This is a genomic window from Granulosicoccus antarcticus IMCC3135 (assembly GCF_002215215.1).
Taxonomy (GTDB): Bacteria; Pseudomonadota; Gammaproteobacteria; order Granulosicoccales; family Granulosicoccaceae; genus Granulosicoccus; species Granulosicoccus antarcticus.
Map to the genome: position 1 here is coordinate 2,633,113 of NZ_CP018632.1, position 115,343 is coordinate 2,748,455.

Below are 115,343 nucleotides of genomic sequence, written 5' to 3' on the forward strand. Positions count from 1 at the left end.
GGTGTGTTTTTTTCCGCGGCCCAGAAAGTACAGTTTCGCTACTTCGGATTGGGTGGCAGCGGTGGTCACCTCAGGTGCTCGATCTCGAAAATGCCCCAGAGCTGCGGCATGAAAGCTACCGACATTGACGCGTGCATAGCTATTAGCCTGCTTGATGGAATCGGCTACGGCCTGCGCGGCTCGTGCCGAATTATCCTTGATGTCCACATTGATTCTGGAGGTCGGGAATCGTTCGAACAACTCATCCAGAGTGATTAACCGAACACCTTGATCACGATAGTGCTTGCCTTGCAAGTCTGTGAAGTTGTAAGCCGCATCGAGTCGTTTGAGTTCGCTCAGTGTCTGGTCGGCTACGGCTCCTTGTCCATTGCAGGTGCGTTCAACACGCGAGTCATGAGTCACTACAACCTGACCATCCCGACTCAGGCGCACATCGATTTCCAGCACATCTGCACCGTACCCCAGCGCAAGTTCAAAAGCCTGCTCGGTGTTCTCCGGAGCCAGAACCGTACTGCCCCGGTGTGCGTATACATCCACGGTCTCGAAATTTTCCGGTATGGAACCTGGTGATATTTTACTTTGCAGTATCTTTGGGTGATTCAAGAGGCTTTGAGGCGTGTTAGTTGCAGAAGAGGCAATATTATGTCTACTTAGTTATAGTTTAACGAAAAGTGTATGTTGCATGCCATGAACGAAAAACAAGAAGGAATCATGCTGATCAATGTTGCCATTGCGATTTTCGCAGGCGCATTGAGTAGTGTTCTTATTTTGATATTCACCCACGGTTTTTCGATGAGTGATGCGGTGCGTGACCCTGGCCGAGTCCTTAGCGGGGAGCACGCGACCCTATTGGAGCTTGATCAGGATCAACCAGGTCCGCTCAGTGGCAACAGCACATTGTTGCCAGGCGATGGTGTCAGTATAGAACTTGTGCAATTGCAAGACTCAGTCATTGCAGCGATAGAAGAACGGGAACAATTGAAGGCAACCATCGACAGTTTGAATACACAGGTGGCCAAGCTTGAGGCGAACATGGTCAACCTGGAGTCCCGTCTGATGAGCGATGGACAAATAGCGGCTACGGAGTCTGTGTCCGTTTCCGCTCCCGGTGATGGCGAAGCCGGCAGCCATGCACAGTTCATTGGGGAAACCCCAGCAGAGCGTCAGTATGAAAGTTTGCTGGCCTCCGGACTGGATGAGCAGAGCGCACGCGATTTGCAGTTTCGTGGAGATGAATATCAACTGGCGCGATTAGAGCTTTTCGACCTGGCATCACGCGAAGGCTGGGCGGATTCGGAACAGCTTGATCAACGTCTGGAGGCTCTGAACGAGGAGAGTCGACCGGATCTGCGCTCAGAGCTTGGCGATGGTGCGTACGACCGTTACCTGTATGAGTCGGGCAGGTTCAATCGAGTAGGAATCGCATCGGTAATCAGTGGTTCTGCTGCCGATCAGGCAGGAGTGCAGTTGGGCGATGTGGTCTCCAGCTATGCCGATGAACTTATCTTCAGCGTGCAGGATTTGCAGAACAGTACTCGTTCAGGCACACGTGGTGAATACGTGCAATTGCTGGTTGAGCGCAATGGCGAGGTGCAACGAACAGATATTCCGCGCGGCCCTCTGGGAGTCACTTTGCAAGGTATTCGGGAAAAACCCTGACTCACTCAACCCGCTGGCTGCAAATTCATCTGCAATGTCCCGGGTTGATTGTCAGAAGTTGACCAGGCAAGTGTCTGCCTGGCACTCTTGATACTTAATTATTCACGATCCCTAAGTTACGATGGCCTGCAAAGTCATCGTCGCTTCCATGGATTGGCCGGGCTTCAATACCTCAACGCCTGCATCAACTCCCTGCGAGGCCAGGTTGAAGGCATCGTTTGCGTTGGTCACTGGCTCTACTGCAAAGTGCGGCATGTCCGGGTTGTACAGAATCAGAAAGCGACAAATCTCGCTGGCTGTCATATGTAGCTGAATCCCACCGTCCTTCCAGTCAATCACACAGGGTCCGTTTAGCTCTGACAGGCAGCAATCGATACGCTGATTCTTGTCCAGCGATTTTGCCTGTCGAAAGTCCAGAGCGTTTGGCAGTTCGACAGGGGCTCCATCCGGCAGGCAATCACCGGCCTCGTCCGGGAAAATGCCCTGAACAGGCAGTGTGAGTGTCGGTTCGGAACCATTGACTTCACGTACGAAATAGGGGTGCCAGCCAAAGCCTGCAGGCATGTCTGTCTCTGCACGGTTGGTCAGGATCAAAGTGCTGGAAAGGCGATCACCGTCGATACTTTGCTTGATGGTGGCATCGATGGCCCAGGGCCAGTTCAATTCCGGATGGTCGCTGGAGTGTAGTGTGCATGTCAATGAGTGGGAGTCGCTGGAAGCGATTTTCCATGGCAGTTTACGTAGCGCGCCATGAATGGCATGTTTATCAGCGTCAGCGAGTTGTACAGATTGCCCTTGAAATTCGAACCGTCCATCGCGAATGCGATTGCTGTACGGCAGCATATGGAAATTGGCAGCTGGCAGAGGCGCTGCGACGTTCTGGCCGGCACGCGACAGGCTTGTCGTCGCGTTCGAGGGGGACGCTTCACGGCAATCGGGGACTACGGCATGCCAGGTACCCTGCCGCTGAACTTCAGCAGCCATCCATTGCACACCAATCTGGGGGTCACACCACAGACGCCAATGGTCCGATTCAATAAGTATCATGTAGAAGCAGGTATCCGGTAACGACGACAAAGGCCGTCAAGTTGATTAGTCTGTGTGTCAGAGTTCGTTCAATAATGAACTGCACCCTTAGTACGCGTAATATACAGGGGTGCCAGAAGGCTGTGAAAGAGCAACTGGCGAGCTCACAGGTTTTATTTCGGGAGTTTCACAGCAGACCAATCCAGCTTGTCATGTTTGCATACCTTGTGACGAGCGCATGCGATACCTACACTTAGCGGATTCTGTGTCCGCACTCATCAAACCAACAGGTAATTATTGTGATAGATCGTTTGGCCATACTGCTTGCAGTGACAGCTTTGTCCTTACCCGGCGCTTTCGTCAGTTCGGCATGGGCGCAATCCGGAACCGGCCTCAAACTTGGCCCATCTGAAGAGCCTGCAGGCAAGCTGGACCTGGGTGCCACGCCTCAAAGCGAGAGGGAGCAAGCTCCGGCGGCGCGTCAGGATTCCAGCACATCCGGCGCAAGAAGCCAGGCCTCGGAAGGCCAGCAAACCAAAGTAGGCGCCTGGAATGTCGCTTGTGATGGCGAAGGAAAGAACTGTGCCATGGCTCAGATCGGTAATGACAGCAAGGGAACACCCGTGCTGGAAATGGTCATTCGAAAATTGGCAGAACCGCTGGAAGTTGGCGAGCGCACCGCTATCGCGGTACTCGATGTAATAACACCGCTAGGTGTCGTTTTGCCAGAAGGACTGGCAGTGACCATCGATAACGGGCAGCAGGAAACGGCACCATTTCAAGTCTGTACAGAGCAGGGGTGCCTGGTTCGGGAGCCGATTGACAGTGACTTGGTCGACCGGTTCAAGGGCGGCAATGGTGCTGTAATTTCAGTCATCGCCGCGAGCCAGGGTGAAGTCAGCGCCAGCATTTCACTCAGCGGGTTCACTAAAGCGTACGCCTCGCTCAAGTAGTCTGCAAAATGCTAGTGGGCAATCGTCAGTGTCAGGGCGATTCGCCAAATGATCACCGGCTCAGCCTCTGCTGATCCGGTGATCATTGCCAGTCCATTACATACGTAATAACGGGAATTCGTTGCCAGCAAATAACGGTGTACTCAGAGGCGTGCTGCTTACTCGCTGATTACTATCAAAGTCATATAGATTCTTGTCGAGCATATGCGAAGGCGTAACATTTCCCAGTGACGTCAGCATCGAGGCGATTCTGCTGGGGTCCTCCGCCTCCCAGGTAGTCAGCAACTGCTTCATCGCTTGCCGTTGCAGGTTCGGTTGTGATCCGCAGAGATTACAGGGAATGATGGGGTAACCTTTTATGTCACTGAATGCTTGCAGGTCAGTTTCACGGCAGTAGGCCAGAGGTCTGATGACGACATTGTTACCATTGTCTGCATGGAGCTTGGGAGGCATCGTCTTGATGGATCCACCATGAAACATATTGAGCAAAAGCGTTTCGAGCAGATCATCGGCATGGTGGCCAAGCGCAATCTTGGTGGCCCCCAGTTCATCCGCTACCCGATAGAGAATTCCTCGGCGTAACCGTGAGCACAGTCCGCAGGTTGTCTTGCCTTCGGGCACCTTGTCCATTACAACGCTGTAGGTGTCCTCTTCAACAATCCGGTACTCCACGCCCAGTGCATCCAGATAGTCTGGCAAGACATGCTGAGGGAATCCGGGTTGTTTCTGGTCAAGATTGACCGCAACCAGTGAGAAATCGATAGGCGCCACACGTTGCAGATGCAGCAACAAGTCGAGCATCGCGTAACTGTCTTTACCTCCCGAGAGGCACACCATGATGCGATCATTGGCCTCGATAAGGTTGAAATCCGTCACGGCACGACCGCATTGGCGTTGCAGTCTTTTGGTCAAGGGGGGCAATTTGGACAAGGAGCAGGTCGCAATCGGCTGATGAGTTGGGGCCTATTGTAGTGCAGTTGGGCATTTCACCAAACCCTGTGTTTGACAGGAAGGCTGTAAACGGAGGAAACTTGTTATTCTTGACGAACCAGTCAGAGTCCGTTGATGTATCGATGTAACGGTAGAGCACTCGTTGAATGAAGATTCTCATAGTCGATGACCACACACTTTTTCGCAGCGGTATGGTTCACCTGCTTCAAAGCTTGTCTCCGACGCCGGAAGTCATAGAATCCGAAGACCTTTGTAGTGCCCAACATATACTGTCTACAGATCCCGGGATTGATCTGGTTTTACTGGATCTGAAACTGAATGATGCGGTGGGTGTTGATTCTGTGCTGACCTTGCGAAAACAGGCCTCTCAGACCACCATTGTGGTGCTTTCCGGAGAACAGGATCCCACCGTAATTCATCGTTGCATCGACAGTGGCGCCATGGGGTTCATCACAAAATCGGCCACTCATGATGAACTGCTGAGCGCCATTCGTCTGATTGTGGCCGGTGGCGTCTATCTGCCCAAAGACATCATGACGAGTGAAATGGCCTCGCGCCCACCCGGCGAACGTAGTGATGTTGCGCTATTGGCTTCACTTTCCGACCGGCAGCGCGAGGTTTTAGCCTACCTGCTACAGGGCAAGCCAAACAAGACAATATCCAATAAACTGGATATTTCGCAGAATACGGTCAAAGCGCATCTATCTGCCATTTTTCGTACCCTGGGGGCTAGAAATCGGACAGAAGCTGTCTATTTTGCCGCTCGAGCCGGTGTTCCACTGGAGTAAGTACCATCGTAAATTTGTTGTATACAGCTTTCTCTTTAGCCCCTGTTGTCAGGTGGAGCAGAATGGCTGCTTGCAACTCAAGTTGCTGAATCTTGTAACAATGGCAGAAGCTCGCCAAGCTCTGCATCCCAATGAGGCATGGCAACGCCGGTGAATTGTGTGTCGAAAAAAGGCAAGCTATCGCCCAGCAGATTGCCCACATAAATTCGCTGACGAGTCGGGCCACCAAAGGCCAGGTTTGAGATGTTTTTCATGACCTCACTGCGCGCGGTATCCAGGTGTTCACGACCCAATGCATCCTTTTGGTAGGCCTCTTCAGTCCATTGCAGGTGGGATTCATCGGAATCTTCGAACATTCGTTGCATCACACCATCCGGTGAGATTCGCAGAATACGGTTGCTGAGAATGCTGGTCACCCAGAGATAGCCTTCTTCATCGAGTGCCAGGCCGTCGGGGTACGAGCCCACACCGAAACGATAGACGCAATGGGCATCGCTCAGTTGAATGCTGTCAGTGTTCGATATCGTAAAGCGAGTCAATTTTCTGCTGAAAGTCTCATTGACCCAGACGTGACCTCGCACCTCGTCTATGACGCATTCGTTAGTGTAGCCCAGACCGTCTGCGACAATACGTGCATCATTCTGACCTGGTTCAGCCACGGCAATGAAGCCGGTACTGGCGCTTGCTCTATAGTCTGCAGAGCGTGGTGTTTTACGTGTGCTCACGGTCAGCCAAATGCGTCCCTGGCTATCCTGAACAACGAAGTTGGCAGGCGGCATGGGTTCGCCGTCCACGGTCATAACCACCGGCTCAACATGGCCATCGGCAGACAGTCGGTAAATACCGCCCTGTGTATCGCCCAGATGAGCCAGTAAAACGGTGCCACCATTTTCCAGTGCTATGCCGTTAGGGCGTAGTGGCTTTGAATACAGGCTTTGAACGTGATGTGTGCCCCCTGATGGTGCAATCAGACTGATGCCTCCATTATCCGTCCAGTTTGGAATCAGGATCAGACCGGAACTGTGAGTCAGAACGCATTCCGGGCGAGACAATTGTTGGCCTGTCCATCCTTTTACTTGGCCCAATGGGCAATTTTCTGGTATCAAGTTATTTGTTTCGCTGGCACTTTAAGTCTGAAGTAAGTTATTCCATAGTCAGTCGTCAAACCGATTAGTTTTAGACTTTAATGCCTATTGGTGGTGATCAACGCGGTGCTTAGCCCAATTTGATTTGCTTGCCACGAGTTTATCAGTCAAACAAACAACACGAAATAAGAGCCACAGGCTTCCACAGGAATCAACTCAATGAATAAACCGACTGAAGACGTTAACATGGCCGAGCTGGTGGAGATGGATCGAGCCCATATCTGGCATCACCTGACACAGCACAAGGCGCTGGAAACCAAAGACCCGATGGTCATTGTCAAAGGCAATGGCATGCGTATCCAGGATCAGCATGGCAAGGAATATCTTGATGCTGTTTCCGGAGCTGTATGGACCGTTAATGTTGGCTATGGAAGAGAGAGCATCGCCAACGCTGTGCGAGATCAGTTGGTTGAAATGTGCTATTTCGCTGGTTCCGCAGGGAATGTTCCCGGCATCAAATACGCCGAAAAACTCATTTCCAAGATGCCTGGCATGAGCCGCGTGTACTATTCCAATTCTGGTTCCGAAGCCAACGAGAAGGGTTACAAGATTGTTCGCCAGATTGCCGCGATGAAGCATGACGGCAAAAAGCACAAGATTCTCTATCGTGACCGCGATTATCACGGCACAACCATTACAGCATTATCTTCCTGTGGCCAGAATGAGCGTAAAGACCAGTATGGTCCGTTTACTCCGGGTTTCGTCGAAGTGCCGCATTGCTGTGAATACAGAAGCCAGTTTCCTGACTCGTCTGATTATGGTGTCAAGATTGCTCGCGAGATCGAAACGATCATTCAGCGAGAAGATCCGGATACGGTAGGTTCGATCGTGCTGGAGCCGGTAACCGCGGGCGGAGGAGTCATCACGCCACCTGAAGGCTACTGGGAGACGGTTCAGGAGATCTGCACCAAGTACGGCGTTTTGCTACATATTGACGAAGTCGTTTGCGGTTTAGGGCGAACCGGCAAGTGGTTTGGATACCAGCACTACGGTATCAAGCCGGATATCGTCACAATGGCCAAAGGTGTTGCGAGTGGTTATGCGGCAATCGCCTGTACGGTCACAACTGAAGACGTTTTCAATCAGTTCAAGGACAGTGATGACACGATGAGTTATTTTCGTGACATCAGTACTTTCGGTGGTTGTGCTGCGGGCCCTGCTGCTGCACTTGAAACCATGCGCATCATTGAAGATGAAAACTTGCTGGAGAATACGACGCGTATGGGCGAGTATCTGATGGAGAAAATGCGTGGTTTGCAGAACAAGTACAAGGTAATCGGTGATGTAAGAGGCAAGGGGCTTTTCTGCGGAATGGAACTGGTCAAGGATCGCCAGACGAAAGAACCGGCAGATGAGCAGTTGCTGATGGCCATCAGCGGCGATTGCATGGAGCAGGGCGTCGTCATAGGACGAACCAACCGTAGTCTTACTGGCTTCAACAATACAATCTGCCTAAGCCCTGCGCTGATTTGCAATGAGAGTGATATCGATGAAGTCATCACAGCCATCGACAATGCTCTGGGCCGACATGCGGTCAACTAAATAGTTTGTGTGACTGTCGGGAGTAGAAAATCCCGAAAGTTTTCAGTCTTCTGAATACAACAAAGGCGCCCATGAGGCGCCTTTGTTGTTTCTGAGTCTGCTGCCTTCTCGAAACTATATAGAGAAGGCAGTCAGTAACCAGTAGCTAAATACTACTTGACCAGGCTTTCCAGAGTTTCCAGCATGGGGGCAACGACAGGAGTAAGAACCGCGCCAACACCTTCTTTGTTGAGCTTGGTTTCAGCCAAAGGCTTGAGTCGAGCAATACCGTTGGTGAGGACCTTGTTCAAGGTGCTTTTCGCAGCTTCTGGTACATCGTTGTAAGAGGCCGCTACTTCTGACAAAGATGCACTGGCGCGTTCCAGACGAGGAAGTGCCATTTGGGCAGAAGCTTCGTCATCAACTCCGTCCAGAACGGTAGTCGTTGTACCAAATACGCCGCCCAATTTTCGGCTGATTCCCGCCAGGCTGAATGAGCCTCTTTCAGCTGTGGTCATTATGGCAGGAGCAGCTTCAGTTTCGGCAGTTGCCGCGTCAGTCGCTTCTTCAGTAGTTTCTGCAACAGCGTCAGTGGCTTCTTCAGTAGTTTCAGTTACTGCATCAGTCGCTTCGTCTGCAGTTTCAACAACAGCGTCAGTCGCTTCTTCAGCAGTATCAGTTACTGCATCAGTAGCTTCTTCAGTAGTTTCTGCAACAGCGTCGGTAGCTTCTTCAGCAGTATCAGTTACTGCATCAGTGGCTTCTTCAGTAGTTTCGGCAACAGCGTCAGTCGCTTCTTCAGTAGTACCGGTTACTGCGTCGACCGCATCAGATGCCATTTCTTTTACTGCTTCAGTTGCATCAGCAGCTGTCTCAGCGACAGCATCAGTTGCACTGCCGACAGCGTCAGATACAGTTCCAGCAACGCCTGCAGCAATTCCAGTTATCGTGGAAGTTGCATCAGTTGCATCAGTTGCATCTTCAGTCGCTTCGTCTGCAGTTTCAGCAACAGCATCAGTGGCTTCTTCAGTTGTTTCTGCAACAGCGTCGGTAGCTTCGTCTGCAGTTTCAGCAGCAGCGTCAGTCGCTTCTTCAGCAGTATCAGTTACTGCATCAGTGGCTTCTTCAGTAGTTTCAGCAGCAGCGTCAGTGGCTTCTTCAGTAGTCTCGGCAACAGCGTCAGTCGCTTCTTCAGCAGTATCAGTTACTGCATCAGTGGCTTCTTCAGTAGTTTCAGCAGCAGCGTCAGTCGCTTCGTCTGCAGTATCAGTTACAGCGTCAGTGGCTTCTTCAGTTGTTTCTGCAACAGCGTCGGTAGCTTCGTCTGCAGTTTCAGCAGCAGCGTCAGTCGCTTCTTCAGCAGTATCAGTTACTGCATCAGTGGCTTCTTCAGTAGTTTCTGCAACAGCGTCAGTGGCTTCTTCAGTAGTCTCGGCAACAGCGTCAGTCGCTTCGTCTGCAGTATCGGCAACAACGTCAGTGGCTTCTTCAGTAGTCTCGGCAACAGCGTCAGTCGCTTCGTCTGCAGTATCGGCAACAACGTCAGTGGCTTCTTCAGTAGTCTCGGCAACAGCGTCAGTCGATTCGTCTGCAGTATCGGCAACAACGTCAGTGGCTTCTTCAGTTGTTTCTGCAACAGCGTCGGTAGCTTCGTCTGCAGTATCAGTTACTGCGTCAGTAGCTTCTTCAGTAGTTTCTGCAACAGCGTCAGTCGCTTCGTCTGCAGTATCGGCAACAGCATCAGTGGCTTCTTCAGTTGTTTCTGCAACAGCGTCGGTAGCTTCGTCTGCAGTTTCAGCAGCAGCGTCAGTCGCTTCGTCTGCAGTATCAGTTACTGCATCAGTGGCTTCTTCAGTAGTCTCGGCAACAGCGTCAGTCGCTTCGTCTGCAGTGTCGGCAACAACGTCAGTGGCTTCTTCAGTAGTTTCAGCAGCAGCGTCAGTCGCTTCGTCTGCAGTATCAGTTACAGCGTCAGTGGCTTCTTCAGTTGTTTCTGCAACAGCGTCAGTGGCTTCTTCAGTTGTTTCTGCAACAGCGTCGGTAGCTTCTTCAGCAGTGTCAGTTACAGCGTCAGTGGCTTCTTCAGTTGTTTCTGCAACAGCGTCGGTAGCTTCTTCAGCAGTGTCAGTTACAGCGTCAGTAGCGTCTTCAGTAGTTTCTGCAACAGCGTCGGTAGCTTCTTCAGCAGTATCAGTTACGGCATCAGTGGCTTCTTCAGTAGTCTCGGCAACAGCGTCAGTAGCCTCTTCAGTAGTTTCAACAACCGCGTCGGTCGCTTCTTCAGCAGAGCCAGTCACTGCATCCGTGGCGTCAGCAGCAGCACCAGTAACCGCTTCAACTGCATCGGAAGCTGTTTCAGTTACTGCGCTGGTTGCATCAGTAGCCATCAGTGCTACAGCATCAGTCGCTTCCCCAGCTTTTTCAGTAACTGTCTCAGTTACTTCTCCAGCTGTTTCGGTAACCGCGTCAACCGCATCACCGATAACGGCGCCAGCTTTCTCGGCTGTTTCGACAACCGCATCCTTCGCATCGGAAGCCGTTTCGACTACAGCGTCAGTTGCATTATCCGCAACTTCGACAGCAGATGCTGTTAAAGAGTCACTGTCGCTTGCGACTGTGTCAGCATCTGATTCAGTCTTTTCGACCGCCTCGGTTGCCGTAGCAGGTGCCTCTGCGGTGACTGCTTCATCGGCTTCTTTGCCGCCGAACAGATTGATTACGATCCAGCCTATAACTAACAAAGCTGCTATCGGGAGTACTTTTTTCCACATCGGGGACTGATCTCCATTATTTCCAGAATTGCCACCTGAGCCACCGAAATTGCCGACAGCTTGCGTGGTGTTTGATGCAGCAACGGTCGAACTAGTTGCTGAAGTTTTTACTTCGGTTGACGGATTCGACCCTTTTTCAGGGGGCGAATCCGAATTGTTCGAGTTGGCCATGGGGTGTTGCTCGGTTTTATCTGCTCATCTCTTGAATAAACATTCCGCTATTACATATTGTGCCTGTTTCAACCCGTTCCCATCAGACATATGAAATAACGTTACTGCGATCTATCTAACCATCGTCAAGCTCTGCGCGGTGTGTAGAACGCCGAAATTTACAATGTGCGACAGTTGCCTCGACTGTGTGGGGGAGGGACTTACGGGTTCCTGCCAAATCAGCATCCGATCAACAAAGTTACAAAGAGGCTCAGTAACATCAGCTTCAAATCTGACAGAGAATCATTGTCGGCGAAGCATTCTAGCGAATAGCGGGGGCGCTGTGTCGAACAAGTGGCATGGCAAGACCCATTGTACAAGCCTGTTTTTAATTGGATTCAAGTTGTTTCATACTTCAATAATCCAGGAATGTTTTTCGGGATATATGTCTGTTTCCGGGAAAAATGCCGCAGCATGAAAGTAAGACCTTGTTACCATTCAGCCAGAGTCAATACAACGTATGTTACTCGATGTTTCATGACAAAATATTGACGCAGCAGAGATGACTTAGTACTCTGCTTTGCAATGGACAACAATTCTCGGGCGGAATGCACTTGGACGACCTTATCTATAGTTTTCTACTGCAATCGGACTTCCCGAGAGCCGCGATCATTTTCGATCTGGACTTGCTTGGAGCCGCGGCGAAAGTGGGGACAGATATGCGGAGGCCCTCGTTTGTCATTGTTGACCCCGATACTGCCGAACTGCTCGCCATAATCGACGTTGTTGATGCCATCGATGGTGATGCCCTGCGAGAGATGTCCACAGAGACTGGCGCTTACGCTTCACGGTTGGGAGGCAAGGCGATTCAGGGCTTTGTCATTCGAGTTGATGTTCGTGGAAGTACGGAAGATGAGCAGATCCAGTTCTATCGCGTATGGCCGAATAGCACGCTGCATCAGCTATCCAGCAAGTCATTCCCGGATCTCGGTTCGTTGCGCGTGGCGCGAAAGCTTGTCATTGACAACATGCCCAAGCCTGTTATCAGAGCTGAGCCGATAATCATGGAAGAAGAATCCGATGACGATCAATCTGAGCCGCGCCCGGGGTGGGGCATGTACCTGCCTGCCTTTGTTTTGCTGGTTTTGATTATTGCAGATGGCCTTTCTAATGCAATTCGAGGCATATCGTTGCTGACGCTTTCGCAAAGTGTCCTGGCTTTCGGAGTCGCTTTTCTGCTTACCTTGCCAGCAGCCATTCGTTTTCTACGACGCTAGTTTAGGGCGTAGTTCACCTGCAAACCATGCTCTAGTGCATACTGGTGTCTGGTATCCACATATGTTTATACGTGTATGGAAGTATTACTCGCCGGCCTCAGGGCTGCAGGTGAACCCACGCGCTTGCGGTTGCTGGCCTTGTGTGCGCATGGTGAACTCAGCGTAACCGAGCTGACTCAGATTTTAAGTCAGAGCCAACCTCGTGTATCGCGTCATCTGAAACTCCTGGTCGAAGCCGGGTTGCTAACCCGATTCAGGGAAGGCTCTCTGGTGTTCTATCGAATTTCAGAAAGCGGTGATTCTGCGCACTTGGCTCGTACGTTGGTGGAGTTGTTGCCCGACGATGATACCGAGTTGACTCGCGATCTCGGTCGGCTTGATCAAATCAGGCACAAACGGGCGGAAATCGCAGAAAACTACTTCCAGGAAAATGCCGGCCAGTGGAACAAGATCCGCGCCTTGCATGTGCCAGAAGCCGATGTGGAGCAGAGACTGCTACAGCTGGTGGGTACAGGCAGCATTGGCAGCTTTCTGGACATCGGTACCGGCACCGGGCGTGTGTTGGAGCTATTTGCCGCACAGGTTGAGCGAGGCATTGGACTTGATCTGAGTAGCGAGATGCTTGCGATAGCACGTACGCAGCTTGAACGAGACGAGTTCAGGCACCTTCAGGTACGCAAGGGTGATATGTACAACATGCCTATTGATAATGAGTCAATCGACGTGGCTACCTTGCACCTGGTCTTGCACTACAGTCTGGAGCCGGCACTCGTCATTACAGAAGCCGCCCGCACTCTGACTACTGGCGGACGACTGTTCATTGTCGATTTTGACGCCCATCAGGAAGAGCGCCTCAGGGCTGAGCACAAGCATCAGCGACTGGGTTTCACTGATCGGGAAATCAATCAATGCATGGTGCAGGCGGGACTGGTTCCAGGTCCTGTGGAGTCGTTGATGGGAGACCCTCTTACCGTCAAGTTCTGGCAAGGCGTTCGTGCTTGATGGCGTGATTCACCGCAGAGGGGCTGAATGTAATCAGGTATCGCGGCCTACCTACCTGGCAAGAGAGGAGGAGGCTGAAGGGGCTTTGAGTGTCCGGGAGACTAACAGTGCTACCAGAGCACCGGCAATCGCTCCTATCAAGTGACCTTCCCAGGAGACGCCGTGCTGGAAGGGTACGACACCCTTCATCAGCGTGGAGGCGTACAGGAACCCGACACCGACCGAGATAAGTACTGATTTCAATCGTTTTTCAAAAATACCTGCAAATACGTGAAAGGTAATCAGGCCGAAGACTACGCCACTTGCACCGATATGCAACGCGGTTCTTCCGAACAACCATAGGCCTGTACCGCACAGCAGCGCGATCAATATGACAATCACACCGCTATTGGCTCGTGAGCCAGCCAATAGCAGCATGGTGACTGTCAGCGGGATTGAATTACCCAGCAGGTGTGCGAAGTCGCCGTGCAGAAAAGGCATGGCAACGATGCCGGTCAACCCATGCAGAGTCCTTGGAACCAGCCCGAGTTTTTCAAGAGGCAGAAAAATATCGAGGAGAAAAACGAGCCAGATGACGGCTACAAAGATGCCGACACCTGCTAAGTCCCGTTTGATGGAATGAACGTTTCGTGAATCAACAAGACTACTCATAGGTGTCAGGCCAGCATACGACGCAGGCGATCGGCTACGTCTGTCTGTACCTTGGCGGTAGGCAGCGCTGAGGTAGTGGTGCTGGTCTCACTCCGGAGTGCGGAAAACTGCTCAGCATTGATACCCAGGCGAGAGGCGTCCGCTTCAGTCAGGTTAAGAATTTTTATCATTTCCCGAATTTCTCGTGATTCAGCCTGTTGGGCGTCAGCCGAAACAGTTGATTGTGCTGTTTGCTCGGGTGTCTTCTCAGAACCAGCCTCGGTCGGGACTGTTTTGTCGCCTCCAGAGTTGTTGTCTGCCGATGTCTGATCAGGTGTTTTTGTTTGTGATGAAGTGTCTCGATTGAGTTGCCCTTGCAGACCAGAGGTCTGGGAAAGCTGCGCTTCGTCGGCTAGTTTTCTTTCCGATTGTGCCTTGACAGCCTTGATGATCAGGGCGGCGGCAAGCGCCAGTACGATTAATGTAATGAACCACATGACAGTCTCTCTCCATTTTGAACGTGTGGGTAATCAACCTGTATAACCATAGGCTAATCACCGGGTAAGTGGTCACGGCTGATAGAATTCCGTGATAGAACGGTACGAATACTTGCGGCGGTGGATTTGTTGTGTGATCTACAGCTTAGATGATCCGTTGAACAGATTGATATCGTCCATATTCTTTTAATTTCCTTTTTCCTACTCCAGAGCCCTGATACCTGATGGTCCGACCCGACAAATCAATTGTCAAACGTTTCGACAGTCTGAAAACCCATCTTGAGCGTGAAAACCCGGTGCTGATTGATGCCATCGCTGGTTTTCGCAAGCTCGATACAATCGGCTACAAGACTGGTCTGATCGATTCTGACGACTCTTACGCCATGCAAATATCCTGGTGGCCGCTAGTTTCCGTTCTGGGAGTGTTCTCGGCCGGAAAATCCTCATTCATCAATAGTTATCTTGGTGAAAAACTACAAAAAACAGGGAACCAGGCGGTAGACGACAAGTTTACCGTGATGTGCTACGGCGAAGAAAATGCCGGACGCGTGTTGCCAGGGCTTGCTCTGGACGCTGATATGCGCTTTCCTTTTTACAAAATAAGTGATGAAATTGAAAAGGTTACAGAGGGTGAGGGTCGAAGAATCGACGCTTATCTGCAATTGAAAGTAACCAATTCGGAAGTATTGCGAGGCAAGATACTGATCGATTCTCCGGGGTTTGATGCCGATGCGCAGCGAACATCCACACTGAAGCTGACCAACCACATCATGGATATATCAGATCTGGTGCTGGTCTTCTTTGATGCGCGTCATCCAGAGCCTGGTGCAATGCAGGACACACTGACTCATCTGGTTGAAAACACTATCTTGCGCAATGACAGTAGCAAATTCCTTTTTATTCTCAACCAGATAGACACGGCCGCCAGAGAAGACAATACCGAAGAAATTGTCGGTGCCTGGCAACGTGCCTTGTCGCAAAAAGGCCTGACTGCTGGTCGCTTTTACACCATCTACAACAAGGACGTGTCACTGCCCATCGATAACGAATCACTGCGTAAGCGATTCGAAGACAAGCGCGATTCGGACATGGCTGAAATCGAAGAGCGAATACACCAGGTTGAGGTGGAGCGGGCTTACCGGATTGTCGGAGCCATGGAAAAGCAGGCTCACAATATTCGTGAACAGGCAATTCCGGCAATTACTCGCTTGAAGCGCACCTGGTCACGCCGCGTATTGCGACTGGATGCTCTGGCGTTTGCTCTGGCTGCCGTAGCGATCATAGGCGGCGCGTTAATGACCGGTGCTATGGGCTCGCTGATGGGGTTTGTTCTGAGCCTGTTCGCCGATCCTGTATCGATGCTGACCACGTTGCTGGGGCTGTTGCTGGTAGTGCTGGTGGTGCACTTTTTCATCCGAAAACTTGTAGCGGAATTCATGGCGGCTCGCCTGAAGAATACTGATGATGAGCCTTATGCCAAGGCATTCAGGTTCAATACCCGCTATTTCAGATCAGTATTCAGCAAGGATCCTGTTGGCTGGGGTAGTCGTTCGCAGAAGACGATTGATGAAGTGGTTGAACATGCGTCAGAATTCGTCGAATCCTTGAACGACCAATTCACAAACCCTTCAGGCAAGGCCAAAGAGCTGGCCAAAGAATAAGCCTTCTTGCTGGTCAATGATGGAAGAGCAGAACCAAGGCTCTAACACTTAAGAATAAAAAACCCGGCTCAAGGCCGGGTTTTTTATTGGCAGATACTGACTTTTGACTGATTAGTCGTTGAGCTTCTCAGTCGTAGGTTTGACATTGCTTTCTATGGCTTCATCCGAACTCTGTGACGTATTGTCATTGACCGCCGCCTTCGTGGCTGCCTCAGAGTTACCAACCTCTACTGCCTTGCTGCCAAGGCTTGCAGGAATGACATCAGGCACCCTCTTGGACGCTAGCGACAAGCCACCACCTGAGCCAGACTCATCCTTGTTGGCCAGGGATCGTACAGAGCTTTTCAGCTGGCTGGGTTGGCGCTGTGACACTTTGCTTTCTTCGGTTACAACGTGTGTCGTTGCTTCTGAAGCGCTCGTCTCAACAGGGCTGATATCGGCCGGCTCTGGTTGATGCTTTTCAGGCTTTGTACTTTCTTCCGCAGTAGTCGTTGTGTCGTTGGAGTCAGCTGTTTCTGCAGGGGTAGGGCTTTTTGCAGCTGCCGCTTTCTTGCTGTTGACTCGTTCACGACGTCGTCCGCCACCGCGGCGTTTCGGTTTGCCAGTGTCGTCGCTGTCGTCCGAAGGGTCTTCTGAATCAAGCTCGGAAATCGCTGCAGGCTCAGCTTCTGTAGCCTCTGCAGGTTCAACCGCAGCAGGCTCTTCTGCAGATTCGATCACAGCAGGCTTGGCTTCAGCAGTTTCAACTGGAGCTGGTACTTCTGCAGGTTCGACCGCAGCAGCCTGAGCTTCAGCGGATTCAACTGGAGCAGGCTCTTCTGCAGGTTCAACCGCAGCAGCTTGAGCTTCAGCGGATTCAACTGGAGCAGGCTCTTCTACAGGTTCGAGCGCAGCCGGTTTAGCTTCAGCGGATTCAGTTGCAGCAGGCTCTTCTACAGGTTCGACCGTAGCAGGTTGAGCTTCAGCGGATTCAACGGGAGCAGGCTCTTCCGCAGATACGACCGCAGCAGGTTGAGCTTCAACGGATTCAACGAGAGCAGGTTCTTCCGCAGATTCAATCGCAGCAGGTTCAGCTGGAGCAGTCTCAACTACTTCAGCTGCGCTAGCGTCCTCTGCCGTGTCATTGGCAGCTGCTTTTGAAGAACGTCTGCGACCTTTCTGTCGAGAGCTCTTTTGCCTATCGGTTGGCGAAGCCTCGGAAGTGTCAGATGTTTCCGATGTTTCCGATGTTTCCGATGTGCTTTCCGCAGACGTATCGTTAGCAGGCTCTTCGGATGAGGCAATCACCTCATTTGGAGCATCGACAACAGCGGTTGCTGTCGTAATGGCAGCTTTTTCGCCGACTGATTCAGCTTTTTCTGTGGATTCCGACATCGCAGCAGAAGCATCATCAATTGAGACAGCTTCGGCGTTATTGCCCTTTGCGTCAGCGTTGTCAGCTTGTTGATGCTCGCCAGTGGCGTTAGCAGATGGTTCTACTGTTGCATCGGCATCGTTTGCCGCTGATTCTTTGATTTCACCATTTTCATCACGCTCGTTGGTCTTTCCTCGTCCTCGACCACCACGACGTCGTCCACCACGTCGTCCGCGTGTGCGACCGCCTTCTTCCGAATTAGCAGGCTGTTCGTTGGCCGGCCCATCTGCCGTCGTTGTTGGTGCTGATTCCGCATCGATAACAACGGTGTCGGAATTTTCAGGTGTTGTCTGTTCGACTTTTCGTTTGGAGCGTCGTCCGTTGGCTGATCGCTTGTTGTTTTCTGGTTTGCCAGCGTTCGCATCAGTGGCTTCGCCTTCACCGTCAACAGCGATAGGCAGTTCCTCAGCATTGGCGCTGTTCTCTTGCTTGCGGCCACGACCACGTCCACGAGGATTCTTGCGCTCTCCTTCTGGGGCTTCTGCGTTCTTGGCACGTCGCTGGTTGTTGCGTCCGCCACGAGGAGACTCGTTGCTTGTTTCGCCGTTTTCGCCGTTTTCGCCGTTTTCGCCGTCAGCTTGCTTGGAACGTCCACGTCCATTGCGGTTGCCGGAACGTGATCCGCGTTTCTGGCCTCGCGATTCGTCATCCGAATTACCGTTACGGCGAGCATTCGTATTGGCCGATTTCGAGCCTGAAGCGTTCTGTTCAGTGGTGCTATCAGCTGACGACTCATTGCTTGATGAGCTGGCTCCAAACAGGGAAGTGACAGCACCTAGTATCCGTCTGAAGCCGCCTGGTCCCTGGACGGGGCCAGGGACGACAGCTTGTTGTTGGAGTCGGGCAGGGGTGGGGGCTGGGGCCAGAGGGCTGACCGCGCTAACTGCTGCGGTTTCCGGCTTTTTCTCTTCTCGCGCTTCTTGCTGTGCGGAGTAAGTTTCGGTGTTGTCAGATGCCAGTTCGTAGCTCTTCTTTGTCACCATGTCGTGGTCCGCTTCAGACATGCGGATACGTTCGATGGTGTAGTTCGGAGTTTCAAGAGTCGGGTTGGCAACAATCAGCAGGACGACATTGTTACGAGCCTCGATCTCGGTAATGCTCTGACGTTTCTCATTGAGCAAATAGGTCGCGACCTCTACAGGAACATCCGCCATGACGCGTCCCGTATTGTCCTTCATCGCATCTTCTTCCACCAGTCGCAGAATGGACAGAGCGGTTGATTCGATACCACGAATGGTGCCGTGGCCCTGGCAACGAGGGCAGACGTTTTCGGAGGATTCTCCCAGTGACGGGCGTAAACGCTGTCTGGACATTTCCAACAGCCCGAACTTCGAAATTCGGCCTATTTGCACACGGGCACGGTCTTGCTTGAGAGCATCGCGTAGGCGGTTTTCCACGGCGCGCTGGTGCTTGGAGTCCATCATGTCGATGAAATCGATGACAACCAGGCCGCCCAGGTCGCGCAGTCGCAATTGACGGGCGACTTCATCGGCAGCTTCCAGGTTGGTGTTGGTCGCTGTCTCTTCTATATCTGATCCCTTGGTGGCTCGTGCCGAGTTGATGTCGATGGACACCAGAGCTTCGGTGTGATCGATGACAAGAGCACCGCCGGAGGGCAGGCGAACTTCACGACGAAATGCCGATTCGATCTGGGATTCAACCTGGTAGCGATTGAACAACGGGACATCGTCCTGGTACATCTTGAGCTTGCGTTCGTTCTGCGGCATGTACAACCGAATGAACTCTGCTGCCTGCTCATAAGTGGTCGCTTCGTCAGCGATGATTTCACCGATGTCGCCGCGAAAATAGTCACGCAGACCGCGCACGATGATGTTGCTTTCCTGATAGATCAGAAAGGGGGCTTTGTTCTCACCAGCAGCTTCTTGAATGGCTTTCCAGATGGCTGCCTGATAATCAAGATCCCATTGCAGTTCTTCAGTGGTTCGTCCGATACCGGCAGTACGCACGATAGTACCCATGCCGGCCGGGACTTCCACATCGGACATGGCAGCCTTCAGCTCGGAGCGGTCGTCTCCTTCGATACGACGTGAAACACCGCCAGCACGGGGGTTGTTAGGCATCAAAACGAGAAATCGGCCAGCCAGGCTGATGAAGGTCGTCAGGGCAGCGCCTTTATTGCTGCGCTCTTCCTTCTCGATCTGAACAACGATCTCTTGGCCTTCCTTGATGCAATCACGAATGCTGGGGCGTCCGCCTTCAGTCTTCTTGTTGCTACCGTTCAGGAACTCTTTGGCAATTTCCTTGAAAGGCAGGAAGCCGTGACGATCAGCACCATAGTCTACAAAGACCGCTTCGAGGCTGGGCTCGACGCGAGTGATTTTGGCTTTATAGATATTTGATTTGCGTTGTTCGCGGGATTTGTGCTCAATATCGAGATCGACTAGTCGTTGACCATCGACGATGGCAACACGCAACTCCTCTGAGTGAGTTGCGTTGATCAACATTCTTTTCATTATTGGTTTGGTCCATAGCGGACCCTGCCTTGACGGGAATTTCCGGGGAATGCGCGCACGCCTCGACCACGCTGGTTAGAAACCAGATTAGGAGGGTCAGGCAAGACTTGATATATGCGCTCAGCATTTCATTGGCCGAGAAGGCGGAATCCGTAATTGTTATTTAGTAGTTGAAACACACCGGTTGGTGCGATTCGCAATTCTGCGATCATGGCTGGCATCCGGCCCCGATGATCGAGCGAGTAAGACTGTCTTGTTTACTCTGGCCAGTGAGGCATCCACGTTGAGGTAGAGACCGTTGTTCAGTCCCGGCCAGCGCTGGCGGCAAAAGCCCGTCAAGTTGGCAACCACCCGTGGTATGAACGATACTGTCAGAATCGTCGATTAAATGGAGTCCATTCATACACCGACTCTTTAATATAGCAGTGCCTGAAGAGTTCGGCAATCGTCAGGCCAAAATTTGACAGTTCCAGCTAACATATTTCGCTGTCTGGAACTCACTTGCTTTGTCACTAACGTCAGCAATAATCATGCAAATATCACATTCGATTGTGAAACTCTGTCACAATTCAGGTCAAGATCAATGACAGAAGATAAGCAAACGGACGCATCTGCGCAATTTCCATTGTCAAAATCCAGGCATGAAAGTGTCACGGAGGATGAAGACGGACAGCGTATCGATAACTTTCTCATCAAGCGTTGCGGCGGTGTGCCGCGCAGTCATTTGTATCAGTTGATACGAAAGGGCGATGTCAGGGTTGATGGCAAGCGTATCAAGCAGACGCGCAAGCTGGTCGCCGGGGAGAAGGTACGAATTCCACCTATCAGGCTGCAAGTCAGCGAGGTGGTCAAGGTTCCTGACAAGCTGGCCCGCGCTGCAGGTCGCGCTGTCATATTTGATCATCCCGACTTTCTGGTGGTTAACAAGCCGCCGGGAATTGCTGTGCATGGCGGGAGTGGTCTGGCATTCGGATTTATCGATGCATTGCGGCAGCAGTTGGATCAGCCAAAGCTGGAGTTGGCTCATCGGCTCGACAGGGCAACCAGTGGTTGCCTTTTGATTGGTCGTAGTTTGAAGGCCAACAGGAAGCTGCAGAATCTGTTTCGGCAACGAACAGTCACCAAGCGATACCTGGCTCTGGTTGACGGGGTCTGGCCTGCTGGCGTGGAGTTGGTTGATGCACCTCTGTTGAAGAACGTTGAGCATGCGGGAGAGCGCCGTGTCACTGTGGATTCAACCGGGCAGCATGCGTTGACCTATTTTCGTGAGCGTCAGCGCTTCAGTCAGGCGACGCTAATGGATGTAGAACTGGACACAGGACGAACTCATCAGATTCGCGTGCACGCAAAGCACATGGGTCATGCCGTGGTTGGAGATGAGCGCTATGGTGATAACAACCGTAACACCCGGTTTCGTCAGTCCGGGCTTGATCGGCTTTATCTGCATTCATCAGAGCTGGCATTCGACTGGGGTGCTGAGCACATTCATGTCACCGCTCCGGTGGACGCTGCCTGGGAGAAAGCACTCGTCTCTTTGGAGTCTGCTATACGACGTTAGTGGTGCCTGGGTGTGGGCCAGTTGCGCCTTCCTGGTGCGTCGCAGGTAGTGATCAGGTGTCTTGGTGTTGGAAATATTCTGCATTTTTTCATTACACGTATCGCACTGAATCGAATGTAACCATTGGTGGTTCGGACTGTTGAAGTCGAATGTGAGGTTTTTTTAGAAATATCACTTCGGTGGCGTTGCAAAAACGTCAGGGTATTTCGATCGCGTGAATTGAGTATTTCATTATTGAGAGGGTTGTGCTTGTTGAATTCAAGCCTTGAATTAAAGCACTTTTACGTACGTGTCTAAATATTGAAGTCGCTCTGCTTTGTTCGAAAAAAGATTGTGCGGTGCAGGATAAAAACGCGGCTATTGCAAGCAGTATTTTCTGGTGCAATGATTCGATACCAATGATGAATCGGTGCTGTTATGGTTCATCATAAGGGTTGGCCGTTAGACTAGATGCCTAGTTAAATGATGTTATCGCTGAGAGAGACTGAACCTTCGAAATTGCACTCGGGCTTATCACTCGAGCCGTTGCATGTTTTGTCGAAATCTCACCGCCGATTCAGCCTGGTTCTTACTGCTGACTGTTTTGAATCCAGCATTCATCTGCGAGATGCTGGTTGTTTTACTCGCGTGTCTTGGCAGGGCTGAGCCACAATGATAAAAATTGTACAGAGGTACTTTGAATGAATGGTCCGGTTCACGATATCGACCCAGTGGAAACGGCTGAATGGCGAGACGCAGTAGCCGACGTCATTGAACGCGACGGAGCGCAACGAGCGCACTATCTGTTAGATAAGACAGTTCAGGAAGCGCGTGAGCAAGGTACAAATCTTCCATTCTCATCAACCACGAGTTACCAGAACTCTATCCCCACTGACATGCAGGAAGCCTATCCGGGTGACCTCGACATGGAATGGCGCATAAGAACCATCAACCGCTGGAACGCCATGGCGACAGTGGTCAGACGCAACAAGGTGAGTTCCGAATACGGCGGTCATATTGCCTCGTTTGCCTCATCAGCAGTCATGTATGACATTGGTTTCAATCATTTCTGGCGTTCGCAAAGCGAATCCCACGGTGGCGATCTGGTGTTCTTTCAGGGGCATGTTATTCCCGGTGTTTATGCTCGTAGCTTCATGGAAGGGCGAATTACTGAAGAGCAACTGTTGAACTTCCGCTCGGAAGTGGATGGTTCAGGCCTGTCTTCGTACCCGCATCCCTGGTTAATGCCTGACTACTGGCAGTTCCCGACTGTATCGATGGGGCTTGGTCCGTTGTGCGCCATCTATCAGGCGCGCTTCATGAAATACATGCATAACCGTGGCCATATCGATATGGCTGACCGGAAAGTTTGGTGCTTTCTGGGTGATGGCGAGATGGATGAGCCGGAATCACTGGGCGCCATATCTCTGGCCGCTCGCGAAGACCTGGACAATCTGATCTTCGTCATCAATTGCAATTTGCAAAGACTTGACGGGCCTGTCAGAGGGAACGGAAAAATCGTTCAGGAGCTGGAAGGCGAGTTCCGTGGCTCTGGCTGGAATGTCATCAAGTTGTTATGGGGACATGGTTGGGATGAGCTGTTGGAGCAGGACACCAGTGGCATGTTGCGTCGTTTGATGGATGAGACCGTTGATGGTGACTATCAGACTTTCAAAGCCAAGGATGGAGCGTACGTTCGCAAGCATTTCTTCGGCAAGTATCCGGAGACTGCAGCTCTGGTCAAAGACTGGAGTGACGAGCGTATTTTCGCACTGAAGCGAGGCGGACATGATCCTGAGAAGGTCTATACGGCTTTCAAGAGTGCGAGCGAAACGAAGAACCAACCCACCTGCTTGCTGATCAAGACGGTCAAGGGTTACGGCATGGGTAACGCCGGTGAAGGTCAGAACATTACTCACCAGCAGAAAAAGATGGCGGAAGACCAGTTGCGTGCCTTCCGTGATCGTTTCAAGATTCCAGTCACCGACGAGAATCTGCACACGGCACCGTTTGTGACGCTGGATACTGAGCAGCGAGCTTATCTTGCTTCGCGTAGAACAGAGTTGGGCGGCGAGTTTCCCAAGCGAAACTGGCGTGATGCTCCCAAGCTGGCAATCCCTGAACTCTCCGCATTTGCGGCTCAGCTGAAAAGCTCCGGTAAGCGAGAGATATCAACAACGATGGCGTTCGTTCGAGTGCTTACGACGTTGTTGCGGGACAAGAATATCGGCAAGCAGATCGTGCCCATCGTGCCAGATGAATCTCGCACCTTCGGTATGGAAGGTCTGTTTCGCTCCGTCGGTATCTACAATCCCAAAGGTCAGAACTACACGCCTGAAGATGCTGAACAGATGATGTTCTACAAGGAAAGCAAGACCGGTCAGATACTTCAGGAAGGCATTAATGAAGCTGGCGGAATGGCTGACTGGATTGCAGCGGCTACCTCCTATAGTGTGCATGGCGTGCCCATGGTGCCGTTTTATATCTACTACTCCATGTTCGGTTTTCAGCGCATTGGTGACTTGGCCTGGGCGGCCGGTGACAGTCGAGCCAGAGGTTTCATGCTCGGTGGTACAGCTGGCCGTACAACTCTTAATGGCGAAGGCTTGCAGCATGAAGATGGTCATTCGCATATTCTGGCAAGTACGGTTCCTAACTGCATCAGCTACGATCCGACCTTCAGTCATGAAGTCGCTGTCATCATTCATCATGGCTTGCAACGCATGTTTGTGGATCAGGAGGACATCTTCTTCTACCTGACACTGATGAATGAAAACTACGTACATCCTGATATGCCAGAAGGGTCAGAGGAAGGCATCATCAAAGGCCTGTACAAGCTGACGGAAGAAACGCCGAATGCAAGACACGTCAATCTGATGGGCTCGGGCACGATCCTGATGCAAGTCATCAAGGCTGCCGAGATGCTACGCGAAGACTTTGGAGTCAGCTCCGACATCTGGTCGGCGACGTCACTGAACGAGTTGGCTCGTGATGGACAGGATGCTGAGCGCTGGAATCGCCTGAATCCTCTGGAGGCGCCGAGAGTCCCTTATGTCACTGAGGCACTTTCAAGCACCACCGGGCCGATCATTGCCGCAACTGACTATATGAAGAACTATGCCGAGCAGATTCGTGCATTTGTTCCTCACTCATTCACCGTTCTAGGAACAGATGGATTTGGCCGATCAGACAGTCGTGTCAACCTTCGACGTTTCTTCGAAGTGGATGATTACCATATCGCGGCAGCGGCTATGGTTGAGCTTTACAAGCAGGGTGCTGTTAGTCGAAGCGATCTCGAAGCGGCTATGGCGAAATACAACATTGACGGCAATAAATCCAATCCGAGGCTGTCGTGATCAAGCCTGATCATCGCCCAAATACCAGACTTTCAGGAGAAAAACATGTCAGCGCTTGACGTAACCGTTCCGGATATCGGTGATTTTACGGACATACCGGTGATCAGCATTCTGGTTGGAGTGGGCGACTCGGTGTCCGCTGAGGACCCGCTGATCGAACTGGAAAGTGACAAGGCCACCATGGAGGTGCCTAGCCCTTCATCGGGTGTTGTCAAAGAGATTCGTGTAAGTGAGGGTGACCTGGTTTCAATGGGAACTCTGGTCATGGTTCTGGATACGGAAGAGGCTTCTGCCGAGGCGCCAGCTGCAGCAGAGCCTGCTGCAGCTCCTATGCCACCGACCGTTGCCAAGGAACCGATTGGTAATGCTCCACCGGCGAATACTCTGGCCAACTCGTCAAGCGTTGCCTCGGTTGATGAGAAAGGATTCAAGCGGGCACATGCTTCGCCATCCATTCGCTCTTTCGCTCGGCAACTAGGTGCTGATCTCTCGCAGATCACGGGCACCGGTCGAAATGGCCGAATCCTTCGGGAAGATGTCACCGAGTGGTTCAAGGGAATTTCCAAAGGGGCCGGCGCGGACAAGGCATCCGCAGCCGTTAGTTCGGGTTCGGGTATTCCTCCGATTCCTGCGGTGGATTTTTCCAAGTTCGGACCGATCGAAGATGTGGAAATGTCACGCATCAAGAAGCTATCGGGACCAGCTTTGCATCGCTCGTGGTTGAACATCCCACATGTCACGCATCAGGAAGAAGCTGACATAACCGATCTGGACAAGTATCGCAAGGAAATGGATACCCAGGCTAAGGCAGAAGGGTATCGAGTTACTTTGCTGAGCTTTATTGTCAAGGCAAGCGTGTCGGCCCTGAAGACTCACTGGGAGTTCAACTCATCTCTGCACCCTGATGGCGACAAGCTGATCAAGAAGGGTTATTACAACATCGGATTTGCTGCGGATACGCCAAACGGGCTGATGGTTCCTGTCATCAAGGATGCGGACCGAAAAGGTATCGTGGAAATTTCGAAGGAACTGGCAGATTTGTCGGCTCAGGCGCGTGAAGGAAAACTCAAGGTTCCTGACATGCAAGGGGCCACGTTTACCATCTCATCACTGGGTGGTATTGGCGGCACGGCTTTCACACCTATTGTCAACGCACCTGAAGTTGCGATTCTGGGCTTGACCCGGTCGAAGATGGCACCCGTCTGGGACGGAGAGCAGTTCGTACCTCGCAACATGTTGCCTATGTCTCTGAGCTATGACCATCGAGCCGTTGATGGTGCATTGGCAGCGCGTTTTGCTGCCACTCTCAAACATCTACTGGGCGACGTTCGTCGCCTGATGCATTGAGGTGACAATCATGGATATCAAAGTTCCGGATATAGGTGATTTCAGCGACGTGCCGGTTGTGTCGGTACTCGTTGCCGTAGGTGATGAGGTTAGTGCCGAAGATCCCTTGATCGAGCTTGAAAGCGACAAGGCGACCCTGGAAGTTCCCTCTCCAGTGTCGGGTAAGGTAACTCGCATCGACGTCAAGGAAGGGGACCTTTGTTCAGAAGGCACCGTCATTCTGGCCATTGAGGCTGCGGGTGAGGCTGCCGGAGAGGCTGCACCAGAAGCTGCTACTGCAGCCGCGGCCCCACCAGAGAAAGCTGCGGCCGCACCTGTTGCTCAAGCACCAGCCAGTCGGCCGACAGCGCCCAATGTGGGAGACATTCATGCCGAGGTGCTAGTACTCGGTTCTGGACCGGGAGGCTACACGGCCGCTTTTCGTGCGGCAGACCTGGGACTGCGAGCTGTGCTGGTGGAGAAGTATGATTCGCTCGGCGGGGTGTGCCTGAATGTCGGTTGTATCCCATCCAAGGCGATGTTGCATGCAGCGAAAGTCATCACCGAGTATGAGGAGATGGGTGAACATGGTTTCACCTTTGTACGCCCTGAAGTGGATATTGACGGATTGCGCAGCTGGAAAGACAGCGTGGTCAACAAGCTCACGGGAGGCCTCAAGGGGCTGGCCAAGGCGCGCAAGGTTGAAGTTGTGACGGGTGTCGGAAAGTTTTCCGGTCCTAACACCATGAGTGTGACAAACGATGGCAAGGAGACAACGATCAGTTTTGATCAGTGCATCGTGGCTGCGGGCTCAGAACCGGTGAAGTTGCCGTTCATTCCGCACGATGATCCACGAGTCATAGATTCTACCGGTGCTCTGGAGATGACTGATATTCCCAAGCGCCTGCTCGTTCTCGGCGGCGGCATTATCGGACTTGAAATGGGTGCGGTCTATGATGCATTGGGATCCAAAGTGACGGTGGTCGAACTGATGGATCAGATCATTCCCGGTGCGGACAAGGATATCGTCAAGCCTTTGCATAATCGCATCAAGGGTCGGTATGAAAATATCTATCTCAAGACCAAGGTAACGGCTGTAACCGCAGAAGATGACGGTCTGCATGTCGTCTTCGAAGGGCCTGATGGTGAACATGTTGATACTTTCGACCGTGTACTTGTCGCTGTCGGACGGCGTCCCAATGGTTCAACACTTGGTCTCGAGAATGCCGGTGTTGCCGTGGATGAGCGTGGCTTCATTGCCGTAGACAATCAGCAACGCACTAACGTGCCACATATATTTGCTATCGGCGATGTGGTCGGTCAGCCGATGCTGGCTCACAAGGCGGTGCATGAAGGCAAAGTTGCTGCCGAAGTCTGCTCTGGCATGAAGCGAGTATTTGATGCGCGAGTGATTCCATCTGTTGCTTATACAGATCCGGAAGTTGCATGGGTCGGAATGACCGAGATCGAAGCCAAGGCACAAGGTATCAAGGTGGGCAAGGGTGTATTCCCTTGGGCAGCCTCTGGTAGGTCCTTGAGTCTGGGTCGTTCGGAAGGTCTGACCAAGTTATTGTTCGACCCGGTAGATGATCGTGTCATCGGGGCAGGAATCGTTGGGCCGAATGCGGGAGATCTGATTGCCGAAGTCGCGCTGGCAATCGAAATGGGGGCAGATGCTGTTGATCTAGGTCAAACCATCCACCCGCATCCCACTCTTTCAGAAACAGTGAACTTTGCAGCAGAAATGTTTGAAGGTACTATCACTGATCTGATTCCGCCAAAGAAGAAACACTAATTCCACAGAGGTAATCCGTATTATGAATGACATAGTCATCACTGGCGCAGCCAGGACTCCTATCGGCTCTTTTCTTGGAACCTTGTCCAGCGTATCGGCTGTCGATCTTGGGGCCACGGCCATCACAGAAGCGTTGAAGCGCAGTGCGGTTGATGCTGCCGATGTCTCGGAAGTGATTTTCGGACAGGTTCTCACGGCAGGTGCCGGTCAGAACCCAGCTCGTCAATCTGCCATGAAAGCAGGAATTCCTGCGGCAAGCACGGCAGTTACAGTCAATCAGGTTTGTGGCTCCGGACTGCGTACAGTTGCCATGGGCTTTCAAGCTATCAAAGCGGGCGACAGTCAAATCGTCGTTGCTGGCGGACAGGAAAGCATGAGTCTGTCGACTCACTGCGCGTCATTGAGAACTGGCCAGAAGATGGGTGATGCGAGTTTCATTGACACCATGATCAAAGATGGTTTGTGGGATGCTTTTCACGGCTACCACATGGGAACAACTGCAGAGAACGTCGCAGCCAAATGGGAAATTACTCGTGAAGAGCAGGACGCTTTCGCAGCCAAGTCTCAGCAAAAAGCTGAAGCTGCTCAGGCAGCGGGCAAGTTCGTCGACGAAATCGTACCCGTTACTGTCAAGAACCGTCGTGGTGACGTGGTGGTTGATGCAGACGAATACATCAAGCCTGGAACTACTGCTGAAACATTGGCAAAGCTGCGTCCAGCGTTCTCGAAGGAAGGCACTGTAACGGCAGGTAATGCATCAGGACTCAACGATGGTGCTGCAGCATTGGTACTCATGAGTTCCGATGAAGCGAAAAAACGTGGTGCTAAGCCACTTGCACGTATCGTTAGCTGGGCCACTGCCGGTGTTGAGCCTGCAGTCATGGGTTCAGGGCCTATTCCTGCCAGTCGTGCAGCGCTTGAGAAGGCTGGCTGGTCAGTCGGTGATCTGGACTTGATAGAAGCCAACGAAGCATTCGCTGCACAGGCCTGTGCAGTTAATAAAGAGCTGGAGTGGGATACCGACAAAGTGAACGTCAACGGTGGAGCCATTGCACTGGGACATCCGATTGGAGCCTCTGGTGCACGTGTACTGATATCTTTGCTGCACGAAATGCAGCGACGTGATGCTAAAAAGGGACTTGTTACACTTTGCATCGGTGGCGGTATGGGAATCGCCATGTGTGTTGAGCGGGATTAATTTGACATGCTGACACCCGTATGATTACACGGGTGGTTTGCTCATCAACTAACAACTAAACGGAGATATATTGATCATGGCAAAGATTGCGATTGTAACTGGTGGTACTCGCGGAATCGGTGAAGCGATTTCAATTGGATTGAAGAACGCAGGCTACAGCGTCGCTGCGAACTATGCGGGAAATGACGAGCGAGCCAAAGAATTTTCGGATAGAACCGGCATTGCTGTTTTCAAATTTGACGTTTCAGATTTCGCAGCCTGTCAGGAAGGAATCAAGAAGATCGAAGCTGATCTGGGCGGATCAGTTGACATCCTGGTCAACAATGCCGGCATCACGCGTGACGGAACACTGCAACGCATGGAGCAGGAAAGTTGGCAGGCAGTTATTGATACGAACCTGGGATCCTGCTTCAACACCAGTCGTTGTGTCATTGACGGAATGCGTGAAAAAGGTTTTGGTCGCATCGTTAACATTGGTTCCATCAATGGTCAGGCTGGTCAATACGGTCAGGTGAATTATGCAGCTGCCAAATCTGGCATCCATGGTTTTACCAAGGCTCTGGCACAAGAAGGCGCCTCGAAGGGTATCACCGTCAATGCTATCGCTCCGGGTTATGTCGACACTGATATGGTTCGTGCAGTGCCACCTGCCGTACTGGAGAAAATCATTGCCAAAATCCCGGTAGGTCGTCTGGGACGTGCTGAAGATATTGCGCGTACGGTTGAGTTCCTGGTTGCTGATGAGGCGGGCTTCATTACCGGTTCAACTCTTTCTGTTAATGGCGGTCAACACATGTATTGATCATCAGTCCCAGCCTTATCGACAGGCTGGGTTGATTGATTGTGACAGTGATCAACGGCTACTCCCGCTTTGCGCAGGGGTGGCCGTTTTTGTTTTTCAGGTTCGATAGTTCAACATTGTAAAATTTTCCAAGTTGCCTTATATCTTTTGGTTCCAGAATCTGGCTGGTAAAGTCGGGTTTATCGGATCCGTCTTTTGTGAACTTGAAATGTTCGGTCGTCTGATTCGAAAGGTAAGGGGCCAATTGATGCAGCTCTCGCTCTTCTAGAACAGGTAAACGTAGAATAGTTATGACAGAGAGCGTGCAGCTCGCGGTAGGGCCCACTGGGTCCAGATCCCGATTCCCGATAGTCGCCATAGGTGCATCGGCTGGGGGGCTGGAGCCTATAGAAGCTCTGTTGCATACCATTCCGGTCGATTGTGGGTTGGCCTTTGTCGTCGTGCAACATCTCTCTCCTGACTTTGTGAGCCATATGAGCTCCATATTGGGTCGAGCTACGGACATGCCCGTGTTGCTTGCCGAACAGGGGATGACCGTTGAGGTGAACTGCGTCTACCTCATACCTGCAAACAAGACCATGACTATCAAGTCTGAAAAGCTGCAGTTGACGCCATGTGGAATGGAAAGGAGGCACAAGCTGCCGATCGATGCCTTTATGGTTTCTCTGGCTGCTGATGTTGGTGATCGTGCTATCGGGGTGGTGCTGTCTGGAACAGGCTCAGATGGAACGACGGGTGTTCAGGCCATTAGTGACGCTGGCGGATGGGTGCTGGTTCAGGATGAAAAAACTGCACAATTTGACGGAATGCCAGGCAATGCCATTGCCAGTGGTGCCGCAGATGTCATCGGTTCGCCAGGAACACTTGCCGACTCACTGTGTTCCCTGGAGCGTAGTTCAAGCGATCTGACAGCCGAGTCAGAACGGATGATCAGAACCCAGACGAGTACCCATACGCAAGAGCTAAACCGCATTATTGAATTGCTCAGGCAATTTTGCAGTATCGATTTCTCGCAATACAAACACAGCACAGTGGGTAGGCGAATTCGCCGACGAATGCGGCTATTGAAAATAGATCAATTGCTGGCGTACGAGGTCTTGCTACAGGCGAACCCTCAGGAACTCGATGCACTTTACCGTGACATTCTCATAGGAGTCACACAGTTTTTCCGTGACAAAGAGGCATTCGAGTGTCTCGACGACAAGGTTCTGGTGCCGCTGGTGGAGAATGCCACTGCCTCGAAGAAACTGCGGATTTGGGCTTGTGGAGTTGCTACGGGAGAGGAAGTGTACTCGCTGGCAATGCTCATTGATGAGCGTGTGTCGGCATCGAGTTCAGGCATAGAGGTCAAGCTGTTTGCCACCGATGTTCATCAAGGGTCACTTGAACGAGCCATCAAAGGGGTTTATTCCGCAGAGGCCGTGAACGATCTCCCAGGTGAACGACGGGCGAGATATTTCGTCCGTAAACCTGACGGCTACCACGTCACATCCGAATTACGATTAATGGTCGTATTTGCGGAGCACAATGTTCTCAAGGATGCACCATTTGCCCAATTAGACCTCATCACTTGCCGGAACATGCTGATTTACCTGCAGCCCGAAGCGCAAATGAATGCGCTCTCGCTTTTTCATTTTGGCTTGAGGTCTGGCGGATATCTGTTTCTGGGGCCCAGTGAGACGACCATCAGTCTCAGCGATGAATTCGAGACGATTGATTCACGTTGGCGACTCTTCAGGAAGCGGCGTGATATGCGTTTGCCTGTTGATACAGTGCGACATTTTTCCGTGAGCACGAAAATACAGGCCCAAACATCGCTATCGGGCCAGGAAGGTAGACAGCAATATATTGAAACGTTGGACAGTAGCGATGATGGCTTGAGTCGTATAAGGGCGCTTGAAAATGATCTGGCCCTCACACAGGAGAGCCTGCAGTCGACAATAGAAGAGCTTGAAAGTGCCAATGAAGAGTTGCAGACGGCCAATGAGGAAATGCTGTCATCCAATGAAGAGCTGCAGAGTGCCAACGAAGAACTTCAATCGATCAATGGTGAGTACCAGCACAATATTCTGGAGCTGAGTCTGGCCAATGACGATATGACAAACCTGCTAGCCATTACCGGCGTAGGTGTGTTGTTTCTGGATGAAAATCTGCGTATTCGTCGTTACACACCTGAAATGGCTCGTCTGTTCAGCCTCCAACAGCAAGACTTGGGACGTGCTATCAGCGACTTCAATCATTCTCTCGACTATCAGAGTCTGATAGCGGATGTGGAACATACGATAGACAGTGGCAAGCAGTTCGAATGTAATGTTCGTGATATTGATGGGACTCCTTATCTTATGCGAATCGCGCCGTATCACAGGCGTGACGGGGTTAGTGGCGCTGCGTTGATGCTGATTGATTCAAGCGCCATGGCAGATGTGCAAAAAGAGATTGCAACCTACAAGTACATGTCAGATCAGACCGTGATCGGACAGATTCTGACGGATCAGGATGGGCGAATCCATTTCGCTAATCCGGCGTTGTGTAAAGTCAGTGGGAAAACCAGTGCAGAGCTTGGTCAGAGCTCAGTGCATAGTCTGTTTCCATTGTTGGATCGCGCGTTTGTAAAAGGTTTTTTTGAGCCATCTGCCAATAGGCAGGTCAAGCCTTTCGAATCCATATTGTTGTTGGATAGCGGTGTTTCGGTTCCAGTGGAATTGAGCCCTAATCTCCTGGAAATTCAGGACAAGACACTGCTTTTCATTGCCGTTCAGGATATTACTGAGAGGCATGAGGCCGCGCAGCAGATGAAGCTGTATGAAAGCGCTATAGAGGCTACTGACAGCGGTATTTCTATCGCCGACGCACGCCATCCGGATCAGCCGCTCATCTATGTTAACGAAGCCTTTCGGAACATGACGGGTTATACCTCGCAGGAGATTCTGGGAAAAAACTGTCGTCTCTTGCAAGGTATCGACACCTCGCCGGCAATGGTTGAAAAACTGCATTTGGCAATTGAGGCTCAGGAACCAGTCAGAACGGTGATTCTCAATTACGATCAGCATGGCCAGTCATTCTGGAATGATCTGATTGTCAATCCCGTCAGCAATGCAGAAGGGGTGGTCACTCACTTCGTTGCGGTAGCCAGCAATGTCACAGAGCAAGTCGAGGATGCGATGACCCTACAGGCCAGAGAGGCACAGGTCAGTACCATCATCAATGCGACGGAGCAGGCGATTTTTGGAGTGAATACAAAGCTTCAGGTCACGTTTGTCAACAGTGCAGCATTGGAGCTTGTGGGCTTGAGTATCGACGAAACTACCTCTGGGAAACGTTTGGACGTACTGCTCAACCTTGCCCCTTTGGAGCGTGATCTGGGTGAATACCAGAATGTTGCACAACTTCTGGACTCTCTTGTTTCCCAAGGCAAGTCCGTGCAACTTGATCCGATTACGTTGAGACGGGCAGATGGCGCCATGTTCAGTGCAGAAATATCTGCCAATCCGGTGCTTCAGAAAACCGAGGTGACCGGTGCTGTGGTCATGATCAAGAATGTCACGGAGCAAGAAGCTCAGTCGCAACTTCTGACCCGTGCTCTGGAGCAAGCTGATCAGGCAAGTCGTGCCAAGAGTGATTTTCTTGCCAATATGAGTCACGAGATACGAACGCCTTTGACAGCGGTCATGGGGTTTACTGACCTGATGTCGATGTCTCTGGAGGATAAAGAGCAGATTGAAAATGCCAGTGCGATAAAACACAATGCCTTGCATCTACTGGATCTGGTTAACGATATTCTGGACCTGTCCAAGCTGGAATCTGCACTATTGAAGATCGACTCGGAACTGGTTTCTCTACCGGCACTGGTGGCCGGTTTGAGATCAATGCATCAGATGCGCGCGGATCAAAAAGATCTCAGTTTCAGCTTTAAGTGCCTGTCTCCCGTTCCACATAAAATACAGACAGATCCTGTCCGGCTTCGACAAGTGCTCGTGAATTTGATCAGTAATGCGCTGAAGTTTACGATGCAAGGATCGGTAGCCGTTGAGTTTGAATCCAGGAACAGTATGCTGATTATCTCAGTCCGCGATACCGGGCCGGGAATTGCCGCTGACCAGCTCAGCGAGATGTTTCTACCATTCAGGCAGGGGTCGCTGGGGGCGAGTCATGGCGGGACAGGCTTGGGTCTGAGTATCAGCAAACACTTGATGGAGCTGCTGGGTGGCGAGCTGATGGTTGAAAGCCAGCTAGGCGAGGGCAGTGTCTTTACGGTCCGAATTCCGCTCGCAGATGAGGCTGATCGACGGCTGATTTCCGAGTTTGTGCAAGTGTCTGACGATCGATTGTTAGATCGCGATAATCCACCGACATCTCTGCGCGGCCATATCCTGGTGGCAGAGGATAATCTGGATGTGCAACGAGTGATCAGACAATTGCTGAGTAAGGCGGGAGCTACAGTGACCTGTGTGTCTGACGGTGTCAGGGCTTTGGAGGCGCTGCGCCAGGCACCTGATGCTTTTGACCTTGTGTTGCTGGACATTCGAATGCCCCGGTTAGGTGGCGAGGAGGTGGTCAGGCAGCTGCAGGACTGGGGTTTCTCCAAACCGGTGGTTGCAATAACCGCTCACGCGATGGCAGGTGATCATGATCGATACAGGGAAATCGGATTTGTCGATTCATTGTCAAAACCGATAGACACACGCCTGTTACTGGCACGACTGGCTGCACTGATGGATCAGGATAGTGAGCCACAGCTCGCACCACAGCTCGCACCACAGCTTGATGTGTTGCTTGTCGAAGATCACGATCAGAGCCGTCAGGTCTTGGTCAAATTGCTGACAAGGCTTGGTTGCAAAGTCAAAGGGGCAGCTAATGGAGCTGAGGCCTTGATGCTTCTACGTCAATGCAAGCCACGCTTGTGTTTACTGGATATGGGCTTGCCTGATATGAATGGGCTTGATGTGATTGCAGCAATGAGTAAGGAGGAGGAAAATCTGCCTGTGACATTTGTAGCCATGACCGGCAGTATCAGTCAGAGTGATCGTGAAGCCTACAGAGATGCCGGTATTGAGCAGGTGCTGGCAAAGCCTGTTGACATCGCTCAGATAAAATCCTTGCTGCAGACATCGCTGTGATTTTTTGAAAATCAGTGACTGCTAACAAAAGTCTCAGTTCGCGATATCCACATCTCCAGACAGACACCGGGCAGAGGTCATGCTCGACACTCCGATGGTCGCTGAACATGATAATCTTGTGTAATGAACCAGGAACAATACAAGGCTGATCTGGCCCGTTTTATCCATGAAGGCGTGCGTGATATAGCCGATGAGACATCCATGCAGTTACTGGGTGAAAAGCTGGCGAGCTGCGTACCGAAGGGGGCGTTATGGACGCTTTCGGGGGAGCTTGGGGCAGGCAAGAGCGTGCTGGTACGCTCTGTCATTCATGCTCTGGGTTACAAAGGGAGGGTCAAGAGCCCGACCTATACCTTGATTGAAACCTATGATGTCAGTGCTCAGCTGGGTAGTGCTATCAACAACATTGCGCATCTTGATCTGTACCGGCTACAGGATCCTGCAGAGCTGGACTACCTGGGTTTTGACGATCTCATTCGCGAGCATGATCTGGTCATGATCGAATGGCCTGAGCAGGGTGGAGATCGGCTTCCCCGTGCTGATCTTCATATCTCTATCACCTATGGGGTCGAGGATCGGCGGCAGGTCGTCTTCAGTATCCCCTGAGAGGCGATATCTGATGCTGGATTACCCGTTGCTCAAGACCATTCAACACGCCAACGATACTCTCTATTTATCGTGTCAGTTGCACTGAGTAAATCCCCAGTCGGGATAATGGGGTATTGGGCGGCTAACGGGTTCTTCTGAAGCTTGGGTGCAGTACACTGATCAACAGCTTCTGAAATACCGAGATCAATCATGTCACTAGCAGGAAAAACGCTGTTCATGTCCGGCGGTAGTCGCGGGATCGGATTTGCCATCGCCAAGGCTGCTGTTGAACAAGGTGCGAACGTGGCCATCGCCGCCAAAACTGCCGAACCACACCCGAAATTACCGGGTACCGTGTTTACGGCTGCAGATGAGCTCAATGAGGTGGGTCCGGGCAAGGCGATCGGCCTGGTCTGTGATATCCGGCATGAAGAACAGATTGAGGCGGCCATTGCGGCAACAGTTGCGGCTTTCGGCGGCATCGATATTTGTATCAACAACGCCAGTGCAATCTCTCTGACGGATACGCCCAGTACGTCCATGAAACGTTATGACCTGATGAACGAGGTTAATACGCGCGGAACCTATATGGTCTCGAAGCTGGTATTACCCTATCTGCAGGCATCGTCACATGCACATATTCTCAATCTGTCACCGCCTCTGGATCTCAATCCGAAGTGGTTCAAGGGGCATGTTGCCTACACGATTGCCAAATACGGCATGTCATTGTGTGTACTTGGCATGGCAGAGGAATTTCGGGAGCAGGGAATCGGTGTTAATGCCCTGTGGCCGATAACAGCCGTAGATACGGCTGCTGTGCGCAATGTCATCGGCGATGACCGGATGGCATTGATGTGCAGGAAGCCAGAGATAATGGCAGATGCTGCGCTGGCCATATTGAATCGAGACCCTGGACAGTGCACGGGTAACTTCTTCATCGATGAGGAAGTTCTGATCGAGGAAGGTGTAACGGATTTTTCCGTGTATCAGAACGAAGGTGCAACCCGGCTCATTGCCGATTTTTTCGTGCCAGATGAGGTTTTTGAACGATCTCCGACCCAGTTGGTACACGGTATGGGATAGAACGCCGTTACTGCGGCGCTTGTCACTGGACTTTCGCCGCACCTCTTCTATGCTTATGTCGGCAGAGCTGTCCCCGTTCGCCTTTTGTTTTCTTGAGGCGTTTCGGTGGCGGCTCGAAACTCCATTCATGTGAGGGTGTGATGCTGACAATCAGAGCGGCCAGAAATATCAGGCAGTGGGTGCGACAGGCTGTTTGTCCATTGATACTGTTGGTGGCTGGCGTGCTTGGCGGTTTTTCAGGCTCATTGCAGGCCGCCGTCAAACTCAATGGTTTCAATCTGGTGCAGCAAGAGAATGTCATGCTGCATTTTGACCTGGATTCAGCTAACGCGACTGCCGACGTATTTTCTCTGAGCAATCCCAACCGGCTGGTTGTGGATCTGCCGGAGGCGACGCTGGCGACGCCTATGCCGACAACAACCTTTTCAGAGGGAATTGTCAGTCGTGTACGCTATGCCCAGCATGGCAGTGACTATCTCAGGGTCGTACTGGACCTGCGAGGCGCAGTGAATCCCACTTATGAGCTGATTCCACGCCAGGGCGGGAAACGCCTACTGATCAATCTGGGTGTGAAGGGCACCCCGCAACTGGGTGTCAAGGATATCCCCGAGATTACCGGTCCGGTCGAGAACGTCATTGAGCAGCCAGCGTTGCGTAATGCTGTCGTGGCGATCGATGCCGGACACGGTGGTCGGGATCCGGGGGCTGTCGGCCAGAAGAAAACACTGGAAAAGGATATTACTCTGGCGGTGGCTCAGAAACTCTACAAACGGCTGGAAGCTCGCCCCGGAGTTACGCCGATACTGATTAGAGATAGCGACGTCTATATCGAACTGCGTGAGCGCATGAATATCGCACGCAACAATGATGCGGACCTATTTGTATCAATTCATGCAGATGCCATCAATCACAACCAGGCGAAGGGCAGTTCGGTCTACACCCTGTCTCTGGATGGTGCCAGTTCCGAGGCGGCAGCCTGGTTGGCGAAAAGCGAGAACGAAGCTGCCGCTTTGTACGGCGATATCGCGCTGGATCAATTTGAAAACAGTTTGCGCCAAACCTTATTGAATCTGACTCAAAGCGCCACGATGGAGTCGAGTATGGAGGCCGGTGCCGATGTGCTGAGTGAGCTGACGCAGGTAGGGGCGGTTCACAAATCGTCTGTTGAGCAGGCAGCCTTCGCTGTTCTGAAGTCACCGGATATCCCTTCAATACTGGTTGAAACTGCCTTTATCTCCAATCTGCAGGAAGAAAAGAAGCTCAAGAGTTCAAGTTACCAGGATGATTTGGCTCGGGCAATCGAATCAGGCGTGATTCGATATCTGGGCAGACGAGCACCGGCGGGTACCTACCTGGCAGCGGAGCGTCGCAAGCGAGGCTCGTAGGGCGGATTCTGTCCCGGAGCCTATCCGGGAATAGTGTCCGTAGTCGATCAAACCATTCTAGGGCAGGCTTCTGGAGCTGGATGTGGCGGAAGTCTCGGAACTGTAGTGGCCTAAACTGCCGAAGCCTGCAAGGAGTGGACAACAGGCGCATAATGGCGGGCCAATCCGACACTGATGGAGTCTTGACTGGCTCCGATAGCATCCAGCGCTCATGCCAACTATTCATCAGCTCCCTGACCACCTGATCAACCAGATAGCAGCTGGCGAGGTGGTTGAAAGACCGGCTTCTATCGTCAAGGAGCTGGTAGAAAATGCCCTGGATGCTGGTGCGACTCGCATTGTGCTGGACCTGGAGCAAGGTGGTCTGGACAGGATTCGAATCCGCGATAATGGCTGCGGTATCGATGCCGACGATTTACCCAGAGCACTCAGCCGGCATGCCACCAGCAAGATTCTGTCGATGGATGATCTGCAAAGCGTTGCAACGCTCGGATTTCGTGGTGAGGCCCTGCCCAGCATCGCCTCAGTATCACGCCTGACCCTGACCTCGCGGACCGCAGAAACTGATCATGGCGCTCGTATAGATTACAAGCCAGATGCATCTGCGGAGCAAGAGCCGGCAGCGCACCCGGTGGGTACTACGGTTGATGTGAACAGTTTGTTTTACAACGTGCCGGCAAGACGCAAGTTCATGCGGACACCGAAAACCGAATTCACACGTTGTGAAAGCATTGTGAAAACCCTTGCCATGGCACAGCCAGATTGCGCGTTTACTCTCAATCACAATGGCAAGACCGTATTCGAATGCAAGGCTGCAGCTGATATGGAAGCCCGCAATACGCGTATCACTCGTATTCTGGGTAAGGGCTTTGGTGAAGCTGCCCGAGCTGTCAGCCTGGAAGGTGCCGGGTTGACGATGAGTGGCTGGATTGCAGACCCCAGCTTTTCCCGTTCGCAGGCAGACATGCAATACTTCTACGTAAACCAACGCATGGTGCGCGACAAGGTCATCTCACACGCGGTCAAACAGGCCTATAGCGACCTGATCTATCACCAACGCCATCCGGCTTTTGTGTTGTTTCTGCAGATGGATCCGACAATGGTCGATGTCAATGTGCATCCGGGTAAACAGGAGGTCCGTTTTCGGGAAAGCCAGCTGGTACATGGGTTCGTGCGCCGATCCATCAAGGACTTTCTTGCCGCGATTACTCCGGCAGATTCTCTGGGGGATTCACATTCTGCAACAGGGATGAGTCTCGGTCACGATGGGCTGCAGCCGCAGCTATCAGCTGCCGGACTGGGTCAGCCCTCTGGCGCGAATACGGGTAACGGCTACTCACAGCCGCCCCTACAGCGGCCCATGCCACTACAGGTGCAAGAGCAGTTCAATTCCATGTCTCGTCTGGGAGCACCGAGCACAAGAGCTCCTGAGCCAATCAGTCCCTATGCCCGAAACAGCGATGCGTTGCGAGAGCGAGTCACGAGCGAAGGCGAGGGTTCGGAGATTCCACCGTTAGGCTTTGCCAGAGCACATCTTCACGGGGTCTATATTCTGGCTGAAAATCGCGATGGTCTGATCATTGTCGATGCGCATGCCGCCCATGAACGCATTACCTATGAGCGTTTAAAGGCGCTGTACCATGATGGCGCTCTGAAGCGTCAGGCATTGCTGGTGCCGCTGACTCTGGATGTCAGTGAGCCGGAGGCTGATCGCTGTGAGCAGGAGCGAGACTGGCTGGAGAGCATCGGCCTGGTGGTGGATCGCATGGCACCCGAGCAGCTGTGTATTCGGGAAGTTCCTTCGATTCTCGGGCAAGCCGATGTCAGCGCCTTGTTGCGTGATGTGCTGTCCGACCTGATGAATCACGATAGCAGCGAGCGGTTGCGTGCCGCCGTTGACGAGGTGCTATCGTCCATGGCTTGCCACGGGTCGGTCCGTGCGAATCGAGGATTGAGTACATCTGAAATGAATGCATTGTTACGTCAGATCGAATCAACACCCAATAGTGGTCAGTGCAATCATGGCAGGCCCACCTGGACAGCGCTGGACATGCAGGCGCTGGACAAGTTGTTTCTGCGCGGACGCTAGGCTGATGGCTGCAATACCTGTGAACAATCCCCCCGTTATTTTTCTGATGGGGGCGACCGCCTGCGGCAAGACCGCTCTGTCCTTGTCCTTGGCACAGGCCCTGAATGCCGAGATAATCAGCGTGGATTCAGCGCTGGTTTATCGAGGACTGGATGTTGGTACTGCCAAGCCTTCGAGGCAGGAATTGGCGACTGTACCGCACCATCTGATCGATATCTGCGATCCCTGGGAGGTCTATTCTGCGGCGCGTTTTTGTCATGACGCATTGCAGATCATCGAGGCTATACAACGACGCGGCAAGCGTGTGTTGATGGTTGGCGGAACCATGCTGTATTTCAAGGCCCTTGAAGAAGGATTGGCGAAGCTCCCAGATGCAGACAATGCTGTGCGTGGCAAGTTGCTTCAAGAGGCTGAAAGGCTGGGGTGGGATGGCATGCATGCACAATTACAGTTGGTCGACCCTGAAGCCGCTGCACGTATTCATCCCAATGATCCACAGAGAATTCAGCGGGCGCTTGAGGTCTATCGAATTTCAGGCCAACCGATGAGTCAGCTACAGGCGGATACACGTTCGTTGCTGGAAGTTCCTCCGATTAAATTTGCGCTGGTGCCTGGCGATCGACAATGGCTGCATGAACGAATCAAGACACGTTTCGACATGATGATAACGAGCGGCTTTATCGATGAAATGCATGCCTTGCGCGAAAATGCCTTGATTCACGCCGAATTGCCAGCAATGCGTAGTGTTGGATATCGCCAGGCCTGGGAACACCTGGAGCTGCTTGCGGTCAATGGTGCATCTGTTGAGAATGTCGATGCTGGGCTCTGGATCGACAAGGCCGTTGCTGCAACCCGACAATTGGCAAAACGACAATTGACCTGGATACGTGGCATGAAAGAAGTCAATACTATCGCCTGCGATACTATGTCTCAGGTTTCACAAGAAGAATTTGTCCTGTCCGTTCTGCAGCACTGCAAGGCAGTCAAAGATGATTCGGCAGGCAACATGGAAAAGAACAAATGAGTGACTCAGTACCCGAGCTGACCATCCCTTCGCTAGTCAATCAGATTGGCCGTACGCGACTGGTTCCCATACAGCGGTTGGCTGCCAACACGCGAGGCAATCAGATATTTGGCAAGCTGGAAGGGGATAACCCTGCAGGTTCGGTCAAGGATCGGCCAGCAGCCAATATGATCGTTCAGGCCGAGGCGCGCGGCACCATCAAGCCCGGTGATACCTTGCTGGAGGCGACCAGTGGCAATACAGGTATAGCGCTGGCCATGGTGGCGGCCACCATGGGCTACAAGTTGAAGTTGTTAATGCCTGACAACATGACGGGGGAGCGAAAGTCCCTCATGACGGCCTATGGTGCCGAGCTGATTCTGGTTACCGAAGAGCAGGGCATGGAGTACGCCCGTGATCAGGCAGCTGCAATGGCGGCACGAGGTGAAGGTGTGGTGCTGGATCAGTTTGCAAATCCGGACAACTGGGGAGCTCACTACAGCAGCACTGGCCCTGAAATCTGGGAAGCTACCCAAGGCAAAATCACGCATTTTGTCAGCTCCATGGGCACCACGGGTACCATCATGGGTGTGTCACGCTACCTTAAAGAGAAGAACCCTGACATCCAGATTATCGGCGTGCAACCAGAGGACGGCTCCAGCATTCCGGGTATTCGTCGTTGGCCCGAAGCCTATCTGCCAGCCATCTATGAGCCGGCACGGGTTGATAGAATCATTGATGTCAATCAGGCGGAAGCCGAAGATATGGCTCGAAGCCTTGCACGAGTAGAAGGCATACTCAGCGGTGTTTCATCCGGGGGAGCCTTGCTTGCTGCGCTGAAGATGTTGCCGGAACTGGACAACGCCGTGATGGTGACTATCGTCTGCGACCGCGGCGACCGATATCTATCCAGTGGCTTGTTTCCAGCGAATTAGAGTAAAAGGGCCCTGAGAGCTTGCCCGAGAATAGCGACCGTAGTAGATCAGTCTATTCTCGACAGGCTCCTGATCCGATCTTGTTCAGGAAAGCATGAATTCCACGTCAATGCCGGCGACATTGAGTTGATCGCCACTGTGTAACAGCACCGGTTCATCCCCGATGACATCACGATTGAGTGTCGGTCTGTCGACACTGTCGTCGCTCTCGATATGCATCAGGAAATAACCATCCGGCTTTCGCATGATGGCCGCGATCTGGATGCCGGGTCTGCCAAGCGTTGTAACGGGCTTGTCAATTGGCAGAATCTGGCCCGATTTTGCACCGTTCTTGATTTCAATCACCGCACCCTTGGATGTGGCTGTCGTTGAATCCAGCTCAAGTATCGGCGATTGCGTCGCGGCGTTGGGCGGTGTGCTTGTTGTCTCTGGTTTGACGTCGGCGGCTGCAGGCAGCTCGGGCTCAGGACGGCTGTTGGCTTCCTGGCCAATACCCTGGTGTGCCTCGTTCAGAGACAATGGATCAATCTCGTCCATAGACTCGACATGTCCGTCACCGAAATCACTGGTAACCGGCAAATCTGAAATGCTGCTAGCCAGATTGTCGACATCGACATCAGCGAGAGGGGATTGCACTTTGCCAGATCGGAATGCCAACCGAATCTTGCCGATGACAATTTCGTCGTTGTCAAGAATAATCTGTCGTGTAACAGGTTGCCCATTGACGTAGGTACCGTTGGTACTGTTAAGGTCCTCTAGCCAGTACTCATCTGCCTCGAAAGTAATTCGGGCGTGACTACCGCTGACTGACAGGTCGGGAATACATACATCATTGGCGGAACGGCGGCCAATGGAGATGGTTTCCTGACCAGCGTCGAACGCAAGCTCGCTAACCTCGTTGTCTTCGTGAGTAACGATGATTGTGGTCATTAAAAGTCCCTGATGATCAAAGGTGGCGGTGTTGTGCCAAGGTTCGGTTTACGCATCGGTCAGACAGCCCGTAATTATTGGCAATTACGCCCGTTTCGTCAACTAACACAAATAACTGCCGAATTATTGGCATCATTGTGCGCTGTTTGATGCTCAATTGCATTGACCGGTTATATACCGGCAATGTTGGTGTCTACATTAATCAATAACCGTTCACCAGGGTGAATCAGTTCGCCGTCAAGTGTACGACCTTCGGCATCGAGAATGCTGTTCATGGGCACAGAAAAGCTTTGTGCAATGTCAGAAATTGTGTCACCGATTGTTACAACATATTCGATGTTACTGGCCGCGTTATCCGCCTCAAATCGTACTGCAAGCTCCTGTCCGATCTTGATGAACGAGTTGTTCAGTCCATTCAGATCCATTAAGTTTTGTTGTGAGAGTCTGTAGGAGCGGGCGATGGTGCTGATACTCTCGCCCGCTACAACCGTATGAGTCGCCGGTAGAGTGTAAAGATCACGAGGATCAATCGCTGTCACGGCACTGATCACCGACTCTGCATTGTCCTTCAGCACATAGATATGGTGAGGTCCTCCGGGTGGGGTGACGCCATGCACCAGTCCGGCATTGAGATGCCTGAGGGAAAATTCGGGTATGCCACTCGCAGCAGCCACTTTGTCCAGACTGGTCTGGCTGCCGAATTCGAGGACCTCAAAAGCGTTACCGCGAGCCAGTAGCGGTATTTCCAGGCCCGGAATTGAATCGTGTCGAAGCATGGCGACCAGTGCCAGGAATTTGGGCACATATTCGCGAGTTTCACGCGGAAGCTTCAACGACCAGAAATCGGTGGGCTGACCTGACTTCTCATTCCGTCTGATAGCGCTTCGAACTCTGCCGGGACCAGCATTGTAGGCGGCCAGTGTCAGGAGCCAGTCGCCATGAAATTCGGCATTGAGGTAGCTCAGGTAAGAGATGGCGGCATCAGTGGACTTGACAATATCTGAGCGTCCGTCGAACCACTGATTGCTGGAGATACCAATCTCCCGAGCCGTGATGGGCACGATTTGCCAGATGCCGGCGGCTTTTTCGGTGCTGTGAACATCGGGTTGATAGCCACTTTCGATTGCTGGCAACAGTGCAAGCTCTACAGGTAAATAACGTTTGTCGAGAGATTCCACGATGTGTCCGGCAAAGGGTGTCGCCCGGTTGAGGATTTTGCTGATCCAGAGGGCTTCACGCTGGTATTGTTGCCGATAGTTTTCAATCTGTGGCTTGTCGGGTATTTTCAGGCGCCTGGATTGCTGCACGAACTGCCAGACTGTCGTTGCAGGCTTCGAGGCGAGCGAATTTTTTACAGATTTCACCCCCGAATTACAACAGCCAGCGGCTGGTGTGGGGCTAACGCTGGGGTCGAATACTTGCGTGTCGCCAATCTCGCGCAGCATGAGGCGATCCATTTGCGCGGTATTACCTAAAGGCGGCAAAGCCGTGTTGTCCGCGTGGGCGAGGAGCGGTATTGTCAGTAACAATGCGGTCGTGAGGATCACGAAACCTGACATTAATGCCAAAGATAGTCGCTTTGGCGACGCTATACTGGTGTTGAGGGGAGTCAGGGCAGGCATTTTGATAAAATGCGGGCCGTATCCTAGTGCGTCTGAGGTCATCGAATATAACGGGTTGCTTGCGATGAAAAGTAAACGAACGGTACGACAGAGCCCCGTCTGGCTGGACGCCCAAGCGCCACTGGCACAATGGTACGCAACCGGACTGGGGCAGTCCATCGCGAAACGTCTGGAACTTGAAGTAGGTAGTCGTTTGGGTGATGTTTTTGGCTATCAGGGAGTGCAGGTTGGCAACCTGGTTCCCGGGTTGCATCTCTTGGAAGGCGCTGGTCTGCAGCGTCACCTCATGCTTGATGCACCGGGCAATGAGGCTGATATTCATGCCGATGTACTATCCCTGCCGATTGCCTCGGATACGATGAAAGCGGTGGCTTTTTTTCATACGCTGGATTTTTGTGACAATCCACATCAGGCATTGCGCGAAGCCGACCGTGTCTTGACTGACGATGGTCAGCTGATCATCATCGGCTTCAATCCCTATAGTGCCTTTGGTGCTCGGCATGCGCTCACAGCCTGGCGTCGTAGTGAGCCCTGGAATGGTCGTTTTTATGCACGGCACCGTGTAAGCGACTGGTTATCCGTACTGGATTACCGGGTGCTGGACAGTGCCGCCATGTTTATCCGCCCGCCGATCAACAGTGAGCGCGTATTGCGCCGATTGCACCGCATGGAAGGGCTGCAGCGCTGGCTGGGTGGTCTGGGAGGGCTGTACATCATGCGTGCCCGCAAGCAGACTATGCCTATGACCATGACACGTCAGTGGCGTCGGCCAAGAGCCGGAATGGCTGCATCCAGCTTTGCGCGGACAGGCGACAAGACGTCAGCACGCCCCAGAGCAACCGTTGCACGCATAGATCATCGACAACGTTAAAATACCTGCCTTCCTGACAGACAGCATTCAAAAACATAAATCATATGATTGAAATCTACACCGACGGTGCGTGTCGTGGCAATCCTGGCCCCGGCGGCTGGGGAGCTCTCATGCGTTCGGGCGAAAACGAAAAGGAATTGTGGGGTGGAGAGGCACACACGACCAACAATCGGATGGAGATGATGGCGGTCATAAAGTCGCTTGAAGCTCTGAAGCGGCCTAGCGAAGTGGTTCTGACGACTGATTCTCAATATGTTCGTAAAGGCATTACCGAATGGATTGAGGGCTGGAAGCGCAAGAACTGGCAAACATCGGCTCGCAAACCGGTCAAGAATGCAGATTTATGGGTAGAAATCGATACGCTGGCCAATAAACATACCGTCGAGTGGCGCTGGGTCAAAGGTCATAGCGGTCATGCAGAGAATGAGCGTGTCGATGATCTGGCTAATCGTGGGATCGATGAATTGAAGTTGAAAAAATCCTGATCTGATTCTGACTGGGCTGATCCTGGGTGCCATGATGCATCTTGGGTTGGTTAAACTGAGGCTCCCGTATCCGCTGCGTTTTGTGCTGGCTAATCATCCGCTAGTGTTGGGGAGGATCAAAGCGCTTTTCTATGCCCAGAACAACTGGGAGGCGTTGACAGCGTTTATGAAAAACGCGTCTTTGCCGGTGGACAATAACCCGGTGGAAAGCGCTATCAGGCCCTTTGCTCTTGGTCGAAAAAATTGGCTCTACACAGCCAGTCCTCGAGGGGCAAAGGCCAGTGCATTCATGTATACCCTCGTCGAGTCGGCAAAAGCCTGTGGGCTTGAACCCAGAGCCTATTTGCAGGCGCTGTTAGAGCGCTACCCGTTCGCGACAACCGAGGAAGAGCGTCGCCAATTGCTACCCATGTTTATTAAAATCGGCTGAGTCACTGGGTAGGGTAACTCTGCTGTTGGCTGCAGGAATACTTTGATGCTATCGTCTGCCGTCCATCTGAACCTTGTTCGCCGCATGACAGAATTGACAATTACATTGACCGGAGAGGTGAGAGAGTCCAATTTTGAGGAGTGGAAGGATGGGCTCGTCGAACGCATTCACGCGGTCGATACAACACTATCGGAAGATGACGACTTCAGTTCAGCGAACGACAGCATTCGGCAGTTTCGTGACGCGGAGCTGATGCTCAAGAACGCCAAGCAGGCGGCGCTAGAACAGGCAGCTGATATCAATCGCTTGTTCGACGCTGTGGATGCGGTCACTGAGGAGACGCGTCAGGCGAGACTCACGCTGGAGCGCAGAATTCGCGTTCGGCGCCAGGAACTCAAACAACAGGCGCTACAGGCTCACTTCGATAGCAATGCAGCCACGCTCGATGCGTTGACGACGGCTCAACAGGCTTTGTTCCAGGACCGCCAGTATTTACTTAGTCTTCCGTTTGATGAGCTGGAAAGCACGATCGCGGAACGCATCGGAGTCTGGCAGTCGACGCTCGCGGAGCCGGCAATACAATACGCCGCCAACTCATCCGATGCAACGGGTCACGATAACACTCAAAGTTTTGATAGCGCATCGATCGATGATAGTGGCATTGATGCAGAGCACTCATCGCGTTCTGCTGGTGAATCGATAGAGGGTAGCAGTGAGACAGGGGAGGCGAGCGACGATGTATCGCGCACCTGGCGTGTGGCGATCGATTTGTCAGCACCGCGAACAAAAGCTGATCAGGTTTTCACACGCGTGCGTGATCGCTGGAAAACCGACCGTGCGGTAGTCAGCATCGATTTGTTAGCGGTGGATTAGGGTGGTGGCTGAGAGTAAGTCAAGAACTGTTTTTGCTTGTCGGGCCTGAATTAAATCAGCGTTTTTTGAAAACAGGATGCAAAAAATAAAGGTCACCAGTGTGATGACCTTGTACGACTATTTTCCCAGCAGCTTGCTTTCGTTTTTCTTGGCAGCTTTTGCGGCTTTCTTTTCTTTTGGGGTTAGCAGCGCTTCTTTCTTGGTACTTTTCTTACTGTCTTGTCCTTTACTCATGATATTTTTCACCTGTTGTAATGTCATGAACCGAAGGCCAGTCAAAATCAACCTAAGGAACGGTTTGCCACCAGAGACTATAAATGCAAACAGTCAAATCAGTACGCAGCAACGTCTAGTATGGTTCTATAAAGGATCAATAGATAGGAACTTCCAAAACAAAGCGTCGTCATACTTAGCAAGAAAATAAATTCTTAATATCTAATATCCACGTTCGGTGAGTGTCGTGACCAGTGGGGTGAGTTGCGGGAATCGGGGCAGGGGTGTGCTCAGGAGGTGAGCAGCCTGGCTACTGACTGAGTACCAACGAATGCGCCTTCGAGTGGCTCATTGAAGCCGGATTGATCCCATCCCAGCCCGGCAAAGACGGATGCCAATGGCAGGTTGACGCCTGCCAGGCAGGCCATGGCCATACCGCCAGACATGCGTGGATTGATCTCCAGGATGGTTTGCTGGCCTTCGCTGTTCTCCCGGGTTTGCAGGTTGCACAGCCCGTCTAGCTGGTAGCGGGCGGCCAGAACCCTTGCCATTTCGATCGATGGGCTGGCGATCTCGATTTGCTGGGATTTTCCCAGTTTGGCGCGGCACACTGCGTGTAGCATCTGGCCGTTATGTGCGACAAAGTCGACACTTCGCTCGATTCCCGGCAAGTAGGGCATTAACAGCTGAGGTACTGGTTTTTCCGCTGCTGCCAGAGCATTGCGATAGGCGGCGAGCGAGATCCGAAAGCCTGCCTCTGGGTCATACGACAGTATCTGCGCCATGTCATCCAGACCCGGTTGGACTCGGCGAAAGCCTGAGCCGAAGATACCCTGTGCCGGTTTAACGCATAGTCCGTGGCTTGCGTTTCCATTCGTGCTCAAATCTGACCAGGCCGCGTCGAACTCGGCCAAAGTGCAGTATTCACGAAACACATGTCCGATAACACCCGCGTGATGAGTTTCCGGAGATCTGATATCTATCTGGAACTGGATCTTGTTATCCAGGAGTGCCCGCACTTCTGGGGCTGCGGTAATTTGCAGGCGTACCCCTTGTGCCGCGAACTCGGTTCGGAAGGCCCAGACTGCGTCCGTTTTTCGTTGCACAACAATCAGTGCAACCTGGTGTTGAATCGCCGTCTCCAGCACCCATTGTGCGTAGTCAGAGTCATCCAGATCGGCTGGTTCTTGCACGAATTCGTCTGCAATCTGCCGCACCGGGTTGTCAGTATCCACATGGCTTGCCATGAAAGACAAGCCTTGTGCGGCCGGGTCGGCGCGCATGATCGAAATCGCATCGCTGGTATTGGACAGGCCTTTTGTGAACCAGATTCTGGCGGGCATAGTACAAAGAGCCATCAGCAGCGAGGTGTGTCAGAGAGTGGGGGTGGGGCTCGGAATATGAGCCATCAGTGCACTTGCAACGCGAGTGTGCAGCACCGATCAAGTGTAGAGAGATTGTCGCAAGCCTGTTGGGTTTAGTCGCTCAGTCCCGCTGGATTTGCCTTGTTAACTGTAGTGTCTGAATAGCACACGCCTAGCGTCGTTTGTAACGCTCTTTCTTCGCTGATGCTGATACAAGGCGGCAGTTATTTACACTGTCATGCCTTATAATAGCCTCAGTAAAAATATTTTATGTATATGATAATTAAGAACTATTACGGTGTTTGAATAGTCATGAGTGGACAAAAAATAGGTAGTCGTGTCGTGTTTCTAGACACCGAGACCACAGGACTCGATCACAAAAGCGGGCATCGCATCATCGAAGTTGGTTGCGTTGAGATGCAGGATCGAAGGCTGACAGGCAATAATCTGCATATCTATCTACAACCTGATCGTGAGATTGATCCGGGTGCCATGGCTGTGCACGGTATCAGCAACGAATTCCTGATAGACAAGCCGCGTTTTGCCGAGATCGCTGACGAGTTGCGTGACTATCTTACTGGCGCAGAGCTGATCATCCACAATGCACCGTTTGACGTCGGATTTCTCGAGCACGAGTTTCGTCTGTGCAATGCACCTGTGAATCTGTCAGAGGTGTGCCGTGTCACCGACTCTTTGGCTATGGCACGCAAGCAATACCCCGGTCAGCGAAACTCGCTGGACGCCTTGTGCAAGCGCCTGGGCGTGAACAATGGGCACCGCACGCTGCACGGAGCTTTGCTGGATTCGGAAATTCTGGCCGATGTCTATCTGGTCTTGACCGGTGGGCAGACCAAGCTGTCACTGGATCAGGAAAGTTCATCCGGATCAGTGGTTGTCGATCTGGCCACTTCTGTGGATGTGAGCCAGTTGCGCAAGGTCATGGCCAACAGCGATGAGTTGCTGGGACACGACAAGTGGCTGGAACAGCTGAGAAAAGCCGAGGACGGCTGTGCCTGGGACAAGCTGGTGGCGAAACACTGAGTGTTGTCGCCACCGACAGGACAGGATTCAGTGCGTGCGCACAACCCGGGCCTTGTCTCGCTGCCAGTCTCTGTCTTTGATAGAGGCCCGCTTGTCGAACTCCTTCTTGCCTTTACCAATGCCGATTTCGATCTTGACCTTGCCGTTTTTCCAGTACATGGACATGGCGACAATGGTGTATCCCTTGCGCTCTACAGCGCCGGTGAGACGTGACAGCTCGCGGCGATGTAGCAAGAGTTTGCGACGACGCTGGTTTTCTGCGACATAATGGGTGGAAGCAGAGTTGAGGGGGTTGATATTGCAACCGTACATCCAGGCTTCACCACGAAACAGTTGCACATACGCATCCACCAACTGCACGCGACCCTCGCGCAGACTCTTGACTTCCCACCCTTGCAGGGCCAGGCCAGCTTCGAATTTTTCATCGATTTTGTAATCGTAGGTTGCGCGCTTGTTGCGAGCAATGAGCGCGCCGCCTGAGATCTTATTGCTTTTATTCTTTTTTGCCATAACCCATTATACGTCCCGTTCGCTCTTCAGAGCGGCTGAACCACAACGACAAATTCATGCCAACCATTGCTCGCTCAGCACTAGTTTCTCATTCCGCCGCAGAAATGTACGGTCTCGTACGTGATATTGGGTCTTATCCCACTTTTCTGCCCTGGTGTCAGGCTGCTACGGTCGCCGAGCAGAGCGAAGAGCACCAAGTCGCCTCGATCACCATCGATCGACGTATGCAGGGAGCACGTTTTACCACGCGAAACCGTCTTGTGGTCAACGAGGCTATTCATATGTCGTTGGTTGACGGTCCGTTTCGACAGTTAAACGGTGTCTGGAAGTTCAAGGCAATTGATGAGGACGCCTGCCGTGTTGAGCTGGAGATCGAATTCGAATTCAAGAGCCGTATCTTTGCGGCGCTGATGGGAACCGCTTTTTCAAAAATTTGCGACACCATGGTGGCTGCATTCGTCAAACGTGCCGATGATATTCAATCATGATCATCCTGAAAGCATTTTTTCCGGGCCTGGCGTGATCACGCCGTGAGGCAAGCCGTGCCCCCGGAGTACCTGGACGTGCAGGTGGTGTTAGCCATGCCTCAGGTTCAATACCTCAAGACTTTGAGTGTTCCTGTCGGCACAACAGCCAGAGAGCTGGTGTTGATGGCTCTGGATGCCGGCCTGGTGCCGACAACCGCGTCAATAGACATCGAGCCTGCCAATGCGCCGCTAGGCGTTTTCAGTGAGTCGGTAGCAGATGACTACCCGTGCGCGCAGGGCGATCGGGTAGAGATCTATCGTCCGCTTCAGCAGGACCCCAAGGAATTGCGCCGACAGCGCGCCCGTCAGTCAAGTTCCTGATACGGCGTATCGTCCGTTGATTCCTTGTCTATCAGTTCCCACCAGTAACGCTTTTCGGGGAGCTCACCGGTCTCGGTATCCTGATTGCTGTCAATCTGAGCGACAAGGTTGTCTTCGAATATGATGGACACCCGACGAGCCTTGACGGCGGAACCAGCCGGGCCACGGGTAAAGACATAATCCCATCGATTGCCCTTGAACGGCGTATTGACTACCGGTGTGCCGATGAGTTCGCGAACCTCTTCGCGCTCCATACCGACGATGACACGGGCCAGTTGCTGTTCATTCAGCAGGTTGCCTTGCTGAATACTGATTTTGTGGGCACTGGGCAGCCAGAAGGGGTCTCCGGCGCATGCTGATAGCAGAAATAGCATCATCGCCAGGCAGGTAGCACTACGCATAGTAGAAGTCCATGAGAACGGGGGAGAGATTGTCGTATACTTTAGTACGGATTTCCAACGGCGGACTTTACTGTAGTGGCAACACAATGACACATAATCAGACCATTTCACGAGACTTACGCAAGGCCGGTCTGAAGGTCACTTTGCCCAGGTTGAATATACTCGAGATTCTTGAAGGGGCAGAACAGCATCATATGAGTGCTGAAGATGTCTACAAGGCATTACTAAAGCAAGGAAGTGATGTAGGTCTGGCAACAGTTTACAGGGTGCTGACACAGTTCGAGGCAGCTGGTTTGGTTACCCGGCACCATTTCGACGGTGGACAGGCCATCTTTGAACTCGACACAGGCGATAATCATGATCATATCGTCTGCATGAAATCTGGAAAAGTATCTGAATTCAAGGACGAGTTGATCGAAAAGCGACTACGTGAGATCGCCGAAGAGCTGGGTTACTCACTGACTGACCACAAGATCATTCTGTATGGCGTCTATCATGAAAATGATGATGCGGAGTCCAGCATTTCCTGAGCATGCTGACGACTTTTGGTGGTGACTTTTGCGCCACCGAGCATGCGGGCGATCTCATCCCTGATTTTGGTGGCCTCCAGAGGCTGAACTGACGTTTTCGTCTTGCCGCGGGCCACTTCTTTTTTGATCAGCATGTGGTGGTGTGCCTGGGAGGCCACTTGTGGCAAGTGCGTGACACAAAGAACCTGTGATTTCTGGCCTACCTGTCTCAGTAATTGCCCCACGGTTGTTGCCACGGCACCGCCCACTCCCGAGTCTACTTCGTCGAATACCAGAGTCGGCATGGCGTGGGAGTCGAGCGCTGCAAGCGTCATACACAGGCTTATACGGGACAGTTCGCCACCGGATGCAACTCGTGACAGCAGGGCAGGGCTGACGCCCGGGTTGGGGCTGACCAGGAAATTGACATTGTCATTGCCCAGTCGGTGTGGCGCGTCGGTATCTGTCTTCAGGCTGATTTCGAAGACTCCACCTGTCATATTCAAGCCCTGCATGGACTCGGTAATGGTTTTAGCTAGTATCTTGGCGTGCTTGCGGCGATGGCGGGACAGTTTCGCCGCTTCGTTGTCGTAAATACTACGTAACGCATCTCGTTCACGCAGAAGCTCATCGCCTGCCATATTCGGGTCGGTCAGCGTGTCGAATTCTTCACGCAGTGCCTGTTCGACGGTGGCAAGTTCGGCCATTTGGCATTGGTGCTTGCGAGCCAGGGAATGCAGGGCACCCAGTTTCTGGTCCAGCCAGGACAGGCGAGTGTCGTCGTGTTCCAGTCTGCCCAGGGTGCTGCGGACCAGATGACTGGCTTCTGCCAGCTGAATAGCTGCAGACTCGACAAGATCCAGTGCTTCACGCAGCTGCTCATCGATTTGTACGAGTTCACTCAGGGCGGGGGTCGCCTTGTTGAGTGCCGGGCAGGCGACGTCATCAATGGCCTGCAGCGATTGCTCACCCAGAGTCAGTATGCGGTCGCTACTGGCTAACCAGCGGTGTTCGGACTCGATGTCCTTCACGGTGTTGGGGCCGATGTCCAACTCGTCGAATTCCTGCAGTTGAAAGCTCAACATATCAATGCGTTGTGAACGTTCAGCAGCATTGCGCTCCTGGTTTACCAGGGCTTCATTTGCTACATGCCAGCTTGCATAGGCTTTGGCGACGCGGTCAAATTGCACACCGCCAGCAAATCGGTCCAATAGCTGCCGTTGTTGGGCAGATTTGCCAAGTGTCTGATAGGCGTGCTGGCCATGAATGGTGACCAGTTGTTCGCCCAGCGCCCGCAGTGTTTGTACCGACACAGGCAGATCGTTGATGGTTGCACGTGATTTGCCATTGGCGGAAAGAGAGCGCCGTATCAGGCAGTCATCTTCAGCATCCAGTTCATTGGCGGCCAGCCACTGGGTAACGTGTGGCAGTTGATCGAGATTAAAACTTGCCGTGATATCGGCACGCTCAGCACCCTGTTGAATGGAATCGGTGTTGGCGCGAGCTCCCAGTACGAGCCCGAGAGCATCAAGCAATATTGATTTGCCAGCGCCAGTTTCGCCGGTCAAGGCTGTCATACCCGGCTCGAGTTCCAGCTCCGAAGAGTCGATGATGGCAAAGTGCCGGATATGCAGATGGGTAAGCAATGGTTGGTCCCGAAGGGTTAGCCCCAGTTAAGCTTCTCGCGCAAAATGCGATGGTAATCGTAGTTTTCAGGGTGCAGCAGTCGTACGCGGTTGGCGTTACGTTTGACTTCTATCATGTCGCCCAGCATGGCATCCATATAAATTTGACCATCGCAGACGACCTGTGCCTTGGCCACATCATCGTCCCAGAGGTGAACCCGAATGGTGGACTCGGCATCGACCATCAAAGAACGACTGGTCAGTGTATGAGGGCAGATCGGCTGGACGACCAGCGCGTCAATGGTGGGACCGACAATAGGGCCACCATTCGACAATGAATAGGCTGTACTGCCAGAGGGTGTGGCGATAATCAGGCCATCTGCACGTTGGTGTGTGACCAGTACGTCATCGATGATGACGTCAAAGTCCATGATCTGCAGCAAGTCACGAACACGAATGACCGTGTCATTGAAGGCGAAGGAATCTGCGACACACTCGCCGTCGCGCAGAATTCGGGTTCTGAGCATGGCGCGGTGTTCTTCGATGTACTGACCCTTGACGATCTGGATAAGCTCTTCCAGGCCGCCATCGGGGGACACATCGACCAGGAACCCGAGTCTGCCGCGATTGATGCCGACAATGGGAACGTCATGGTTTACCAGTGAGCGCGCAGCGCTGAGCAAGGTGCCATCGCCGCCTATGACGACGGCCAGGTCGCAGGTTTCACCGATGACGCTAGTGGGAACCGTGGGTGGTTCGCCTTCCAGCAGACCTTGAGTGCTGTTGTCGAGCACCACTTGAACATCGAGCGCCTCTAGGCATCCGATTACATCAGCAAGTGTATTGGCAACGCTCTCATCGCTGAACTTCACGATGAGGCCTGCCCGTGAGAATTTTGTCATCGCTCTAAGTTAGCACGCCAAGATGACAGCTGCCACGTAATGGCTCGCAACACTGTCAGGATTTCCAGTTCGCCAGGTCGCTCATTGCATAAAGATGCTGGAGAGCGTTCCGCGGTGTGATTGTGTCCAAGTCTAGCTCGGAGATATAGTCTTGCAAGGCCCCACCGGGGCTGAAGAGGTCCAATTGTGCCGTTTTCGCAGTTCCGGCAACGACGCGTGCATTATCATCCACTTTGCTCTCTATTGGTTCGGGGGCGCCAATCTTGTAATGATCCGATTCGACGGTATCTGCAACAGAATGCTCCTCCAGGGCCGCAAGTCGCTCCCGCGCATATCCCAGGGCAGTATCCGGCAAACCTGCCAGTTCCGCCACTTGCAGGCCGTAACTACGGTCGGTTGCGCCCTTTTTTATGCTGTGCATGAAAATTATTCTGCCATCGTGCTCCACTGCGTCGAGATGGACGTTTTCAATGTTTTCATGCTGTTCTGCCATGGCGGTCAGCTCGAAATAATGTGTCGCGAAAAGGCATAGAGATCGATTATTCTGCGCCAGGTGCTCAGCACAGGCCCAGGCTAGTGCCAATCCGTCATAGGTACTGGTCCCGCGACCCACTTCGTCCATCAGTACCAGGCTGTTGGGAGAGGCGTTACGCAGAATGTGGGCGGCTTCGGTCATTTCTACCATAAAGGTGGATTGACCTCGGGCAAGGTCGTCTGAGGCGCCGATGCGGGTAAAGATACGATCAATCGGACCGATGGTGGCTGCACTGGCGGGAACGTGACTGCCGGTATGGGCTAATAGGGCGATCAGCGCCGTCTGGCGCATGAACGTCGATTTACCACCCATGTTCGGCCCGGTAATCAGTAGCATCCTGCACTGTTCATCCAGGTGCGTTGGGTTGGCAACGAACGGGTCGTCAATCAGCGCTTCAATGACCGGGTGTCGTCCAGCTTCAATGGCGATGCCGGTCTCCAGGCTCAATTGTGGGCGACACCAGTCGTGCTCAGCTGCAATGCGTGCAAAGCTGTTGAGTACATCAAGCTCGGCGATGGTCGTCGCCATGCTGCGCAGGGTCGCGAGCTCCTGCTTCAGTGTTTCCAGAACGTTGGCATACAGTTCTCGTTCCCGAGCCAGTGCCTTTTCACGCGCCCCCAGAACCTTGTCTTCATGCTCCTTGAGCTCGGGAGTGATGTAACGCTCGGTACTCTTGAGAGTCTGGCGTCGTATGTAGTGCGCAGGCGGTTCGCTTTGGCGATTGGTTTCGATATAGAACCCGTGAACACGGTTGTAGCCCACCTTGAGGGAACTGATGCCTGTTGATGCCTTTTCGCGCTGCTCCATTTGAGCCAGAAAATCGCTTGCATCACCACTTAGCGAGCGCAGTTCGTCCAGCTGGGCATCGTAACCATCGGCTATGACGCCTCCATCACGTAGAACGACGGGAGGATTTTCACGAATGGCAGATTTCAGGAATTTGTCAGCAGTGGTTGGCTGCTGCAGGACCTCGAGGATATTCTTCAACGCGTCGGCGTGCGCTGGTTCACTGCGACCAGGGTTTTGTAAATGTTGCAAAAGCTCGGGCAGGCATTCCAGGCTCAATCGCAGTCGTTCCAGTTCACGCGGTTGGGCACTTCCCAGCAATATGCGAGTGGTGATGCGTTCCATGTCGTGCATGTTTGCCAGTACTTTTGCGACCTCTGCACAGGTGTCGTCCTGCATCAGTGCGCCGACCCGGTCCTGTCTCTGGCAAATCTGCTCTCTATTTCGTATCGGTTGTTGTAGCCATGCGCGCAGTTTGCGAGTGCCCATGGGGTTGGCTGTGCGATCGATCACACTGAACAGTGTGTTGGATTCCTGTTGGCGCGCATTCTCGACAAGCTCCAGATGGCGTCGTGTTCCGGGATCCAGAATGACCGTATCAGAGGCGTTTTCAACTCGCATGTTCGCCACTTGCTCGAGCGCGTTGAGCTGTGTCTCACGGGCGTATCCCAATGCCACCGCTGCAGCACTGATCGCGAGTGTCAGGTTCTCGCAACCGAATGCCTCCAGGTTGCGGACCTTGAAGTGTTCGGTCAACGATTTGCGAGCTGCAGCCTGGTCGAACAGCCATGGGGCTCTGCTGCGGCGGGTGTAGTTGGAAAATTCGCTTTGCAAGCGACTGTCTTCGCCAAGCAGCAGTTCGGCAGGGTCCAGCCTTGCCAGTTCGGCCTGTAGTCGGGGTAAGTCTTCCACCTGCATGACAGCCAGATCGCCAGCTGCGACATCAAGCGCGGCAATGCCGAAGCCTTCACGGCCTTCACTGACGCAAACCAGAAGGGCCACGGCACGCGAAGCCAGTAGCGACTCTTCGGTCAGAGTGCCGGGCGTAATAACACGCACCACTTCACGAGTAACCGGACCTTTGTTGGTTACGGTTCCCGTCTGTTCGCAGATAGCGACCGAGAGTCCCATTCTGACCAGTCGGCCCAGGTAGTTGTCCGCGGCGTGATAAGGAATGCCGGCCATCGGAATCGGTTCACCGCCGCTTTTGCCACGAGCGGTGAGCGTAATGTCCAGAAACTGGGCTGCCCGCCTGGCATCATCGAAGAATAATTCGTAGAAATCGCCCATGCGGTAGAACAACATGGAGTCTGGGTGCTGTGCCTTGATGCCCAGGTACTGCTGCATCATGGGGGTATGTGTGCTGTTCGTCATGAGGCATAGTGTACTCAGTGTGCGAGCTTGTGAGAGAGGAGAGGGCAAAGACAATGGGTGAAAAAAACGCATGACCGAGGAAAGAATCAGAGAAGAACGGTTTCAGGCTCAATCTGACGAGCTGGTTGCCGGGCTCGCAGAGCTGCTACTGAGCCGCAATGCAACAATGACCACGGCAGAATCCTGTACTGGGGGCCTTATTGCGGGGGCCTTGACCGCTATGCCGGGAAGCTCCGCCTGGTTCGCTCAGTCGGTCGTGACCTATTCCAATGAGGCAAAGCAGTCGTTGCTCGGGGTGGCGGAGGTTGTTTTCGAGGAGCATGGAGCGGTCAGTGAGGCCTGTGTTCTGGCTATGGCAAGAGGTGCCAGCGAGCGCAGCGGCTCGCCCGTTGCGGTGGCTGTCAGTGGTGTGGCCGGTCCCGATGGTGGAACGCCAGACAAGCCTGTGGGTACGGTATGGTTTGGTTGGGCCATCGGAAATGCGGTATCGGCAGAGTTGTTGCATCTGGAAGGTGACCGCCGCACAGTGCGCGAGCAGGCGGTCTTGCACGCCTTGCGTGGTACCATCGCGCGGATCCTGGATGGGAGTGATCTGAATCAATGAAACGTAACGTAGACCTTACTCGACGTGTTCTGCTGGTACTGCTGCTGAGTACTTCGGCATTTGCAAGTGCGCAGCAGAAAGAGCTGTCTATCGATGAGCTGGAAGCCTATATTGCCGAGCAGAAGGTCGTTCTGGGAGAAGCGCGCGCCAATCGCGAGAAAACCCAGGAGAAAGTAGACGAAGTGCGTGATGCTATCTCGGAACAGGATGCTCGCAAGGCATTGGTTGAAGAGGAGCTGGAGACCTTGTGCTCAGAGCAGGAAGCGCTGAAGCCGGGAACTTACGAGGACTGTAAGGCTGGCTCGAACAACTGAAAATATTTACAGTCTTTTAACGGTTCGAACCCCCAATTCCGTCGTTGATGTGAAATAATCTGTTCTACCGTCGGTAGCCAGGGAGTGGCTGTACCGCAATCTCACAGAACGGGGAAAAAATCAGTGGACGAGAACAAGAAAAAAGCACTCGCAGCGGCGCTTGGCCAGATTGAAAAGCAATTTGGCAAGGGCACTATCATGCGTATGGGAGACGATAGTGTCTCGCGTGACATCGATGTCATTTCAACAGGCTCACTGGGTCTGGATCTCGCTCTGGGTATTGGTGGTCTGCCGCGTGGCCGGGTTTGTGAAATATACGGCCCTGAGTCCTCAGGCAAAACCACAATGACATTGCAGGTCATTGCTGAATGCCAGAAAGCGGGTGGAACAGCGGCGTTTGTGGATGCGGAGCATGCACTGGACCCCGTTTATGCACGCAAGCTGGGTGTGGATGTTGACGAGTTGCTCATCTCCCAGCCTGATACAGGCGATCAGGCGCTCGAAATTGTCGATATGCTGGTTCGTTCCAGTGCCGTTGATATTATCGTTATTGACTCGGTAGCTGCCCTGACCCCCAAGGCCGAAATCGAAGGTGATATGGGTGATTCGCATGTGGGCCTGCAAGCACGTCTCATGTCTCAGGCTCTGCGCAAACTCACCGGTAATATCAAACGCACCAATACACTGGTTATTTTCATCAACCAGATTCGTATGAAAATCGGTGTCATGTTCGGTAGCCCCGAAACCACGACCGGTGGTAATGCGTTGAAGTTCTATAGCTCGGTTCGCCTGGACATTCGTCGTATCGGAGCCATTAAGCGTGGTGATGAAATCGTAGGTAACGAAACTCGCGTCAAGGTCGTCAAGAACAAGATGGCACCACCGTTCAAACAGACTGAGTTCGAGATTCTGTATGGCGAAGGTGTTTCCCGTGAAGGTGAGTTGATCGATCTGGGCGTGCAGAATGGTCTGATCGACAAAGCGGGAGCGTGGTACAGCTACAACGGCGACCGTATCGGCCAAGGTAAGGACAAAGTCCGCATGCATCTAATCGAACATGCACATATTGCTGACGAAATTGATGTCAAGCTTCGCGACATGCTGTTGGCCAAGCCCGAAAGTATCCGGGATAAGCCGCCGGGTAAGGCTGACAAGACTGAAGAGGCAGAATCCGAAGTCTGAGAGCGTTGATGCAGGGGCGAATCAGTAGTCAGGCAGGATTGCAATGAACGATTCGCTCACTGCAGAAGAGATTGCCGCCAAAGAGGCAACGCAGGCTTATGGTGCCGCCATACGCCTGCTTGCCAGTCGCGATCACTCTGTTGTCGAACTGACGCGCAAACTAAAGCAGCGAGAGCACGGCAGTGTGGCAATTGACGCTGCACTGGTTGAGCTTATTGAAGCCAATTACGTGAATGATGCACGTTATGCCGAGCTGTATGCGGAACAACGTATGAATCACGGTTATGGCCCTTTGTCCATACGGTCAAAGCTGGCGACGCGCGGTCTTGATAGTCATCATGTACGCAGAGCGATGCAATTGCTGGACGTGGATTGGGTCGAGCAAGCAGAGAAGGTGATCTACAAGCGCTTCACATCGCATGAGATCACTGATACGGATCAAGCCGCCACTGCGCGGATTGCGCGATTTCTGCAAGGGCGTGGCTTTAACTCCAGTGATGTTTTGCGTGGATTGAACCAGGCAAGACGTGAACTTGGTCGTACTCCATCGGGTTGAGCACAGCCTATCGTGTCGATGATCGACAACAGGCTCTACCCGTAAGGCTGCGCTCCGGCTACACTAGCGGACCTTTTGATTGTTCGCGGCCCGTCATGCCAGCTTCCTTACCCCAAACAACGTCTCAGATTCGTGAGCAATTTCTGCAATTCTTCGCCAGTCAGGGTCATCAAATTGTGGCCTCCAGCTCGCTGGTGCCTGGCAATGACAAAACTCTGTTGTTCACAAACGCTGGCATGGTCCAGTTCAAGGATGTGTTCACAGGTGACGAGGTCCGTGATTATCAGCGCGCCACCACCTCTCAGCGTTGTGTCCGTGCCGGCGGCAAGCACAATGATCTGGATAACGTGGGCTACACAGCGCGTCATCACACATTTTTCGAAATGCTCGGCAATTTCAGCTTCGGTGATTATTTCAAGCGCGAAGCCATACAATTTGCCTGGAGCTTTCTGACGGGCACCCTGGGTCTGCCAGCTGACAAATTATGGGTAACCATTTTTGAGGAAGACGATGAAGCGGAAAGCATCTGGGTCAATGAAATAGGGGTCCCGGCAGAACGTGTCATTCGCATCGGTGCCAAGGATAATTTCTGGATGATGGGTGATACCGGTCCCTGCGGTCCGTGTTCTGAAATTTTCTATGATCACGGTGAAGATGTCTGGGGTGGACCTCCAGGTTCGCCTGAGGAAGACGGCGATCGCTATATCGAAATCTGGAATCTGGTTTTCATGCAGTTTGATCGCTCTGCTGATGGCACCATGACACCACTACCAAGCCCATGTGTAGATACGGGAATGGGGCTTGAGCGCATTGCCGCAGTGCTTCAGCATGTGCATAGCAACTACGAAATAGATCTGTTTGATCGTTTGATCAGAGATGCGGCCAAACTGCTGGGTGTCGGCGATCTTGCCAACCCTTCGCTACGCGTCATTACAGACCATTTGCGCTCCTGTGCATTTCTGATTGTCGACGGAGTGCTGCCAAGCAACGAAGGTCGCGGTTATGTTCTGCGACGTATCATTCGTCGTGCTGCCCGGCACGGCCATAAGCTGGGTGCCTCAGGAACCTTTTTCCATAAACTGGTGCCTTCGCTGGTTCGCGAGATGGGCCAGGCCTATCCGGAGCTGGTTGCAGCGCAAGCAGAGGTGGACAGTCAGCTGCTCAAGGAAGAAGAGCGCTTTGCTGCAACGTTGTCGGCAGGTTTGAGCATTCTTGACGACGAAGTCGCCAATCTATCCGGCAAGACCATTCCTGGCGAGGTTATCTTCAAGCTGTACGACACTTACGGATTTCCGGCAGATCTGACTGGTGATATTGCGCGTGAACGTGAACTTGAAGTGGACATGGAAGGTTTTAATACTTGCATGGAAGCACAGCGAACTCGCGCCCGTGCTGCCAGCAACTTTGCCGCACAGGGTCTGGATTTTCAGTCCGGTTCTGCCACGGTATTTGTCGGTTACACAGAGAACCAGTGTGAAAGTGTCATCAACGAGCTTTTTGTCGACGGTGAATCGGTTGAAAGGCTGGAGCCTGGTCAGGCGGGTTGGGTGGTCTTGAGTAAAACGCCTTTTTACGGTGAGTCAGGCGGGCAGGTCGGTGATGTTGGCCACATAACTCGGCGTGATGCTAACGGTGTAGAAGCTCAGGATGCTGTTTTCGAGGTGCTGGATACCCAGAAGCAAAGACAGGCCTTTGCCCATGCAGGCGCGCTGAGCGGCGCGGCTTTGACTGTTGGTGATGCCGTTACTGCCACTATCGACGTTGCACGTCGTGAGCGGATTCGCCAGAACCACTCTGCAACGCATCTGTTACACGGTGCTCTGCGTTCTGTTCTGGGCACGCACGTGGAGCAGAAGGGGTCGCTGGTTAACGATGAGTCTCTGCGGTTTGACTTCTCACACGGTGAACCGGTCACTGAGGCGCAGCGTGTGAGTATCGAACAATGGATAGATCGTGAAGTGCGCGCCAATAGTGAATGCAGCACTCAGGAAATGTCGATGGAGGATGCGGTTGCGGCCGGCGCCATGGCACTGTTTGGTGAAAAATATGGCGACATTGTTCGTGTCGTACGCCTCGGAGATCGCTCGGTCGAGCTGTGTGGTGGTACGCACGTTGGTGCAACGGGCGAACTGGGTGGTGTGAAGGTTTTGACCGAAGGTGGTGTGGCTGCCGGAGTCCGTCGTATCGAGGCTGTCAGTGGTTCAGCTGCACTGAGTTATTCGCAAGCTCTGGAACACCAGTTGAATGAGGTGGCGACGACACTCAAAGCGCCCAAACATGATGTGGTTCCAAAGCTCAAGCAGCTGCAGACACGCAATCGTGATCTTGCCCGCGAGGTTGAACAGCTGCAGGCGAAGCTTGCTGCCAACTCCGGTAATGATCTTGCCGCCAATGCTGAAACTATCGGCAATGTCAGCGTGCTTTTACAGGTGGTAGAAGATGCTGATGCGAAGTCACTGCGAACTCTGCTTGATCAGCTTCGACAAAAGCTGGAAAACAGCATTATCGTTCTGGCCAGTGAAAAGGATGGCAAGGTGTCTCTGATTGCCTCTGTTGCAGACAGTCGTACGAGGGTGCTCAAGGCGGGTGATCTTCTGAAGGAGGTCACGGTTATCCTGGGCGGTCGTGGGGGTGGTCGTGCCGACATGGCGCAAGGTGGCGCTGACTCTCTTGAAAAGATTGAAGAATCGTTTGCAGCCGCTCGCGCACTGATTCAGTCTCGTTTTTCTGTCTGATGGCATGGGGGCGTAAATCGCCCCCGATGTCACAGGTGCAGGCTGAGGTGGCGAATCGACTCGGTCGACAGATTCAATTCAACGGTTCATTGATACAGGTGTGTTTTTTCTAACATGGCGTTTCTAGTCAAGAAATATGGCGGTACTTCCGTCGGTAGCGTGGAGCGTATCCAGCACGTAGCGCAAAGTCTTAAACAGGCAAGGGATGCCGGTGACGATGTGGTCGTTGTGGTTTCCGCAATGTCTGGCGAGACCAATCGTCTGGTTGCCATGGCTCGCGAGGTGATGCCGGCGGTGGTCGATGTGCGCGAGCTGGACGTGCTGCTGTCTACCGGAGAGCAGGTGACGATCGCCCTGTTGACAATGGCGTTGAAGGAGTTAGGTGTCGAGGCGCGCTCCTATACAGGAGCCCAGGTTCGGATCCTGACTGACAATAGTCATAGCAAGGCTCGTATTCTGGATATCGATACGGCTCGTATCATGGACGACATCAAGTCGGGTCGCGTGGTGGTGGTGGCCGGATTCCAGGGTGTGAGCGAGGAAGGAGACATCACGACACTGGGGCGCGGTGGCTCGGATACCTCTGCTGTTGCACTGGCCGCTGCGCTGAAGTGCGACGAGTGTCAGATTTTTACCGATGTGGATGGTGTCTACACGACAGATCCACGTGTGGAGAAGCGTGCTCGACGGCTGGATCGGATTACCTTCGAGGAGATGCTGGAAATGGCCAGCCTCGGTTCCAAGGTTCTACAGATACGTGCCGTCGAATTTGCCGGAAAATACAATGTACCACTGCGCGTCTTGTCCAGCTTCAAGCCTGGCGACGGCACCCTGATAACTTACGATGACGAGGAAAACACCATGGAACAGGCGCTAGTGTCCGGCATAGCGTTCACTCGGGATGAGGCGCAGATCACCGTCACGGGGGTAGCAGATCGTCCTGGTACTGCCTACGCGATTCTGGGTCCTATATCCGACTTGAACGTTGAAGTGGATATGATCATTCAGAACATCGGTGCCAATGACACCACTGACTTCACATTCACTGTGCATCGTGATGAATACACGCGAGTCATCGATTATCTGAAAAGCAACAACGACACCCTGGGTGCGACAACGATTTCCGGCGATGATCGTATTGCCAAGTTGTCGATCGTTGGGGTTGGCATGCGTTCTCATGCTGGCATAGCCAGTCGCATGTTCAGGAGTCTGGCAGATGCGGGCATCAACCTGCGATTGATCACTACGTCTGAAATCAAGATCAGTGTGGTGATTGATGAGAAATACATCGAGCTTGGTGTACGTGCGTTACATGAAGAATTCGAACTGGGAGCTGATGAAGTCATTGAATCCTGAGTAAGAGGGAGTCAGGTCATTTTTCAATCTGTAACACGGTGACAACTCGTTGACGCGTCATGAGCGTATTGCGAGCGCTTTTTCAGGCTCGTAATACGCAAAATGTGCGACATCGTTGCACAACTGTTAAATATGACCACAGCCAAAGGGTGTGGCGATTAAATACCTGAGCTAGCTGACATAATTTGGCGAAATGGACACTGGCTTTCTGGCGCAATGCCGGGAGCAGTTACACAGGAGCTAATACCATGTTGATATTGACCCGCAGGGCTGGTGAAACGCTGATGATCGGTGATGAAGTTTCTGTCACGGTTCTGGGCGTGAAAGGGAACCAGGTGCGCATCGGAGTGAACGCGCCCAAAGAGGTCTCTGTTCACCGAGAAGAGATCTACGCAAGAATCAAGAAAGAGCAGGAAGTCGATTCAGAGGCACTTGAATCGCAAAGTTGAAGCAGAAAATTCATTGAATCACTCGAAATTCAATGAATCGTAGAAAAAGATGAAAATAAATGATCTGAAAGGTTGACGTAGCCATTTTAAAACGCCATAATTATCAGGTCGCAAGAAAACAGGCGCCCGTAGCTCAGTTGGATAGAGTACCTGGCTACGAACCAGGCGGTCGGAGGTTCGAATCCTTCCGGGCGCACCAGTTTTCTTGAGTCATCCCAGTTTATTCAATCATTGTTGATAAGCTGTGATTTCAGTTTTAACGGGTTAACCGCCCCTGTTTTACAAATAATGTTTTTGCCTATAAAAACTGCATATTGCAGTTTTTGTGCTTGGCAAAAGCAATCCGGAGAGGTGGCCGAGTGGCTGAAGGCGCTCCCCTGCTAAGGGAGTATACGTTTTATAGCGTATCGAGGGTTCGAATCCCTCTCTCTCCGCCATTATTGGCACTGACTTTGGATGCTCCATGAGCCACAATCGATTGGTCGGCGATGTGGGCGGAACCAATGCCCGGTTTGCTCTGCTGGATGACAACAACCAGCCTATTTCCTCCAGTACCAGCACTCTGCGTACTGATGACTTTCCCAGTCTTGCCGCCGCTGTTTCTACCTATTTGAGTGAACACGATATAGATCGTGTCACCGCTGCTGCGGTCGCTGTTGCCACACCTGTAGTCGGGGATGTGATCAAGCTCACCAATAATCACTGGTCATTCTCAATTGAAGAAACCCGCAAGCAGCTCGGTATTGACTGCATGCATGTTGTCAATGATTTCACGGCTCTGGCACTCTCAGTTCCGCATCTGCCAGCCTCGGAGCTGATTAAGGTCGGCGGTGGTGAAGAAGTGCCGAATCATGCCAAAGCCATCATTGGTCCGGGTACCGGTCTGGGCGTCTCGGGGCTCATTCCGTGTAACGGTCATTGGACCGCATTGCAGGGTGAGGGAGGCCATGTCTCTCTGGGTGTTCGAACTCCCCGCGAATTCGCTGTTTATGAGCTTTTGAGTCATAAGTTCAGGCACGTCTCTGCCGAACGCTTTCTTTCAGGTCCGGGCCTTGTCAACATCGTCAACGCCTTGCGTGAAATCGACGGTATGTCGCCTCACGAGTATTCGCCTGCTGATGTCACTGAACATGGGTTGGCGTCTGAGCCCTTGCCAGAGCATGCTGCCTGTGTAGAAGCACTGGACATTTTCTGCGAATTGCTGGGTTCTTGTGCCGGAAACCTGGTGCTGACACTAGGTGCTGAGGGCGGTGTCTATATCGGCGGCGGTGTAGTGCCGCGTCTAGGTGATTTTTTCCTGCAATCAGGTTTCCGTGAGCAGTTCGAAGCAAAAGGGCGAATGCAGCACTATCTTGAAAAAGTGCCGAGCTACGTCATCAAATCACCATATCCTGCACTAGTGGGTGCGGCGCAGCTCATCTGAGCCACTCGCTGTAGTCTCGATAGCTGAACGGATTCAAATACTGAATCAAGAAGTCAGCTTATGCTGCTCCATTGGTATTCACTCTATCAGAAGGGCTGTGTATGAGTGGTCTATCTCAGGCGATTTGATCTGGTTTGGCCGGGCGGCCTATCCCTGGCGGCCTATCCCGGGCGGCCCATCCCGGGCGGCCCATCCCGGGCGGCCCGATATATGCCTATTAGTCAGTGTTTCCCATTGTTAAACATTCCGATGCAACAAAATGTCTGCTTTGGGATCCGAGCTAGAATAGGGAGGCTGTAGTTGATAGCCTCCGCAGGCGGGAAACCTCTTTCAATGAACACATTCCATTGTGTCAATTACCAGGAATTGTCTGGCAAATGCTGATTCGAATTGGCGCCGTACTCTTTACGTTGTTGTCTCAGCTTCCCGGCACCGCGCTGGCAATAGAGCTGCCGGAAGGTTTTATTGACGAGGCCTATATCAGCGGGCTGGATGGCCAGATAACCGGCTTTGATGCATCTGCCGCAGGGCGGGTCTTCATTAGTGAGAAGGCGGGTATTGTGCGAGTATTTCAGGACGGTCAGCTGCTGGCTGAGCCTTTCCTCGACATTAATGAAATCGTTAATGACCGAGTAGATCGAGGCATGCTTTCAGTGGCGGTGCATCCACAGTTCCCCTTGACGCCTTTTGTCTACGTGTTGTACACCTATGATCCTCCTGAGCTGGTAAGCAATGGTCTGGAAGGGCCCGGCACACTCGAGGGCAATGGCAACCGCGTTTCGCGCCTGGTGCGCTATACCGCTGATCCAGCTCGTGACTTCAATGTAGCTGTCGAAGGTAGTGCTGAGGTCATACTGGGTCGCAACAGCACCTACGAGGCCATAGGCGAGCCTGAAGGGCGTTACAACACGACTATTCCGTCGTGCGGACCGATCTCTGATCCCACGCCGGATTGTTTGCCGGTTGATGAGGATTCTCATACCATTGGTGCCATGCGTTTCGCCGAAGACGGATCGCTCTATGTCAGTAATGGTGACGGTGCCAGTTACCGTAGTTTCGAGCCCTTGACCGAAATGGCTCTCAATCTGAATAGCCTGCGCGGCAAGATTCTCAGGATTGATCCCGAGACGGGTAAAGGTTTGTCGGATAACCCTTATTTCGACGGTGATCCGGACAGTAATCGCTCACGAGTCATCAGTACCGGTTTGCGTAATCCCTACAGCATGACCATCCACCCTTTGACTGGACAACCCTATGTCGGAGATGTCGGGGAGAAGCAATGGGAAGAAATCAATGGCGGTAGCAGCAAGAATTTTGGATGGCCTTGCTATGAAGGCGGTGAAGGTGGCAACTTGCGCCAGCCTGGATTCGAGCCACTGGACTTTTGTCAGGCGCTTTATCAGTCCAGTGAAGAAATCGAAGCACCTTTGCTGAGCTGGGAGCATCTTGAATCAGGTAGTAGTGCCATGGTCGGGGACTTCTACTTCGGAGAAGCATTTCCGTCGAACTACTCGGGCATGCTTTTCTATGGTGATTTCATACAAGGCTGGATGCGCTATGCCGATGTCAGCGATCCGGATAATGTGACGAGTTTCGATTTTGCCAGCGACATGCAACCGATGACCGAAATTCGGGTTGGAGAAGATGGCGCACTTTACTATGCCAGCATCATTACCGCTGAGGTGCGGCGCATTCGTTATATCGGTGAGGATGGGGGTGGTGAGTCTCCAGAGCCCGAGCCAACGCCCGAACCGGGTCCGGACTCAACTGATAACAGCTCGACAGGTGAGGGTGCCGTTGAAGTCGGGGCGGTCTCCATATTGTGGCTGGTATCCCTGGGCTTGAGTCTGTGTTTGTTTCGACGAAAGCGCAGTTGTGTGAACGTTGCGGAAACTGATCAATGAGCTTGATGGCCACGGCCCGCCTGCTGACACTTGTGTGTCTGGTCGTGGGCTTGTCTGCCTGCTCTGAGGGCGTGCAACTGGAGGCGGGCGGTTCTTCCGATTCTGGCGATGGTCAAGGCGAGGGCGGTAGCGACGGCCAGGGCAGTGACTCAGGCGATGGAGGCAGTGTCGGAACAGGCGCACTTCCGGCCCTGTCCCCACATGATGCAGGATTTGCGGGTACTTATTTCTCGGGGTCGGGTCAGTGTTCTACTTGTCATGATGGTCTGTCAGACGAGGCGGGTAGTGATGTATCCATCGCTCGCGACTGGTCGAGCAGCATGATGGCCAATGCCGCTCGGGATCCCTATTGGATTGCCAGAGTAGCTGCCGAGATAGATCGGCATCCGTTGCTGGAAAATACGTTGCAGGACAGCTGCACTCGTTGTCACGCACCAATGGCCAATGAGTCAGGTCGCAAGGATGGGGCACCGCTGGCCTTGTTTGAGGACGGAATGCTGAATCCCAGCAGCCCTTTGTTTGATCATGCCATGGAGGGGGTCAGCTGTACGCTGTGTCATCAGGTAGAAGACGATGGATTGTTGGGTACACCTGAGGGTGTGTCCGGGAATTTCACGGTGCTCAGCTACGATAATTCCTTTGACCGACCTGCCTATGGACCTTATTCAGATCCCAGTGGGGTTTTCATGAGAACGCAGGTCCGTTTCAATCCGCTTCTTGGTCCTCATATTGCCACGTCAGAATCCTGCGCTGCCTGTCACGATTTACGTACTTCTTCCCAACATTCTGCAGCTGATGATTCCAGTTCCGAGACGTTGACGTTTTTTCCTGAGCAAATGGTGTTTTCGGAATGGCAAAACAGTGCCTATGGCACTGAGGGTGAGAACCCACAAAATTGCCAGAGTTGTCATATGCCGGAAGTACCAGGTACGCTCATGCTTGCTACCGAAGGGGGCGGGGTTCCGCGTGAAGGTTTCTCGCGTCACACGTTTCTGGGGGCCAATACGGTCATGCAGAGCCTGTTGATGAATTACAGCGATGAGTTGGGGATAGCGGTTGATCGCCAGCAATTCGAGCAATCCATTCTCAGAAACCGCAGCTTTCTCAAAGGGTCTGCATCAGTGCAGATAGTTGACAGCGAGTTGACAGGGCAAGAGCTGGTGAGTGTGGTTCGAATTCGCAATCTGGCAGGGCACAAGCTGCCTAGCGGCTACCCTTCACGACGCGTATTTATCCATTTTCAGGTCAAGGATTCAAGCGGCGCTATCGTATTTGAATCGGGTGCGCTTGCCAGTGATGGCAGCATTGTGGGCGTAGCGACAGATACCGATAGCAGCCAGTACGAGAACCATTACCAGAGTATCGATTCTGCGGATCAGGTGCAGGTTTACGAAGCCATCATGGGTGATGAGGCTCAGAGCGTCACGCATTCACTCTCGCTGGCCCGAGATTATCTCAAGGACAACCGATTATTGCCTGTTGGGCTGGAAAAGGCTTCGGCGCCGAGTGATATCCGAACTGTCGGCCTGGCTGCCTCAGATGCAGACTTCGACGCTGGTGGTGATGAGGTTACATACCGGGTTCAAGTGCCCGGTAATGGTGAGTCATACACTGTGAATGCAGAGTTGGTCTATCAGCCTCTGGCATTTGGCCATATACAGGAGCTTTTCGAAAGTGTTCACTTACCGGCAGTGGACCAGTTCAAGACAATGTTCGACGCTACTGTGCTGAAATCCGAAATCATTGCCTCTGATGTGAAGGAAGATATTCGTTAGCGGAAGAGCGGAGCGGTTGCGAAAACGTTGAGGATTATTGTCTGTGCAACCCGCCTCGAAGGGAGGCGAGTTGCTTGCGCTGAAAGAGGTGCCAGGTTTGCTTTTGCCAGCTCTCCCGACATTCGCTCTATTGAGGTACCACTTCGTCCAGATTGTCAGCAGTTGCCGCAATGATGCCAGCGCACGAGGTTCCCGGTGCAAGGATTGATGTCGCTGTGTTGGTAGCGAGATCGTAGTCACATGCGAATGGTCCGGTAAGTGCTGAGTCGGCGCTTGTGATCTGGAGTAGGGTATCCGTCAGCGCATAGGTGACTTGTCTGTCTGCAAATGTCAGTGTTGGCCGCCTTTCTCCATTCAGAAATTCCCATACATCCGGAAGTCTGATATCTGCGCGTTGCAGTTGGCAATTATCAGTATTGCCGTTGAAAATACTGGCGTGACAGCTGTCGGTTGCATAGAAAGCTGCCTCAGTGACATAGACGCTGATCTCACCAGTTGCCAATCCACTGGAGCCACAGTCGATAGCCAGCAGTTGCTCGCCGACCGCCGGATCATATGCACCCAGGCAATCCTGCTGCAGTTCTGTCAATGTCGTGCCTTCGCTCAAGTTCTTGTTGAGATCAAGCAAAGTGAGTGATACCTGTCGTTTGATGCCTTTGACCAGTCTGTCGATATCGCTGCCGGCCGTTATTTCAGGCACAAAGATATCTTCATCGCCCGTGTCCGGTCCCGCATCCTCTTCAGTGTTTTCACCAGTGTTTTCGCCAGTGTTTTCGCCAGTGTCTTCGCCGGTCTCAGAGCCGGTATCACTTCCAGTCTCTGTCTCAGAACCAGTATCACCTTCAGTGTCAGTTCCCGCCTCAGAACCAGTATCACTTCCAGTGCTTACATCCGTCTCAGAGCCAGTGTCTCCGCCAGAGTCAGTACCTACACCTACCGTAGGGTCATCAAATGCACCTTCGTCACTGGGAGAGGAATTGGAAGAGGAGCCACAACCGCCAAGCAGGGCAGTTGCACAGACTGTCAGAAGCAGGACTCTAGGGCACAACACTTTCATGAGACGACCGGAACAATAGTGTGACAAGATTGTAAAGATACGCCAGATGGACGTATGTGTACATGTAGCGACGCCAGATATGACGCATTGTATGCGTTGGCTGACAAGTGACAGGCGCAAGTGGCCTAATTCTCACGACAATTTCACAAACATTACTTCAGGTAATACGGGTTAAGGACAGTACAAAATGGCTACAGTCATCAATGGCAAGGAACACGCGCAGCAATTGCGGGACAACCTGGCGATAGAGGTCTCAAAACTCAAATCCGATCATGCTCTGGTGCCCGGACTGGCCGTGGTGCTGGTTGGTGAAGATCCGGCTAGTCAGATCTATGTGAGAAACAAGGCTAAACAAACGGTTGAAGTCGGGATGAAATCCTTCGAACACCGTCTGGACACAGATACGGATGAGGTCACACTGCTGGATCTGATCGCTTCACTCAATGCTGATGATGCCGTGCATGGGATTTTGGTGCAGCTACCATTGCCGCCACATATAGATGAGTTCAAAGTTATCAATGCCGTCAGTCATGACAAGGATGTAGACGGGTTCCATCTGATGAATGTCGGGCGTCTGAATACGGATGGAGGGGGCGTAGTTCCTTGTACTCCATTGGGTTCACTCATGATGCTCAAATCTCAGCTGGGTGATCTGACGGGACTCAATGCCGTTATCGTCGGCCGATCTAATATTGTGGGTAAGCCGATGGCGGCACTGCTGTTGAAAGCCAACTGTACTGTCACTATTGCCCATTCACGCACCAAGAATCTGGAAGAGCTGTGTCGGACTGCCGATATTCTGGTTGCAGCCGTTGGCCGCCCGCGAATGATTCAAGGGGACTGGATAAAGCCTGGCGCCACAGTGATCGATGTCGGTATCAACAGAATAGAAGAAAATGGTGCCACCAAGCTGGTGGGCGACGTGGATTACCTGTCAGCTTCTGAAGTCGCTGGTGCCATTACGCCAGTGCCGGGCGGCGTGGGTCCCATGACAATTGCCTGTTTGTTGCACAACACAGTTCAGCAGGCTAAACGTATTGCCGGGATCGACCTGTCAGATCAATAGCCTTTTCCTGATGCTACTCTGGCCCTCGTTTGGATCGACGAGGGCCTTGTGCAGGTTTGCCCATCGCTTGGGGCGCGTTGACTAGATTCGCAAACCACTCTCTTTCCCGATACCCAAAGGGATGACCCTATCTGTTAGCCACATGTTGGCATTCTGGCCGCCGCTCTGTTTGCTGAGTTGGAAGGCGTAACCGATCTCCTTGCCGGAATGTGTCATCAACCAGACTGCCTGAATGGCTGTATTTCCCGAGACCTTCATTGCCTCATAGCGAGCATTGCTGTGATTGAGCATGTCTGGAAAGCCTTTTTTTATCATGGCTCTGAACCGATTGAGTGGCCCGGTGCTGATCTTGTTGGCCGGAGAGGCGAATCTGAATACCGTGGCTATTCCGGCATCGTTGTCAGCGTCGTTATGCTTTAACGAATCGACAACAATCTGTACGACCTGCTGAGGCGTAAAATTTTCATTCGGTTCAATAATTCTTGAGCTCGCCAGGCTGGTCTGGCTGTAAGCCATGGTGCTTGCTAAAACGATTAAAAGGGCAAGGGTATTACCGGTTGCAGTTTTTAAAAGAAACCTTGCAAGGCCTGTGATCGTGGGAATCGCTAACCAGAGCTGTGTTGAATTTGCCAAAATGACTCTCCCCGTGCAGTGTGTTCGTATGGTTTGGTACTTGATACGAGTCTGATCTCTACAATGGACTACTTGGCGCTATTGTTCATTAGCCGTCAGGATAGCTCGAGAGTCATTATCATGACAGATCGCTCTGTCGACAATGCCGCTAGAGTATTTCGGGCAGTGCCGTTACACTCGACCTATGGATAGTTTTCAGTTCTGCGAACTTTGCCGCCTGATGCGCGGCTGGTTTATTGATTTACGCAAGACATTCGATAATCTGTAAGGTGTTTCTCTGCGTGTTGGTGGAGGGAGTGTAGTGTCCATTATCGGAGCTTGCGGTTTTGGAGAGAGTTTCTTCATTCTATGCACTAAATTGCTGAAAATATCTGGTAGCGGAGAAACCTCGGCTATCGAAGAAAAATCCGTTTCAAGGAGCGTTCCGGAACCCGAGTAGCTGCGGAAGACAAACTGGGCAGCGATACGCCACGACTATCACCTTGAGATAAGGAATCATGAAGAAACTGTTTGTATCATTGGCTACAGTCATGCTGGGATTTGTTGGCAGTCCAGTTATGGCCGAGCTGCGCCTTGGTCTGGATTCAGCTCCCTATCCACCCTTTTATCAAACTGATTCGAATGGGAATCTGGTCGGGTGGGAAGTGGAAATAGGTGATGCCCTGTGTGCCGCTATGCAGGAAGAGTGTGTTTGGGTGCCTGTCGCCTGGGACGGGCTGATACCGGCGCTGTTGGCGAAGAAAATCGATGGAATTCTAGGGTCGATGTCAATCACGGCAGAGCGGGAAAAGACGATTTCATTTTCCGACAAATACTACAATACGCCATCCGCTATCGTCGCATTGAAAACATCATCAATCTCTGATTCACCAGAGAGTGTCAAAGGGAAGATCATTGGTGTGCAGGTAGCGACGACTAATCAGAATTATGTGCAGAAGTACCTGGAAGACAGCGCGGATAGCATCAAGATCTATCAGGATTTCAACGAACATAATCAGGATCTCATTGCAGGTCGTATAGATGCGGCGGTGGGTGATTCACTGGCATTTGAAGCATTTCTGAACAGTGCTGAGGGTGAACAGTTTGAGGTCAAAAGCTTGTTAAGCGATGATATTGTCTTTGGACCGGGTATCGGAGTGGGTTTGAGAAAGGGTGACGATGAACTTGAAGAGCGCTTCAACAACGCTATCAAACAGATTCGTGAGGACGGAACATACGAGACGATTTCAGCGAGTTATTTCGATTTCAATATCTTTGGTGAATGAAGAAATTCGATTGAGCTGTTCCAGACAAATCTGACAATCCATGGAAACGCTCTTTGCCAACTGGCATCATCTGTCCTTCGGTGATGGCGGTTGGGGGTGGAATTTGTTGCGCGGCTTGTCAAGCACGCTGCAGATTGCACTTGGAGCCTATTTTCTGGGATTGGTAATTGGATTGCTGGGTGCCGTAGGAAAACGAGATGGCTCGCGTCTGACTCGGTACTTGCTTGAGATTTATACCACTCTGATCCGGGCTATCCCGGAGCTGGTTCTGATTCTGCTTTTGTATTATGCAGGTACCGGGCTGGTTAATCAGCTGATGGAATCAATGGGTTATCGTCCTATTGATATCAGCGGTCTGGTGGCTGGTATTGTCGTTCTGGGTATCGTGCAGGGGGCTTATTCGATTGAGGTAATCAGAGGCGCCATGCGAGTTGTGCCTCGTGGTCAGCTCGAAGCTGCCGAGGCCTTTGGCATGGGGCGTTGGATGATTCTGCGTAGAATCACTTTGCCGGCGATGCTGCCTCATGCTTTGCCAGGTTTGTCCAATCTCTGGCTCATCGTCACCAAAGAGACGGCATTGTTGTCTGTGGTTGGATTCTCGGAGCTGGCATTGACGACCCGTCAGGCCGCCGGGGCGAGCAGAGCCTATTTCATGTTTTTTCTTGTCGCAGCTTGTCTCTACCTGTGTGTCTCTCTTCTGTCGAATGAGCTGTTTCGCAGGTTGGAGAAGCGTGCCCGACGCGGTCAACCGGAGCTGAACTGAGGTATGCAGTGGGCATGGGTGGCGGAGTATTTTCCCAACTTCATTGATGGCATTGTCATCACATTGAAAATGCTGGGATTGTCTATTGCAATCGGTATGGCATTGGCAATTCCCATCGGTTTGGTGCAAGTGACCGGGCCTCGCTGGTTGGCCATGCTGGCGCGTGCCTTTTGTACGATTATTCGGGGAACTCCTCTGTTGATACAACTCTGGTTGTTGTACTACGGTCTGGGTTCACTGTTTCCGCTGGTTCCGGAAATTCGTAATTCCTTTCTGTGGCCTTTGTTGCGTGATGCTTTTCCCTATGCAGTGTTGGCATTTTCACTGAGTGTGGCGGGTTACGAAGGTGAGATCATGCGTGGCGCGTTCAAAGGGGTGCCCAAAGGCGAACTGGAAGCTGCACGTGCATTTGGAATGAGCCGTTTCACATTGCTGCGGCGAATCTGGCTGCCGCGAGCATTGCAGAATGTCCTACCCACGCTTGCAGGAGAGTTTGTTTTGACTCTCAAGGCGACTCCATTGGCCGCCACCATCACTGTTTTTGATGTGTATGGCGTGGGCACGCTGGTACGCCAGGAGACTTATCGTGTTTACGAACCCTTGCTGGTTGTTGCTGGCATCTACCTGTGCCTCACGGCGCTAATTGTCTTGTTCTTTCGCTGGCTGGAGCAGAGAATTCCTCGTCCAGCCTGAGGGCTTGCAGAGGTTCAGGTTTCTGCTTTTTCCTTGATGAACTGACACATCAGACGTCCCGCATTTGCCAGCAGTTGTCCGTCCACGCAAAGTCCGATACGAACCAGGTAGCGACCACCCGGGCCGAAGCCATCACACGGCAAAACGGACACATCCTTGGAGGCCAGTAATTCCATGGCGAAATCAAAGGCTGTCATTCCAAGTGGTTCGACATCCAGCAATACGAACATGCCTTCTCCTGCATCAATTAGTCTGGCAGGTTCGATTGTGTCCAGGTGCTCAAGCAGAAGGGTACGTCGGTGTTGCATGACATTGCGTACGGTTTCAGGTGTACTGCTCGCTTCGCGGATGGCGACAGTTGCGGCATCCTGTATGAAAGAAGGGGTTCCGTAGTGCATGCACAATGACAGGCGGGCCAGGTGGCTGGCCAATGAGGCAGGGCCGATTACCCACCCAATACGCCAGCCTGTCATGCGATGTGATTTTGAAAGACTACCGATGGTAATCAGGATGCGTTCTGCACCCGGTATTTTATGTGGCAGCGCAACTGAACCTTTGGAGACCAGGTCCAGGTAAACCGTGTCGAGCACAAGCCAGATATTGTTGGTCAGGCAAACTTCGGTGATGCGCTCTATTTGCTCCTGTGTGTAGCGACTGCCCAATGGGTTGTTAGGTGTATTGAGCACAATTGCGCGAGTCTTGTCTGTGACAGCATCCAGAAGGTGTTGCACATCGAGTTGGTAACCGTTGCATGCTTCAACCTGTACCGTAACCAGAGTGGCGCCCGATGCGCTGAAAGTAGCTTCGTAGGTTGTGTAATAAGGGGCGACAAGAATGACTTCATCACCGACTTCCAGCAACACCTGTGCGACTGAAAACAAAGCATTTTGCGCACCGGTACAGATAGTGACGTGATTGGCTGTGACTGCCTGGCCGGTGAGTGATTCATGATACTCGGCTGCGGCTTCACGCATCGCGAGTTGACCTCGGACATTGGCGTAGTGATGCCGTCCTTCGCGAAGGCTTTGAATCGCTTTGTCGACGACAATATCGGGCGTTGTTTCCTCTGTCTCCTGACCGATGCTCAGCAGAGTGATGACATCTCCGTCGGCAACTCTCTGCATGGCTTTTTCATGCACGGCCCATGGATCAATGGGAGCTTCGCCAGGCGCGCTGCCGCTGACAATACGATCGGTAAGAGAGGAAAATTTCATCCCTACGATTATACGGTGCAGATGCCGAGTATGGAATAGAGCAAGGAGAATGGGATGAACGAATGTTTGCTTTTACCAGCAGAGCTCTGCGACACAGTAATGAGCGGCAGGCTCGGCAGCACCGTAAAAAGTTGAGGGGTCCGAACCCTGAGAGCTTTGCAACGGTTCGTAGCAGAAGGCAGGGTCTACATGTGTAGAGCGAGTTTTGCAGATGTCTCGAATGTCCTGACCTTCACCGTTCACTACTCGAAAGCGGAAGCGTGTCGGTGATAACTGGCGTACGAGCTCGAAGGACTCAGGGCTGTTTCGAAGCAGGTTTTCTATTTCGCTGGTGGACTGTTCTGTTGATTGCTGTCGGATGAATTCTTCAAGGTTGCCATTGGTCTGATCGTTCAGGCGTTCAATTCGATATCCGCCTTCGTGCACGATAGAGTGATGTCTGGCGTAAATTGAGACGCCATTGTCGACACATGTAGAGCCGCCATCGGCCCAGTGCTGAATATGATGGATCTGCAGATGTCGCGTTTGCGTGCAGCCAGGATACTGGCAGTGTTGATCTCTATGTTTGATGGCACGTGTCATGGCAGGTGGCCAGAGGCGTGTTTTACGACCGATGTCGACGGGCTCGCCTTGTTCGTGCGTGATAGTGGAGATACTGCAATCGCAGGCAAGTCGGCGGGCCGTTTCGTCCGCAATGGGACCGGCGTTATGTATCGTGGGACGCTTGCTCGGTGCCGATGATTCAGCTGGGTTGTCCTCCTGTAGCTTGGAGGCATCTACTGACACAATGACCTGATAACGATCAGCAGTGGAGATATCGCGACCAGCATTTTGCAGGCTGTTCTCTGCCATGAGCGCGGCGGCGTCGGCACGACGCTGAGGCATGGATGCATCAATTTCATCCAGTTGTGCCAATGATTGTTCAACGCTATTGAGGAAGGCCTGGGCGACATCAGGTGGCAGCGCTAGTTTGATGAGCGTATTGCCGTTACTTGTCGAGCTCCATGTGAATGATCGAGCATCAATCTGTTGCAGGCTGCGTGCATTTTCACCATCGATGTCCGTTTGATCGGCATCCTGTTGCCAGCGATATTCGTTGCACAGACGCTCCACATCGGAGACTGATGCGTCCAGTGCGGTGTGACACAGAAGGGCTTCATTGTTGGTATCAGCGACACGGGACAATAGACGTACGGTAGACCATGTAAGACTTCCGGCTCGGAATAATGCTCTGGTAATGGTAAGAATACCATTGGGATTGAGAGTTGACATCCTCCTCTCCCCCTAAAGAAAGAGGATTCCCACTAAGGAGCGCAATGTCCTGCGCCGAGACGGAGAATATTTCGAGCCGCGTTAACGTCACGATCATGCTGAACACCACATTCAACACATTGCCAGTCTCTTACCGAAAGAGCTCTTATTCCCTGCGGCCCGCACAGGCCTCCGCATTCGGAGCACGCTCGCGTGGTATAGGCTTCATTGATTTCTCGGTAGACAATACCGGCCTGCTGGCTCTTGTAGTCGAGCATTGTCTTGAAGCTGGCCCAGCTTGCGTCAAGCACAGACTTGGCCATCGTGGTTTTTGTCAGCTTCGAGCTACTGACATCTCCCACGTAGATCTCGCCGCATCGATTGACCAGATTGCGGCTGAATTTATGCAGGGCATCTGCTCTGCGGTTCCTGATTTTTGCGTGAATCGCCCGGGCGCGCCGCTTGCGTCTTGCCCGTTGGGCCTTGGCAAGCTTGCCCTCCAGGTGGCGATACCAACGTCCCTCCAGCACGGTGCCATCGCTGCAGGTGGCCACGGTTTTCAGACCAAGATCGATACCAATACTATCTTGCCCCTTGGGACACGTGCGATCAACCGAGACACAGATGCAAAAATACCATCGACCGCGAGCATCCTCAGTGAAACAACCTGCCCTGAACTTGTAATTGGCAAGACCGAAGCTGTCCCATACCTTGAAGTGAGAACCTGCAAAGAAGACCTGCCCGTGCTTCCAGTGAGCTGCCCGAGCCTTGAAGGGCACCCACCCCAACGAGCGTTTATCGCCAAAACTCTTGCGCCACCTCAGCTTGCGACGCTTTGCCGAGTAGCGTTTGCTGGCGTAGTGTTCGGCCGTTTCCTGAATCGTACTGCTGCCAATGTGCTCGAACTGCTTCGAGGCACCAACCGTGTAAGCAGAGAAATCAAATCCGGACATCCACCGACCACGCTCCCGAATCATACGATCAGACAGATCGTTGCAGTAGTTCCATACCAGATTGACTTCAGTCGCCATGCTGCGCAAAAGCGGCGCGTGGCGATCTTTTACCCTGACTTTGAGAACCTTGATGCATGTTGATTTCACAGCCCGATTGTATAACCGTTCCGCCCCCATTCACCCAGAAGGGCCAACAACAACTGGCAATGCATACAGCATTCCAATTCCTCCCCGCCCTGAACGGCGGGGTATCCTTGGAATTGAAGGGATGAAATTGCATTTCCAATAAAATACTGTCTATTTATATAGTTATGTGTTTGCTATCCATCAACATGATGCGCATGTTTATTGTCAAAATTTCAGTCCATGTCAAAATCTCTGCCGCATGTGAGGCAGTGTTCAGGCCGTTTTTCAGGCCGTTTTTCAGGCCGTTTTTCAGGCCGCCACAGCGCGGGCGACCAGGCGTAAGGGGCCACCTGTCTGGGTCGGGTTGAAGGGGTAGCATGTGATCAACACCAGGCCGGCGTTCTCTCTGGAGATACTCAGCGTCTGGAGTCGGGTATCCACAATCTGTTTATCCATCAGTCGATAGCGATGGGTCTTGCCGTCGATGGTCTTCAGTTCAATCAATTCTCCTTCAGGCACAGATTCGAGAAAAGCCAGATGAGTATCACGATGACCGCCGATGGCGATGGTCGAAGAACTGGCAAGCAGGGGATCTCCGCCTGCCAGCCCGGGGCCGAACGCAAGCGCTTCACCGGAAGCGTCACTGAGCACAATCAGTGACTTGTCCATCCGGGGTATGGACAGTTGGGCTACGGTGCGGGTATCGGCCCACTGCCACGGTTTTCCTGATACGCCCGATTGTTGGCTTGTTTGCCAGGCTGAATTGAGCAAATACTGAGCGAGCCAGGCCTTGCCTGACATCCAGGCGGCCTGTGAGCCTGTCACCAATGATATTCCGAGGATCAAGGCAGATAAAATTTGCAGACTGTATCGTGATGTCATTATTGATTCCTCGTACGAGCCAGGCCGAATAGACTGAGGGCGGTCAAGCCGAGCAATAGACTGATCCAGCGTAAAGTGTCGGCGCCTGCAGATCCCTGAGGCAAGGCAATGTTCATCATACTGTTCCCCTTAGGAATCAGATTGGCTACTTGCTGCTGGGTAAGTTGCTCCTCGATTGGGCGAATGGGTTGCTCCTCGATAGCGACAAAACTGGTGTAGTCCGTAACGAGACCTGCCTTCATGGCCAGTTGCGTAATCAGATGTTTGTTCAGTTCCTTGTCTGCCGAGTAGCGCTGCTCATCCATCAGAGTGTCGATCTTGCGACGCGTCCATTGCATGGCGATGGCAGGAGCACTAGCCTGTAAAACTCTGTCTTTTTGAGTGTCAGTGTCAGTTGCAGTTGCAGGTAATTGCACTGTTTGTCTCCAGCGTTCGCCGTGGTGCTTGCCGGTTATAACGAGCTGATCGACTTCAGCACTGATTTTCGCAACCCACATACCGGGGCGTTCTGCGTACAGATCAGGTAACGGACGGGGGTAGATTTCACCATGGCCATTGGGGTATTGCACCGCGATATCGGTGATTACCGGATTCACCAGACCATTCAGTAAATCGGTGATGGCACTGGCAACATCGTGTTCATCCAGAATGCTGACGGATACGCCGCGACCTGCCTCAGCGGCTTTTTCCAGAAACCAGGTATTCGGCGATGGGCCGATACCCACGGTGAACAGGCGGCTGTTGCCGAGCTGGTTCTTGATATGTTTCAGCAGCTCTTCCTCATAGCCTACGCTGCCGTCAGTAACGAATACAATTTGTCGTAATCGCTGCGCGTCTGCATCTACATCAGTGTCTGCACTTAGTGCAAACGACAAAGCGCTGAGCATTTCGGTCCCACCGTCGGCCGTCAGATTATCTGTAAATCGTCGGGCGTCCTTCTTGACGTTCTGATCAACTTGGCGGGACGCTGTAAACATCGGATAGTGGCGATCGTCAAAAGCCACGATATTCAGATAGTCATCGTCGGTGAGTCCGTCGATTGCATAGTGCAAGGCCTCTTTGGCTGCTCGCATGGAGACGCCTGCCATCGAACCGGACTTGTCCACGATAACGATCAGTTCGCGTGGCGTGGGAGTTTCATCATCTATGGATGCGGGCGGATTCACCAGTAGCTGTACATAACGCTCATTGTCGTGGCTGGCCACGAAAGCGTGCACGCTGGTGTCCTGTGCATATTGTGCTGGCCATTCGATAATGAGGTCCTGGTCCATCGGGGCATCACTTATTTGCAGACCCTTGTCACTAGCTTCAAGTGTGTGGGTCGCACTGGAAACCGAAGCGTAATCAGTGAGTGGCGCTATTGTCAGTGATACGTTGAGACGGGGTCCGCGAGTGTATTCTGGCTGGGTGAAGCTGGAGACCACTGATTGGGCATCCGGGGTTGCAGCATTGGTAAAGCGTGGCGTCAGGGTTGTCGGCAGGCGCAGCTGCAGTTGCTGCTCAGTGACATTGACGGGCAGCATGATATCCATGGTCACCTTGATTGATTCGCCAGGACCGATGTTTGCCAGATTCATCGTGAACAGGTTGGGGCGTTGCTGCTCCACCAGACTGGCAACCTGTCCGGCGTCGCTGGCGGCTTTGTAGGCGATTTTGGCTTCCTCGCGAGGCTGGATTTCAGCGATGATGGTGCGTTCCCCGACAACCATTTTCAGTCCCCGTACAGTTGCATCGGGTGGTAAAGGGAACAGGTAGCTACCTTCGAGCCACTGGTCGGTGGTATTACGGAATGTCTGCTCGAGCGTCATGTCTGCCAGCAGGCCCTGTACTTGCAGGTCGATGTCGGCATCGAGAACCAATGCATCGACATCACCGTCTGGATGATGCAGGATCAGTGAGGCATTGCTGGCTAGCTCATCGGCACGCGCCGTGCCGAGTGAAAGACTCAAAGTCAGCAATAACAAGCTGCAAATGGCCCAATGTGTGAACAAAGCGGGCATAAGCCTTGAGGATTGCACAGACGCCCTCAGCTTTGGCCTTGGCTCATGTCCGTTGTTGGTGGCAAGCGTTGTTGGAAGGGGATGGGTATGATGCATGGTGTTGGTGCGTGTGCTGTTCCAGAAGACAAGTACAGTAGATACGCCCAGCAGGACATGGCAGCGACAGAGTCTGGATCAACACGGATCAATTGTGACAAAACATGACTGAGCAGAACCCGTTACGGCGGATCGTGCTGGTGGAGGACGAGCCAGCATTAAGAGATAACTACACACTGGCTCTGAGCAAGGCCGGCTACGACGTGCACGGTTATGCGGATCCTGTGACGGCATTGGCAGCGGTCAGGCAGCGTTTGCCGGATGTTGCGATCATCGATATTGGCCTGGGGCGGGATAGTGAGGCTGGTTTTGATCTTTGCCGGCGACTGCGTGAGCTTTCAGCACGCCTGCCGATTCTGTTTCTGACTGCCCGTGATAGTGAGCTTGATGTGATCTCCGGTTTGCGCCTGGGTGCAGATGATTATCTGACCAAGGACATCAGTCTTGCTCAGCTGGTGGCACGCGTGAGCACCGTACTTCGTCGTGTAGAAGCCTTCAGTCAGAGCGACGGAGATGAACCTGTACGTATTGTCGGATCATTGGAATTGAACCAGCCTCGGCTCGTTGCCAAATGGCTGGGGCAAGTGGTAGAGCTGACGGTAACCGAATATTGGCTGGTTGATTGTCTGGCCAGAAATCCAGGGCAGGTACGAAGTCGGCAGCAATTGATGGATGCGGCGAATCTGGTACTGGACGATCAGACCATCACTGCACACGTCAAACGCATAAGAGCAAAATTTGTCAGCCTTGATGACTCATTCTCAGGAATCCAGACCGTGTATGGCCTCGGCTATAGGTGGATGGATAGCCAGCTGTACTGAGCAGTAACAATGAGTAGATACGTCTGATGAAACTGCGTTCGCAGATGCTGTTGGCAGGTGTTCTCACTCTGGCTGTGCCTCTGGTTGGCTGGCAGAGTGTCAAGCAGTTATACAGCGCTTTGCAGCAGACCCGTATTGATGAACAGACGCTTAGAGTTGCCAATATGCGTCTGGCTTTTGCCGATATCTCCGATATTCGCTCTGCTCTGGATAGCGGTTGGGCTACATCAGTAGATAACGACTGGTATGCCGAGTCATCTGCGTATCCGATTTACATTGATGGCTATGACGATGACTGGCAAACACTGGTCAATACGCCATATCAATTCCCTGATGAGAATGGCGACTCCGACTCCGGAACAAGTGTGCGAGTGGCTCGGTACGAAGATAGTATGTATCTGTTTGTCACGGTCATTGATGAGGAGCTAGTGCACCATCGTCCTCCGGTGTTGCTGATTGATGCAGGGGAGGGTGAGCAACCCGACAGAAAAACACGTCTGGTTAACGGTGATTCGATCGAGTTGCTGGTTGAATCCAGAACCGATAGCAAGGTTGATGGCGATTGGCAGCACGGATTGTTTCGAACCATAGCGCCTGGGCCTGTTGAAGCTGTGACAGCCTCGGACTCTGCCTATCAACCAGGAAGGTACACGCCTAGTGGAACGACTATTCTGAACTGGCAGGGTGCCTGGGTCGATACGAATGATGGGTTTCAGCTGGAGTTGATGCTGCCGTTGCCTGCGAGTGGTTCGCGCGTAGGCATCGCAGTGGTCGATGTGGATTTTCCGGGTGAAGCAAGAGTCCGCTGGACCGGTAGTGTCAGCCCTTCTGACATGGCTCGTGTTCACCGAAAGCGGGTTGATCCTTCCGAATTGGCTTTTGGATTGCTGTTTCACGACAGTGTGGTTGCCCGCAATAGAATGAAGGCCTGGACCATGCCGGGGGGGCGTGCACGATTGTTTGATGTACACGGTCGTCTGCTGGCGGATGTCAACAATCTATATGCACAGGAACTGAGCGAAGATGAGGCTCTGGCGGCAGCCCACAGTAGCGAGGGCCTGTGGGACGCTATTTTACTGAGAGTCTTTGCCTTTTTCGTCGCCGGTGACTTGCCGCTGTTGTCGGAGACTCGTAGTACGCCTGTCTCGCTGACTTTGAGTGAGGCGCGGCGTGCTTTGGTGCTTGCTGGTGCGCCGGTTACTTCGCGTTATGTGACAGACGAGAACGATCGCGTTCTGGGTACGCTGGCGCCAATCGGTTCAGAGCCTCAGCGCGGTTATCTGCTGTTCGAGAGCAATGAGGAACACTCATCGGCCTACGCAGGAAGTGAACTTGCACGTCTGTTCAGTCTGTTACTTCTGGTCAGTCTGATGGCCGGTTGTGGGCTGCTGATATTCGCTCTGGTGCTGTTCTCCCGAATACGCAGTCTGTCACTTGAGGCGCAGCATGCGGTCAGTGCAGATGGTCGTGTACGCGGCTTGCCTGGCAGTGATGCACAGGATGAAATAGGCGATCTGTCCAGGAAACTGTCGACTCTGCTGGCTCGATCGGCTGCCTATACGCATTATCTGGAGGCCCTGTCCAGCCGACTGTCGCACGAGCTGAGAACGCCCTTGTCAGTCGTGCGAACCTCTATCGAGAATCTGGATCGTGACAAGCTGGATGAACAGTCACTCATGCTGATAGATCGCGCAAGTGGGGGGGCGGAACATCTGGGCTCAATCATCAAGGCATTGGTCGAGTCGACGCGTCTGGAGCAGACTGTGCAGTTGGCTGACATGCAGCGTATCAATCTGGCTCAGTGGATGTCAGGCTCACTGACTCGCTATCAGCAGGTCTACCCGGATAAGCAGTTCCAGCTCAATCCGTCCATTGTGCCTGAGGTGTTTGTCACCGCATCCCCGGAGTTGTTGAGTCAGGCCTTTGACAAACTGGTGGATAATGCTGTTGGTTTTTCCGAATCAGGTGTGATTACTCTGAATTTGCGGGTCAAGCCGTTTGCAGGGGAGCCTGTAAGGGCACGTGGGGCCGCGCCAGGCTATGTGCAACTGCTGGTGGCTAATCAAGGCGCGCCGGTAACCGATACGGTTCTGGCTCAACTCTTTGAACCGATGTTCTCGGCGAGGGAGAACAGCGGCACCTCGCATTCCGACAGGCTTCATCTAGGATTAGGCCTTTATATTGTCAAGATGATAGCCGAAGCGCATGATGGAAATGTTCAGGCTTACAACGAGAATGGGCGGGTGCTGATTGGTATGCGTCTGCCACTAGTCGTGCCACAATAGCGTATGAAGCAAAGTAACGATTCTGATATGGGAAAACCGCCCATCATTTCCATTCGCGGCCTGACTAAAACCTACAAAGGCGGTCATCAGGCACTCAAGGGTATTGACCTTGAAATTCGGGAAGGAGAAATTTTAGCGTTGCTGGGCCCTAATGGGGCCGGCAAAACGACATTGATATCTACCATTTGCGGATTGGTCACGCCAACGTCCGGAACGGTCAGTGTCGGTGGCAAGGATATAATCAAAGACTATCGTGCAACTCGCTCTCTGATTGGTCTTGTGCCGCAAGAACTGACCCTGGGAGCATTTGATGTTGTCATCGATACGATACGCTTCAGCCGAGGGTTGTTCGGCATGAAGCCTGACGAGCGTTATCTGGACAGTCTGCTGGCTGACCTGTCATTGCTGGACAAGAAGCAGTCCATGGTCAGTCGTCTATCGGGAGGTATGAAGCGTCGGGTGCTTATCGCCAAAGCTCTGGCCCACCAGCCGCGAGTGCTTTTTCTGGACGAACCGACGGCTGGCGTGGATGTCGAATTGCGCAAGGATATGTGGAAGCTGGTCGAAAAATTACGCCAGGAGGGCGTGACCATCATTCTCACCACACACTACATCGAGGAGGCTGAAGAGATCGCCGATCGAGTCGGTGTCATCAGTGATGGCAGATTGCTGGTGATTGATGAAAAGGACAATCTCATGAATTCGCTCGGCCAGAAGCAGTTGATGGTCGATCTCAAGACGCCAATCAGTGCCTTGCCCGACTCTCTGAAGGACTTCGACCTGCTCTTGTCCGATGATGGGCAAAGACTGACTTATACCTTCGATGCCAAAGGCGAACGAACGGGGATCACCGCTTTGTTGCATGCGGTGAGTGAAGCGGGTCTGGGGTTGAAGGATCTGAATACTTCGCAAAGCTCCTTGGAAGACATTTTCGTCAATCTGGTGCATAACGAAGGGAGGCAGAAATGAGCATGAACGTACAGGCCATCAAAGCCATCTATTTCAATGAAATGGCGCGCACTCGCAAGACTCTCATGCAGAGTATCGCCTCGCCAGTCATCTCGACAGTCCTGTATTTCGTGGTCTTCGGCTCGGCTATCGGTTCGCGTATCGAGTCGGTTGAAGGCGTCAGTTACGGCTCGTTTATCGTCCCGGGTCTGATCATGCTGTCGCTGTTGACACAGAGTATTTCAAACGCTTCGTTCGGTATCTTTTTTCCGAAGTTTACAGGCACCGTGTACGAGATCATGTCGGCGCCAATCTCCTTTTTCGAAGTGCTGGTCGGCTACGTCGGGGCGGCTGCAACCAAGTCCCTGATCATCGGGGTCATCATTCTGGCAACGGCTTCATTCTTCGTCGACCTGCATATTGCTCATCCTGTCTGGATGGTTTTTTTCCTGCTGATGACCTGCGTGGCCTTCAGTCTGTTCGGCTTCATTATCGGACTCTGGGCAGATAACTTCGAGAAACTACAACTCATTCCCTTGCTGGTCATTACACCACTGGTTTTTCTGGGAGGTAGCTTTTACTCTGTCAGCATGTTGCCGGAGTTCTGGCAAAAGGTGACGTTGCTTAACCCTGTTCTATATCTGGTGAGTGGGTTTCGCTGGAGTTTCTTCGAAGTCTCAGATGTCAGCGTAACGCTTAGTCTACTGATGATTACAGGCTTCCTGCTAGCCTGCCTGTTGATTGTATGGGCCATGTTCAAGACGGGCTACAAGTTGAAGCAATAGCCCTCTTGATCATGCGTTTCTCAGGCTGTCGATCGATGCATCGAGCTTTGACAGAGACTCATCGATACGGAATAGGCAGTGATTCATTTCTGTATCGATCTGTTCCTTCAAGCCCTGCAGGACTTCCGGGCTGGTCTCGTCCGGTAGCGCTGCCAATAGCGCAAGGGCTGATTCACGAGCCAAACGCAGTTCTGATGTAAAGCCTCTAGCCGTCAGCATAGGGCCGGTGAGGTCATGAAGTGTTGTCGACAGGCGGGATTCATGGAGCGCATTTTTAGAGTTTGGCATGACATTCTCAATCGTGGTTTAGTTGAATCAGGCGCACGCTTCCATTGTGTCCTGCAACTGCTGAGCATCAAACGGCTTCTGCAGGAAGAAGGAGTTAGCCAGGGCGTTTGCCCGTTCTTCCAGTTCGGATCGTTCGCTGGCAGTAATGAAAATGATGGGAATCGTCATGGTAGCCGGATGGTTGCGAAGTCGATCTGCAACCATGAACCCATCACCTCCTGGCAAGTTGATATCCAGAAGTATTACGTCGGGCTTACACTTGACTGCTTCATCCATCGCCCTGATAGCATCGCCGACGCTGTGAACAACGAAGTTCATATGTCCCAGGCGAAGTCTCAATGCCAGACTGAGTTTTACATCGTCTTCAATTAATAGTACGGTTTTCATGCTGCTTCTGCCTCATTCAGTAGGGCTTCTGTCTTGAATTGTGGGAGGTTGAAAAAGAACTGACTGCCAACCCCTAGTTTGCTTTCAACGTGCAATGCGCAGTCGTGAAGTCTCAATAGTTCACTACAGATACTCAGGCCAAGCCCCAGGCCCGTTTGTGAGGCGTCGGTGTTGCTGCTGTCGACTTGATAGAGACGTTCAAATATATGTTCCAGATTTTCTTCCGATATTCCGCGGCCGGTATCGGCAACAATCACCTGGACCGCTTGCTCACTTTCCACGTTCTCGATGCTCAGAGTAATCGTGCCGCCTGTATCCGTGAATCGCACGGCATTGGTCAGCAAGTTGCTGATGACCTGGACGATACGATCGGTATCGCAATGAATCGTCAGCGTCGGATCGATGTCCGAGACATGCAGATCGATGCCCTTGTCTCGAAGGCTTTCCGAGACACTGGCAACACAGCGACTGATGATGTTCTGGACGAGAATACTCTGCAGGTTCAGTTTCACTTTGCCGCTGTCCATCCGGGTTAGCTGTAGCAAATCGGTAAACTGGTGTTTGATGTGATCACAGCTTTCCATGGCATAGTTCAGCAATTCCTTTTGCTCATCCTTGATTTCACCGGCCGCACCATCTTTTACCAAGGAGATGAACTCTCGGGCAGCGGCCAATGGGGTTTTTACTTCATGTGAAAGCGTGTGATAGAAGTTGAGAATCTCGCGTCGATTTGACTCGAGTTGACGGTTGGCGCTTTCCAGCAACTCGTTTGCTTGTTCAAGTGCGAAGCTACGCTGTTTTACCGATGTTTCCAGTCGCGACTTTTCCACAGCGTGTACGACGGCTCGGCGCACTGACTGGGTTGTCACGTCGCGCTTGGCTATGAAGTCCTCTGCACCTGCCCGGATAGCTTGTGTCGCTGCATGCTGACCGCCGTCTGCGGTAACAATAATGGTAGGCGGAGGAATGCGGTCCTGATATTGCATCTGCTCGATGTATTCATTGAGCAAGTCAATGATATCTGTACCGCTTCCGTCAGGCAGCTTGTAGTCCACCAGCAGGCAGTCATACTCGTGGGTTTTACACTTGTAGAAGGCATCTGTGATATTGGCGGCGAGGTCGACCTTGAAATCGACCACGTTGGACCGGTTCAGCAAACGACTGCACAGGTCCAGATAGCTAGGGTCATCATCAACCATCAGCAGTTTGATGATATCCCGACCGTCACTACTCTTGCTATTAGGGGGAAGATACGCCGCTTTCATGCGTGTGGTGGGTGTCTCGTCGATGTTACTTACTACTAGTGGCACCTCCCTGTATTCATTGATAGGCAACGACGACCCAGCCACTCCCAGTTCGGAGGCAGTGCACAGAAACTAACGGTTATGTGCCCGATTTGCCAAACACGTACCCTATTGGATCAAGGTTCAGTGCTCGACTGTTAGCGAGCCGGGCAATTCTGGCGTCCATTCTATTGTTGGACGAGCACTTACTCGGGTAGGTGCCAAGTGTGCCACTGGGCCAGGGTGCCGTTGACGAATACCGATTGTTCGATAATGATGCTCTCACTGCTGATGAAGGCATCTATATGCGTCTCTTCCAGATAGGAGCCTATCGGTGTGGCCTGTCTATGTCGGAGTGTGCTGACGAGCCTGTCGTCTGAGGACTGCAACAGCTTGTCTGCACGGATAGGGATTGTGACGGTTTCACGCCGCAGACGTTTTTGTTGTTCATCGTATTCGAATGCTGTGACGAGGATCTCGCTATCCGGGCTTGAGAGATCTGATCGACGGACGGTGATGTCCTCTAGCAAGACATTGCTCGCTTGCGCCTGGAGCTGGCCCACATTGGCGGTGCAATTGACTCTCTGGCCCCAGCCATCTTTGAATCGCTGCGTACTCAGGCGCGACAGGAGTTTGTTCTGCTCGATATCGGTAGAGGAGGTGAGGCCAGGCTCGTGGGTCTCGTCAAGATCAAAGTAGGCATCGCCGAGAGCGACAAACAGCGGGGAATGAGTCCCACATTGCTGTTGATCCGTCAGTATGAGACTGGGATCGTTCGACATTGCCTGGGCGGCCTGGACGTCTGTCAATAGAAATGCGACGGCCATCAGGCTCGTTACGATGGTCCGGATCTGCACGTATTTTATACTCATGTTGGAATCTCCCTATCCGCACTTTACTTGAGCGTTCTGGGTCGGGTAGTGAGTATTCCTCGAGTTTGTGAGACAGTCGGAATGTCTTCAGAGGCCTCCCTGCTTGCGAATAAAAGCCACGATCTCGGCAACGCCCTGACTGCGCTTCATATCTGTGAACACGGTAGGTCTTTGAGCCCGGGCGGTTGCTGCATCACGTTCCATGGTTGGCAAGTCGGCTTCTACATGCACCGCCAGATCGGTCTTGTTGACAATCAACAGATCTGAGCGGGTGATGGCAGGGCCGCCTTTGCGAGGAATATCCTCTCCCTGACAAACCGATATGACGTAGAGAGACAGGTCGGCAAGCTCTGGAGAGAAAGTAGCTGCCAGATTGTCACCGCCTGACTCGATGAAGATGATGTCCAGATCAGGAATGCGCTCGTTCAGTGAGGCGATGGCTCGCAGGTTGATCGAAGCATCTTCTCTTATTGCTGTGTGTGGACAACCACCAGTTTCCACGCCAACAATGCGATCACTACTAAGTGCCTGCATTCGCACCAGAGCTTCGGCATCTTCGCGTGTGTAGATGTCATTCGTGACAACGGCAATGGAGTAATCATCTCGCATGGCCTTGCACAGTTCGGCCACCAGGCTGGTTTTGCCAGAACCGACAGGGCCGCCGATACCCACTCTCAACGGAGCTCTGCTGCCCGTCTCAGGCAAGGATTCACTATTCAGGTTTGACATACACGGCCGGTGAGTTGTTCATGTTGCAGGGAGGCCAGATCGGCCAGCAGGGTACAGCTACCCAGATCATCAAGCGATGCAAGAGTAGCTCGCTCGGCAATAGTCACGATCTGTGGTTCCAATGTGGCAATTGTCTGCAGGCAGCTGGTCTGCCCCAGAGGGACCAGTCGAGTTGCAATCCATGCAAGATTGCTTGTCATGGATTGCAGGGCTGAGGCAATCAGTATGGTTGGCGGAATACGGTGCGCAGCACCCAGGGCACCGATTACGACGGGCAGGGCCAGTTCAGGGCCCATTGCCTGCCAGGGGATCTGTTCGAACGTGCCCCATACGGAGGAGGACTGGAGAAAGGCTGCGGCTAGCCGGCTTGTTTCCAGGTAGCGCTCTGAGCCTGCCTGTAACGCCAGTGCCAGATCGTTTAATTCGCACAGTCTGGTTGCAGCTTCAGGATCATTATCCAGAAGCTGGCGGGTGATGCTGTGAGCATTGGCCATGATGATGGAGTCATTCCAGCCACTACCCTGGCTGGCTATGTCCAGAATCCATGCCAGACAACTTTCACTATCATCTATCCGATCGTCCTGAATGGCGGTTTCCAGGCCATGACTGCAGCTGTAAGCGCCGATGGGGAAGGCTGCTGACATCCAGCTTTGCAGCATCAAGTGCTGCTTCAGAGACAGGGCTTCGATCATCAATCAGTGCGAGTGGTCGTGATGAGTGTGTGCAGCCTTGTGTTCCTGATCATAAGCACCTCCGATCGGGTTGAAGCCTGACTCTATATCTTTCACACTGGCGCCCAGTTCCTCCAGCATATTACGAATGACCGGATCTTTGCGGATCAGGAAATGATCATGATGGATCTGGGTCGCCAGATGCCGGTTGCCCACATGCCAGGCCAGATTCAGCAGGTGCACGTGATCTGTACCACTGACGATATACAGGGGTTCAGGTTTGGCGATTACACGAATTGCGCGACCATCGCTCAGCCTCAAGACATCATCTTCACGCAACAGGGTCGGTGTAGCAAGTTCCAGCAGAAACTCTATGCCATTGTCCGAGACCATGGCCAGACGCCGGCGATGCCGATCTGTTTCATCAAGTGTGATGGTGTCTGTCGGTTCTAGCGCTGCAGCCGAATCCGCATTTTGAGATGACCCGCGTTCGACAGTATGACAATGTGGTGTGTTCATGGGGCTTGAAAAAGGCTAGTAGAGAAAATAACGTTGAGCCATTGGTAGTTCGGTGGCTGGTTCGCAGGTCAGTAACTCTCCATCCGCCCTGACATCATAGGTTTCTGGATCAACTTCGATTCTCGGAGTTGCATTGTTCAGAAGCATGCTGGCTTTGCTTATGCCACCACGGGTATTACGTACGGCAAGCATCTGTTTATCAACGCCGAGTGTTTCACGCAAGGCATTGTCGATGGCTGCCTGCGATACAAATGTTACGGAGCTGTGAGTCAGTGCCTTGCCAAACGTGCCGAACATGGGGCGGTAGTGCACGGGCTGCGGTGTCGTAATGGAGGCGTTCGGGTCACCCATCGGAGCTGAGGCGATGGTGCCGCCCAGCATGACCAGTTCTGGCTTGACCCCGAAAAATGCCGGGTGCCACAGAACCAGGTCGGCCCGTTTGCCCACTTCAATCGAACCGATGTCGGTGCTGATACCGTGAGCGATGGCAGGGTTGATGGTGTATTTGGCGATATAACGTTTGACCCGGAAGTTGTCATTGTCGCCGGTCTCTTGTGGCAAGGGACCACGTTGCTTTTTCATCTTGTCGGCTGTCTGCCACGTACGAATCAGTACCTCGCCGACGCGACCCATGGCCTGGCTGTCAGAGGCAATGATGGAGAAAGCGCCCATGTCGTGCAGTATGTCTTCTGCGGCTATGGTCTCCTTGCGTATGCGACTTTCTGCGAAAGCGATGTCTTCGGGAATATTGCTATCAAGATGATGGCAGACCATCAACATGTCCAGATGTTCGTCAATGGTATTGACGGTATAGGGGCGTGTCGGGTTGGTGGATGAGGGCAGGAAGTTGGGCAGTGCACAGACAGAGATGATGTCGGGAGCATGTCCACCGCCGGCGCCTTCGGTGTGAAAGGCGTGGATGGTGCGGCCTGCTACAGCGTCGATAGTGCTTTCCACAAATCCGCTTTCGTTCAGCGTATCAGTATGGATCATGACCTGTACATCCATCTGGTCTGCAACGTTCAGACAGCAATCGATGGCCGCAGGTGTCGTACCCCAGTCCTCATGCAGTTTGAGGGCTGCCGCACCTGCCAGGACCATTTCTTCGAGCGCTTGCGGCTGGGATGCGTTGCCCTTGCCGGCGAAGGCCAGGTTCATCGGCAGGCCGTCTGCTGCCTGAATCATGCGTGCAAGATGCCAGGGGCCCGGTGTACACGTTGTCGCCAGTGTTCCATGAGCCGGGCCTGTGCCACCGCCCAGCATGGTGGTGACTCCGGAATTCAGTGATTCATCAATCTGCTGAGGGCAGATGAAATGAATATGACTGTCGAACCCACCAGCGGTGAGTATCCGTCCTTCTGCGGCTATAGCTTCTGTACCGGGGCCAATGACGATATTGACACCGCTCTGTGTATCAGGATTGCCAGCCTTGCCGATCGCACAGATCCGACCATCGAGCAGGCCAACGTCGGCTTTGTAGATGCCGGTGTGGTCGACGATCAATGCATTGGTAATGACGGTATCAACGGCGCCTTGTTGGCGTGATCGCTGCGATTGGCCCATGCCATCTCGGATGACCTTGCCACCGCCGAATTTGACCTCTTCGCCGTAGGTGCACAGATCACGTTCTACTTCGATGAAGAGCTCGGTATCGGCCAGGCGAACCTTGTCGCCGGTGGTCGGACCATACATGTTGGCATAAGCCTGCCGGCTGATAGTCGTAGCCATTACAGATCTCCCATGACGGCCTGGCGGAAACCGATTATTTTTCGGGCACCGCCGATGGCAACCAGTTTTACTTCGCGTTGTTGTCCGGGCTCGAAACGTACGGCTGTACCCGCAGCAATATCGAGCCTGAAGCCGCGTGCCGCATCGCGGTCGAAGGCGAGGCCGGGATTGGCTTCTGCAAAGTGATAGTGACTCCCTACCTGGATTGGTCGATCGCCGGTGTTCGCCACTTCGAGCGTCAGGCTCTGCATTCCATCATTTAGAGTAAGCGTACCGTCGCCTGTGATTATTTCGCCTGGAATCATGAGCGTTACCGTATGGGCTGGTGGACGGTGACAAGTTTCACGCCGTCCGGGAAGGTTGCTTCAACCTGGATCTCAGGAATCATTTCGCTGATACCTGACATGACATCGTCGCGGCTGATGACGGTTGCGCCACTGCTCATGAGTTCTGAGACGCTGCGGCCATCACGCGCACCCTCGACGACGAAATCACTGATCAGCGCGATGGCTTCAGGGTGATTCAGTTTGACACCACGGGCAAGGCGCCGGCGGGCGACCTCGGCAGCCATGGAGATCAGTAATTTGTCTTTTTCACGTGGCGTCAGTTGCATGATTTCATACGTTCCATACTTGTGGTATCGGCATGCTGTCGCTTAACCTTTCGATGCAGGGTATCAGGAATTTTCGCAGTGATTGACTGCTGTCAGAGAGTACTCTGATGACCAGCCGATGATTCATCACCGAGCTGGCAGCCGTCAATATCTGCTTGTCGGAAGGCGCAAGCTCTCTTATAGCGTCAGCCATTATATGCAGACTTTCAGCAGAATCCGGCGATACCAGAACAACCGTCGATATTGCACCGTAGTGATGCAGCATGCTGTTTTTTCGTGCATCTGTGGGGCCCTGGATATCAAGGCGTAACTCTTCAGCATGAAGTAGTTTGCCATCACGATGAATGCGCCATCGGTCATGCAGTTGCAGGCGGGTTATGGACTCGCGCATGGCGTGTCTTCCCAGTACCAGGCTCTCTACGAGTAATGCGGTGGAGTCAGTTGCAAGCTCTACATCCAGGGTTCGCTTGAGTGCAGCATCATTGAATATGATGGTTTCCTGCGGCAGCCAGTCCAGTCGTGCACCGTTTTCGATCACCAGCTGCGTGTGCTGGCTCGCCTCTGGTCCGTGAGTTCTATACAGTTTTTCGCAGGCGGCTGTGCTGATACTCAGTCTGGAGCCACTACCTGCGGTTCCAGACCAGTTAATGACATCACCGCCGGTCAGACCACCGGCGGTGTTGAGTAGCACCGCTTGCAGGGCGCAACCGGTCGTTTTGGGAAAGCGAATACGGGCACTGCCTTGCTGATCCAGTGCTGCGATAGCAGGCAGTCCGTATTGGCTTGTGTCGTTAGTTTGTGGAAGTCGCTTGGAGGCAACATGTCCAGCTGCGCTCACGCGTTGACGCGGAGCGCAGCCTTGGTTTAACGAGTGCGTAGTCTCATATCTGCTGTGCACGGGTATTCGCGATTCTCACTCAGTTCTTCCTTTATCAAAACGTCGCTGGTTGCCGAAGTGGATTCGAAACGCGGTGCGCCGCCACCTAGCGGTGTCATGATAACGGCTGGTGCAGGAGTGTGGTGATCTTCATCGAAACGTGCCAGACGTCTGGACTCTGCCACATTGGCATTGACCGGTACGTCGTCATAACTGCGTCCGCCCGGATCTGCCACGTGATAGGCACATCCGCCCAGACTGCGGTTGGACCAGGTGTCCACAACGTCGAATATCAATGGAGCATCTACAGGCAGGTCAGGATGCAAGGCAAAGGTAGGCTGCCAGGCACGATAGCGGACTCCCACGACATACTCACCAGCGGTGCCGGTTTTACGAAGTGGTAGTGCGCAGCCATTACAGGTGATCTTGTAGCGATCACCTGTCAGGCCGGTAACTTTCAACTGTACCCGTTCCAGTGATGAATCGACGTAGCGAGCCATACCACCGGCTGAAGCTTCCTCGCCCAGTACATGCCAGGGCTCAATCGCCGCCCGTACTTCCAGTGAGATACCGTCAATCTGACGAACGCCATAGACCGGGAAGCGGAACTCCCAGAATGCATCCAGCCAGTTAGCGTCGAAGCCAAAGCCGTTGCGATTGAGATCTGCAATGACATCACTGATGTCTTCCCATAGATAATGCGGAAGCATGAAGCGATCGTGCAGTTCGGTACCCCAGCGTATCAACTTGCCCGAATAGGGCTTGTCCCAGAAGCGACTGATCAGGCAGCGTATCAATAATGCCTGGACAATACTCATGCGAGCGTGAGGAGGCATCTCAAAAGCGCGCAGTTCCACGATGCCAAGGCGGCCAGCAGGGCCGTCAGGTGAGTAGAGTTTGTCGATACATATTTCTGTTCTGTGCGTATTGCCTGTCAAGTCGATCAGCAGATTGCGCAGGAGGCGATCGACCAGCCAGGGTTGCTGGGCTTCACCACTGGGCAGTCTGGAAAGCGCCATCTCCAATTCATACAAGGATTCGCTACGAGCCTCATCGATCCTGGGAGCCTGACTGGTAGGGCCGATGAACATGCCGGAGAACAGATACGACAGGCTGGGGTGATGCTGCCAGAAGGTAATCAGGCTGCCGAGCAGTGCCGGGCGTCGCAGGAACGGACTGTCGGCTGGCGTATAGCCACCCATGGTGACGTGATTTCCGCCACCGGTACCGGTGTGGCGACCATCAACCATGAACTTCTCGGCGCCAAGCCGAGATTCGCGTGCAGCTTCATAAATGGTTTCTGTACGCTCGACCAACTCCGAGAATGTACCAGAGGGGTGGATGTTGACTTCGATGACACCCGGATCAGGAGTGATACGAAAAGACTGAAGCCTGGCATCTCTAGGTGGTTCATAACCTTCGATAACCGGAAAAACCGAACTGGCAATACAGGCTCTTTCGATGCAACCCATCAGCAGTACCCAGCTTCGGGCACTTTGCATGGGCGGCATGAATATATAAAGAGAGCCGTCACGGATCTCCGCACACAGCGTGGTGCGAATAATGCGGGGGCCGCTTTCTTCTGCGGACGGCTTTTTAGCTGAGGCTGGCCGGGTTGTCAGATCGGCTGCTGCATCAGGTAATGCTTCGGAGGGGGCAAAATTATCCTCCAACATGGCGTTGGCTTCATGATCAACCGTGTCGTCAACGGGAAGTGAAGCCAGTGGCAGACGCAATCCTGCAGGAGAATCACCTGGAATCAGGAATACATCCTTGCGTCGCAAAGGCCACTCGCCAGAAAGCCAATAACCCTGATAATCATCGGACTGCTGCTGCGCGGGTGCAAATGCCAGAGGCAGCATGAAGCCGACAGGCTCGTCAACGCCCTTGGACAACATGTTGACCAGACGTTGTCTGGAGCTTTTGTCTTTCAGATTCAGTGAATCAAGTTCGACATCATCTGGCAGCATCGATTCCAGGTGCAGCGCATGGAGGGGATCTTCATACAGGCCCCGGACAAGATCCTCGGAGATATCAAGCTGCTTGCACAGGCTCTGCATGAACTTGAGGGCGTCCTCATCTTCTGTCTTGTGCGCGCCTGGTGTGCCCAGTCGGCTGGGGTCCTGCCAGATGGGCTCGCCATCAGTACGCCAGTGGCTGATCAACGCCCAGCGTGGGGTAGGTTCGCCGGGGTACCACTTACCCTGTGCATACGCGATGATGCCATTGGGTGAGAAGGCGGTACGAAGCTTTTCCAGAAAGACGCCGGCCAGCTCCAGTTTGTGTTCGCCCAAAGCTGCATTGTTCCATTCGGGGCTTTCCATGTCATCAATGGAGACAAACGTAGGTTCGCCACCCATGGTCAGTCTGACATCTTGTGCTTCCAGCTTCTGATCCACAGATTCGCCCAGATCCAGCACTTTCTGCCACTCACTGTCGGAGTAGGGCAGTGTCACTCGGGGACGTTCGTCAAAGCGACTGACGCGGTTATGAAAGTAGAAGTCATCGGCAGCTTCGCTTGCAGCGCCGGAGATGGGTGCGGCACTGGTTGGCTGAGGTGTGCAGGCAAGAGGTATATGACCTTCGCCAGCAAACAGTCCCGATGTCGCATCCAGACCAACCCAGCCTGCACCCGGGATATAGACCTCGGCCCATGCATGCAGGTCGGTGAAATCCTCTTCTGTGCCAGACGGGCCGTCGATGGATTTTACATCCGGTGTCAGCTGAACCAGATAGCCGGAGACAAAGCGTGCGGCGATGCCGTAGTGACGCATGATCTCAACCAGTAGCCAGCCACTGTCACGACAGGAGCCCATGGCGAGTTCAAGTGTCTCGTCGCTGGTCTGTACACCGGGTTCCATGCGTAGCTGATAACCGACATCACGGTGTACGGCCTGGTTGACGTGCACCAGCGCATCAATGATGTGCATATCCTTCGGTATGTTTTTATCAAGCCAGGCTTGTAGCCTTTTTGATGCAGGGGTCGTTGCCAGGTAGGGGGCCAGTTCTTGCTGATTGACCTTGCTGTATTCGAAAGGAAAGTTTTCTGCGGATTCTTCGACGAAGAAATCGAACGGGTTGATGACGGTCAGTTCGGCGACAAGGTCAACCGTGACGGACATCTTGGTGCACTTTTCCGGAAACACGATTCTGGCCAGATAGTTGCCAAAAGGATCCTGTTGCCAGTTTAGAAAATGCTCCTTGGGCTCGATCGTCAGGCTGTAGCTCAGGATCGGTGTTCGACAATGAGGCGCAGGCCTTAGTCGAATGATGTGAGGATGCAGGGTAACCGGCTTATCATAGTTGTAGACGGTCGTATGGTCGAGCGCGACACGAATGCTCATTTAGTCACTTCCACTAATTCAGGTTTCTCACTCAGGGGTTCATCTTCAACGGTTGCCATTGAAGAGGGGGGGAAATAGGTTGCCGAGATAGCGGCTCCCACGGCCAGCATGCCCAGCTGCAGATCATCCAGAAATTCGTGCAGTGCAAAGGGGTCTTCGGCCAGTGCGGCAAAGTCGGCACTCATCAGCTGATTTTTCAGCGTTGCTATGGCTTGGCTGGGACGATCATCTTCAAGGCCGATGCCTCGCATGCTTTCGTCAAGGTGATTCAGGCAGAAGGCATAGGAGCGTGGCAGATGCTTGTCTGTCAGCAGGAAGTTAAGGGTGTCGCGACCATTGACGGGGCGGCGTACTGTCTGTCGATACATCTGGTGGGCCGCCAGGGTACGCAAGACCGACACCCAGCGTTGTCCCTGAACGGCCATGATCTCGCCAGTGGTGCTGGTTGCTGTGAGTCGGGTTGATTGCACATCGATGACCCGCGAGGTCATGTCCGCTCTTTCCAGGTAGCCACCCATGCGCAGGAAGCGATAGCCCAGATCATGGCTCATATTGCTGTTGAGGCTGCCAGAAATTGCCTGCAGCTTCTCTTCCACTGTATGTAGGAATTTCATCCTGAGCGGCGTCTGCCGGTGTGCACTTTCAACCTGGCGCAATACCATGCGGCATAGGCTGTTAATGGATTCGTAGCAGTTCTTGGGCAGGATGTCGCGGCAGCTTCGCAGATTGACCTGAATCGCCAGAAAAGCGTTTATCAGGGAACCGGAGTTCTTTTTGTCTGCCAGAAGAAACTGGTTTACCGACGTCTCTGACGCCGTTGAGTGAACTTCTGCGAATTCCTCATCCAGACCGTTGATGGATATCAGTGGCATCCAGCTCTGATGTTCGTCAAGGTCGGGCATGTCCATCAGCAGGTTACTGTGAACGTTGATCAGACGCACCGTGTTCTCGGCACGTTCCAGATAACGACTCAGCCAGTAAATGTTTTCTGCAACTCGGGCAAGCATATTCTAGTGCTCCTGGGACTGTGACTGCGATTGTGACTGGTTGGCTGTCGGTGCAGGAGCACTGCTGCCGTTGCGAACCACCCAGGTATCCTTGCTACCACCGCCTTGTGAAGAGTTGACCACCAGGGAGCCCTCTATCATGGCAACTCGAGTCAGGCCACCGGTTGTTACGGTCAGGTGTTCACCTTGCAGGACAAAGGGACGCAAATCCAAGTGTCGGGCAGAGAGCTTCAGGTCGACGATGACAGGCGCCGTGGAGAGTGTGATCGTCGGCTGACCAATGTAGTTACGCGGGTTGCCGATGATGTTTTCTGCCATTTCAGCTTGCTCTTCGACAGTGCTGGAAGGGCCGATAAGCATGCCATAGCCACCTGATTCGTTAGCTGGCTTCACCACCAGAGTGGCAAGGTTGTCAAGTACATGCTGTCGTTCTTCAGCATTTTCGCATCGATAAGTAGGCACATTGGCAATCAGTGGCTCTTCATTCAGATAGTAGCGAATGATGTCGGGTACATATGAATAGATAACCTTGTCATCAGCAACTCCCGCACCTGGAGCATTGGCAATAGCAACCTTGCCGGAACGCCAGGCCTCCATCAGACCCTTGACGCCCAGTGAGGAGTTCGGATTGAAGCAGGCAGGGTCAATGAATTCGTCGTCAACACGTCGATAGATGACATCTACTCGCTTGAGTCCTCCCACATTGCGCATATAAACATAGCCGCCTTCGCCGACGACAAGATCGCGGCCTTCGACAAGCTCTGCACCAATTTCCTGAGCCAGAAACGTGTGTTCGAAATAGGCGGAGTTGAAAACACCCGGTGTCAGTACGGCCAGGCAGGGGTCCTCAAGCTCTGATAGAGAGGCCAGCATGCGCTGCAGGTTCTCGGTGTAATTGTCAACTGGCAAGATGTGGCATTGGCTGAAGACTTCGGGCATGGCCCGTTTCATGACCTCACGGTTCTCGATCATGTAGGAGACGCCCGAGGGGACCCGCAGGTTGTCTTCAAGCACGTAAATGGTGCCATCTTCGCCCCGAATCAGGTCACTGCCGCAAATGTTGGCCCATACGCCGTGCCGGGGTTGCATTCCCATGCACTCAGGTCGGAAGTTGCTTGATGATTCAATAAGTGCACGAGGAACGATATTGTCTTTGAGGATTGCCTGGTCATTGTAGAGGTCGTTAATGAACAGATTCAGCGCTTTGAGGCGTTGTCGAAGGCCCGCTTCGATAGTGCTCCATTCTTCTGCGTCGATCACTCTGGGAATGATATCGAGAGGCCATTCCCGGTCTATATTTCCCTTGTCCGAATAAACGGTAAAGGTGATGCCCATCTGCTCAATAGCGTTTTTGGCGGCTTGCTGGCGATGCTCCATCTCTTCGTCGCTGAGACTGTCGAGCCAGTTCAATAGATGCCCCGCAGCAGTGCGCGGCGCACTGTTTTCGTCTATCAACTCATCATAGCCAGGTGTTTGGTAATCCTTACAACGTTCAGGCATAGACTTCTAGTTCTCCGCAGATGTTAAGACGTATTCTTCCATTCGTGTGACATCAACCTCGACAGTCAATGAATGGCCACCTCCACCATATACCATACCTTTGACTGGAGTCACGTCTCCGTAATCCCTACCCCACGCAGTTGTAATGTATTGGCGGTCCGGACGCTTGTTATTGGTCGGGTCAAAGTCGATCCAACCGTGTTCGGCATCGTAAATGGCGAACCAGGCATGTGAGGCGTCGGCACCCTGTAGCTTCTTCTGGCCCGGTGGTGGTAGCGTTTCAAGATAGCCACTGACATAGCGCGCTGGAATTCCCTGCAGTCGCAGTGCCCCGATAGCCAGGTGAGCAAAATCCTGGCAGACGCCTTTTCTGGCAGCATGAATGGTACTTAGCGGGGTGACCAGGTTGGAGAACCCAGAGCTGTATTCAAACGTATCGAAAATATGCTCCATCATTTGCTGACCGTACTCAAGGACGCTTTGATCGTGCAGAGGCAGTTCCTTGATGAATTCTTCAAGCGTATCACTGTTGGGTATATAGGGCGAGGGCAGACGGCAATCCTGAGCCATCATGGCATCTGAAGTGGATTGCGATTTAAGCAGCTGCAGATTGTCTGTTACCGAGTGCGAAGAGGGAAGCGGTGCCTGCTCATCACTGGTTTCGATCAGTGATGTCACGATGATGTCACAGGACTGGTGTCGCTGGCTCAAGCTGAACCTGGCCGTTGTATTACCATAAACGTCAACATCATATTGGACGGTGCCAGGCTCTGGTGTTACATCGACCCGGGTCTCAAGACAGGTTTGCGTGTCTGTGCTGCGTGGCTGCAGGCAGACATGGTTGTGAGACAAGCTGGCAAGGCCTGTGTATTTGTAATAGGTTCGGTGCCTTACTTGCAATTTCATGGTTTGTTTTTACTTGAGGCAGAATCCGAATCCATGTCAGCAATAGCGGTGCTGATACTGACTGAGACATCTGCCAGTTGCTGGCTGCTTTCCACATGAGCGAAATAGGTGGCACTGAGAACTTCAGCCATATCGTTGGGCAAGGTTGTCAGTATGTTCAGAAATTTTGCAAGGTTCTGGCGCGAGTGGCGTGACGAGTCGATAAGAGATTGCGGGTCCGCGAGTCTGATTCTGCTGAGTCCGGCGATCGCCAGTCTTGACAACGCATCTGCCTGAGACATGTTTCGCCGACCAGGCAGACGTTTGATGGTCTGCTCTATTTCATGCAGCTGGTAGGCCAGAGAGCGGGGGTTGTATTCATCAAGCAATAGTAGTTGCAGCACCAGCCGAACATCCATCTGGCTGCGGTACCGACTACGGTAAGTCATTGTACTATCGAACAACTTGAGCAGGGCTTCGAGCAAATGCACATCGTCACGGTTCTGGCTCAGCATGGTCTCGATAATCACTGATGTATGGGTGACGCGTTCCAGGCGTCGTCCCAGCATCATGAATCGCCAGCCATCGCCGTGCGTAAAATTCTCGTGAGCCAGTCCGGCAAAGGCTGACAGATACATCAGGGTATCGTCCAGCTTCTGGCTGATTCTTTCCAGCACTTCAGAGTCCTCGGCAAGTAGCGAGGTGTAGACGTTTTCAACCAGATCAGTACAGGTGTCATCCAGTTTGTTGAGAACCTGGAGTAGTTCTTCGGAGACACGGTCGCGAACCGCTGCCGCACTGTTCTGCAAGGAGTTGAGCGTCGCTGGTAGGGTACCGACCCGATTCGGGTCGTGCAGAAGCGAGAGTAGCTCTCGCTGTGGATTCTCGATACGTCTTACCCCGCCACGACCGTAGAATCCTGGCAAGGTCCCGGTGGCCTGCGAGGCGGCTCGCATGATGGCGCTTCGTGCCGGACTGGCCGATTTGCTCGGCCCATCGTCATTCTGCAGAGTCTCAAAGACGGCTCGCAATAGTCGGACAACGTTTTCGCAGCGGGCGGCGTTGCGGCCCATCCAGAATAGATTCTCTGCCACCCGGCTGGGCAACTCACCGTTGATAACCGCATAGTTGGTGTCCAGTGCCTGCCTGTTCAGCAACGTCACAGGCTTCACCGGGCCTTCGGATATGACCCAGGTATCTTTGGTGCCAAGCAGCGACTCGAATGGCGTGCGTCTGCCATTGGCGACGGTGTCCAGAAGGCACAGACCGCCGGGCATGGTGCGGTACTGGTCGGGTTGCAGATTGTCCTCGCGAACCATGAAAAAGCGCACGGTTATCTGCCGTTCGACTCTTTCTGCTCCACGAAAACCAGGTGCCACAGAGCGATCAATTCGCTCCTGAGCTACGTAGCGTTGCGGGGTACGTTTGATGTTCTTGTGTAGTTCGGAGAGTTCTGTCGGGTTCATCATGCTCGGATCATGGAGCTGGCCGACCGAGTCAATATTGCGAAACAGCAGAGTATCTACTTTGGTCAGCACATGTTCGCGTTGTTTAGCATCGCCGAGCCAGTAAGTAGGTGGTCCTGACAGGGCGAGTTCCTCTCCCAGCAGCTCCTTGCACAGCGCCGGCATGTAATTGTTGAGCGCCGGATTCTCAAGCACACCTGCGCCGAGCGGATTGATGATCTTGACCCCACCGGCACGCACCGCCTGAAACAGGCCTGTTATACCCTTGGAACCAGCCTGGCCGATAGCCAGCGGGTCAAGCCGGGTGTCCGGGATGCAGCGGTAGATGACAGAGACGCGTTGCAGGCCGGAAACCGTCTTCAGGAAGCAACGGTTATCACGGATAGTCAGGTCTTCTGTCTGGACGAGTGTGTAGCCCAGGTATTTGGACAGGTAGGCATATTCGAAATAGTGAGGGTGAGAGGGCCCCGGGGCGAGCATGACGCAGCGTCCGTCCGACTCGGACATCTGGGTTATATAGTTCTGCAGATGCTTGAAGTATTCGGCGATACGCAGCACGCGGGATTCTCGAAATAACCTGGGCATGGTGCGTGACAGCACCAGGCGGTTCTCCAGGGCATAACCGATGCCTTCGGGAAACTGACAGATGTCGTCGACGATATGCCATTGTCCAGAAGGTGAGCGAGAAACATCGGCCCCAAGCAGAGGCAGGTTCAGCGTTTCATTCAGATTGACAGCATCGCGCAGATAGCCACGATGGGCATAAATCACGGCAGGTGGAATCAGGCCCTTTTTGAGTAACGTCTGATTGCCATAAATATCGTTGAGGATTCTCTGTTTCAACCGCGCTCGCTGCTCAAGGCCAGCGCTGAGTGTTGCCCAATCAGCCGGTTCTATGATAAGAGGGTACAGATCCAGGTTCCAGGGGCGCGGGGTCGCATTGGTCTCCGACATTGGGCTGTAGGCGATACCATTGGCACGTAGCTGACTGGCGATATCTTCCTGACGTCTGGCTACGTGTTCGGCACCCATGTTGTCCATGATCTGGGTAACGGCCTGCCAGTTGGGCAGGATCGAGCCATCGGCAGCTCGTGGTTCATTATGTTGCTTGATGGCAGGTGAGCTCTGGGTGGCAGGCTGCATGGCGTATCGAATCTGGAGCGGCTGAATTTCCCGGTCGGCAAGACCGGGTCCTGAAGGGCATAATAGATCGAATCTGAATTGTTCGTCTCTTCTTAATAACTATCGAGAATCCACAATGAGTAATGATGTAACTGCTAATTCACAAATGCAGACGTCCGAATTCTTCTCTGCAAGCCTTTCTCAGCGTGATCCAGCCATACAAGCGGCCATTGATAGCGAGCTGGGTCGTCAACAGCACGAAATCGAACTGATTGCGTCGGAAAATATCGTTTCGGCTGCCGTGATGGAAGCACAAGGCTCCGTCATGACCAACAAATATGCAGAAGGCTACCCGGGTAAGCGCTATTACGGTGGTTGCGAGCACGTTGATACCGCTGAGTCTCTGGCCATCGAGAGGGCATGTTCTCTGTTCGATTGCAGCTATGCCAATGTTCAGCCGCATTCTGGCGCCCAGGCTAATCAGGCGGTCTTTCTGGCACTGATCAAGCCGGGCGATACGTTCATGGGCATGGATCTGTCGGCGGGTGGTCATCTGACACACGGCTCACCGGTCAATCAGTCCGGCAAATGGTTCAATGCGGTCACTTATGGTGTGGATCCCAAGACTCATCAGATCGACTACGAAGCTCTCGAAGCGCAGGCTCGTGAGAGCAAACCTGCCTTGATCATCGCGGGTGGTTCTGCCTATCCACGAGTCATCGATTTTGCCCGTTTTCGTGCCATTGCTGATGAAGTGGGTGCATATTTCATGGTGGATATGGCTCACTTTGCGGGCCTGGTTGCCGCAGGTCTGCATCCGAATCCTCTGGATCATGCTCATGTGGTCACCACCACGACTCACAAGACTTTGCGTGGACCACGCGGCGGCATGATACTGAGCCGCGATCCGGATCTGGGTAAGAAATTCAATTCATCGGTCTTCCCCGGGCTGCAAGGTGGACCGTTGATGCATGTCATCGCCGCCAAGGCCGTCGCCTTCGGTGAGGCTCTGCAACCTTCTTTCAAGGTCTATCAGCAGGCCGTCAAGGAGAATGCTGTCGTGCTGGCAGAAACACTTGCAGCCGGTGGACTGGATATGGTTTCTGGCGGTACCGATACCCATGTCATGCTGGTTGATCTGCGTCCCAAGGATGTTACTGGCAAATCTGCAGAAGCTGCATTGGGACGAGCTGGCATCACCTGTAACAAGAACAGTATTCCCTTTGATCCGGCTTCACCGTTTGTCACCTCCGGGGTGCGTCTGGGAACGCCAGCAGCCACGACACGAGGTTTTGGTACGGAAGAATTCAAGCAGGTTGGCGAGCTTATTCTGCGTGTTCTGGATGGGTTGGCAAGCAACGGAGAAGAGGGCAATGCGGCCGTTGAAGCGGCAGTCAAAGAAGAAGTGATGGTGCTGACTGCACGATTCCCGATCTATTCCTGAAGTCTGGCATAGGGCCTGATTCCGGCTGGTGCTGCTGATGCAGTTGCCAGCTGGTATTGACGGGTAGTGAGCGTGTGATCAGCGTGATGGTCTGTGGCGACAGGCCCGTCTTGCGAGCGATTTCAGCCCGTGAAAGAGCTTCGTGTGTGTTTGACATTAAATCAGAAATACGTTTCCATGCGAACAGGTTGGCACCGCGGCTTGCAGGATTGCCTCCCACTATTCAAAACACACCACCACCACGTACTGAGGAATAAAAATGCGAATTCTTGACTCGAAAACAGCCATTGCCATTGCACTGCTGGGGGCTGGCGCAGCGATGCCGGCGGCCGCGGCGGACATTGGGGCTTGCCTGATCACCAAGACCGATATCAACCCGTTTTTCGTGAAGATGAAAGAAGGCGCCACCGCCAAGGCAGAGGAGCTGGGCATTATCTTGTCTACTTATGCAGGCAAGGTTGATGGCGACCATGAAACTCAGGTTCAGGCTATTGAGACATGCATTGCATCGGGTGCCAAGGGCATTATGATTACCGCCTCCGACACCGCCGCCATTGTGCCTGTTGTAGAGCAGGCACGAGAAGCTGGTCTGCTGGTTATCGCACTTGATACTCCTCTGGAGCCTATCGATTCGGCCGATGCGACATTCGCCACGGATAATTTCAAGGCAGGTGAGCTGATTGGTCAATGGGCCGCAGCGCAGTTGGGCGATAAAGCTGGCGAGGCAAAAATTGCCATGCTCGATCTGTCTGCCAGCCAGCCATCAGTGGGTGTGTTGCGTGATCAGGGCTTCTTGCAAGGTTTTGGTATCGAGCTGAACGATCCGAAAAGATGGGGTGATGAAACTGATCCTCGCATCATTGGTAATGATGTGACTGCCGGGAATGAAGAAGGTGGTCGCCGAGCCATGGAAAATCTGATGCAAAAAGACCCGGAGGTTAACGTGGTTTACACCATCAATGAGCCAGCGGCTGCGGGTGCCTACGAGGCCTTGAAGGCCTTCGGGCGTGAAGACGAGGTATTGATCGTCTCTATAGATGGTGGTTGCCCGGGTGTTGCAAACGTGGCTGACGGTGTCATCGGTGCAACCGCGCAACAGTATCCTTTGTTGATGGCATCCAAAGGTGTTGAAGCCATCAAGGCATGGGCTGAGAGTGGCGTCAAGCCAGAGCCAACTCCCGGACTCGATTTTTTCAACACAGGTGTGTCTCTGGTCACCGACAAGCCGGTTGAAGGCATTGAATCGATTGATACGAAGGAAGGTGGCGAACGCTGCTGGGGCTGATTTGTAAAGTAGTCATGTAGCTCCTGTTCCGGAACCGGAGTGCCTGATGGGTGCTTCGGTTCCGTTTTCATTTCTACCCCCCTCCGCTTGTTAATTTCGAGGATCCTTTAAATGGTCGATTCAAATCGGTCAGCTGATAGTGGTGCAGAAGCGGGACTGGTCAAGGCCAGTGCCGACACAGTTGCCGAGTTTGATGCTGACAAAAAAACTGCGCTACAGCATATTCAGCACTTCCTGCACGGCAACCCTGCCATGGTGCCGGTCATCATCCTGTTTGTCAGTGTCGTGGCTTTTCGCCTGATTGCCGGTGAGCGATTCTTTACAGCATTCAACCTGTCTCTGATTATCCAGCAGGTGACCATCATCGGTTTTCTGGCCTGTGCCCAGACACTGATCGTTCTCACGGCAGGCATCGATCTGTCGATAGCCGCCATCATGGTGCTGGCCTCGGTGGTTGCTGGCAAATTTGCCGTCATACTAGGAGTGCCCAGCATTATTGCGATCCCCTGCGGTTTTGTCGTGGGCACCCTGGGAGGGCTGGTCAACGGTCTTCTGGTGACGCGGCTGAGATTACCGCCCTTTATCGTGACGTTGGGCACCTGGAATATTTTCTTTGCGCTGGTTATCTGGTATTCGGGATCGCAATCCATACGAAGTCAGGACATTGACAAAATCGCACCGGTACTCAAGATCTTTGGTGAAAGAGTGTCCATCGGTGGTGCCGTCTTCACCTATGGCTCCTTTCTGATGGTCGGGGTTTTCCTGGTCATCTGGTACGTGCTGAACAATACCGCCTGGGGCCGGCATGTCTATGCTGTGGGTGATGACAAGGAGGCGGCTGAACTCAGCGGTATCAATACCAACCGGTTACTGCTTTCGGTTTATGGTGTGGCAGGCTTTATTGCCGGCATTGCCGCCTGGGTATCCATCGGTCGGGTAGGCTCAGTCAGTCCTCAGAGTTTCTACGATGCCAATCTGGATTCGATAACGGCTGTGGTCATTGGTGGTACATCGCTTTTTGGTGGGCGAGGTTCCATTCTTGGCGCCTTGTTCGGTGCCTTGATCGTGGGCGTATTCAGCTCGGGTCTCAAGATTGCGGGTGTTGATGTCATCTGGCAGCGCTTTGCCATTGGTTGTCTGATCATTCTTGCCGTGGGTATCGATCAGTGGTTGAGGAGGGTTTCAGCATGAGTTCGCAGGCAGAGCAGACAATGGGTGCCGCATCGTCAGTGCCTGTGGAAGAGCGCAAGGTTGTTATCAGGGCGAGCAATCTGGTCAAGCACTTCGGGCGAGTCGTGGCTATCGACAAGGCCGATTTCGAGCTGTATGCGGGTGAAATACTCGCTGTCATCGGTGATAACGGTGCGGGCAAGTCAACGCTGATCAAGGCACTGTCGGGTGCGGTCACCCCTGATAGTGGCACCATTGAACTGGATGGTGAAAAGGTCCAGTTTCGATCGCCGATGGAAGCCCGGAATGCAGGTATCGAAACCGTTTATCAGAATCTCGCTCTGTCGCCCGCACTGTCCATTGGCGATAATATGTTTCTGGGGCGCGAGTTGCGTAAACCCGGTTTCATGGGTAAATTGCTGAGAGCTCTTGATCGGCCGGCGATGGATAAAATCGCTCGCGAAAAGCTCAATGATCTGGGGCTGACGACCATTCAGAATATTTCACAGGCCGTAGAAACACTCTCCGGCGGCCAGCGTCAAGGGGTGGCCGTGGCTCGGGCGGTGGCGTTCGGATCCAAGGTCGTCATTCTTGATGAGCCCACTGCGGCACTGGGTGTCAAGGAGTCCAGGCGTGTGCTTGAGCTTATCAAGGAGGTGCGGGATCGTGGTTTGCCCATTGTGCTGATCTCTCACAACATGCCGCATGTCTTCGAGATATCAGACCGCATTCATATTCATCGACTTGGCAAGCGGCTCTGTGTCATCCGTCCTCAGGATTACAGCATGTCTGATGCTGTGGCGATGATGACAGGGGCCATGCCTGCACCTGACATGCCTGCATCTGAATAGTGACGGACTCGAGTGTGTAGCCTGCGGCTGTTCGTGGGTGGTAGGCTGCTCTTCGCTTTACTACCCTGTCCGGCAGGTGCTTATCTGCCGGGTAAATCAGGCATTGCGCAGTGAGGTTTTTGCTGGTGCTGCCTGATCGGCGGTAGTTCGGATCATGCCCGGCTCGTCAATGGTGGTGACACCCGCAGCCTTCAGTTCTCTGGATCGATCGATGGTAGTGGTCAACAGGATGACCGGGGCCAAGCCTGTCAGCACAATCAGAAGGGCTCCGAGTGAAGCTTCTCCAATCAGTTCGTCCGAGGCAAATTGATAGACGTGGGTGGCCAGCGTATCGAAGTTGAATGGACGTAGTACCAGAGTTGCGGGCAGCTCCTTCATGCAGTCGACAAACACCACCAGGGCCGCTGTCAAGACGCCGCTTTTCATCAATGGCAGATGAATGCGTGTCAGGATACTTCCCGAGGAGTGACCCAGAGAACGTGCTGCATCGTCCATATGCGGGCTTATCTTTTTCATGCTGGCATCGACCGAGCCGTAGGCGACGGCCAGAAATCGTACGGTATAGGCAAAGACCAGGGCAAACACGGTACCGCTGAGAAGCAGGCCGGTGGAGAAGCCAAACTGGCTACGCATGAAGGCGTCCAGGGTATTGTCAAAAGTGGCAAAGGGGATGATCACCCCGATAGCCAGTACCGCTCCGGGTACGGCATAGCCCAGGCTGGATACATTTACGCTGGTACGCAGCAGGCGGGTCGGGTGCAGTCGCTGGCTATAGCTGAGCACGATGCCAATGCTCACCGCAGCGATCGCGGCAGTTCCCGACAGCAACACAGAGTTCAAGGCAATCTGTCGAAAGTCGGCTGTCCAGGATTCATCAAAATAGATGATGGCGTAGTCGACCAGCACCCAGGCAGGAATCAGGAAGCCGAATAGTATGGGGAGCAGGCAGGCGCAGAATGCGAAAAAGGCCTGTGTACCACGTAGCTGATGTCGGGTCAGTTTTCGAAAACGAGTGGAGGTTGGCTGGTAGTTCTGTTGGTGTCGACGGCTGATTTTTTCCATGCCAATCAGCATCATCACGAACACCAATAGCAAGGTGGCTATCTGGGCGCCACCACCCAGGTTGTTCATACCTAGCCAGACATCATAAAGGCCGGCAGTCAGAGTCCTGACGGCAAAGTAGTCAACCGTACCAAAATCATTGAGTGTCTCCATCATCGCCATGGCAAGACCGACAACAATGGCTGGACGAGCCATCGGCAAGGCAACTCGAAAAAAGAGGCTCTTGGTAGGGCCGCCAAGTACTCGGGCAGCTTCCAGAACCGAGGCCGATTGTTCCAGAAAAGCTGAACGTGCCAGCAGATAGACATAGGGGTAGAGCACCAATACCAGCATGAGTATGGCGCCGGGTAGTGTTCGAATACGAGGGAACCAGTATTCATTGGCAAGCTTCCAGCCAAACAAGTCCCGAAGAGTCGACTGAACAGGGCCTGCAAATTCAAGCAAATCGGTATAGATGAATGCAATGACATAGGCCGGAATGGCAAAGGGCAGCAGTAGCGCCCAGTTGAACCATGTGCGGCCCGGGAATTCATAGTGGGTGACCAGCCAGGCGCTACTGACACCAATCGTCAGCGTGCCAGCGGCAACCCCGAGCATCAACATCAGGGTGTTCCAGATATAGCTGCCCAATACGGTGTTGACCAGATGGGGCCAGATATTTTCTTGCGGATTGAACGACAGCCAGATAACCGAGAGTATGGGCAGGCAGACGGTCAGGGCGATGAGAAAGGCGATGACAGACCAGCCGCTGATCGAAGGCAGGGCGGAACGTTCACTGACTTCGCGGTGTTGCAGAAAGGCGGCACGAGAGGTTGGTTTGCCAGTGTGGGCTACTGATCCGGTTGTTTTGAGGGGCTCGGAGCTGGATTTGCGATACCGGATTTTTGGTGCCGTAAATTTATTATTGTCCGGATGAACTGCGGTGTTACTGAGTGCAGGAGGCCCTGCCGGGACAAAACGACGGGGTTCCAGTTCCCCGTCGGGCCAGCTGACTACGGTCGGCGTGGCGGCCGGGTAGGCGGCTGAGGATCCCCAGCGCGCCTTGACCCGACCGGTGACGGGTTTGTTAGCCGTCATAATCCACTTCGTCTGCCAGGCGGTAGGCCAGGGCGCGATTCTTGACGATGGCGTTCAGTGAAAGTTCATCGTGTTTGAATTCACCCCAGCTTGCGATCAGATCCGAAGGTTTTACAGCCGGGTTGATCGGGTACTCCTGGTTCAGATTGGCGTACATGGATTGGGCCACATCTTCTGACAGGAACTCGATCAGCTTGACCGCATTTTCCCGGTTGGGTGATGCCTTGGTCAGTATCACTCCACTGATATTCATGTGAGTGCCTTTGCCGTTCTGGTCAGGAAAAATGATGTTGACGGTTTCAGCGGCGGCTTTCTCTTTTGGATCGCTCAGCATTCCACCCATGTAGTAGGAATTGACGATGGCCACATCGCAGGCACCTTCTGCTATTGCGTTCACTTGTGTGCGGTCGCCGCCCTGCGGCTTGCTGGCCAGGTTGTCCTTGACACCAGCCAGCCAGTTGCGGGCGGAGCTCTTGCCATCATGAGCAATCATGGAGGCGACCAGTTCCACCATATAGGGGTGCTTGCCACTACGTGTACAGATACGTCCCTTGAGCTCAGGTTTTGTCAGATCAGCGTAGGTTTCGACAAGGCCGGGTTCCACTCGATCCTTGGAGGTAATAATGATACGAGCACGAGAGGTGAGACCGAACCATTTGTTGCCCTTGTCCCGGAAGTTTTCTGGAATATTGGCTTCGATGACATCACTGTCGAGGCGTTGCGCGATGTCTGACTCGACGGCGGCACCCAGGCTGCCGACGTTGGCAACCAGCATGAGATCAGCGGGGCTATTAATGCCTTCGTTCATCAATCGTTCGATCAATCCCTCTTTGGCGAAAACAGTGTTGACCTTGATGCCCGTTTCGCGGGTGAACTCATCAAAAACCGGTTCTGTCAGAAAAGGCTGACGATGGGAGTAGACGTTGACTTCCTCGGCGGCCGTAGCGGCCGTTGGCGCAAAGATGGCCATGACGAGGCTAGTTGTCGCCAACAGTCTGAAGACGGGTAATTTCATGGGTACATACCGTTCTGTAGAAAATAGTACGGATGATAATACGAATCATTCTTATTATCAATGTAATTATTAACAGAATTGTACCCTATGAAGTGGATCGAGTTCAGATGTTGCAGATCGGCAGGTGCCTGGAGCGAGCACCTGCCTTGATTTATTTGCGCATCAAGCCGTGGTTTGCTCAAGGGGTGCGGTCTTGCGAAGCAGGCCTCGCTGCGGGCCGAACAAGAACACTAGAACGAACACAAGGCTCAATAGCACCACGATGGTGGGGGCCGGAGCACTGTCGATGTGGTAGCTGAGTGTGACGCCAACAATGGTGGTGCTTGCCGCAACCACAATTGACCACCAGATCATGTTCTCGAAACGCCGGGTGAGCTGATAGCTGATGGCGCCTGGGGCTATCAGCACCGATATGACCAGAATGATGCCGACAGCCTTGATGGAGGCGACAATAATCAGTGACAGAATGGACAATAAGCCGTAATGCAGCAGCGTTGTGTTGAGGCCGACGACGCGGGCATGTTGAGGGTCGAAGGCAAATACCAGCAAGTCTCGGCGTTTGACAATGACGATGATGAAGGCTGGAATCGTCAGCGCCGCTGTGAGAGCAATATCGCTCCAGGAGACGCCTAAAACGTCACCGAACAGGACCTGATGCAGGTGCAATCCGGTATCGAGCTTGGTGAACAGGGCGATTCCCAGGGCAAATAGTCCGCTGAAGACGACACCCATGACCGTGTCTTCCTTGAGTCGGCTGTTGTCGGTCAGATAGCCGGTGGAGACCGCACAGAACATACCGGTCACGAAGGCCCCGATAAGAACCGGAATGTTCAGAATGTAGGCAATGACGATGCCGGGCAGTACCGCATGGGATACGGCATCACCCATTAATGACCACCCCTTGAGCACCAGCAGGCACGAGAGTACCCCGGCGGATATGGAAACCAGCAAGGCAATGATATAGGCCTGTTGCATGAAGTCCAGGGTGAAGGGTTCGAGCAGTAAGGTCAGAAAATTCATGGAGCGCTCGTCTGATGTTCTGCATCAAATTCGGCCAGACGCTCAGCCGCACGACGTTTGTTGGCAAGCAGGCCATGCGTGGGACCGAACAGAAAAGCGAGTGTGAATATGAAGGTTTGCAGCAACACGATGACGGCTCCGGTCGCGCCATCCAGGAAATAGCTCAGATAGGCGCCGATTGTGCTGGTCAGGAAGCCGAGCAGGATACTGATCTGGATGAGCCGGCTGAACCGGTCGGTTAGCAGGTAGGCCGTCGCGCCAGGCGTGACCACCATGGCAATGACCAGAAATGCGCCAACGGTTTGCAGGGCGGCGACGGTGGAGGCGCTCAACAAGGTGAAGAACAGTATCTTGAGCCTGCCAGTGCGTATGCCAATGGAGTGTGCGTGGATTTCATCGAAAAATACAACCATGAAATCCTTCCAGAAAACAATGAGACAGCCCAGTGTGATCACGCCGATGATGGCTAGCTGCAAGGCATCAAAGGGGGTGACTGCGAGTATGTTGCCAAACACGATGGTGTCGATTTTGACTGCGGATGGTGACAGCGAAGCCATGAACAGGCCGAGGCCGAAAAAGCCTGTGAAGATAAGGCCGATAACGGAATCGTTGCGCAAGTTCGAGCGTTGTGAAATGAACAGCATTGCGGCCGCTGCCAGTCCACCGGAAATAAAGGCACCGACAGAATAGGGTAGACCCAGCATGTAAGCGCCGGCGACGCCGGGAACAACTGAATGTGACAAGGCGTCTCCGATCAGAGACCAGCCTTTGAGCATCAGATAGGAGCTCAGAAAAGCACAGATGACACCAACCAGAGCACTGCACCAGATGGCATTGACCATATAGCTGTAGCCAAAGGGTTCAAGAAGAATGTCAAACACGTTTGGCAGGCTCCTGCGAGTTCTCGATATCGTCATCACCGTAGAGCACAAAAGGCCGTTCATCATCAGTAATGACTGTCACCTGACGCTGATCATCGTCGTCATGCAACTCATTGCTGTCCAGTACATGAAAGCGCAGGGTGCCACCAAAGGCTTCTGCCAGGTTTTGTTGTGTAAAAACGGTCTCTGTCGGTCCTGAGTCCAGCACCTTGCGGTTGACCAGAACCACCTGGTCGCAGAACTGCGGAACGCTACCCAGGTTGTGGGTTGATACGAGCAAGACCCGGCCTTCATCACGCAGGCTCTTCAGTAAATCGATAATGGCATCTTCGGTGGTGACATCGACGCCCGTGAACGGCTCGTCAAGCAAGATCACCTGGCCTTCCTGTGCCAGTGCCCTGGCCAGAAATACGCGCTTTTTCTGGCCGCCGGACAGTTCACCGATCTGGCGGTGACGATACTCATTCATGTTGACCCGTTCCAGAGCCTGATCGACCTTTTGTTTATCGATAGCTGATGCCCGGCGCAGGAAGCCCATATGACCGTAGCGGCCCATCATGACGACATCCTCGACCAGCACCGGAAAATTCCAGTCAACCTCTTCATTCTGCGGAACATAGGCGACGATATTTCTGGCCAGAGCCCGTCCGGCGGCCTGTCCGAGAATCGAAACAGTGCCACGCGCGACCGGTACCAGGCCCATGATTGCCTTGAACAAGGTGGATTTGCCAGATCCGTTGATGCCTACCAGGGCACAAATGGTCCCGGTGGGGATCGAAAAAGTGGCGTCGGACAAGGCCACATTGCCATTGCGGTAAACGACACTGAGACCCTCGGCCTTGATGCCGCTACCCAGCGGTTCTTCGCTTTGACGAGCCCGCAGAGCTTTGCGCTCGATTTTCAGAGCGGCTTTCGGATCAGCATCGGTGGCGGTCTGTTGTAAAGCACTACTCACTTTTGTAACTCCATGCCTTGTTCAATACCTTTGACAATCGTGTCTATCGTGACAGTGATCAGGTCGAGATAGGTGGGAACGGGTCCATCAGCTTTGCTTAGCGAGTCAACGTACAGGACTCCACCATAATGCTTTCCGGTCTCACGAGCCACTTGTTGAGCAGGTTTGGGAGAGACGGTGCTTTCGCTGAAAATGACCGGTACGTTGTCGGAACGCATCTTGTCGATGACCTGGCGAACCTGTTGTGGAGTTCCCTGGGAGTCTGCATTGATAGGCCAGAGAAACAGCTCTTTGAGACCGAAGTCACGGGCAAGGTAGCTGAACGCGCCTTCACTGCTGGCAAGCCAGCGTTGGTCTTCGGGCAGGGCGTTGATGGCTTCTCTGAGAGGTTCTGTCAGTGCTTTTATCTTGATTTTGTAGGCGGCAGCGTTAGCAGCGTAAGTCGTCGCGTTGTCGGGGTCATTGACAGACAGGGCTTTTTCGATGTTGTCGACATAAATCAGTGCCACTGATGGGCTCATCCAGGCGTGTGGGTTGGGCTTGCCATCGTAGGGGCCATCATTGATGCTCATGGGATCTACCCCATCGCTGAGTACGGCGCTGGGAACGCCTTGCAGGCGTATCAGAAATTTTTCGAACCACAGTTCCAGATTCAGTCCATTCCAGAGAATGAGGTCGGCCTGGCGGGTACGACCGATATCCTT

96 protein-coding genes and 2 tRNA genes (2 of these 98 only partly in view) are annotated in these 115,343 nt (G+C 53.0%); 52 read left to right on the forward strand and 46 right to left on the reverse strand.

The window, feature by feature from the left end; all coding sequences use genetic code 11:
• A protein-coding gene (locus IMCC3135_RS11490; RefSeq protein WP_157735924.1) for a glycerophosphodiester phosphodiesterase family protein crosses the window boundary here: on the reverse strand, window positions 1-603 show its 5' portion. Its footprint begins 228 nt before the window's first position; 603 of the gene's 831 nt are visible here — the first part of the coding sequence; its start codon is at window positions 601-603; the stop codon falls past the left edge of the window.
• Between the two features lie 84 nt (window positions 604-687).
• On the opposite strand from IMCC3135_RS11490, the gene IMCC3135_RS11495 reads away from it, so the two are divergent.
• Window positions 688-1,659, forward strand: a complete 972-nt coding sequence (locus IMCC3135_RS11495; RefSeq protein WP_157735925.1) for a PDZ domain-containing protein — start codon at window positions 688-690, stop codon at window positions 1,657-1,659.
• 111 nt (window positions 1,660-1,770) lie between these two features.
• On the opposite strand, the gene IMCC3135_RS11500 is transcribed toward IMCC3135_RS11495, so the two are convergent.
• Complete coding sequence (locus IMCC3135_RS11500; RefSeq protein ID WP_088917734.1) at window positions 1,771-2,706, reverse strand: aldose epimerase family protein; 936 nt, start codon at window positions 2,704-2,706, stop codon at window positions 1,771-1,773.
• A gap of 278 nt (window positions 2,707-2,984) precedes the next feature.
• On the opposite strand from IMCC3135_RS11500, the gene IMCC3135_RS11505 reads away from it, so the two are divergent.
• Window positions 2,985-3,638: an invasion associated locus B family protein gene (locus IMCC3135_RS11505; protein WP_088917735.1), complete on the forward strand. Its 654-nt coding sequence runs from the start codon at window positions 2,985-2,987 to the stop codon at window positions 3,636-3,638.
• A 96-nt stretch (window positions 3,639-3,734) separates the two neighbouring features.
• Here IMCC3135_RS11505 and ttcA read toward each other — a convergent pair whose 3' ends face one another.
• Window positions 3,735-4,550, reverse strand: coding sequence for a tRNA 2-thiocytidine(32) synthetase TtcA (ttcA, locus tag IMCC3135_RS11510; protein ID WP_236994771.1), 816 nt, complete (start codon window positions 4,548-4,550; stop codon window positions 3,735-3,737).
• 185 nt (window positions 4,551-4,735) lie between these two features.
• On the opposite strand from ttcA, the gene IMCC3135_RS11515 reads away from it, so the two are divergent.
• On the forward strand, window positions 4,736-5,377 hold the full coding sequence (locus IMCC3135_RS11515) for a response regulator (RefSeq protein ID WP_088917737.1): 642 nt from the start codon (window positions 4,736-4,738) through the stop codon (window positions 5,375-5,377).
• A gap of 77 nt (window positions 5,378-5,454) precedes the next feature.
• Here the strand turns inward: IMCC3135_RS11515 and IMCC3135_RS11520 are convergent, their stop codons facing one another.
• The gene (locus tag IMCC3135_RS11520) at window positions 5,455-6,462 is read right to left on the reverse strand and encodes an SMP-30/gluconolactonase/LRE family protein (RefSeq protein ID WP_157735926.1); all 1,008 of its coding nucleotides are present in this window, start codon (window positions 6,460-6,462) and stop codon (window positions 5,455-5,457) included.
• Window positions 6,463-6,681: 219 nt separating this feature from the next.
• On the opposite strand from IMCC3135_RS11520, the gene IMCC3135_RS11525 reads away from it, so the two are divergent.
• On the forward strand, window positions 6,682-8,064 hold the full coding sequence (locus IMCC3135_RS11525) for an aminotransferase family protein (protein ID WP_088917739.1): 1,383 nt from the start codon (window positions 6,682-6,684) through the stop codon (window positions 8,062-8,064).
• 152 nt (window positions 8,065-8,216) lie between these two features.
• Here the strand turns inward: IMCC3135_RS11525 and IMCC3135_RS11530 are convergent, their stop codons facing one another.
• The gene (locus IMCC3135_RS11530; protein ID WP_169727448.1) at window positions 8,217-10,814 is read right to left on the reverse strand and encodes an apolipoprotein A-IV repeat region-like domain-containing protein; all 2,598 of its coding nucleotides are present in this window, start codon (window positions 10,812-10,814) and stop codon (window positions 8,217-8,219) included.
• A 764-nt stretch (window positions 10,815-11,578) separates the two neighbouring features.
• Here IMCC3135_RS11530 and IMCC3135_RS11535 point away from each other — a divergent pair.
• Window positions 11,579-12,241 (forward strand): hypothetical protein, encoded by a 663-nt coding sequence (locus tag IMCC3135_RS11535; protein ID WP_157735927.1) that lies wholly within the window; start codon window positions 11,579-11,581, stop codon window positions 12,239-12,241.
• Window positions 12,242-12,316: 75 nt separating this feature from the next.
• Window positions 12,317-13,243, forward strand: a complete 927-nt coding sequence (locus IMCC3135_RS11540) for an ArsR/SmtB family transcription factor (protein WP_088917742.1) — start codon at window positions 12,317-12,319, stop codon at window positions 13,241-13,243.
• Window positions 13,244-13,294: 51 nt separating this feature from the next.
• On the opposite strand, the gene IMCC3135_RS11545 is transcribed toward IMCC3135_RS11540, so the two are convergent.
• Both IMCC3135_RS11545 and IMCC3135_RS11550 read right to left on the reverse strand, forming a co-directional pair.
• Window positions 13,295-13,894, reverse strand: coding sequence for a rhomboid family intramembrane serine protease (locus tag IMCC3135_RS11545; protein ID WP_088917743.1), 600 nt, complete (start codon window positions 13,892-13,894; stop codon window positions 13,295-13,297).
• A 5-nt stretch (window positions 13,895-13,899) separates the two neighbouring features.
• The gene (locus tag IMCC3135_RS11550) at window positions 13,900-14,370 is read right to left on the reverse strand and encodes a hypothetical protein (RefSeq protein WP_088917744.1); all 471 of its coding nucleotides are present in this window, start codon (window positions 14,368-14,370) and stop codon (window positions 13,900-13,902) included.
• Between the two features lie 224 nt (window positions 14,371-14,594).
• On the opposite strand from IMCC3135_RS11550, the gene IMCC3135_RS11555 reads away from it, so the two are divergent.
• The gene (locus IMCC3135_RS11555) at window positions 14,595-16,031 is read left to right on the forward strand and encodes a dynamin family protein (RefSeq protein ID WP_088917745.1); all 1,437 of its coding nucleotides are present in this window, start codon (window positions 14,595-14,597) and stop codon (window positions 16,029-16,031) included.
• A gap of 111 nt (window positions 16,032-16,142) precedes the next feature.
• Here IMCC3135_RS11555 and rne read toward each other — a convergent pair whose 3' ends face one another.
• Entirely contained in the window at window positions 16,143-19,919 is a 3,777-nt protein-coding gene (gene rne, locus IMCC3135_RS11560) for a ribonuclease E (RefSeq protein WP_088917746.1), read from the reverse strand.
• A gap of 583 nt (window positions 19,920-20,502) precedes the next feature.
• On the opposite strand from rne, the gene IMCC3135_RS11565 reads away from it, so the two are divergent.
• The 13 genes from IMCC3135_RS11565 to cysM all read left to right on the forward strand — a co-directional run bounded on the left by IMCC3135_RS11565 (window position 20,503) and on the right by cysM (window position 42,133).
• Complete coding sequence (locus IMCC3135_RS11565) at window positions 20,503-21,477, forward strand: RluA family pseudouridine synthase (RefSeq protein WP_088917747.1); 975 nt, start codon at window positions 20,503-20,505, stop codon at window positions 21,475-21,477.
• A gap of 680 nt (window positions 21,478-22,157) precedes the next feature.
• On the forward strand, window positions 22,158-24,812 hold the full coding sequence (gene aceE / locus IMCC3135_RS11570) for a pyruvate dehydrogenase (acetyl-transferring), homodimeric type (protein ID WP_088917748.1): 2,655 nt from the start codon (window positions 22,158-22,160) through the stop codon (window positions 24,810-24,812).
• Window positions 24,813-24,857: 45 nt separating this feature from the next.
• Complete coding sequence (gene aceF / locus IMCC3135_RS11575) at window positions 24,858-26,159, forward strand: dihydrolipoyllysine-residue acetyltransferase (RefSeq protein WP_088917749.1); 1,302 nt, start codon at window positions 24,858-24,860, stop codon at window positions 26,157-26,159.
• A gap of 10 nt (window positions 26,160-26,169) precedes the next feature.
• On the forward strand, window positions 26,170-27,933 hold the full coding sequence (gene lpdA, locus IMCC3135_RS11580) for a dihydrolipoyl dehydrogenase (RefSeq protein ID WP_205738007.1): 1,764 nt from the start codon (window positions 26,170-26,172) through the stop codon (window positions 27,931-27,933).
• A 22-nt stretch (window positions 27,934-27,955) separates the two neighbouring features.
• Window positions 27,956-29,131 carry an acetyl-CoA C-acetyltransferase gene (locus tag IMCC3135_RS11585; RefSeq protein ID WP_088917751.1) on the forward strand — a complete coding sequence of 392 codons (1,176 nt, stop codon included), beginning with the start codon at window positions 27,956-27,958 and terminating at the stop codon, window positions 29,129-29,131.
• Between the two features lie 76 nt (window positions 29,132-29,207).
• A complete protein-coding gene (gene phbB / locus IMCC3135_RS11590; RefSeq protein ID WP_088917752.1) occupies window positions 29,208-29,933 on the forward strand; it encodes an acetoacetyl-CoA reductase in 726 nt (241 codons plus the stop codon).
• A 290-nt stretch (window positions 29,934-30,223) separates the two neighbouring features.
• Entirely contained in the window at window positions 30,224-35,050 is a 4,827-nt protein-coding gene (locus IMCC3135_RS11595; RefSeq protein ID WP_088917753.1) for a chemotaxis protein CheB, read from the forward strand.
• A gap of 123 nt (window positions 35,051-35,173) precedes the next feature.
• Entirely contained in the window at window positions 35,174-35,656 is a 483-nt protein-coding gene (gene tsaE / locus IMCC3135_RS11600; RefSeq protein WP_088917754.1) for a tRNA (adenosine(37)-N6)-threonylcarbamoyltransferase complex ATPase subunit type 1 TsaE, read from the forward strand.
• Between the two features lie 192 nt (window positions 35,657-35,848).
• The gene (locus IMCC3135_RS11605; RefSeq protein WP_088917755.1) at window positions 35,849-36,721 is read left to right on the forward strand and encodes an SDR family oxidoreductase; all 873 of its coding nucleotides are present in this window, start codon (window positions 35,849-35,851) and stop codon (window positions 36,719-36,721) included.
• A 140-nt stretch (window positions 36,722-36,861) separates the two neighbouring features.
• Window positions 36,862-38,106 carry an N-acetylmuramoyl-L-alanine amidase gene (locus tag IMCC3135_RS11610; protein WP_088917756.1) on the forward strand — a complete coding sequence of 415 codons (1,245 nt, stop codon included), beginning with the start codon at window positions 36,862-36,864 and terminating at the stop codon, window positions 38,104-38,106.
• A 211-nt stretch (window positions 38,107-38,317) separates the two neighbouring features.
• Window positions 38,318-40,195 carry a DNA mismatch repair endonuclease MutL gene (mutL, locus tag IMCC3135_RS11615; RefSeq protein ID WP_088917757.1) on the forward strand — a complete coding sequence of 626 codons (1,878 nt, stop codon included), beginning with the start codon at window positions 38,318-38,320 and terminating at the stop codon, window positions 40,193-40,195.
• A gap of 19 nt (window positions 40,196-40,214) precedes the next feature.
• Window positions 40,215-41,219 (forward strand): tRNA (adenosine(37)-N6)-dimethylallyltransferase MiaA, encoded by a 1,005-nt coding sequence (gene miaA / locus IMCC3135_RS11620; protein ID WP_236994773.1) that lies wholly within the window; start codon window positions 40,215-40,217, stop codon window positions 41,217-41,219.
• Window positions 41,216-42,133, forward strand: coding sequence for a cysteine synthase CysM (cysM, locus tag IMCC3135_RS11625; RefSeq protein ID WP_236994774.1), 918 nt, complete (start codon window positions 41,216-41,218; stop codon window positions 42,131-42,133). Before miaA ends, cysM begins: the two co-directional genes overlap by 4 nt.
• Before the next feature lie 84 nt (window positions 42,134-42,217).
• On the opposite strand, the gene IMCC3135_RS11630 is transcribed toward cysM, so the two are convergent.
• Together IMCC3135_RS11630 and IMCC3135_RS11635 are read right to left on the reverse strand one after the other, a co-directional pair.
• On the reverse strand, window positions 42,218-43,063 hold the full coding sequence (locus IMCC3135_RS11630; RefSeq protein WP_088917759.1) for an FHA domain-containing protein: 846 nt from the start codon (window positions 43,061-43,063) through the stop codon (window positions 42,218-42,220).
• 170 nt (window positions 43,064-43,233) lie between these two features.
• Window positions 43,234-44,610, reverse strand: coding sequence for a transglycosylase SLT domain-containing protein (locus tag IMCC3135_RS11635; protein ID WP_169727449.1), 1,377 nt, complete (start codon window positions 44,608-44,610; stop codon window positions 43,234-43,236).
• A gap of 139 nt (window positions 44,611-44,749) precedes the next feature.
• Here IMCC3135_RS11635 and IMCC3135_RS11640 point away from each other — a divergent pair, with 139 nt between their 5' ends.
• The 4 genes from IMCC3135_RS11640 (at window position 44,750) to IMCC3135_RS11655 (ending at window position 47,344) form a co-directional block, all read left to right on the forward strand.
• Entirely contained in the window at window positions 44,750-45,556 is an 807-nt protein-coding gene (locus IMCC3135_RS11640) for a methyltransferase domain-containing protein (protein ID WP_157735928.1), read from the forward strand.
• Between the two features lie 44 nt (window positions 45,557-45,600).
• Complete coding sequence (gene rnhA, locus IMCC3135_RS11645; RefSeq protein WP_088917761.1) at window positions 45,601-46,041, forward strand: ribonuclease HI; 441 nt, start codon at window positions 45,601-45,603, stop codon at window positions 46,039-46,041.
• Between the two features lie 31 nt (window positions 46,042-46,072).
• A complete protein-coding gene (locus IMCC3135_RS11650) occupies window positions 46,073-46,471 on the forward strand; it encodes an IS66 family transposase (protein WP_088917762.1) in 399 nt (132 codons plus the stop codon).
• A gap of 84 nt (window positions 46,472-46,555) precedes the next feature.
• Window positions 46,556-47,344, forward strand: coding sequence for a hypothetical protein (locus IMCC3135_RS11655; protein ID WP_088917763.1), 789 nt, complete (start codon window positions 46,556-46,558; stop codon window positions 47,342-47,344).
• 117 nt (window positions 47,345-47,461) lie between these two features.
• Here the strand turns inward: IMCC3135_RS11655 and IMCC3135_RS34030 are convergent, their stop codons facing one another.
• Together IMCC3135_RS34030 and IMCC3135_RS11660 are read right to left on the reverse strand one after the other, a co-directional pair.
• Window positions 47,462-47,605, reverse strand: coding sequence for a hypothetical protein (locus tag IMCC3135_RS34030; protein WP_157735929.1), 144 nt, complete (start codon window positions 47,603-47,605; stop codon window positions 47,462-47,464).
• A 242-nt stretch (window positions 47,606-47,847) separates the two neighbouring features.
• Complete coding sequence (locus IMCC3135_RS11660; protein WP_157735930.1) at window positions 47,848-48,900, reverse strand: ATP-grasp domain-containing protein; 1,053 nt, start codon at window positions 48,898-48,900, stop codon at window positions 47,848-47,850.
• Window positions 48,901-49,233: 333 nt separating this feature from the next.
• On the opposite strand from IMCC3135_RS11660, the gene dnaQ reads away from it, so the two are divergent.
• Window positions 49,234-49,962 (forward strand): DNA polymerase III subunit epsilon, encoded by a 729-nt coding sequence (dnaQ, locus tag IMCC3135_RS11665; protein WP_088917765.1) that lies wholly within the window; start codon window positions 49,234-49,236, stop codon window positions 49,960-49,962.
• A gap of 27 nt (window positions 49,963-49,989) precedes the next feature.
• On the opposite strand, the gene smpB is transcribed toward dnaQ, so the two are convergent.
• Window positions 49,990-50,472, reverse strand: a complete 483-nt coding sequence (smpB, locus tag IMCC3135_RS11670) for an SsrA-binding protein SmpB (RefSeq protein WP_088917766.1) — start codon at window positions 50,470-50,472, stop codon at window positions 49,990-49,992.
• Window positions 50,473-50,528: 56 nt separating this feature from the next.
• Here smpB and IMCC3135_RS11675 point away from each other — a divergent pair, with 56 nt between their 5' ends.
• Together IMCC3135_RS11675 and IMCC3135_RS11680 are read left to right on the forward strand one after the other, a co-directional pair.
• Window positions 50,529-50,960, forward strand: a complete 432-nt coding sequence (locus tag IMCC3135_RS11675; protein WP_088917767.1) for a type II toxin-antitoxin system RatA family toxin — start codon at window positions 50,529-50,531, stop codon at window positions 50,958-50,960.
• 54 nt (window positions 50,961-51,014) lie between these two features.
• Window positions 51,015-51,320 (forward strand): RnfH family protein, encoded by a 306-nt coding sequence (locus tag IMCC3135_RS11680; RefSeq protein WP_205738008.1) that lies wholly within the window; start codon window positions 51,015-51,017, stop codon window positions 51,318-51,320.
• Here IMCC3135_RS11680 and IMCC3135_RS11685 read toward each other — a convergent pair.
• Window positions 51,305-51,721, reverse strand: coding sequence for an outer membrane protein assembly factor BamE (locus IMCC3135_RS11685; RefSeq protein ID WP_088917768.1), 417 nt, complete (start codon window positions 51,719-51,721; stop codon window positions 51,305-51,307). The genes IMCC3135_RS11680 and IMCC3135_RS11685 overlap by 16 nt on opposite strands.
• 86 nt (window positions 51,722-51,807) lie before the next feature.
• Between IMCC3135_RS11685 and fur the strand changes: the two genes are divergently transcribed.
• Window positions 51,808-52,251 carry a ferric iron uptake transcriptional regulator gene (fur, locus tag IMCC3135_RS11690; protein WP_088917769.1) on the forward strand — a complete coding sequence of 148 codons (444 nt, stop codon included), beginning with the start codon at window positions 51,808-51,810 and terminating at the stop codon, window positions 52,249-52,251.
• Here fur and recN read toward each other — a convergent pair.
• From recN to mutS, 3 genes are read right to left on the reverse strand one after another with little or no spacing between them, the layout of a single operon-like run.
• A complete protein-coding gene (recN, locus tag IMCC3135_RS11695) occupies window positions 52,215-53,876 on the reverse strand; it encodes a DNA repair protein RecN (protein WP_157735931.1) in 1,662 nt (553 codons plus the stop codon). The genes fur and recN overlap by 37 nt on opposite strands.
• 17 nt (window positions 53,877-53,893) lie before the next feature.
• Window positions 53,894-54,757 (reverse strand): NAD(+) kinase, encoded by an 864-nt coding sequence (locus tag IMCC3135_RS11700; RefSeq protein WP_088917771.1) that lies wholly within the window; start codon window positions 54,755-54,757, stop codon window positions 53,894-53,896.
• A 55-nt stretch (window positions 54,758-54,812) separates the two neighbouring features.
• Entirely contained in the window at window positions 54,813-57,452 is a 2,640-nt protein-coding gene (mutS, locus tag IMCC3135_RS11705) for a DNA mismatch repair protein MutS (RefSeq protein ID WP_088917772.1), read from the reverse strand.
• A 70-nt stretch (window positions 57,453-57,522) separates the two neighbouring features.
• On the opposite strand from mutS, the gene IMCC3135_RS11710 reads away from it, so the two are divergent.
• The 12 genes from IMCC3135_RS11710 (at window position 57,523) to IMCC3135_RS11765 (ending at window position 69,750) form a co-directional block, all read left to right on the forward strand.
• Window positions 57,523-58,056 carry a CinA family protein gene (locus tag IMCC3135_RS11710; protein WP_088917773.1) on the forward strand — a complete coding sequence of 178 codons (534 nt, stop codon included), beginning with the start codon at window positions 57,523-57,525 and terminating at the stop codon, window positions 58,054-58,056.
• A complete protein-coding gene (locus tag IMCC3135_RS11715) occupies window positions 58,053-58,370 on the forward strand; it encodes a hypothetical protein (protein WP_088917774.1) in 318 nt (105 codons plus the stop codon). Before IMCC3135_RS11710 ends, IMCC3135_RS11715 begins: the two co-directional genes overlap by 4 nt.
• A gap of 123 nt (window positions 58,371-58,493) precedes the next feature.
• Window positions 58,494-59,552: a recombinase RecA gene (gene recA / locus IMCC3135_RS11720; protein ID WP_088917775.1), complete on the forward strand. Its 1,059-nt coding sequence runs from the start codon at window positions 58,494-58,496 to the stop codon at window positions 59,550-59,552.
• 43 nt (window positions 59,553-59,595) lie between these two features.
• Window positions 59,596-60,108, forward strand: a complete 513-nt coding sequence (locus tag IMCC3135_RS11725; RefSeq protein WP_088917776.1) for a regulatory protein RecX — start codon at window positions 59,596-59,598, stop codon at window positions 60,106-60,108.
• A gap of 95 nt (window positions 60,109-60,203) precedes the next feature.
• Window positions 60,204-62,843, forward strand: coding sequence for an alanine--tRNA ligase (gene alaS / locus IMCC3135_RS11730; protein WP_088917777.1), 2,640 nt, complete (start codon window positions 60,204-60,206; stop codon window positions 62,841-62,843).
• Window positions 62,844-62,957: 114 nt separating this feature from the next.
• Entirely contained in the window at window positions 62,958-64,199 is a 1,242-nt protein-coding gene (locus IMCC3135_RS11735; RefSeq protein WP_088917778.1) for an aspartate kinase, read from the forward strand.
• Between the two features lie 248 nt (window positions 64,200-64,447).
• Window positions 64,448-64,648: a carbon storage regulator CsrA gene (gene csrA / locus IMCC3135_RS11740; RefSeq protein WP_088921811.1), complete on the forward strand. Its 201-nt coding sequence runs from the start codon at window positions 64,448-64,450 to the stop codon at window positions 64,646-64,648.
• Window positions 64,649-64,770: 122 nt separating this feature from the next.
• Window positions 64,771-64,847: transfer RNA gene (locus IMCC3135_RS11745), tRNA-Arg, on the forward strand.
• Window positions 64,848-64,993: 146 nt separating this feature from the next.
• A tRNA-Ser gene (locus IMCC3135_RS11750) sits at window positions 64,994-65,085 on the forward strand.
• Window positions 65,086-65,111: 26 nt separating this feature from the next.
• A complete protein-coding gene (locus IMCC3135_RS11755; RefSeq protein ID WP_088917779.1) occupies window positions 65,112-66,071 on the forward strand; it encodes a glucokinase in 960 nt (319 codons plus the stop codon).
• A 377-nt stretch (window positions 66,072-66,448) separates the two neighbouring features.
• Window positions 66,449-67,975, forward strand: coding sequence for a PQQ-dependent sugar dehydrogenase (locus IMCC3135_RS11760; RefSeq protein WP_088917780.1), 1,527 nt, complete (start codon window positions 66,449-66,451; stop codon window positions 67,973-67,975).
• Window positions 67,972-69,750, forward strand: coding sequence for a multiheme c-type cytochrome (locus IMCC3135_RS11765; RefSeq protein WP_088917781.1), 1,779 nt, complete (start codon window positions 67,972-67,974; stop codon window positions 69,748-69,750). Before IMCC3135_RS11760 ends, IMCC3135_RS11765 begins: the two co-directional genes overlap by 4 nt.
• A gap of 127 nt (window positions 69,751-69,877) precedes the next feature.
• Here the strand turns inward: IMCC3135_RS11765 and IMCC3135_RS11770 are convergent, their stop codons facing one another.
• Complete coding sequence (locus tag IMCC3135_RS11770) at window positions 69,878-70,807, reverse strand: hypothetical protein (protein WP_088917782.1); 930 nt, start codon at window positions 70,805-70,807, stop codon at window positions 69,878-69,880.
• A 187-nt stretch (window positions 70,808-70,994) separates the two neighbouring features.
• On the opposite strand from IMCC3135_RS11770, the gene folD reads away from it, so the two are divergent.
• Window positions 70,995-71,873 carry a bifunctional methylenetetrahydrofolate dehydrogenase/methenyltetrahydrofolate cyclohydrolase FolD gene (gene folD / locus IMCC3135_RS11775; protein WP_088917783.1) on the forward strand — a complete coding sequence of 293 codons (879 nt, stop codon included), beginning with the start codon at window positions 70,995-70,997 and terminating at the stop codon, window positions 71,871-71,873.
• 81 nt (window positions 71,874-71,954) lie between these two features.
• Here the strand turns inward: folD and IMCC3135_RS11780 are convergent, their stop codons facing one another.
• Window positions 71,955-72,389, reverse strand: a complete 435-nt coding sequence (locus IMCC3135_RS11780) for a DUF4864 domain-containing protein (protein ID WP_088917784.1) — start codon at window positions 72,387-72,389, stop codon at window positions 71,955-71,957.
• Between the two features lie 614 nt (window positions 72,390-73,003).
• Between IMCC3135_RS11780 and IMCC3135_RS11785 the strand changes: the two genes are divergently transcribed.
• The 3 genes from IMCC3135_RS11785 to IMCC3135_RS11795 are packed head-to-tail and all read left to right on the forward strand — an operon-like array spanning window position 73,004 to window position 75,227.
• Window positions 73,004-73,771 (forward strand): transporter substrate-binding domain-containing protein, encoded by a 768-nt coding sequence (locus IMCC3135_RS11785; RefSeq protein ID WP_088917785.1) that lies wholly within the window; start codon window positions 73,004-73,006, stop codon window positions 73,769-73,771.
• A gap of 40 nt (window positions 73,772-73,811) precedes the next feature.
• Window positions 73,812-74,534: an ABC transporter permease gene (locus IMCC3135_RS11790; protein WP_088917786.1), complete on the forward strand. Its 723-nt coding sequence runs from the start codon at window positions 73,812-73,814 to the stop codon at window positions 74,532-74,534.
• Between the two features lie 3 nt (window positions 74,535-74,537).
• On the forward strand, window positions 74,538-75,227 hold the full coding sequence (locus tag IMCC3135_RS11795) for an ABC transporter permease (RefSeq protein ID WP_088917787.1): 690 nt from the start codon (window positions 74,538-74,540) through the stop codon (window positions 75,225-75,227).
• 14 nt (window positions 75,228-75,241) lie between these two features.
• Here the strand turns inward: IMCC3135_RS11795 and IMCC3135_RS11800 are convergent, their stop codons facing one another.
• From IMCC3135_RS11800 to IMCC3135_RS11820, 5 genes are all read right to left on the reverse strand, one after another.
• Entirely contained in the window at window positions 75,242-76,441 is a 1,200-nt protein-coding gene (locus tag IMCC3135_RS11800) for a pyridoxal phosphate-dependent aminotransferase (RefSeq protein ID WP_088917788.1), read from the reverse strand.
• 72 nt (window positions 76,442-76,513) lie between these two features.
• Window positions 76,514-77,713: an HNH endonuclease signature motif containing protein gene (locus IMCC3135_RS11805; protein ID WP_088917789.1), complete on the reverse strand. Its 1,200-nt coding sequence runs from the start codon at window positions 77,711-77,713 to the stop codon at window positions 76,514-76,516.
• Between the two features lie 32 nt (window positions 77,714-77,745).
• A complete protein-coding gene (locus tag IMCC3135_RS11810; RefSeq protein ID WP_236994775.1) occupies window positions 77,746-78,792 on the reverse strand; it encodes an RNA-guided endonuclease InsQ/TnpB family protein in 1,047 nt (348 codons plus the stop codon).
• Between the two features lie 288 nt (window positions 78,793-79,080).
• Window positions 79,081-79,653, reverse strand: coding sequence for a class GN sortase (locus IMCC3135_RS11815; protein WP_088917791.1), 573 nt, complete (start codon window positions 79,651-79,653; stop codon window positions 79,081-79,083).
• Window positions 79,653-81,653, reverse strand: coding sequence for a VIT domain-containing protein (locus tag IMCC3135_RS11820; RefSeq protein WP_169727450.1), 2,001 nt, complete (start codon window positions 81,651-81,653; stop codon window positions 79,653-79,655). The genes IMCC3135_RS11815 and IMCC3135_RS11820 overlap by 1 nt, the downstream gene beginning before the upstream one ends.
• 200 nt (window positions 81,654-81,853) lie before the next feature.
• Between IMCC3135_RS11820 and IMCC3135_RS11825 the strand changes: the two genes are divergently transcribed.
• Genes IMCC3135_RS11825 through IMCC3135_RS11840 form a run of 4 tightly spaced genes read left to right on the forward strand, consistent with a single transcriptional unit; the run spans window position 81,854 to window position 86,588 of the window.
• A complete protein-coding gene (locus IMCC3135_RS11825; RefSeq protein ID WP_088917793.1) occupies window positions 81,854-82,570 on the forward strand; it encodes a response regulator transcription factor in 717 nt (238 codons plus the stop codon).
• A gap of 26 nt (window positions 82,571-82,596) precedes the next feature.
• The gene (locus IMCC3135_RS11830) at window positions 82,597-84,855 is read left to right on the forward strand and encodes an ATP-binding protein (protein WP_088917794.1); all 2,259 of its coding nucleotides are present in this window, start codon (window positions 82,597-82,599) and stop codon (window positions 84,853-84,855) included.
• A 27-nt stretch (window positions 84,856-84,882) separates the two neighbouring features.
• A complete protein-coding gene (locus tag IMCC3135_RS11835; protein WP_088917795.1) occupies window positions 84,883-85,824 on the forward strand; it encodes an ABC transporter ATP-binding protein in 942 nt (313 codons plus the stop codon).
• The gene (locus IMCC3135_RS11840) at window positions 85,821-86,588 is read left to right on the forward strand and encodes an ABC transporter permease (protein ID WP_236994776.1); all 768 of its coding nucleotides are present in this window, start codon (window positions 85,821-85,823) and stop codon (window positions 86,586-86,588) included. Before IMCC3135_RS11835 ends, IMCC3135_RS11840 begins: the two co-directional genes overlap by 4 nt.
• Before the next feature lie 9 nt (window positions 86,589-86,597).
• Here the strand turns inward: IMCC3135_RS11840 and IMCC3135_RS11845 are convergent, their stop codons facing one another.
• The 16 genes from IMCC3135_RS11845 to IMCC3135_RS11920 form a co-directional block, all read right to left on the reverse strand.
• Window positions 86,598-86,876: a hypothetical protein gene (locus IMCC3135_RS11845; RefSeq protein ID WP_157735932.1), complete on the reverse strand. Its 279-nt coding sequence runs from the start codon at window positions 86,874-86,876 to the stop codon at window positions 86,598-86,600.
• A gap of 27 nt (window positions 86,877-86,903) precedes the next feature.
• On the reverse strand, window positions 86,904-87,263 hold the full coding sequence (locus tag IMCC3135_RS11850) for a response regulator (protein WP_088917798.1): 360 nt from the start codon (window positions 87,261-87,263) through the stop codon (window positions 86,904-86,906).
• Complete coding sequence (locus IMCC3135_RS11855; RefSeq protein ID WP_088917799.1) at window positions 87,260-88,573, reverse strand: ATP-binding response regulator; 1,314 nt, start codon at window positions 88,571-88,573, stop codon at window positions 87,260-87,262. The genes IMCC3135_RS11850 and IMCC3135_RS11855 overlap by 4 nt, the downstream gene beginning before the upstream one ends.
• A 179-nt stretch (window positions 88,574-88,752) precedes the next feature.
• Window positions 88,753-89,418, reverse strand: coding sequence for a hypothetical protein (locus IMCC3135_RS11860; protein WP_157735933.1), 666 nt, complete (start codon window positions 89,416-89,418; stop codon window positions 88,753-88,755).
• Window positions 89,419-89,505: 87 nt separating this feature from the next.
• On the reverse strand, window positions 89,506-90,147 hold the full coding sequence (gene ureG, locus IMCC3135_RS11865) for an urease accessory protein UreG (RefSeq protein WP_088917801.1): 642 nt from the start codon (window positions 90,145-90,147) through the stop codon (window positions 89,506-89,508).
• Window positions 90,135-90,839 (reverse strand): urease accessory protein UreF, encoded by a 705-nt coding sequence (locus IMCC3135_RS11870; RefSeq protein WP_088917802.1) that lies wholly within the window; start codon window positions 90,837-90,839, stop codon window positions 90,135-90,137. The genes ureG and IMCC3135_RS11870 overlap by 13 nt, the downstream gene beginning before the upstream one ends.
• 3 nt (window positions 90,840-90,842) lie before the next feature.
• The gene (locus IMCC3135_RS11875) at window positions 90,843-91,337 is read right to left on the reverse strand and encodes an urease accessory protein UreE (RefSeq protein ID WP_088917803.1); all 495 of its coding nucleotides are present in this window, start codon (window positions 91,335-91,337) and stop codon (window positions 90,843-90,845) included.
• A gap of 15 nt (window positions 91,338-91,352) precedes the next feature.
• The gene (ureC, locus tag IMCC3135_RS11880) at window positions 91,353-93,065 is read right to left on the reverse strand and encodes an urease subunit alpha (RefSeq protein WP_088917804.1); all 1,713 of its coding nucleotides are present in this window, start codon (window positions 93,063-93,065) and stop codon (window positions 91,353-91,355) included.
• Window positions 93,065-93,370 carry an urease subunit beta gene (locus IMCC3135_RS11885; protein WP_088917805.1) on the reverse strand — a complete coding sequence of 102 codons (306 nt, stop codon included), beginning with the start codon at window positions 93,368-93,370 and terminating at the stop codon, window positions 93,065-93,067. Before IMCC3135_RS11885 ends, ureC begins: the two co-directional genes overlap by 1 nt.
• A 5-nt stretch (window positions 93,371-93,375) precedes the next feature.
• Window positions 93,376-93,678 (reverse strand): urease subunit gamma, encoded by a 303-nt coding sequence (locus tag IMCC3135_RS11890; RefSeq protein WP_088917806.1) that lies wholly within the window; start codon window positions 93,676-93,678, stop codon window positions 93,376-93,378.
• Window positions 93,679-93,682: 4 nt separating this feature from the next.
• On the reverse strand, window positions 93,683-94,516 hold the full coding sequence (locus IMCC3135_RS11895; protein WP_157735934.1) for an urease accessory protein UreD: 834 nt from the start codon (window positions 94,514-94,516) through the stop codon (window positions 93,683-93,685).
• 26 nt (window positions 94,517-94,542) lie between these two features.
• On the reverse strand, window positions 94,543-97,899 hold the full coding sequence (locus IMCC3135_RS11900) for a transglutaminase family protein (protein WP_088917808.1): 3,357 nt from the start codon (window positions 97,897-97,899) through the stop codon (window positions 94,543-94,545).
• Window positions 97,896-98,906: an alpha-E domain-containing protein gene (locus IMCC3135_RS11905; RefSeq protein ID WP_088917809.1), complete on the reverse strand. Its 1,011-nt coding sequence runs from the start codon at window positions 98,904-98,906 to the stop codon at window positions 97,896-97,898. The genes IMCC3135_RS11900 and IMCC3135_RS11905 overlap by 4 nt, the downstream gene beginning before the upstream one ends.
• A 3-nt stretch (window positions 98,907-98,909) precedes the next feature.
• On the reverse strand, window positions 98,910-100,406 hold the full coding sequence (locus tag IMCC3135_RS11910) for a circularly permuted type 2 ATP-grasp protein (protein WP_088917810.1): 1,497 nt from the start codon (window positions 100,404-100,406) through the stop codon (window positions 98,910-98,912).
• Between the two features lie 6 nt (window positions 100,407-100,412).
• Window positions 100,413-101,312: a transglutaminase family protein gene (locus tag IMCC3135_RS11915; protein ID WP_088917811.1), complete on the reverse strand. Its 900-nt coding sequence runs from the start codon at window positions 101,310-101,312 to the stop codon at window positions 100,413-100,415.
• The gene (locus tag IMCC3135_RS11920; protein ID WP_088917812.1) at window positions 101,309-103,900 is read right to left on the reverse strand and encodes a circularly permuted type 2 ATP-grasp protein; all 2,592 of its coding nucleotides are present in this window, start codon (window positions 103,898-103,900) and stop codon (window positions 101,309-101,311) included. Before IMCC3135_RS11920 ends, IMCC3135_RS11915 begins: the two co-directional genes overlap by 4 nt.
• A gap of 115 nt (window positions 103,901-104,015) precedes the next feature.
• On the opposite strand from IMCC3135_RS11920, the gene glyA reads away from it, so the two are divergent.
• From glyA to IMCC3135_RS11940, 4 genes are all read left to right on the forward strand, one after another.
• Window positions 104,016-105,323, forward strand: a complete 1,308-nt coding sequence (glyA, locus tag IMCC3135_RS11925; RefSeq protein ID WP_269467048.1) for a serine hydroxymethyltransferase — start codon at window positions 104,016-104,018, stop codon at window positions 105,321-105,323.
• A gap of 259 nt (window positions 105,324-105,582) precedes the next feature.
• Window positions 105,583-106,608: a sugar ABC transporter substrate-binding protein gene (locus tag IMCC3135_RS11930; RefSeq protein ID WP_088917814.1), complete on the forward strand. Its 1,026-nt coding sequence runs from the start codon at window positions 105,583-105,585 to the stop codon at window positions 106,606-106,608.
• A 111-nt stretch (window positions 106,609-106,719) separates the two neighbouring features.
• The gene (locus tag IMCC3135_RS11935; protein ID WP_088917815.1) at window positions 106,720-107,799 is read left to right on the forward strand and encodes an ABC transporter permease; all 1,080 of its coding nucleotides are present in this window, start codon (window positions 106,720-106,722) and stop codon (window positions 107,797-107,799) included.
• Window positions 107,796-108,629, forward strand: coding sequence for an ATP-binding cassette domain-containing protein (locus tag IMCC3135_RS11940; RefSeq protein ID WP_205738010.1), 834 nt, complete (start codon window positions 107,796-107,798; stop codon window positions 108,627-108,629). The genes IMCC3135_RS11935 and IMCC3135_RS11940 overlap by 4 nt, the downstream gene beginning before the upstream one ends.
• Window positions 108,630-108,725: 96 nt before the next feature.
• On the opposite strand, the gene IMCC3135_RS11945 is transcribed toward IMCC3135_RS11940, so the two are convergent.
• The 6 genes from IMCC3135_RS11945 to IMCC3135_RS11970 form a co-directional block, all read right to left on the reverse strand.
• Window positions 108,726-110,768, reverse strand: coding sequence for an ABC transporter permease (locus IMCC3135_RS11945; protein WP_088917816.1), 2,043 nt, complete (start codon window positions 110,766-110,768; stop codon window positions 108,726-108,728).
• Window positions 110,758-111,783 carry an extracellular solute-binding protein gene (locus IMCC3135_RS11950; protein ID WP_088917817.1) on the reverse strand — a complete coding sequence of 342 codons (1,026 nt, stop codon included), beginning with the start codon at window positions 111,781-111,783 and terminating at the stop codon, window positions 110,758-110,760. The genes IMCC3135_RS11945 and IMCC3135_RS11950 overlap by 11 nt, the downstream gene beginning before the upstream one ends.
• Window positions 111,784-111,945: 162 nt before the next feature.
• The gene (locus IMCC3135_RS11955; RefSeq protein ID WP_088917818.1) at window positions 111,946-112,803 is read right to left on the reverse strand and encodes a metal ABC transporter permease; all 858 of its coding nucleotides are present in this window, start codon (window positions 112,801-112,803) and stop codon (window positions 111,946-111,948) included.
• A complete protein-coding gene (locus tag IMCC3135_RS11960) occupies window positions 112,800-113,684 on the reverse strand; it encodes a metal ABC transporter permease (protein ID WP_088917819.1) in 885 nt (294 codons plus the stop codon). Before IMCC3135_RS11960 ends, IMCC3135_RS11955 begins: the two co-directional genes overlap by 4 nt.
• Window positions 113,677-114,639, reverse strand: coding sequence for a manganese/iron ABC transporter ATP-binding protein (locus tag IMCC3135_RS11965; protein WP_269467049.1), 963 nt, complete (start codon window positions 114,637-114,639; stop codon window positions 113,677-113,679). The genes IMCC3135_RS11960 and IMCC3135_RS11965 overlap by 8 nt, the downstream gene beginning before the upstream one ends.
• Window positions 114,636-115,343, reverse strand: partial view of a metal ABC transporter substrate-binding protein gene (locus IMCC3135_RS11970; protein WP_157735936.1) — the 3' portion only. It continues 204 nt past the right edge of the window; the window shows 708 of its 912 coding nt (coding positions 205-912); its start codon lies beyond the right edge, outside the window; the stop codon is at window positions 114,636-114,638. The genes IMCC3135_RS11965 and IMCC3135_RS11970 overlap by 4 nt, the downstream gene beginning before the upstream one ends.

What these genes read in the sequence shown, in the direction of transcription:
- IMCC3135_RS11800 (WP_088917788.1), bottom strand. Translation starts at nt 76,441, where the DNA reads ATGAAATTTTCCTCTCTTACCGATCGTATTGTCAGCGGCAGCGCGCCT.
- IMCC3135_RS11945 (WP_088917816.1), bottom strand. Translation starts at nt 110,768, where the DNA reads ATGACGGCTAACAAACCCGTCACCGGTCGGGTCAAGGCGCGCTGGGGA.
- mutS (WP_088917772.1), bottom strand. Translation starts at nt 57,452, where the DNA reads ATGACGAACAGCACACATACCCCCATGATGCAGCAGTACCTGGGCATC.
- mutL (WP_088917757.1), top strand. Translation starts at nt 38,318, where the DNA reads ATGCCAACTATTCATCAGCTCCCTGACCACCTGATCAACCAGATAGCA.
- dnaQ (WP_088917765.1), top strand. Translation starts at nt 49,234, where the DNA reads ATGAGTGGACAAAAAATAGGTAGTCGTGTCGTGTTTCTAGACACCGAG.
- IMCC3135_RS11890 (WP_088917806.1), bottom strand. Translation starts at nt 93,678, where the DNA reads ATGCAACTGACGCCACGTGAAAAAGACAAATTACTGATCTCCATGGCT.
- IMCC3135_RS11805 (WP_088917789.1), bottom strand. Translation starts at nt 77,713, where the DNA reads ATGTCAACTCTCAATCCCAATGGTATTCTTACCATTACCAGAGCATTA.
- IMCC3135_RS11770 (WP_088917782.1), bottom strand. Translation starts at nt 70,807, where the DNA reads ATGAAAGTGTTGTGCCCTAGAGTCCTGCTTCTGACAGTCTGTGCAACT.
- IMCC3135_RS11930 (WP_088917814.1), top strand. Translation starts at nt 105,583, where the DNA reads ATGCGAATTCTTGACTCGAAAACAGCCATTGCCATTGCACTGCTGGGG.
- IMCC3135_RS11515 (WP_088917737.1), top strand. Translation starts at nt 4,736, where the DNA reads ATGAAGATTCTCATAGTCGATGACCACACACTTTTTCGCAGCGGTATG.
- IMCC3135_RS11910 (WP_088917810.1), bottom strand. Translation starts at nt 100,406, where the DNA reads ATGCCTGAACGTTGTAAGGATTACCAAACACCTGGCTATGATGAGTTG.
- tsaE (WP_088917754.1), top strand. Translation starts at nt 35,174, where the DNA reads ATGAACCAGGAACAATACAAGGCTGATCTGGCCCGTTTTATCCATGAA.
- IMCC3135_RS11915 (WP_088917811.1), bottom strand. Translation starts at nt 101,312, where the DNA reads ATGAAATTGCAAGTAAGGCACCGAACCTATTACAAATACACAGGCCTT.
- ureG (WP_088917801.1), bottom strand. Translation starts at nt 90,147, where the DNA reads ATGTCAAACCTGAATAGTGAATCCTTGCCTGAGACGGGCAGCAGAGCT.
- IMCC3135_RS11530 (WP_169727448.1), bottom strand. Translation starts at nt 10,814, where the DNA reads ATGTGGAAAAAAGTACTCCCGATAGCAGCTTTGTTAGTTATAGGCTGG.
- IMCC3135_RS11725 (WP_088917776.1), top strand. Translation starts at nt 59,596, where the DNA reads ATGAACGATTCGCTCACTGCAGAAGAGATTGCCGCCAAAGAGGCAACG.
- IMCC3135_RS11585 (WP_088917751.1), top strand. Translation starts at nt 27,956, where the DNA reads ATGAATGACATAGTCATCACTGGCGCAGCCAGGACTCCTATCGGCTCT.
- phbB (WP_088917752.1), top strand. Translation starts at nt 29,208, where the DNA reads ATGGCAAAGATTGCGATTGTAACTGGTGGTACTCGCGGAATCGGTGAA.
- IMCC3135_RS11735 (WP_088917778.1), top strand. Translation starts at nt 62,958, where the DNA reads ATGGCGTTTCTAGTCAAGAAATATGGCGGTACTTCCGTCGGTAGCGTG.
- IMCC3135_RS11900 (WP_088917808.1), bottom strand. Translation starts at nt 97,899, where the DNA reads ATGAGCATTCGTGTCGCGCTCGACCATACGACCGTCTACAACTATGAT.
- IMCC3135_RS11650 (WP_088917762.1), top strand. Translation starts at nt 46,073, where the DNA reads ATGATGCATCTTGGGTTGGTTAAACTGAGGCTCCCGTATCCGCTGCGT.
- IMCC3135_RS11830 (WP_088917794.1), top strand. Translation starts at nt 82,597, where the DNA reads ATGAAACTGCGTTCGCAGATGCTGTTGGCAGGTGTTCTCACTCTGGCT.
- IMCC3135_RS11595 (WP_088917753.1), top strand. Translation starts at nt 30,224, where the DNA reads ATGACAGAGAGCGTGCAGCTCGCGGTAGGGCCCACTGGGTCCAGATCC.
- IMCC3135_RS11795 (WP_088917787.1), top strand. Translation starts at nt 74,538, where the DNA reads ATGCAGTGGGCATGGGTGGCGGAGTATTTTCCCAACTTCATTGATGGC.
- IMCC3135_RS11825 (WP_088917793.1), top strand. Translation starts at nt 81,854, where the DNA reads ATGACTGAGCAGAACCCGTTACGGCGGATCGTGCTGGTGGAGGACGAG.
- ureC (WP_088917804.1), bottom strand. Translation starts at nt 93,065, where the DNA reads ATGGCTACGACTATCAGCCGGCAGGCTTATGCCAACATGTATGGTCCG.
- IMCC3135_RS11550 (WP_088917744.1), bottom strand. Translation starts at nt 14,370, where the DNA reads ATGTGGTTCATTACATTAATCGTACTGGCGCTTGCCGCCGCCCTGATC.
- IMCC3135_RS11780 (WP_088917784.1), bottom strand. Translation starts at nt 72,389, where the DNA reads ATGGCTTACAGCCAGACCAGCCTGGCGAGCTCAAGAATTATTGAACCG.
- IMCC3135_RS34030 (WP_157735929.1), bottom strand. Translation starts at nt 47,605, where the DNA reads ATGACATTACAACAGGTGAAAAATATCATGAGTAAAGGACAAGACAGT.
- IMCC3135_RS11700 (WP_088917771.1), bottom strand. Translation starts at nt 54,757, where the DNA reads ATGACAAAATTCTCACGGGCAGGCCTCATCGTGAAGTTCAGCGATGAG.
- IMCC3135_RS11610 (WP_088917756.1), top strand. Translation starts at nt 36,862, where the DNA reads ATGCTGACAATCAGAGCGGCCAGAAATATCAGGCAGTGGGTGCGACAG.
- IMCC3135_RS11860 (WP_157735933.1), bottom strand. Translation starts at nt 89,418, where the DNA reads ATGAGTATAAAATACGTGCAGATCCGGACCATCGTAACGAGCCTGATG.
- IMCC3135_RS11835 (WP_088917795.1), top strand. Translation starts at nt 84,883, where the DNA reads ATGGGAAAACCGCCCATCATTTCCATTCGCGGCCTGACTAAAACCTAC.
- IMCC3135_RS11755 (WP_088917779.1), top strand. Translation starts at nt 65,112, where the DNA reads ATGAGCCACAATCGATTGGTCGGCGATGTGGGCGGAACCAATGCCCGG.
- IMCC3135_RS11500 (WP_088917734.1), bottom strand. Translation starts at nt 2,706, where the DNA reads ATGATACTTATTGAATCGGACCATTGGCGTCTGTGGTGTGACCCCCAG.
- IMCC3135_RS11905 (WP_088917809.1), bottom strand. Translation starts at nt 98,906, where the DNA reads ATGCTTGCCCGAGTTGCAGAAAACATTTACTGGCTGAGTCGTTATCTG.
- IMCC3135_RS11605 (WP_088917755.1), top strand. Translation starts at nt 35,849, where the DNA reads ATGTCACTAGCAGGAAAAACGCTGTTCATGTCCGGCGGTAGTCGCGGG.
- IMCC3135_RS11815 (WP_088917791.1), bottom strand. Translation starts at nt 79,653, where the DNA reads ATGACATCACGATACAGTCTGCAAATTTTATCTGCCTTGATCCTCGGA.
- IMCC3135_RS11555 (WP_088917745.1), top strand. Translation starts at nt 14,595, where the DNA reads ATGGTCCGACCCGACAAATCAATTGTCAAACGTTTCGACAGTCTGAAA.
- IMCC3135_RS11940 (WP_205738010.1), top strand. Translation starts at nt 107,796, where the DNA reads ATGAGTTCGCAGGCAGAGCAGACAATGGGTGCCGCATCGTCAGTGCCT.
- IMCC3135_RS11545 (WP_088917743.1), bottom strand. Translation starts at nt 13,894, where the DNA reads ATGAGTAGTCTTGTTGATTCACGAAACGTTCATTCCATCAAACGGGAC.
- IMCC3135_RS11710 (WP_088917773.1), top strand. Translation starts at nt 57,523, where the DNA reads ATGACCGAGGAAAGAATCAGAGAAGAACGGTTTCAGGCTCAATCTGAC.
- IMCC3135_RS11715 (WP_088917774.1), top strand. Translation starts at nt 58,053, where the DNA reads ATGAAACGTAACGTAGACCTTACTCGACGTGTTCTGCTGGTACTGCTG.
- csrA (WP_088921811.1), top strand. Translation starts at nt 64,448, where the DNA reads ATGTTGATATTGACCCGCAGGGCTGGTGAAACGCTGATGATCGGTGAT.
- rne (WP_088917746.1), bottom strand. Translation starts at nt 19,919, where the DNA reads ATGAAAAGAATGTTGATCAACGCAACTCACTCAGAGGAGTTGCGTGTT.
- IMCC3135_RS11640 (WP_157735928.1), top strand. Translation starts at nt 44,750, where the DNA reads ATGAAAAGTAAACGAACGGTACGACAGAGCCCCGTCTGGCTGGACGCC.
- IMCC3135_RS11540 (WP_088917742.1), top strand. Translation starts at nt 12,317, where the DNA reads ATGGAAGTATTACTCGCCGGCCTCAGGGCTGCAGGTGAACCCACGCGC.
- aceF (WP_088917749.1), top strand. Translation starts at nt 24,858, where the DNA reads ATGTCAGCGCTTGACGTAACCGTTCCGGATATCGGTGATTTTACGGAC.
- aceE (WP_088917748.1), top strand. Translation starts at nt 22,158, where the DNA reads ATGAATGGTCCGGTTCACGATATCGACCCAGTGGAAACGGCTGAATGG.
- IMCC3135_RS11920 (WP_088917812.1), bottom strand. Translation starts at nt 103,900, where the DNA reads ATGCAGCCTGCCACCCAGAGCTCACCTGCCATCAAGCAACATAATGAA.
- IMCC3135_RS11785 (WP_088917785.1), top strand. Translation starts at nt 73,004, where the DNA reads ATGAAGAAACTGTTTGTATCATTGGCTACAGTCATGCTGGGATTTGTT.
- IMCC3135_RS11655 (WP_088917763.1), top strand. Translation starts at nt 46,556, where the DNA reads ATGACAGAATTGACAATTACATTGACCGGAGAGGTGAGAGAGTCCAAT.
- IMCC3135_RS11820 (WP_169727450.1), bottom strand. Translation starts at nt 81,653, where the DNA reads ATGCCCGCTTTGTTCACACATTGGGCCATTTGCAGCTTGTTATTGCTG.
- IMCC3135_RS11870 (WP_088917802.1), bottom strand. Translation starts at nt 90,839, where the DNA reads ATGATCGAAGCCCTGTCTCTGAAGCAGCACTTGATGCTGCAAAGCTGG.
- IMCC3135_RS11495 (WP_157735925.1), top strand. Translation starts at nt 688, where the DNA reads ATGAACGAAAAACAAGAAGGAATCATGCTGATCAATGTTGCCATTGCG.
- IMCC3135_RS11885 (WP_088917805.1), bottom strand. Translation starts at nt 93,370, where the DNA reads ATGATTCCAGGCGAAATAATCACAGGCGACGGTACGCTTACTCTAAAT.
- alaS (WP_088917777.1), top strand. Translation starts at nt 60,204, where the DNA reads ATGCCAGCTTCCTTACCCCAAACAACGTCTCAGATTCGTGAGCAATTT.
- IMCC3135_RS11675 (WP_088917767.1), top strand. Translation starts at nt 50,529, where the DNA reads ATGCCAACCATTGCTCGCTCAGCACTAGTTTCTCATTCCGCCGCAGAA.
- IMCC3135_RS11845 (WP_157735932.1), bottom strand. Translation starts at nt 86,876, where the DNA reads ATGCCAAACTCTAAAAATGCGCTCCATGAATCCCGCCTGTCGACAACA.
- lpdA (WP_205738007.1), top strand. Translation starts at nt 26,170, where the DNA reads ATGGATATCAAAGTTCCGGATATAGGTGATTTCAGCGACGTGCCGGTT.
- smpB (WP_088917766.1), bottom strand. Translation starts at nt 50,472, where the DNA reads ATGGCAAAAAAGAATAAAAGCAATAAGATCTCAGGCGGCGCGCTCATT.
- IMCC3135_RS11950 (WP_088917817.1), bottom strand. Translation starts at nt 111,783, where the DNA reads ATGAAATTACCCGTCTTCAGACTGTTGGCGACAACTAGCCTCGTCATG.
- IMCC3135_RS11525 (WP_088917739.1), top strand. Translation starts at nt 6,682, where the DNA reads ATGAATAAACCGACTGAAGACGTTAACATGGCCGAGCTGGTGGAGATG.
- folD (WP_088917783.1), top strand. Translation starts at nt 70,995, where the DNA reads ATGGCTACAGTCATCAATGGCAAGGAACACGCGCAGCAATTGCGGGAC.
- IMCC3135_RS11630 (WP_088917759.1), bottom strand. Translation starts at nt 43,063, where the DNA reads ATGACCACAATCATCGTTACTCACGAAGACAACGAGGTTAGCGAGCTT.
- IMCC3135_RS11840 (WP_236994776.1), top strand. Translation starts at nt 85,821, where the DNA reads ATGAGCATGAACGTACAGGCCATCAAAGCCATCTATTTCAATGAAATG.
- IMCC3135_RS11935 (WP_088917815.1), top strand. Translation starts at nt 106,720, where the DNA reads ATGGTCGATTCAAATCGGTCAGCTGATAGTGGTGCAGAAGCGGGACTG.
- IMCC3135_RS11955 (WP_088917818.1), bottom strand. Translation starts at nt 112,803, where the DNA reads ATGAATTTTCTGACCTTACTGCTCGAACCCTTCACCCTGGACTTCATG.
- cysM (WP_236994774.1), top strand. Translation starts at nt 41,216, where the DNA reads ATGAGTGACTCAGTACCCGAGCTGACCATCCCTTCGCTAGTCAATCAG.
- IMCC3135_RS11850 (WP_088917798.1), bottom strand. Translation starts at nt 87,263, where the DNA reads ATGAAAACCGTACTATTAATTGAAGACGATGTAAAACTCAGTCTGGCA.
- IMCC3135_RS11875 (WP_088917803.1), bottom strand. Translation starts at nt 91,337, where the DNA reads ATGAACACACCACATTGTCATACTGTCGAACGCGGGTCATCTCAAAAT.
- IMCC3135_RS11685 (WP_088917768.1), bottom strand. Translation starts at nt 51,721, where the DNA reads ATGCGTAGTGCTACCTGCCTGGCGATGATGCTATTTCTGCTATCAGCA.
- rnhA (WP_088917761.1), top strand. Translation starts at nt 45,601, where the DNA reads ATGATTGAAATCTACACCGACGGTGCGTGTCGTGGCAATCCTGGCCCC.
- glyA (WP_269467048.1), top strand. Translation starts at nt 104,016, where the DNA reads ATGAGTAATGATGTAACTGCTAATTCACAAATGCAGACGTCCGAATTC.
- IMCC3135_RS11790 (WP_088917786.1), top strand. Translation starts at nt 73,812, where the DNA reads ATGGAAACGCTCTTTGCCAACTGGCATCATCTGTCCTTCGGTGATGGC.
- fur (WP_088917769.1), top strand. Translation starts at nt 51,808, where the DNA reads ATGACACATAATCAGACCATTTCACGAGACTTACGCAAGGCCGGTCTG.
- IMCC3135_RS11565 (WP_088917747.1), top strand. Translation starts at nt 20,503, where the DNA reads ATGACAGAAGATAAGCAAACGGACGCATCTGCGCAATTTCCATTGTCA.
- IMCC3135_RS11765 (WP_088917781.1), top strand. Translation starts at nt 67,972, where the DNA reads ATGAGCTTGATGGCCACGGCCCGCCTGCTGACACTTGTGTGTCTGGTC.
- IMCC3135_RS11760 (WP_088917780.1), top strand. Translation starts at nt 66,449, where the DNA reads ATGCTGATTCGAATTGGCGCCGTACTCTTTACGTTGTTGTCTCAGCTT.
- IMCC3135_RS11660 (WP_157735930.1), bottom strand. Translation starts at nt 48,900, where the DNA reads ATGCCCGCCAGAATCTGGTTCACAAAAGGCCTGTCCAATACCAGCGAT.